This is a genomic window from Micromonospora sp. CA-259024, assembly GCF_050936255.1.
Taxonomy (GTDB): domain Bacteria; phylum Actinomycetota; class Actinomycetes; order Mycobacteriales; family Micromonosporaceae; genus Micromonospora.
In genome coordinates, this window is record NZ_JBNJND010000001.1 from 1,660,889 (window position 1) to 1,774,420 (window position 113,532).

Annotated in this window: 101 protein-coding genes, 2 pseudogenes and 1 riboswitch (2 of these 104 only partly in view); of the genes and pseudogenes, 64 read left to right on the forward strand and 39 right to left on the reverse strand. The window is 72.7% G+C overall.

Features of this window, described 5'->3' with window-relative positions; translation table 11 throughout:
* From ACQEUX_RS06890 to ACQEUX_RS06915, 6 genes are all read right to left on the reverse strand, one after another.
* Positions 1-37, reverse strand: partial view of an FtsX-like permease family protein gene (locus tag ACQEUX_RS06890; RefSeq protein WP_433042887.1) — the 5' end (the start) only. The gene continues 2,120 nt to the left of window position 1, outside the view; 37 of the gene's 2,157 nt are visible here — the first part of the coding sequence; its start codon is at positions 35-37; the stop codon falls past the left edge of the window.
* Complete coding sequence (locus ACQEUX_RS06895; RefSeq protein WP_433042890.1) at positions 34-714, reverse strand: ABC transporter ATP-binding protein; 681 nt, start codon at positions 712-714, stop codon at positions 34-36. Before ACQEUX_RS06895 ends, ACQEUX_RS06890 begins: the two co-directional genes overlap by 4 nt.
* Positions 711-1,235: a PadR family transcriptional regulator gene (locus ACQEUX_RS06900; protein ID WP_433042893.1), complete on the reverse strand. Its 525-nt coding sequence runs from the start codon at positions 1,233-1,235 to the stop codon at positions 711-713. Before ACQEUX_RS06900 ends, ACQEUX_RS06895 begins: the two co-directional genes overlap by 4 nt.
* Positions 1,236-1,342: 107 nt before the next feature.
* Entirely contained in the window at positions 1,343-1,705 is a 363-nt protein-coding gene (gene crcB / locus ACQEUX_RS06905; RefSeq protein WP_433042896.1) for a fluoride efflux transporter CrcB, read from the reverse strand.
* A complete protein-coding gene (locus ACQEUX_RS06910; RefSeq protein WP_433042899.1) occupies positions 1,702-2,178 on the reverse strand; it encodes a fluoride efflux transporter FluC in 477 nt (158 codons plus the stop codon). Before ACQEUX_RS06910 ends, crcB begins: the two co-directional genes overlap by 4 nt.
* Before the next feature lie 156 nt (positions 2,179-2,334).
* On the reverse strand, positions 2,335-3,555 hold the full coding sequence (locus ACQEUX_RS06915; protein ID WP_433042902.1) for an MFS transporter: 1,221 nt from the start codon (positions 3,553-3,555) through the stop codon (positions 2,335-2,337).
* 136 nt (positions 3,556-3,691) lie between these two features.
* Here ACQEUX_RS06915 and ACQEUX_RS06920 point away from each other — a divergent pair, with 136 nt between their 5' ends.
* The 4 genes from ACQEUX_RS06920 to ACQEUX_RS06935 all read left to right on the forward strand — a co-directional run bounded on the left by ACQEUX_RS06920 (position 3,692) and on the right by ACQEUX_RS06935 (position 7,428).
* Positions 3,692-4,141: a MarR family winged helix-turn-helix transcriptional regulator gene (locus ACQEUX_RS06920; RefSeq protein WP_433042905.1), complete on the forward strand. Its 450-nt coding sequence runs from the start codon at positions 3,692-3,694 to the stop codon at positions 4,139-4,141.
* Between the two features lie 85 nt (positions 4,142-4,226).
* Entirely contained in the window at positions 4,227-5,537 is a 1,311-nt protein-coding gene (gene paaK / locus ACQEUX_RS06925) for a phenylacetate--CoA ligase PaaK (RefSeq protein ID WP_433042908.1), read from the forward strand.
* A 162-nt stretch (positions 5,538-5,699) separates the two neighbouring features.
* Positions 5,700-6,806 carry a nucleotide disphospho-sugar-binding domain-containing protein gene (locus ACQEUX_RS06930; RefSeq protein WP_433042911.1) on the forward strand — a complete coding sequence of 369 codons (1,107 nt, stop codon included), beginning with the start codon at positions 5,700-5,702 and terminating at the stop codon, positions 6,804-6,806.
* A 55-nt stretch (positions 6,807-6,861) separates the two neighbouring features.
* The gene (locus ACQEUX_RS06935; RefSeq protein WP_433042913.1) at positions 6,862-7,428 is read left to right on the forward strand and encodes a dienelactone hydrolase family protein; all 567 of its coding nucleotides are present in this window, start codon (positions 6,862-6,864) and stop codon (positions 7,426-7,428) included.
* A gap of 155 nt (positions 7,429-7,583) precedes the next feature.
* Here the strand turns inward: ACQEUX_RS06935 and ACQEUX_RS06940 are convergent, their stop codons facing one another.
* Positions 7,584-8,252, reverse strand: a complete 669-nt coding sequence (locus ACQEUX_RS06940; protein WP_433042916.1) for a hemerythrin domain-containing protein — start codon at positions 8,250-8,252, stop codon at positions 7,584-7,586.
* A 114-nt stretch (positions 8,253-8,366) separates the two neighbouring features.
* Positions 8,367-11,657: an ATP-binding protein gene (locus ACQEUX_RS06945; RefSeq protein ID WP_433042919.1), complete on the reverse strand. Its 3,291-nt coding sequence runs from the start codon at positions 11,655-11,657 to the stop codon at positions 8,367-8,369.
* 180 nt (positions 11,658-11,837) lie between these two features.
* Here ACQEUX_RS06945 and ACQEUX_RS06950 point away from each other — a divergent pair, with 180 nt between their 5' ends.
* Positions 11,838-12,383, forward strand: a complete 546-nt coding sequence (locus tag ACQEUX_RS06950; RefSeq protein ID WP_433042922.1) for a YciI family protein — start codon at positions 11,838-11,840, stop codon at positions 12,381-12,383.
* A 47-nt stretch (positions 12,384-12,430) separates the two neighbouring features.
* Here ACQEUX_RS06950 and ACQEUX_RS06955 read toward each other — a convergent pair whose 3' ends face one another.
* Positions 12,431-14,656, reverse strand: a complete 2,226-nt coding sequence (locus ACQEUX_RS06955) for an AAA family ATPase (protein WP_433042925.1) — start codon at positions 14,654-14,656, stop codon at positions 12,431-12,433.
* Between the two features lie 194 nt (positions 14,657-14,850).
* On the opposite strand from ACQEUX_RS06955, the gene ACQEUX_RS06960 reads away from it, so the two are divergent.
* From ACQEUX_RS06960 to ACQEUX_RS06980, 5 genes are all read left to right on the forward strand, one after another.
* Positions 14,851-17,748, forward strand: coding sequence for a helix-turn-helix transcriptional regulator (locus tag ACQEUX_RS06960; protein WP_433042928.1), 2,898 nt, complete (start codon positions 14,851-14,853; stop codon positions 17,746-17,748).
* Positions 17,749-17,881: 133 nt separating this feature from the next.
* On the forward strand, positions 17,882-18,652 hold the full coding sequence (locus ACQEUX_RS06965) for a DUF5995 family protein (protein ID WP_433042931.1): 771 nt from the start codon (positions 17,882-17,884) through the stop codon (positions 18,650-18,652).
* Between the two features lie 381 nt (positions 18,653-19,033).
* Positions 19,034-19,435 carry a hypothetical protein gene (locus ACQEUX_RS06970; RefSeq protein ID WP_433042934.1) on the forward strand — a complete coding sequence of 134 codons (402 nt, stop codon included), beginning with the start codon at positions 19,034-19,036 and terminating at the stop codon, positions 19,433-19,435.
* An 87-nt stretch (positions 19,436-19,522) separates the two neighbouring features.
* Positions 19,523-21,619 carry an amino acid transporter gene (locus tag ACQEUX_RS06975; RefSeq protein ID WP_433042937.1) on the forward strand — a complete coding sequence of 699 codons (2,097 nt, stop codon included), beginning with the start codon at positions 19,523-19,525 and terminating at the stop codon, positions 21,617-21,619.
* Between the two features lie 261 nt (positions 21,620-21,880).
* The gene (locus tag ACQEUX_RS06980; RefSeq protein WP_433042940.1) at positions 21,881-23,242 is read left to right on the forward strand and encodes a hypothetical protein; all 1,362 of its coding nucleotides are present in this window, start codon (positions 21,881-21,883) and stop codon (positions 23,240-23,242) included.
* A gap of 377 nt (positions 23,243-23,619) precedes the next feature.
* Here ACQEUX_RS06980 and ACQEUX_RS06985 read toward each other — a convergent pair whose 3' ends face one another.
* Entirely contained in the window at positions 23,620-23,826 is a 207-nt protein-coding gene (locus ACQEUX_RS06985; RefSeq protein WP_007460667.1) for a hypothetical protein, read from the reverse strand.
* 252 nt (positions 23,827-24,078) lie between these two features.
* Between ACQEUX_RS06985 and ACQEUX_RS06990 the strand changes: the two genes are divergently transcribed.
* Together ACQEUX_RS06990 and ACQEUX_RS06995 are read left to right on the forward strand one after the other, a co-directional pair.
* A complete protein-coding gene (locus tag ACQEUX_RS06990; RefSeq protein WP_433042944.1) occupies positions 24,079-24,906 on the forward strand; it encodes a hypothetical protein in 828 nt (275 codons plus the stop codon).
* Entirely contained in the window at positions 24,903-25,661 is a 759-nt protein-coding gene (locus ACQEUX_RS06995; RefSeq protein WP_433042947.1) for a maleate cis-trans isomerase family protein, read from the forward strand. The genes ACQEUX_RS06990 and ACQEUX_RS06995 overlap by 4 nt, the downstream gene beginning before the upstream one ends.
* A gap of 25 nt (positions 25,662-25,686) precedes the next feature.
* Here the strand turns inward: ACQEUX_RS06995 and ACQEUX_RS07000 are convergent, their stop codons facing one another.
* Positions 25,687-26,895 carry a low temperature requirement protein A gene (locus tag ACQEUX_RS07000; RefSeq protein WP_433042950.1) on the reverse strand — a complete coding sequence of 403 codons (1,209 nt, stop codon included), beginning with the start codon at positions 26,893-26,895 and terminating at the stop codon, positions 25,687-25,689.
* A gap of 291 nt (positions 26,896-27,186) precedes the next feature.
* Positions 27,187-28,248: a helix-hairpin-helix domain-containing protein gene (locus ACQEUX_RS07005; RefSeq protein WP_433042953.1), complete on the reverse strand. Its 1,062-nt coding sequence runs from the start codon at positions 28,246-28,248 to the stop codon at positions 27,187-27,189.
* A gap of 273 nt (positions 28,249-28,521) precedes the next feature.
* Between ACQEUX_RS07005 and ACQEUX_RS07010 the strand changes: the two genes are divergently transcribed.
* On the forward strand, positions 28,522-29,622 hold the full coding sequence (locus ACQEUX_RS07010; RefSeq protein ID WP_433042956.1) for a threonine aldolase family protein: 1,101 nt from the start codon (positions 28,522-28,524) through the stop codon (positions 29,620-29,622).
* A 6-nt stretch (positions 29,623-29,628) separates the two neighbouring features.
* On the opposite strand, the gene ACQEUX_RS07015 is transcribed toward ACQEUX_RS07010, so the two are convergent.
* From ACQEUX_RS07015 to ACQEUX_RS07025, 3 genes and pseudogenes are all read right to left on the reverse strand, one after another.
* Complete coding sequence (locus ACQEUX_RS07015; RefSeq protein ID WP_433042959.1) at positions 29,629-30,978, reverse strand: FAD-dependent oxidoreductase; 1,350 nt, start codon at positions 30,976-30,978, stop codon at positions 29,629-29,631.
* Between the two features lie 145 nt (positions 30,979-31,123).
* Positions 31,124-31,447 (reverse strand): annotated as a pseudogene (locus ACQEUX_RS07020) (TcmI family type II polyketide cyclase); the annotation flags it as partial.
* A gap of 91 nt (positions 31,448-31,538) precedes the next feature.
* Positions 31,539-32,336 (reverse strand): AfsR/SARP family transcriptional regulator, encoded by a 798-nt coding sequence (locus ACQEUX_RS07025; protein WP_433042962.1) that lies wholly within the window; start codon positions 32,334-32,336, stop codon positions 31,539-31,541.
* Positions 32,337-32,780: 444 nt separating this feature from the next.
* On the opposite strand from ACQEUX_RS07025, the gene ACQEUX_RS07030 reads away from it, so the two are divergent.
* Genes ACQEUX_RS07030 through ACQEUX_RS07070 form a run of 9 tightly spaced genes read left to right on the forward strand, consistent with a single transcriptional unit; the run spans position 32,781 to position 40,867 of the window.
* Positions 32,781-33,119: a TcmI family type II polyketide cyclase gene (locus ACQEUX_RS07030; protein WP_433042965.1), complete on the forward strand. Its 339-nt coding sequence runs from the start codon at positions 32,781-32,783 to the stop codon at positions 33,117-33,119.
* The gene (locus ACQEUX_RS07035) at positions 33,116-34,897 is read left to right on the forward strand and encodes an acetyl-CoA carboxylase carboxyltransferase subunit alpha (protein ID WP_433042968.1); all 1,782 of its coding nucleotides are present in this window, start codon (positions 33,116-33,118) and stop codon (positions 34,895-34,897) included. Before ACQEUX_RS07030 ends, ACQEUX_RS07035 begins: the two co-directional genes overlap by 4 nt.
* Positions 34,898-34,947: 50 nt before the next feature.
* Entirely contained in the window at positions 34,948-35,424 is a 477-nt protein-coding gene (locus ACQEUX_RS07040) for an acetyl-CoA carboxylase biotin carboxyl carrier protein (protein WP_433049638.1), read from the forward strand.
* A gap of 19 nt (positions 35,425-35,443) precedes the next feature.
* Positions 35,444-36,874, forward strand: a complete 1,431-nt coding sequence (locus ACQEUX_RS07045; protein WP_433042971.1) for an acetyl-CoA carboxylase biotin carboxylase subunit — start codon at positions 35,444-35,446, stop codon at positions 36,872-36,874.
* Positions 36,871-37,626, forward strand: a complete 756-nt coding sequence (locus ACQEUX_RS07050; protein WP_433042974.1) for an SRPBCC family protein — start codon at positions 36,871-36,873, stop codon at positions 37,624-37,626. Before ACQEUX_RS07045 ends, ACQEUX_RS07050 begins: the two co-directional genes overlap by 4 nt.
* Complete coding sequence (locus ACQEUX_RS07055) at positions 37,619-38,023, forward strand: cupin domain-containing protein (RefSeq protein WP_433042977.1); 405 nt, start codon at positions 37,619-37,621, stop codon at positions 38,021-38,023. The genes ACQEUX_RS07050 and ACQEUX_RS07055 overlap by 8 nt, the downstream gene beginning before the upstream one ends.
* Positions 38,020-39,294: a beta-ketoacyl-[acyl-carrier-protein] synthase family protein gene (locus tag ACQEUX_RS07060; RefSeq protein WP_433042980.1), complete on the forward strand. Its 1,275-nt coding sequence runs from the start codon at positions 38,020-38,022 to the stop codon at positions 39,292-39,294. Before ACQEUX_RS07055 ends, ACQEUX_RS07060 begins: the two co-directional genes overlap by 4 nt.
* A complete protein-coding gene (locus ACQEUX_RS07065; protein ID WP_433042983.1) occupies positions 39,291-40,547 on the forward strand; it encodes a beta-ketoacyl synthase N-terminal-like domain-containing protein in 1,257 nt (418 codons plus the stop codon). Before ACQEUX_RS07060 ends, ACQEUX_RS07065 begins: the two co-directional genes overlap by 4 nt.
* Positions 40,544-40,867 (forward strand): antibiotic biosynthesis monooxygenase family protein, encoded by a 324-nt coding sequence (locus ACQEUX_RS07070; protein ID WP_433042986.1) that lies wholly within the window; start codon positions 40,544-40,546, stop codon positions 40,865-40,867. Before ACQEUX_RS07065 ends, ACQEUX_RS07070 begins: the two co-directional genes overlap by 4 nt.
* 67 nt (positions 40,868-40,934) lie before the next feature.
* Here ACQEUX_RS07070 and ACQEUX_RS07075 read toward each other — a convergent pair whose 3' ends face one another.
* Positions 40,935-41,885: a sialidase family protein gene (locus ACQEUX_RS07075; protein WP_433042989.1), complete on the reverse strand. Its 951-nt coding sequence runs from the start codon at positions 41,883-41,885 to the stop codon at positions 40,935-40,937.
* A gap of 198 nt (positions 41,886-42,083) precedes the next feature.
* On the opposite strand from ACQEUX_RS07075, the gene ACQEUX_RS07080 reads away from it, so the two are divergent.
* A complete protein-coding gene (locus ACQEUX_RS07080) occupies positions 42,084-42,668 on the forward strand; it encodes a hypothetical protein (protein WP_433042992.1) in 585 nt (194 codons plus the stop codon).
* Between the two features lie 8 nt (positions 42,669-42,676).
* Here the strand turns inward: ACQEUX_RS07080 and ACQEUX_RS07085 are convergent, their stop codons facing one another.
* Entirely contained in the window at positions 42,677-43,081 is a 405-nt protein-coding gene (locus tag ACQEUX_RS07085) for an MmcQ/YjbR family DNA-binding protein (protein WP_433042995.1), read from the reverse strand.
* A gap of 232 nt (positions 43,082-43,313) precedes the next feature.
* On the opposite strand from ACQEUX_RS07085, the pseudogene ACQEUX_RS07090 reads away from it, so the two are divergent.
* The 3 genes and pseudogenes from ACQEUX_RS07090 to ACQEUX_RS07100 all read left to right on the forward strand — a co-directional run.
* Positions 43,314-43,553, forward strand: a pseudogene (locus tag ACQEUX_RS07090) (alpha/beta hydrolase); the annotation flags it as partial.
* Between the two features lie 79 nt (positions 43,554-43,632).
* On the forward strand, positions 43,633-44,748 hold the full coding sequence (locus ACQEUX_RS07095; RefSeq protein WP_433042998.1) for an alpha-hydroxy acid oxidase: 1,116 nt from the start codon (positions 43,633-43,635) through the stop codon (positions 44,746-44,748).
* Between the two features lie 155 nt (positions 44,749-44,903).
* The gene (locus ACQEUX_RS07100) at positions 44,904-45,155 is read left to right on the forward strand and encodes a hypothetical protein (RefSeq protein WP_433043001.1); all 252 of its coding nucleotides are present in this window, start codon (positions 44,904-44,906) and stop codon (positions 45,153-45,155) included.
* A 122-nt stretch (positions 45,156-45,277) separates the two neighbouring features.
* Here the strand turns inward: ACQEUX_RS07100 and ACQEUX_RS07105 are convergent, their stop codons facing one another.
* From ACQEUX_RS07105 to ACQEUX_RS07125, 5 genes are all read right to left on the reverse strand, one after another.
* Positions 45,278-46,714: a glycine hydroxymethyltransferase gene (locus ACQEUX_RS07105; RefSeq protein ID WP_433043004.1), complete on the reverse strand. Its 1,437-nt coding sequence runs from the start codon at positions 46,712-46,714 to the stop codon at positions 45,278-45,280.
* An 18-nt stretch (positions 46,715-46,732) separates the two neighbouring features.
* Positions 46,733-46,822, reverse strand: a riboswitch (ZMP/ZTP riboswitch).
* Positions 46,823-46,955: 133 nt separating this feature from the next.
* Positions 46,956-47,456, reverse strand: coding sequence for a hemerythrin domain-containing protein (locus ACQEUX_RS07110; RefSeq protein WP_433043007.1), 501 nt, complete (start codon positions 47,454-47,456; stop codon positions 46,956-46,958).
* A 73-nt stretch (positions 47,457-47,529) separates the two neighbouring features.
* The gene (locus tag ACQEUX_RS07115; RefSeq protein WP_433043010.1) at positions 47,530-48,405 is read right to left on the reverse strand and encodes an NAD(P)H-hydrate dehydratase; all 876 of its coding nucleotides are present in this window, start codon (positions 48,403-48,405) and stop codon (positions 47,530-47,532) included.
* Positions 48,389-49,120 carry a histidine phosphatase family protein gene (locus ACQEUX_RS07120; RefSeq protein ID WP_433043013.1) on the reverse strand — a complete coding sequence of 244 codons (732 nt, stop codon included), beginning with the start codon at positions 49,118-49,120 and terminating at the stop codon, positions 48,389-48,391. The genes ACQEUX_RS07115 and ACQEUX_RS07120 overlap by 17 nt, the downstream gene beginning before the upstream one ends.
* 44 nt (positions 49,121-49,164) lie before the next feature.
* Positions 49,165-50,724, reverse strand: coding sequence for a glycosyltransferase family 39 protein (locus tag ACQEUX_RS07125; RefSeq protein WP_433043016.1), 1,560 nt, complete (start codon positions 50,722-50,724; stop codon positions 49,165-49,167).
* A 176-nt stretch (positions 50,725-50,900) separates the two neighbouring features.
* Between ACQEUX_RS07125 and ACQEUX_RS07130 the strand changes: the two genes are divergently transcribed.
* The 4 genes from ACQEUX_RS07130 to ACQEUX_RS07145 are packed head-to-tail and all read left to right on the forward strand — an operon-like array spanning position 50,901 to position 55,124.
* Entirely contained in the window at positions 50,901-51,791 is an 891-nt protein-coding gene (locus tag ACQEUX_RS07130; RefSeq protein ID WP_433043019.1) for a glycosyltransferase family 2 protein, read from the forward strand.
* A 23-nt stretch (positions 51,792-51,814) separates the two neighbouring features.
* Positions 51,815-52,789 carry an NAD-dependent epimerase/dehydratase family protein gene (locus ACQEUX_RS07135; protein WP_433043022.1) on the forward strand — a complete coding sequence of 325 codons (975 nt, stop codon included), beginning with the start codon at positions 51,815-51,817 and terminating at the stop codon, positions 52,787-52,789.
* Between the two features lie 22 nt (positions 52,790-52,811).
* A complete protein-coding gene (locus ACQEUX_RS07140) occupies positions 52,812-54,116 on the forward strand; it encodes an acyltransferase family protein (protein ID WP_433043025.1) in 1,305 nt (434 codons plus the stop codon).
* 36 nt (positions 54,117-54,152) lie between these two features.
* On the forward strand, positions 54,153-55,124 hold the full coding sequence (locus ACQEUX_RS07145) for a DNA polymerase domain-containing protein (RefSeq protein ID WP_433043028.1): 972 nt from the start codon (positions 54,153-54,155) through the stop codon (positions 55,122-55,124).
* Positions 55,125-55,129: 5 nt separating this feature from the next.
* Here ACQEUX_RS07145 and ACQEUX_RS07150 read toward each other — a convergent pair whose 3' ends face one another.
* On the reverse strand, positions 55,130-55,600 hold the full coding sequence (locus ACQEUX_RS07150) for an Lrp/AsnC family transcriptional regulator (protein ID WP_433049641.1): 471 nt from the start codon (positions 55,598-55,600) through the stop codon (positions 55,130-55,132).
* Positions 55,601-55,742: 142 nt separating this feature from the next.
* Between ACQEUX_RS07150 and pdhA the strand changes: the two genes are divergently transcribed.
* The 4 genes from pdhA (at position 55,743) to ACQEUX_RS07170 (ending at position 61,166) form a co-directional block, all read left to right on the forward strand.
* Entirely contained in the window at positions 55,743-56,909 is a 1,167-nt protein-coding gene (pdhA, locus tag ACQEUX_RS07155) for a pyruvate dehydrogenase (acetyl-transferring) E1 component subunit alpha (RefSeq protein ID WP_433043031.1), read from the forward strand.
* Positions 56,906-57,922, forward strand: coding sequence for an alpha-ketoacid dehydrogenase subunit beta (locus ACQEUX_RS07160; protein WP_433049644.1), 1,017 nt, complete (start codon positions 56,906-56,908; stop codon positions 57,920-57,922). Before pdhA ends, ACQEUX_RS07160 begins: the two co-directional genes overlap by 4 nt.
* Positions 57,919-59,304, forward strand: a complete 1,386-nt coding sequence (locus ACQEUX_RS07165; protein ID WP_433043034.1) for a dihydrolipoamide acetyltransferase family protein — start codon at positions 57,919-57,921, stop codon at positions 59,302-59,304. Before ACQEUX_RS07160 ends, ACQEUX_RS07165 begins: the two co-directional genes overlap by 4 nt.
* Before the next feature lie 182 nt (positions 59,305-59,486).
* Entirely contained in the window at positions 59,487-61,166 is a 1,680-nt protein-coding gene (locus ACQEUX_RS07170; RefSeq protein ID WP_433043037.1) for a right-handed parallel beta-helix repeat-containing protein, read from the forward strand.
* Positions 61,167-61,268: 102 nt separating this feature from the next.
* Here ACQEUX_RS07170 and ACQEUX_RS07175 read toward each other — a convergent pair whose 3' ends face one another.
* A complete protein-coding gene (locus tag ACQEUX_RS07175; protein WP_433043040.1) occupies positions 61,269-63,374 on the reverse strand; it encodes a PQQ-dependent sugar dehydrogenase in 2,106 nt (701 codons plus the stop codon).
* Between the two features lie 23 nt (positions 63,375-63,397).
* A complete protein-coding gene (locus ACQEUX_RS07180; RefSeq protein ID WP_433043043.1) occupies positions 63,398-64,354 on the reverse strand; it encodes a sugar phosphate isomerase/epimerase family protein in 957 nt (318 codons plus the stop codon).
* 832 nt (positions 64,355-65,186) lie between these two features.
* Between ACQEUX_RS07180 and ACQEUX_RS07185 the strand changes: the two genes are divergently transcribed.
* Positions 65,187-66,455, forward strand: a complete 1,269-nt coding sequence (locus tag ACQEUX_RS07185) for an Ig-like domain-containing protein (protein ID WP_433043046.1) — start codon at positions 65,187-65,189, stop codon at positions 66,453-66,455.
* Positions 66,456-66,602: 147 nt separating this feature from the next.
* On the opposite strand, the gene ACQEUX_RS07190 is transcribed toward ACQEUX_RS07185, so the two are convergent.
* Positions 66,603-67,619 (reverse strand): SMP-30/gluconolactonase/LRE family protein, encoded by a 1,017-nt coding sequence (locus tag ACQEUX_RS07190; protein ID WP_433043049.1) that lies wholly within the window; start codon positions 67,617-67,619, stop codon positions 66,603-66,605.
* Between the two features lie 239 nt (positions 67,620-67,858).
* On the opposite strand from ACQEUX_RS07190, the gene ACQEUX_RS07195 reads away from it, so the two are divergent.
* Positions 67,859-68,245, forward strand: coding sequence for an STAS domain-containing protein (locus tag ACQEUX_RS07195; protein WP_433043052.1), 387 nt, complete (start codon positions 67,859-67,861; stop codon positions 68,243-68,245).
* A 59-nt stretch (positions 68,246-68,304) separates the two neighbouring features.
* Here ACQEUX_RS07195 and ACQEUX_RS07200 read toward each other — a convergent pair whose 3' ends face one another.
* Both ACQEUX_RS07200 and ACQEUX_RS07205 read right to left on the reverse strand, forming a co-directional pair.
* Positions 68,305-68,697, reverse strand: coding sequence for an FKBP-type peptidyl-prolyl cis-trans isomerase (locus tag ACQEUX_RS07200; RefSeq protein WP_433043055.1), 393 nt, complete (start codon positions 68,695-68,697; stop codon positions 68,305-68,307).
* Between the two features lie 183 nt (positions 68,698-68,880).
* Positions 68,881-69,438: a hypothetical protein gene (locus ACQEUX_RS07205; RefSeq protein ID WP_433043058.1), complete on the reverse strand. Its 558-nt coding sequence runs from the start codon at positions 69,436-69,438 to the stop codon at positions 68,881-68,883.
* 188 nt (positions 69,439-69,626) lie between these two features.
* On the opposite strand from ACQEUX_RS07205, the gene ACQEUX_RS07210 reads away from it, so the two are divergent.
* Both ACQEUX_RS07210 and ACQEUX_RS07215 read left to right on the forward strand, forming a co-directional pair.
* Positions 69,627-70,316, forward strand: a complete 690-nt coding sequence (locus tag ACQEUX_RS07210; protein WP_433043061.1) for a CBS domain-containing protein — start codon at positions 69,627-69,629, stop codon at positions 70,314-70,316.
* Between the two features lie 149 nt (positions 70,317-70,465).
* The gene (locus ACQEUX_RS07215) at positions 70,466-71,422 is read left to right on the forward strand and encodes a TerC family protein (protein WP_433043064.1); all 957 of its coding nucleotides are present in this window, start codon (positions 70,466-70,468) and stop codon (positions 71,420-71,422) included.
* Between the two features lie 9 nt (positions 71,423-71,431).
* On the opposite strand, the gene ACQEUX_RS07220 is transcribed toward ACQEUX_RS07215, so the two are convergent.
* From ACQEUX_RS07220 to ACQEUX_RS07230, 3 genes are all read right to left on the reverse strand, one after another.
* Positions 71,432-72,157: a helical backbone metal receptor gene (locus tag ACQEUX_RS07220; protein WP_433043067.1), complete on the reverse strand. Its 726-nt coding sequence runs from the start codon at positions 72,155-72,157 to the stop codon at positions 71,432-71,434.
* A 69-nt stretch (positions 72,158-72,226) separates the two neighbouring features.
* Positions 72,227-72,787 (reverse strand): hypothetical protein, encoded by a 561-nt coding sequence (locus ACQEUX_RS07225; protein WP_433043070.1) that lies wholly within the window; start codon positions 72,785-72,787, stop codon positions 72,227-72,229.
* Positions 72,784-73,896 carry an Asp23/Gls24 family envelope stress response protein gene (locus tag ACQEUX_RS07230; RefSeq protein WP_433043073.1) on the reverse strand — a complete coding sequence of 371 codons (1,113 nt, stop codon included), beginning with the start codon at positions 73,894-73,896 and terminating at the stop codon, positions 72,784-72,786. The genes ACQEUX_RS07225 and ACQEUX_RS07230 overlap by 4 nt, the downstream gene beginning before the upstream one ends.
* Positions 73,897-74,144: 248 nt before the next feature.
* Between ACQEUX_RS07230 and ACQEUX_RS07235 the strand changes: the two genes are divergently transcribed.
* Both ACQEUX_RS07235 and ACQEUX_RS07240 read left to right on the forward strand, forming a co-directional pair.
* Positions 74,145-75,032, forward strand: coding sequence for a DUF2726 domain-containing protein (locus ACQEUX_RS07235; protein WP_433043076.1), 888 nt, complete (start codon positions 74,145-74,147; stop codon positions 75,030-75,032).
* Positions 75,033-75,324: 292 nt separating this feature from the next.
* Entirely contained in the window at positions 75,325-76,587 is a 1,263-nt protein-coding gene (locus tag ACQEUX_RS07240) for a hypothetical protein (protein ID WP_433043079.1), read from the forward strand.
* A 133-nt stretch (positions 76,588-76,720) separates the two neighbouring features.
* On the opposite strand, the gene ACQEUX_RS07245 is transcribed toward ACQEUX_RS07240, so the two are convergent.
* Positions 76,721-77,068: a histone-like nucleoid-structuring protein Lsr2 gene (locus ACQEUX_RS07245; RefSeq protein ID WP_433043082.1), complete on the reverse strand. Its 348-nt coding sequence runs from the start codon at positions 77,066-77,068 to the stop codon at positions 76,721-76,723.
* Between the two features lie 144 nt (positions 77,069-77,212).
* Positions 77,213-77,836: a response regulator gene (locus ACQEUX_RS07250; RefSeq protein WP_433043085.1), complete on the reverse strand. Its 624-nt coding sequence runs from the start codon at positions 77,834-77,836 to the stop codon at positions 77,213-77,215.
* Positions 77,837-77,967: 131 nt separating this feature from the next.
* On the opposite strand from ACQEUX_RS07250, the gene ACQEUX_RS07255 reads away from it, so the two are divergent.
* The 5 genes from ACQEUX_RS07255 to ACQEUX_RS07275 all read left to right on the forward strand — a co-directional run bounded on the left by ACQEUX_RS07255 (position 77,968) and on the right by ACQEUX_RS07275 (position 83,946).
* A complete protein-coding gene (locus tag ACQEUX_RS07255) occupies positions 77,968-78,651 on the forward strand; it encodes a sensor histidine kinase (RefSeq protein ID WP_433043088.1) in 684 nt (227 codons plus the stop codon).
* An 83-nt stretch (positions 78,652-78,734) separates the two neighbouring features.
* Positions 78,735-79,604 carry a manganese catalase family protein gene (locus ACQEUX_RS07260; protein WP_433043091.1) on the forward strand — a complete coding sequence of 290 codons (870 nt, stop codon included), beginning with the start codon at positions 78,735-78,737 and terminating at the stop codon, positions 79,602-79,604.
* A 141-nt stretch (positions 79,605-79,745) separates the two neighbouring features.
* Entirely contained in the window at positions 79,746-82,076 is a 2,331-nt protein-coding gene (gene lon, locus ACQEUX_RS07265) for an endopeptidase La (RefSeq protein ID WP_433043094.1), read from the forward strand.
* A gap of 131 nt (positions 82,077-82,207) precedes the next feature.
* On the forward strand, positions 82,208-82,612 hold the full coding sequence (locus ACQEUX_RS07270; RefSeq protein WP_433043097.1) for a DoxX family protein: 405 nt from the start codon (positions 82,208-82,210) through the stop codon (positions 82,610-82,612).
* 173 nt (positions 82,613-82,785) lie between these two features.
* Complete coding sequence (locus ACQEUX_RS07275; RefSeq protein ID WP_433043100.1) at positions 82,786-83,946, forward strand: right-handed parallel beta-helix repeat-containing protein; 1,161 nt, start codon at positions 82,786-82,788, stop codon at positions 83,944-83,946.
* Positions 83,947-84,013: 67 nt separating this feature from the next.
* Here the strand turns inward: ACQEUX_RS07275 and ACQEUX_RS07280 are convergent, their stop codons facing one another.
* Positions 84,014-85,747, reverse strand: coding sequence for a DEAD/DEAH box helicase (locus ACQEUX_RS07280; protein ID WP_433043103.1), 1,734 nt, complete (start codon positions 85,745-85,747; stop codon positions 84,014-84,016).
* 105 nt (positions 85,748-85,852) lie between these two features.
* Positions 85,853-86,788: a hypothetical protein gene (locus ACQEUX_RS07285; protein WP_433043106.1), complete on the reverse strand. Its 936-nt coding sequence runs from the start codon at positions 86,786-86,788 to the stop codon at positions 85,853-85,855.
* Between the two features lie 131 nt (positions 86,789-86,919).
* Here ACQEUX_RS07285 and ACQEUX_RS07290 point away from each other — a divergent pair, with 131 nt between their 5' ends.
* The 9 genes from ACQEUX_RS07290 to ACQEUX_RS07330 all read left to right on the forward strand — a co-directional run bounded on the left by ACQEUX_RS07290 (position 86,920) and on the right by ACQEUX_RS07330 (position 96,268).
* The gene (locus ACQEUX_RS07290; protein WP_433043109.1) at positions 86,920-88,074 is read left to right on the forward strand and encodes a sensor histidine kinase; all 1,155 of its coding nucleotides are present in this window, start codon (positions 86,920-86,922) and stop codon (positions 88,072-88,074) included.
* Positions 88,071-88,676: a response regulator transcription factor gene (locus ACQEUX_RS07295; protein ID WP_433043112.1), complete on the forward strand. Its 606-nt coding sequence runs from the start codon at positions 88,071-88,073 to the stop codon at positions 88,674-88,676. The genes ACQEUX_RS07290 and ACQEUX_RS07295 overlap by 4 nt, the downstream gene beginning before the upstream one ends.
* 203 nt (positions 88,677-88,879) lie before the next feature.
* A complete protein-coding gene (locus ACQEUX_RS07300) occupies positions 88,880-89,389 on the forward strand; it encodes a 2'-5' RNA ligase family protein (protein ID WP_433043115.1) in 510 nt (169 codons plus the stop codon).
* Positions 89,390-89,571: 182 nt separating this feature from the next.
* Entirely contained in the window at positions 89,572-90,363 is a 792-nt protein-coding gene (locus ACQEUX_RS07305) for an ABC transporter ATP-binding protein (protein ID WP_433043118.1), read from the forward strand.
* The gene (locus ACQEUX_RS07310) at positions 90,360-91,139 is read left to right on the forward strand and encodes an ABC transporter ATP-binding protein (RefSeq protein WP_433043121.1); all 780 of its coding nucleotides are present in this window, start codon (positions 90,360-90,362) and stop codon (positions 91,137-91,139) included. Before ACQEUX_RS07305 ends, ACQEUX_RS07310 begins: the two co-directional genes overlap by 4 nt.
* Positions 91,136-92,977: an AMP-dependent synthetase/ligase gene (locus tag ACQEUX_RS07315; RefSeq protein WP_433043124.1), complete on the forward strand. Its 1,842-nt coding sequence runs from the start codon at positions 91,136-91,138 to the stop codon at positions 92,975-92,977. The genes ACQEUX_RS07310 and ACQEUX_RS07315 overlap by 4 nt, the downstream gene beginning before the upstream one ends.
* Positions 92,974-93,858: a branched-chain amino acid ABC transporter permease gene (locus ACQEUX_RS07320; protein WP_433043127.1), complete on the forward strand. Its 885-nt coding sequence runs from the start codon at positions 92,974-92,976 to the stop codon at positions 93,856-93,858. Before ACQEUX_RS07315 ends, ACQEUX_RS07320 begins: the two co-directional genes overlap by 4 nt.
* Positions 93,859-93,869: 11 nt before the next feature.
* Positions 93,870-94,955, forward strand: a complete 1,086-nt coding sequence (locus tag ACQEUX_RS07325) for a branched-chain amino acid ABC transporter permease (RefSeq protein ID WP_433043130.1) — start codon at positions 93,870-93,872, stop codon at positions 94,953-94,955.
* A 17-nt stretch (positions 94,956-94,972) separates the two neighbouring features.
* Complete coding sequence (locus ACQEUX_RS07330) at positions 94,973-96,268, forward strand: ABC transporter substrate-binding protein (protein WP_433043133.1); 1,296 nt, start codon at positions 94,973-94,975, stop codon at positions 96,266-96,268.
* 76 nt (positions 96,269-96,344) lie between these two features.
* Here ACQEUX_RS07330 and ACQEUX_RS07335 read toward each other — a convergent pair whose 3' ends face one another.
* The gene (locus tag ACQEUX_RS07335; protein WP_433043136.1) at positions 96,345-98,570 is read right to left on the reverse strand and encodes a family 43 glycosylhydrolase; all 2,226 of its coding nucleotides are present in this window, start codon (positions 98,568-98,570) and stop codon (positions 96,345-96,347) included.
* Positions 98,571-98,719: 149 nt separating this feature from the next.
* Between ACQEUX_RS07335 and ACQEUX_RS07340 the strand changes: the two genes are divergently transcribed.
* The 6 genes from ACQEUX_RS07340 to ACQEUX_RS07365 all read left to right on the forward strand — a co-directional run bounded on the left by ACQEUX_RS07340 (position 98,720) and on the right by ACQEUX_RS07365 (position 104,694).
* Positions 98,720-99,463 (forward strand): ArsR/SmtB family transcription factor, encoded by a 744-nt coding sequence (locus tag ACQEUX_RS07340; protein WP_433043139.1) that lies wholly within the window; start codon positions 98,720-98,722, stop codon positions 99,461-99,463.
* A 107-nt stretch (positions 99,464-99,570) separates the two neighbouring features.
* Positions 99,571-100,605, forward strand: coding sequence for a cytochrome P450 (locus tag ACQEUX_RS07345; RefSeq protein ID WP_433043142.1), 1,035 nt, complete (start codon positions 99,571-99,573; stop codon positions 100,603-100,605).
* Entirely contained in the window at positions 100,602-101,396 is a 795-nt protein-coding gene (locus ACQEUX_RS07350; RefSeq protein ID WP_433043145.1) for an isocitrate lyase/PEP mutase family protein, read from the forward strand. Before ACQEUX_RS07345 ends, ACQEUX_RS07350 begins: the two co-directional genes overlap by 4 nt.
* 174 nt (positions 101,397-101,570) lie before the next feature.
* A complete protein-coding gene (locus tag ACQEUX_RS07355) occupies positions 101,571-102,539 on the forward strand; it encodes a DUF5715 family protein (RefSeq protein WP_433043148.1) in 969 nt (322 codons plus the stop codon).
* Positions 102,540-102,543: 4 nt separating this feature from the next.
* Positions 102,544-104,145 carry an asparagine synthetase B family protein gene (locus ACQEUX_RS07360; protein WP_433043151.1) on the forward strand — a complete coding sequence of 534 codons (1,602 nt, stop codon included), beginning with the start codon at positions 102,544-102,546 and terminating at the stop codon, positions 104,143-104,145.
* 132 nt (positions 104,146-104,277) lie between these two features.
* Positions 104,278-104,694 carry a DUF1203 domain-containing protein gene (locus ACQEUX_RS07365; protein WP_433043153.1) on the forward strand — a complete coding sequence of 139 codons (417 nt, stop codon included), beginning with the start codon at positions 104,278-104,280 and terminating at the stop codon, positions 104,692-104,694.
* Between the two features lie 77 nt (positions 104,695-104,771).
* On the opposite strand, the gene ACQEUX_RS07370 is transcribed toward ACQEUX_RS07365, so the two are convergent.
* Complete coding sequence (locus tag ACQEUX_RS07370; RefSeq protein WP_433043156.1) at positions 104,772-106,217, reverse strand: LVIVD repeat-containing protein; 1,446 nt, start codon at positions 106,215-106,217, stop codon at positions 104,772-104,774.
* Between the two features lie 138 nt (positions 106,218-106,355).
* Between ACQEUX_RS07370 and ACQEUX_RS07375 the strand changes: the two genes are divergently transcribed.
* From ACQEUX_RS07375 to ACQEUX_RS07390, 4 genes are all read left to right on the forward strand, one after another.
* Positions 106,356-107,069, forward strand: coding sequence for a DUF305 domain-containing protein (locus ACQEUX_RS07375; RefSeq protein ID WP_433043159.1), 714 nt, complete (start codon positions 106,356-106,358; stop codon positions 107,067-107,069).
* Positions 107,070-107,095: 26 nt separating this feature from the next.
* The gene (locus ACQEUX_RS07380) at positions 107,096-108,316 is read left to right on the forward strand and encodes a sensor histidine kinase (protein WP_433043162.1); all 1,221 of its coding nucleotides are present in this window, start codon (positions 107,096-107,098) and stop codon (positions 108,314-108,316) included.
* A complete protein-coding gene (locus ACQEUX_RS07385; RefSeq protein ID WP_433043165.1) occupies positions 108,313-108,978 on the forward strand; it encodes a response regulator in 666 nt (221 codons plus the stop codon). The genes ACQEUX_RS07380 and ACQEUX_RS07385 overlap by 4 nt, the downstream gene beginning before the upstream one ends.
* Positions 108,979-109,125: 147 nt before the next feature.
* The gene (locus ACQEUX_RS07390) at positions 109,126-111,600 is read left to right on the forward strand and encodes an ABC transporter permease (protein WP_433043168.1); all 2,475 of its coding nucleotides are present in this window, start codon (positions 109,126-109,128) and stop codon (positions 111,598-111,600) included.
* Between the two features lie 93 nt (positions 111,601-111,693).
* Here the strand turns inward: ACQEUX_RS07390 and ACQEUX_RS07395 are convergent, their stop codons facing one another.
* A complete protein-coding gene (locus tag ACQEUX_RS07395; protein ID WP_433043171.1) occupies positions 111,694-112,956 on the reverse strand; it encodes a nucleotide sugar dehydrogenase in 1,263 nt (420 codons plus the stop codon).
* A 113-nt stretch (positions 112,957-113,069) separates the two neighbouring features.
* On the reverse strand, positions 113,070-113,532 hold the end of the coding sequence (locus tag ACQEUX_RS07400; RefSeq protein ID WP_433043174.1) for a serine/threonine-protein kinase. The gene runs 908 nt beyond the window's last position; only the last 463 of its 1,371 coding nucleotides appear in the window; its start codon lies off the right edge, out of view; the stop codon is at positions 113,070-113,072.

Consider the following 113,532-nt stretch of genomic DNA (forward strand, 5'->3'; position numbering starts at 1 on the left):
CACCGGCAACGGCGAGACGGAGCCCGAAGCCGATCATGAGGCGATCCGGTCCGGTGCGTTCACGCGCCCGTCGCGGACCATGACCTCACGGTCGGCGTACGCGGCGATCCGGGGTTCGTGGGTCACCAGGATGACCGTGGTGCCCTGCTCGCGGGCCGCGCCGACCAGCAGGTCCATGACCTGCTCGCCGGTGAGCGAGTCGAGCGCGCCGGTCGGCTCGTCGGCGAAGAGCACCTGCGGCTCGGCGACCAGGCCGCGGGCGAGGGCGACGCGCTGCGCCTGCCCACCGGACAGCTCACCGGACCGCCGCTGCTCCAGGCCGTCCAGGCCGAGGCGCTCGAACCAGGCGTACGCCCGGCGCAGCGCCTCCTTGCGGCGGACGCCGCTGAGCAGCAACGGCAATGCGACATTCTCCACCGCGGTCAGTTCGGGGACGAGCTGGCCGAACTGGAACACGAAGCCGAAGCGGTCGCGGCGCAGGCTGCTGCGGCCGGTCTCGGCCAGGGTGTCGACCCGGGTGCCGTCGAAGAGGATCTCTCCGGTGTCGGGCACGAGGATGCCGGCCAGACAGTGCAGCAGGGTGGACTTGCCCGAGCCGCTGGGGCCCATGACGGCGAGGATCTCGCCCGCGTCCACGGCGACGCTGGCGCCGCGCAGCGCGGGGGTCTGCCCGAAGGAGAACTCCACGTGCCGTGCTTCGATCACGACGCTCATGGCCGCACCGCCTTCTTCAGGGCGTCCAACCGGGCGCCGGTCATCTCGATCCACCGGAGGTCCGCCTCCAGGTGGTACAGGCCGTGGTCGGCGAGCAGCGCGTCGACCAGGCTGCCGGCGCGCTTGACCTCGGTGAGCTCGCGCATCCGCCGCAGGTGGGCGCTGCGCTGGGTGTCGAGGTATTCGTCGGCGGGCCGGTCCAGCATCAGCGCGAGCACGACCTTGGCGAAGAGCACCGTCTGCAGGTGGGGCTCCGGTTCGACCGGCTGGACCAGCCACTGGTCGACCTCGGTCGCACCCAGGTCGGTGATGATGTAGCGCTTGCGGTCGGGGCCGGAGCCGGGGGCGACGTCGCTGATCACCACCTTGCCGTCCCGGGCCAGACGGCTGAGGGTGGAGTAGACCTGGCCGAACGGCAGCGGCTTGCCCCTGCCGAAGAAGGCGTCGTAGTCGCGTTTCAGGTCGTACCCGTGGCTGGGCTCCCGTTCGAGGAGGCCGAGAAGGGTCAGTGGCACGCTCATGCCCAGGAGACTACCCCGAGGGTATACCCCGCGTATATACCCTCAGTACCTTGTTCGCGGGCAGCCGGACAGGCGTGAGCACTCGGCTTGGTGGAAGGACGCCGCGGTCAGCCCGTCAGGGCGCGGGCCAGGGCGTAGCCGGCGGTGGCCGCGGTGAGCCCGGCGGCGACGCTGCCCAGCACGTTGGCCAGCGCGAGGAGTCGGTGGCCGCCCTGCGTGAGTCGCAGAGTCTCGTAACTGAAGGTGGAGTAGGTGGTCAGCGCGCCGCAGAACCCGGTGCCGAGCACCGCGGTGACCGCCGGGCCGGCCGGCAACCCGACGAGGACGCCGAGCAGCAGCGACCCGATCACGTTGACGGTCAGCGTGCCCCAGGGGAACGCCGAGTCGTGCCGGGACTGTACGGCCCGGTCGGTGAGGTAGCGCAGGGGCGCGCCCACGGCAGCGCCCAGGGCGATGAGCAGCACGGTCATCGGGCCGCCCTTCGTCGCAGTAGTCCGGCGGTGACGGCATCGCCCAACCCCACCGCGACGAGTGCCCCGAGCACCGTCGCGGCCAGGTACGCCAGCGCGGTGCCCGGGGCGCCCGCGACGAGCGCCTGCTGGACGTCCACCGCGTAGGTGGAGAACGTGGTGAACCCGCCGAGCACCCCGACCCCGAGGAACGGGCGAGCCAGGGGATGTCCACCGCCGAGGTGCCCGAGCACCGCCATCAGCACGCCGATCAGCAGGCAGCCGGACGTGTTGATGGTGAACGTGGCCCACGGGAAACCGGTCGGCGGATGCGGGACGGCGTGTTGCAGGCCGGCCCGGGCCAGCGCACCGAGCACTCCGCCGGCCGCGATGGCGGCGAGAATGATCGCGGGGTGTGCGGTCAGCTCGCCCCGGTCGGCGGGGACGTGCAGGTCGACGTCGGGGTCGGTACGCGGTTCGAACGGCTCCGACACGGGTCCTCCCTACCAGCACGGGCATCACTGGCAGGGACCGTTGGCGAGCGGCGTCGCGGTTCTCCCGGCGGGTACGCGGGACGGCGGGCCCCACCGCCGGGAGCCGTCCGGCTCCGGCGCCAGCATATCGCCGCCGAGCCGCACTCTTTCAGCGCGTCAGACCGCCGTGTCGACCAGATCCGTCGCGGCCTTCGCCGGCTCACTGCGGCGGGCCAGTCGCAGTGAGCCGAGGAGGACACCCAGGCCGGCCAGGGTGAGCGCGGCGCCGGCCCAGATCGGCGACGTGTAGCCGAGACCGGCGGCGATGGTCACTCCACCGATCCAGGCGCCCAGCGCGTTGCCGAGGTTGAACGCCGCGATGTTCGCCCCGGAGGCGAGGGTCGGTGCCTGGTGGGCGTAACGCATGATCCGCATTTGCAGCGGTGGCACGGTGGCGAACCCGAACCCGCCCATCAGCACCAGCGAGGCGATGGTCAGGACCGGGCTCGTGGCGGTCAGCGCAAACCCGACGAGCACCGCGGTGAGCACCGCCAGCACGGTGACCAGGGTGCGCGACAGCGACCTGTCCGCCGCCCGGCCGCCGAGCAGGTTGCCGGCGAAGAGGCCCACCCCGAAGAGGACGAGCAGCCATGGCACGGTGCCGGTGGAGAAGCCGCTGACCTCGGTGAGCGTGTAGGCGATGTAGGTGAACGCCCCGAACATGCCGCCGAAGCCCAGGACCGTGATCACCAGGGAGAGCCAGACCTGCGCGTGGGTGAAGGCGCGCAACTCGCCGCGCAGCCCACCGGCCGGGCGGTCGGCGTCGGTGGTGTCGCGACCCGGGATGAGCAGGGCCAACCCGATGAGCGCGACCACGCCGATCGCGGTGATCGCCCAGAACGTCGACCGCCAGCCGAAGTGCTGACCGAGGAAGGTGCCGAAGGGGACGCCGAGCACGTTCGCGATGGTCAGGCCGGCGAACATCATGGCGATGGCGCCCGCCCGACGGGCCGGTGCGACCAGGCCGGCGGCCACCACGGCGCCGATGCCGAAGAACGCGCCGTGGCAGAGCGCGGCGACGATCCGGCCGGCCATCATCACGGTGTAGTCACCGGCGACCGCGGAGAGCAGGTTGCCGATGATGAAGAGCACCATCAGGCCGAGCAGCACCGGCTTGCGCGGCAGTCGGGTGACCGCCGCGGTGAGGGCGACACCGCCGACGGCCACGCTGAGCGCGTAGCCGGAGATCAGCCAGCCGGCCACCGGCTCGGTGACCGCGAAGTCGGCCGCCACCTCGGGCAGCAGCCCCATGATCACGAATTCGGTGAGCCCGATGCCGAAGGCGCCGATGGCCAGCGCGATCAGGCCGGGCGGCAGGGACGTGGGGCGTACGGACATGGTCTTCCCATCGGGGAGGGGACAGATATGCGGCGCGTGCAACTACGCGCGTCAACAACGAAATACTTGCACGCGCGTTATATCGGCGCAAGCGTGGTAGCCTGGGGCCGTCCAGATCACACCCGAGGGGGCCGGCATGGGCATCGGCGACGACGCGGTCGAGATCCGCGCACAGGGATGGCGCACCCTCGCTGCCCTGCACGGGCTGATCGAGACGTCTCTGGAGCGGGCGTTGCAGGCTGGTCACGACCTGTCCGTCGTCGAATACACGGTGCTCGACGCGCTCTCCCGCCAGGACGGCTGGCACATGCGGATGAGCCAGCTCGCCCGCGCCGCCGCGCTCTCCAGCAGCGCCACCACCCGGCTGGTCACCCGGCTCGAGCAGCGCGGCCTGCTCACCCGCATCCTCTGCGCCGACGACCGGCGCGGCATCTACACCGAGCTGACCCCGGCCGGCTCCGGGCTGCTCGCCCGGGCCCGACCCACCCACGACCGGGTCCTCACCGACGCGCTCGCCGAGGCGGAGGCCACCCCCGAGCTGGCCCCGCTGGTCGACGCCCTGCACCGGTTGCCGACCGCCCGCTGACCCGCCCGGCCCTTTCCCGGGGCGGCGCGCCGCGGCGTACCGTACCGGCAGCCGCGCCGGGACCGTCGCGAGAAGGAGGCAGGCGATGCAGGACCGCACCCCTCGTCCGGAGGAGCTGCAGCCGATCGAGCGCGCCGGCATCGACGAGCTGCGCGCCCTGCAACGCGAACGACTGCGCTGGTCGTTGCGGCACGCGTACGACAACGTGCCGCACTACCGCCGGGCTTTCGACGCGGTCGGGGTGCACCCCGACGACTGCCGGGATCTCGATGACCTTGCCCGCTTCCCGTTCACCGGAAAGGCGGAGCTGCGGGAGAACTACCCGTTCGGCATGTTCGCCGTACCCCGGGAGCGGGTCGCCCGCCTGCACGCCTCATCCGGCACCACCGGTCGGCCGACCGTGGTCGGCTACACCCGCGACGACCTGCGCACCTGGGCGCGACTGATGGCCCGGTCCATCCGCGCCTCCGGCGGCCGTCCCGGCGATCGGGTGCACGTCGCGTACGGCTACGGGCTCTTCACCGGCGGCCTGGGCGCGCACTACGGGGCCGAGGAGCTGGGCTGCACCGTCATCCCGGTCTCCGGTGGCATGACCGAACGGCAGGTGATGTTGATCCGCGACTTCGAACCCGAGGTCATCATGGTCACGCCCAGCTACATGCTCGCCATCGTCGACGAGATGCAGCGCCAGGGTGTCGACCCGCGGGCCACCTCGCTGCGGGTGGGCATCTTCGGGGCGGAGCCGTGGACCGAGGACATGCGCCGCGAGATGGAGGACCGGCTGGACATCCACGCGGTCGACATCTACGGGCTCTCCGAGGTGATGGGCCCGGGCGTGGCCACCGAGTGCGTCGAGACCAAGGACGGGCTGCACCTCTGGGAGGACCACTTCTATCCGGAGATCATCGACCCGGTCACCGGCGAGGTGCTGCCCGACGGCGAACAGGGCGAACTGGTGCTCACCTCGCTGACCAAGGAGGCGATGCCGGTCGTGCGCTACCGCACCCGCGACCTGACCCGGCTGTTGCCCGGCACCGCCCGTCCGATGCGCCGGATCGAGAAGATCACCGGTCGGACCGACGACATGATGATCGTGCGTGGGGTGAACGTCTTCCCCACCCAGATCGAGGAGCTGATCCTGCGGACCCCGCCGCTGTCGCCGCACTTCCAGTGCGTACTCGACCGGCAGGGCCGGCTGGACACCCTGACGGTGCGGGTGGAGCGGCGGGCCGGGGTTGGCGTGGACGCCGCCGAGCGGGCCGGGGCGACACTCGTCGAACTGGTCAAGAACACCATCGGGGTGAGCGTGGCGGTGGAGGTGCTCGCCCCGGACGCGGTGGAGCGGTCGGTGGGCAAGATGCGCCGCATCGTCGACCAGCGACCGGCGGTCGCCTGACGCGCGGCCGGCACCGGTCTCGTTGTGGACGGGGCGCGCCCGCCCCACCGTGTCAGTGCGGTCTCCTGTCGAGCTGCCCCGGAGATGGGGCAGCACGACCGCTCACGTGGTGGGTGTTCGGTGGGCCTGCCCCGGGTGCGCCGTCGACATAGGATCCTGGCCATGCGCGTGCTGGTGGTCTCCGCCCCGCTGGTCGGGCACGTCTTCCCGCTGGTGCCGCTCGCCGTCGCGCTGCGCGACGCCGGGCACGACGTGCTGCTGGCCACCGGCGGTGGTGGTCTGGCCGCCGCCGATGTCGGTCTGCCCGTGCACGACATCGCGCCAGGCTTCGACTTCGGTCGGATCGCGCTGCGGGTCCTTCCCCGCCATCCGCTGATCGCGCGTGCCGAGCTGGCCGGCACCGCCGGCACCCGGGGCGCCGGCCTGCTCTTCGGCGCGCTCAACGACCAGCTCACCGACCCGGTGGTCGCGCTGGCCACCCGGTGGCGGCCGGATCTGGTGCTGCACGAGCCGTTCGCGGTGGCCGGCGCGGTGGCCGCCGCGCGGCTCGGCGTGCCGGCCGTACGCCAGGAGAATGCCCTCTTCGACGGCCGGGACCTGGTCCGCGCCACCACCGCACGGCTCGGCGCCGCGCTGCGCCGGCACGGTCTGACGGAGCTGCCGCCGCCCGCCGCCGCTCTCGCCGTGGCCCCGCCCAGCGTGGCCAGCCAGGGCGGTTGGCCGATGCGGTACGACTCCTACGTGGGCGGCGGCGAGCTGCCTGCCTGGCTGCGCGAGCCGGGTGAGCGGCCCCGGATCCTGGTCACCCGCAGCACCCTGACCGGCCCCGGCGACCGTGGGCCGATGCCCGCCGTGGTGGCCGCCGCCGCCCAGGTGGACGCCGAGATCGTGCTGGTCCGACCCGATGAGCGGTCGGCTCGCTCGCTGCCCGGCAACGTGCGGGTGGTCGACTGGATCCCGCTCGACGAGGCGCTGCCGGCGAGCGCGGCGCTGGTCCACCACGGCGGGGCGGGCAGCGCCCTCGGTGCCCTCGCCGCCGGCCTGCCGCAGCTGGCCACCGTGGGCCCGGGGGACCGGCGGCACAACGCCGAGCTGGTGGCCCGCCGGGGCGCCGGGCTGGCGCTGCGCCCGCGCGACATCACCGCGAAGGCGCTGACCCGGCTGCTCACCGACGAGGGCCTGCGCGCCGCCGCCGGGCAGGTCAGCCGGGAGATCGCCGCCATGCCGCCGCCGGCCGACCTCGTCGTGCGGCTGGCGGCATTGGTCTGACGTTCACCCCGCGTGGCCACACCGGAGGGGCGCTCGTCTGCGGCAGGATGACGTGATGCGACACGTCGTGCTGTTCCACTCCGTGTACGGGTTGCGGCCCGCCGTGCACGCCGCCGCCGACCGGATGCGCGCCGCCGGGCACCGGGTCACCACCCCCGACCTGTACGGGCTCCCGGCCACCGACACCGTCGAGGAGGGCTTCGCGCTACTCGACAAGATCGGCCAGGAGGTGGTGCTCGACCGGGCCCGGGCGGCGCTGCGCGACCTGCCACCGGAGACGGTGCTCGCCGGCTTCTCGATGGGGGCCGGTGTGGCCGGGGCGCTGCTGGCCGAGCGGCCCGAGGCCGCCGGTCTGCTCCTGCTGCACGGCACCGGCGGCGCACCGGACGCGGTCCGACCCGAGCTGCCGGTCCAGCTGCACCTCGCCGACCCCGACCCGTACGACGCACCGGACGAGGTCGACGAGTGGCAGCGGACGCTGACCGACGCCGGTGCCGACCTGACGGTCTTCCGCTACCCCCGGGTGGGGCACCTGTTCACCGACCCGGACCTGGCCGAGTATTCCCCGGACGCCAGCGCGGCGGCCTGGCCGCGAGTATTGGCCTTCCTGGCCGCTCGCTGACCCCTTCCGCACGAGGCGCCCCTAGCCGTTGCCTCCGGGGTGCGCGACCGCGCCGCCCTCTCGACGGCGCGGTCGACCCTCGGCAAGCCCGATGCCGCTCCGGACGGCCGAACCCGGAGTGCAACCCAGCCTGGTCGGTCGGTTGCCGGCCTCGCTCAGCGGGCGACCGCGCCGATGCGCGGGGGCGTGGCGGTGCCGTGCACCCGCTTGGCGTGGGCGGCGAAGAGTCGGGGCGCGATGATCGGCATGAGCAGCCGAGCCGGGAGCGGGGCGTGCGCGAGCACCGCCTTGATCACCTCCGGGTCGCCCTCGTACATGGCCAGGCCGAAGCCCAGCGGCAGCTGCTTCTTCGAGGCCTTACTCATTCCGTGCTCGCCGAGTTCCATCCACTCCGCGGCCGTGACGTGCCGTTGCGCCAGGGGCAGGATCTCGCTCTCCTCCATGGCCATGTGCTCGATCAGCGCGGTCCGGAGCTGCTCGAACTCGTCCGCGAGCTGGTCGCCGCCGTGCCCGGTACGGCGCCAGCGGGGGAGAAGGGCGACCACCGCCGCGTGGGCCTTCTCGATGGCGTGGTGCTGCGTCTCCATGATCGGGACGATGGCCGCGGCCTCCTCGCCGCCGCGCTCGATGAGTCGCGGCCACAGCAGCAGGTCCTCGCCCTCGTGGTGCAGGTGAAGCATGAGGCAGAGCAGTTCGGCGTGGGCGCCGACGACCTCCGCTCGCTTGGCGTCACCCGGTGTGACGTCGCGGACGAGCTGCGGCAGCAGGCTGAACTCGCGACGGAACGTCGTGTGGGCCATGTACATGTCGCGCACGTCGGCCATGGCTTCGCGGTGGTTCTGGTTCACGGTGACCTTTCCGAGGGATCAACTGGCACAGACCTGTTGATCATGTTCGGCGCCACTTGGAAGCGGCTTGGAAGCCGGCGACGCGAAGGGTCAGTCGACCAGTGCCGCCGTCGCCTCGGTCAGCCAGTGCGGTGACTCCCAGCGGCGGGCCACTGTGGCCGCCAGGGTGAAGTGCCGCGCCGCCTCCTCGCGGTGGCCCAGTAACCGGAACAGCTCCCCGAGTGTCAGCGCGACCGGCCGCACCACGGCCGCGGTGGTGGAGAAACCGGCCAGTTGGTCACGTACCGGGAGCAGTGCGTCGATCACGGGCTGGGCCAGGTCCCGTCGACCCAGTGCCACGATGACCATCCCGCGCACGCTGAGCAGCGCCGACTCGAAGTAGTCCGGGCGGTAGGTGTGGCGCCCGATCGGCATGGCCCGCGCCTCGTCCACCCGTCCGCTCTTGATCAGCGCCAGGGCCAGCAGGTCGTCCACGATCGGACCCAACGACCCACGCACCCGCCGGGTCGCCTCCAGGTGCTCGCCGAAGCGCCCCTGGCTCAACAGCAGGGTCGCCACCGAGAAATAGTGGAAGGCCTCGGCGTGCAGCGAACCCTGTCGCCGCATCTGCACAGCGACCTCGTCGTAGTGCCGTCGCGCGGCGACGAAGTCGCCGGCGATGTGCGCCAGGGCGCCCAGCGCACACAGGTGGATCACCTGCCCCTCGTTGAGCTGGTACGTCTCGGCCAGCCACCCCTGCCGGGCGACGCTGACGCGGAGCTCGTCCGGTTCGTTGAGCGCGGCCGCGCAGTGGCCGAGCACCTGCTCGGCGACCCAGCGGTAGGTCACCAGCCCGTGCTCGTCGGCGAGGTCGCGCAGTTCCAGGGCCAACTCCCGGCGGTGCGGCGCCTCCCGCTCGTAGCTCATGGTGCGAACCCGGGCGGCCAGCCCGAGGGCGCACAGCTCGGGGTCGCCCAGCCGCCGCGCGAGGGCCAGCGCCTCCCGTCCGGCCGCCACACCTCGGGGATCGGATTCGCCGTCCAGTTCCGTGGCCAGGGCGTCGAGCAGCCGGCAGCGGGCGACCGGGTCCAGGTCGTCGGCGCGCAACAGCCGGGTGAGCAGCTCGACCACGCGATGGTCCACGACGCCGTACTCGTGGGTGAGCCACGGTGTGGGGACGGTCCACGCGGTGAACGCCGCGACCAGCAGGTCATCCCGGCCGGACGCGGCGGCGACGTCGATCGCCCGGGCGCGGGTCTGCCGGGCGGCGGCCACCGCGCCGGCCCGGGCCTGAGCGCGCAACAGCCGGCCGAGCAGGTCGACCCGCAGCGCGTCGCGGTCCCCGGCGACCGTCTCGGCGGCGGCGACGGCGTTGCCGAGCACCTCGATCGCGGCGTCGTACGCGTACCGCCGCTCGGCCAGCTCGGCGGCGCGGATGGCGTAGTCGACGGCGAGTGGCGCGGTGTCGGCCGACGCCGCGCGGGCGTAGTGGTGGGCCAGGGCCGGGTACTCGTCGGGCGTCAACCGGCGGATGACGGCGGCGATCCGAGCGTGCAGGCGGGCGCGGCGCAGCTGCGGCAGATCGGTGTAGATGGTGTCGCGGACCAGGCCGTGCACGAACCGCACCCGCCCCGGCGCCGGTTCGGTGAGCAGGCCGGCGGTCAGCCCAGCTTCCAGCGCTTCGAGGACGGAGCCCTCGTCGGTGCCGGCGGCGTCGACAAGCGTCCGCACGTCCGCCTCCCGACCGACGGTGGCGGTGAGACGCAGCACCGAGACCGCCGCCGCCGGCAACCGGGAGAGTCGCCGGCGCAGCACGTCGCGTACCCCCTCCGGCACCTCGGAGGTGGCGACGAGCGTGCCCTCGGCGGCGAGCAGTCGAGCCGACTCCCGAACGTAGAAGGGGTTGCCGCCGGTCCGCTCGGTCAGCGCGGCGACCGTGTCCGCGTCGAGGGTGGTCCGGGCCAGCGCGCCGAGCAGCCGCTCGACCTCGGCCGTCGTCAGACCGCCCAGCTGGATCCGGTCAGGCGACCGACGGGCCAGCACGGCCATGGTGTCGGCGATCCGCTCGCGGTTCTCGGCGGGCCGCAACGCCGCGACGAGCAGCACGGCACCCGTGGTCAGTTCGGTGACGCTGGCGAGCAGGAGCAGCGTCTCGGCGTCGGCGGCGTGCAGGTCGTCGAGGACGACCGCTACCGGTCTGCGGACCGCGGCCACGTCCAACCAGGCGCCGACGGCGCGATGCAACCGGAACCGGCCCGCCGCGACGTCGCCGTCGGGCTCGCCGCCGCCTTCTCCGAGGAGCGGGGCGAGTGCCGGCGCGAGATCCCCGGGCGGTGCCTCCTCGGCGAGCTGCCGCAGCGCCTCCACCCACGCCCAGGCCGGCGGTGCGCCCTCGACCTCGGGGCAACGGCCGACGACGACCAGCCAGCCGTGGGCGGTGAGCGCCTCCCGGAACCGGGCCAGCAGGCTCGTCTTGCCCGCTCCGGCCTCGCCGCTGAGCAGCGCGATCCGTGGTCCGCTCGTCGCCGCCTCGGCGGCCGCCCGCCCGAGAGCCGCCAGCTCGGCCTCCCGCCCGACGAACACATCCTTCGACGCCGGTCGTTCGGCGTCGACGCGTGCCGCCGTCGTGCCCACCGATGGGAGCAGGTCGAGACGCTGGCTCAGGATCGCGGACTCCACCTCGATCAACGCAGGGCCCGGGTCCAGGCCCAGCTGCTCCGCCAGAGTCGCCCGCGCCCGGCGCAGCGCGGCGAGCGCGTCGCCCTGCCGGCCGGTACGCCACAACGCCAGCGCCAGCAGCCGCCAGCTCTCCTCCCGCAGCGGCGCCTGCCTGGTCAGCACCTCCGCCTCCGGCACCGCCGCGGCCGCGTCGCCGCAGCGCACGGTCACGTCGAGCAGCAGCTCCCGGGCGGCGAGACGCAGCTCCTCCAGCCGCGTCACCTCCGGCTGCGCCCACGGTTCCCCGGCGAACTCGGCGTACGCGGGACCGCGCCACAGGTCGAGCCCGGTGGTCAGCAGCAGGCGGGCCTGGCCGGGGTCGGCGGCGCTGACCGCGCGCGCCTCGGCGACCAGCCTCTCGAACCGACCGGCGTCGACGGCATCGGCGGGCACCCTGATCGCGTAGCCGGGTGGCGCCGTGACCAGCACCCGTGCCGGTGCCCGGCGTTCGCGGGCCGGCTCCAACAGGCGACGCAGGTGCGAGACGTACGCCTGGAGGGAGGCGATCGCCCGGGGCGGCGGATCACCACGCCACAGATCCTCGATCATCCGACCGACGGAGACGACGTCACCCCGGGCCGCCAGCAACAGTGCGAGCACGGCGCGTTGGCGGGGGCCGCCGAGGTCGACCGGTCCGCCTGTGTCGACCTCGACCTCGAGCGGCCCGAGCACCCGTAGCAGCATGACTGGGTCAATCCTAGTCACGCAGGTGAGCGGCTTCCCCGCCACGGCGGACAATGGTTGACCAGCTCACCGCAGGTGCCGGCCACGGTCCACCCACTGCTGACCCCGGCGTCCGTGCGGTAGATCGGCTCGGGATCCCCGCTCACGAGGCGACGCGGCACCGGGTCGAGAATGTGCGGCATGGAGTTCCTGTGCTACCACCGCGACCGGCCCGGCTCGGCCGGGTTGCGCGACGAGTTGCTGACGGAGCACTGGTCCTACATGGACCGGTACGCGACGCAGATGATCGCCCGCGGTCCGACGCTCGCCGGCGGCACGCCGACCGGCAGCGTGCACATCGTCGACATGCCTGATCCCGCCGCTGCGCGGATGTTCGCGTTCGACGAGCCGAACTACCAGGCCGGCGTCTACCGGGATGTGATGCTGCGCCGGTGGCGCAACACGTTGGGCCGCACGATGTGGGACTTCCCCGGAGGTCGGGCGGGCGGCAACCGGTACCTGGTGCTCGGCCTCGGCACGGGTCAGGCCGTCGATCTGGACGTGCCGCCAGACTCGGACGAGCTGATCGCGTACGGGCCTCTGCTGTCCGACGACGGTGCCGCCTGGCTCGGTACCGCCGGGCTGGTCCGGGCGCCGAATCCGGACGCGGCGCGCGCCATCCTGACCACGGACCGATACGTCGACATCGAGGTGCACAACTGGCAGTTCGGCGGGCGACCGTCCTGACCGTGCCGCTGGCACGAACCCGACCACCCGCGACCGCTGGCGGACCCTCAGGCGGAGGCGGCCAGACCGTCCGGCCGGCGGATCAACGGCGGGCGGGGTACGGCGCGCAGCTCTCCAGGCGAAGTGCCGACGCCGGTAGGCGCGCCGCGTCCGGCTGACCCCGGCACGGCAGGCACCGCACGGATCGCCGCCGGGGATCGGTTGACGTCCGGGAGCCAGTGACCGCCCGCATTGGTGGGCGTCGCGGACACCTGGGTCGGCGGCACGTCACCGGCCGACGCGACGGCGCGGAGCCTGCGCGAGCCCGGCGGACGGTTGGTTCCGCGAGTCGGCGCGCCCGGTGGGGCGGCCATCGTCGGGGTGGGGACGCGGCCACCCGGCAGGACGGTGGAATCGGAGGGCGGTGCCGCGAGGACGGCGTCGAGGCGGCCGTCCCGGGAGCGAACGGCGTCGAGACGCACGACCTTGGCGCCCCTCGCGGCGGAGCCGCTGACGGCCGCGCGAGCGGCGGCAGGGAAGCCAGTGGGTGGGACGGCGTCGAGGCGCGGGGCATCGGCGGCCCGACGGGTGAAGACGGCCCGCAGCGCCCGGGGCAACCGCTCGGCGGCGACCTGACGCAGCGCGGGCGTGGCGAACACGTGGCCGCCGGCACGGTGGGGGAACAGCAGCCCGGCGGCGGCCAGCCCGCGCAGTGCCGGTGCGGACCGGCCGGCCGCCCATCCGAGTGCCCTGTCGACGGTCGCGCCGGAGACCACGCCGCCGAGGATCCCGGCGGCCATCAGCACCGCCCGCCGCTCACCGTTGAGCTGGTCCAGTTCCGCGCCGACGGCCCGGCGTACCGCCTCGGGCAGTGGGAGCGCCACCGGGTCGGCACCGTCCACGACCGACGCGACGTACGCCACCGCGTGCCCGGGCCGGCCGCCCACCAGCGGCAGCAGGCGGTCGACCAGTGCCACCGGCTGCCCGGCCCGGGTCAGCAGGTGACGAAGTAGCCGCCCGGACTGCACCGTGGCCAGCGGTCCGATCGTCAGCCGCCGGGCCGGGCCGGGCCGGGAGTCGGCCCACTGCGGTTGGTGCAGGGTGACCACGGCCAGCGGCAGCCCGCGCGCGGTCGCCGCGCTGAACAGCGCGTGCAGGAACCCGCTCACCGCTGGCGCGGACCGGTCCACGTCGTCGACGGCGACGATCAGCGGACGGTGGGCGGCCAGGCGCAGCAGGACGTCCCGGAAGATGGCCGCGCCCGCGAGCGCCGCGGCCGAGTCGTCCGGGGTAATCAGCAGGCGCTGCAGCGCGGTGACGGCCGCCGCGACCCGGGCCGGCGGGAACACCGGCGTCAGGGCGGCGACCAGCCGGTCGTGGACCGCCGCCGGGCCGTCGCCGTGACGGACCCCGGCGAGGCCGCGGAGCAACTCCGCGACCGGCGCCAACACCTGATCGGGGTACGGCTGGCAGGTCGCCACGCACCAGCGCACCGGCGACCCGTCCACCGTGGTCAGCCCACGGGTCAACTCGTGCAGCAGCCGACTGCGGCCACTGCCGGTGGGGCCGACCAGGGAGATCCAACGCGGGTTCTGCTCCCGGATGGCCCAGCTCAGCTGGTCGCGGACGGTGGCCAGCTCGCGGCGGCGACCGATCAGCGGGCCCTCGTGTCGATCGGCGCCGGGGCGGACCGGGCCGACGGCGTGCCAGACCGGCACCGGTGGCACCCGGCCGGCGACCGACACCGGCGTCAGCTGACGCTGGGTGATCAGGCCGGCGGTCGCCCGGGCGGTGGACGCGCAGAGCGCGACGGCGCCGGGTGGCGCGTACTCCTGCAGGCGTGCCGCGGTGGTGATCACCGCGCCGCTGGCCACGCCGTGGCCGCCGTCGACGGCGCTGCCCAGGTCGACCATCACCTCGCCGGTGGCGACGCCGACCCGCACCCGCAGCCTGGTGCCCCCGACCGTGGGGCGGCGGTCCAGCGCGGCCTGGATCTCCAGGCCGGCGCGGACCGCACGGTACGCGTCGAAGCCGTCGGAGTGCCGCGCGCCGAAGAGCGCCATCACCGCGTCGCCGACGTATTTCTCGACCACCCCCTGCCAGCGGTGCAGCACACCGGCGACGGTGTCGAAGTAGGCCCGCTGCAACGCTCGGACGTCCTCCGGGTCGAGCCGGTCCACCAGCGCCGTGGAGCCGACGATGTCGGCGAAGAGCACGGTGACGGTCCGTCGCTCCTCCGGCACCGGCCAGTGCGGGTGTCCGATCCGCTGTGCGTCGACGACGATGGTGGTCATGGTTATCCCACCGGCCTTTCTCCCTGCTGATGCCTGATGACATCCGGAGATTGGCATCCCTGGGCTGACGGGGGATCTGCCGAACGACGTATGTCGGCCACTCGCAACCTTTAGTCGCAAAGTCGACGCGAGGAGTACCACACCCGACAGATGGCCGTAGAACGGTACGGGGACCTGTGATTAGGCTGCGTGCCATGGCCAGCGATGTGGACACCGCACCGCTCGTGGGTCGGGCCGAGCTGATGCGGACGGTTCGGTCCGCACTGCTCGGTGACGGCGCCCACGGGCAGACCGCCGCCGTCTTCCTGACCGGCGAGAGCGGTGTGGGCAAGACCCGGCTGTTGGGCGAGCTCGGCGACCAGCTGCGCGATCAGGGTGCCGTGGTGCTCACCGGCAGCTGCCTGGACATCGGCGACGCCTCTCCGCTGCACCCGCTGTTGCAGGCACTGCGCCGCTTCGACGCCGATGTGTCCACGTCGCACGCACGTGCCACCTCGGCGGTGCGTGGGCTGTTGCAGATGTTCGCCGACGAGACCGCCGGCCCGGACGGCGCGGGCGCGTTGCTGGAGCGGGTCTCCCGCGGGCTGCACCTGATCGCCGAGGGCAGACCGTTGGTGTTGATCCTCGACGACCTGCAGTGGGTCGACCGGAGCACCCGTCAGCTGCTGCTCTACCTGCTGGCCGGGCTCGGCGACCTGCAGCTCTCGGTGCTGGCCGCGGTGCGCGCCGAGTCGTTGCAGGGTGCACACCCGCTGCGCCGGGTGCTCACGGAACTGCGCCGCCTGCGGACGGTGCGGGTGCTCGACCTGGCACCGTTGGACCGGGCCGACACCGAGGAGCTCGCCACCGCGGTGGTCGGCCGGACCCTGTCCGCCGACGCGGCCGAGCAGGTGTGGCAGCGCAGCGGCGGCAACCCGTTCGTCATCGAGGAGCTGGCCCGCGACCTGCGCGACGGCCGTGACGGTCTGTCCGAGACACTGCGGGAGATCTTCCTCGACCGGGTCGACGCGTTACCTCAGCACGCGCACGCGGTGGTGCACGCGGTGGCCGCCGGCGTCGAGCCGGTGCAGCACTGGCTGCTGGCCCAGGTGCTGCGGTTGCCCGAGGACGAGCTGATCGACGCGGCTCGCGCCGCGGTGGCGCACCGGCTGCTGGTCGGCGCCGACGACGGCTACCGGCTGCGGCACCGGCTGGTGGCCGAGGTGCTGGCGCACGAGCTGCTGCCGGCCGAGCGCTCCGGGCTGCACCGCCGCTACGCCGAGGCGCTGACCGCGGCGCCGGGTGAGCTGCACCAGGCCCGGCTGGCGCACCACTGGCGGCTGGCCGGTGAGCCGGCGCGCGCCTTGCCGGCTGCGGTGGCCGCCGCGCAGGAGGCCGAGCGGCTGCACGGTTACGCCGAGGCGCACCGGCACTGGTCGGCGGCGTTGCAGCTGGCCGCCGAGCCGGGGCCGCCGGCGGTGGACCGGGTCGAGCTGCTCGGGAACGCCGCCGAGGCGGCCCACCACTGTGGGGAACACGCCCGCGCGCTGGCTCTGTTGGAGGAGCTGGTCGCGCTGCGCGGTGGCGAGCCGAGCTGCGCGTTGCACATCCGCCGGGCCCGTTACCTGGCCGCCGCCGGTCGCTCGGCGCTGGCCGAGGAGGAATACCAGCGGGCGCTGGAGGCGGCGGACTGCTCCCCGCGTGAACGGGCCGCCGCCGCGGCCCGCCTGGCCGAGCTGCTGCTGCACCTGGGCCGGTACGCCGACGCCGGCCAGCGGGCCCGGGAGGCGCTGGCCCTGGCCGAGAACGTGGAGGGCTCCGCCACCGAGGTGGTGCTGGCCAGCTCGGCGCTGGGCTTCAGCGACGCCTTCCTGGAAGATCCGGACGCCGGTCTGGCGGTCATGCGCGACGCCCTCGACACCGCCGAACGCGCCGGCCAGCCGGAGGACGTGGCCTGCGCGTACCTGCACCTGGCGGAGCTGCTGACCGGGCCGCTGAACGTCCTCGAAGAGGGCGTGGTGGTGGCCCGGCGGGGTGCCGAGCGGGTGGCCGAGCTGGGGTTGGGCCGCACCTGGGGCACCCGGCTGCTGGCCATCGCCATCAACGGGCTGTTCCGGGTCGGCCAGTGGGCCGAGGCGGAGAAGGTGGTCGCCGCGGCTCTGCGGCACCGACCGTCCGGTGCGGACGCCGTCGAGTTGCTGCTCGCCCGGTGCCGGCTCTCGGTGGGCTACGGCGACATCGACGCCGCCGGTCGGGACCTCGACGCCGTGGCGACCCTGCTCGCCGGCGGCGGGGCGCGACACGTCATTCCGCTGCTCACCCTGCGCTCCGGGCTGGCCATGTGGGAGGGCCGGCACGACGTGGCGCGGCTGGCGGTGCAGCGCGGCCTCACCGAGAGCCGTTCCGACGACGTGATGATCCTGTCCGCTCTGGTCTGGCACGGCCTGCGCGCCGAGGCCGAGGCGCACGCCAGCCGCACCATGGCAGTTGACCCGACGGCCGTACGCCGGCTGCGGGACGTGGCCGACCGGATGGCCCGTAAGAGCGCCGGTGCCGCCCGACCGGTGCGGTCGGTGGTGGAGGGCTTCCTGGCGCTTTGCGCCGCCGAGGTGAGCCGCCTCGACAGCAGCGACCCGGAGCTGTGGGCCGCGTCGGTCTCCGAGTGGGACCGACGTCATCACCCCTACCCGGCGGCGTACTCGCGGCTGCGGCAGGCCGAGGCGCTGCTGGCTCGCCGCAGCCGGTTGGCCACCGCCGGCAAGCTGCTGCGTGAGGCGTACCGGGTGGCGCAGGGCCTGGGTGCGGTGCCGTTGACCTCCGAGATCCGCGAGCTGGCCGGGCGGGCCCGGGTGTCGCTGGAGGAGCACGAGACCACCGGCGGTACGCGGAGCGCCCCGGCCGAGTCGGCCGACGACGAGTTGGCGGCGCTCACCGCACGGGAGCGGGAAGTGCTCGCGCTGGTCGCCGAGGGGCTGACCAACAAGGAGATCGGGCAGCGGCTGTTCATCAGCGAACGGACCATCGGGGTGCACGTGTCGCACATCTTCGACAAGCTCCAGGTCCGTACCCGCGTACAGGCCAGCGCCATTCAGTTGCGCAACCAGCGCGGCTGATCGGTCACTCCGTATCCCGGCGCGTGTGCGCGCCGGGATACGTCGTTCTACTGATCCGACGAGCGGTTGTCGGCTGAGAGGCTGGGCCGCGTTGACGGCGGCACGGGGCGCCGCGAACCACCATGGAGGAGAGATGACCGAACCGGTCTGGGGGCCCGTTCACCGGGACATCGTCGACCTGCTCGCCGACCATCCCGCAGACGTGCCGGCCGTGGTCGATCACCTCACCAAGCTCCAGGACCTGCTGGTGCGGCTGCCTCCGTTGGAGGAGAGTTGCCCGCTGGCCGACTTCAACAAGCTCTACCTGACCATCACCAGCAGTGTGCTGGACGGGCTGTACGACGACCGCTTCGTCGACCCGGTCTTCCTGTCCCGCCTCGACGTCGAGTTCGCCGCCAGGTATTTCGACGCGATGCGCCTCTGGACCGACTCCAGCCCGGGCACGCCGAAGGCGTGGTCGTGCCTCTTCGAGCGGATGCAGGGGCCGGACGCCCGACCGCTGCCCTCGGCGGCGGCCGGGGTCAACGCGCACATCAACTTCGACCTGCCGTTCGCGTTGGTGACCACGTTCGACCACCTGGAGTCGGAACCGGTCGACGGCAGCGACCAGCACCACGACTACCTCGAGATCAACAACATCTTCGCGGACAAGATCCCCGGCCTGCGCCGCGGCTACCTCGAGCGGTGGCAGCTGCTCATCGACATGCTCAACGGTGACATCGACGACTGGTACCAGGGGGAGCTGGTCGAGTACACCCGCGATGTCGCCTGGCGTAACGCGCAGAAGATCTGGCGGTGCCGGCACGATCCGGACGCCCGCGAGTGTGAGCGCACGCGGTTGGACGACAACGCCGCGGCGCTCGGCCGGCTGCTGCTCTCGCCCCTGGGGGCGTTCCTGCAGTAGCCGGGACGGGGGGTCCCCGCGCTCCGCCCCGTGGGGGGCGGCGGAGCGCGGGGGCGCGTCCCACCAGTTCTGCCCGCCCCGCCTGGCCGTCCGAGGTTCGGTCGGCCAGCGCAAGGGGTACAGCCGGTCGGCCCGGGGGGGTGTCGACCGTCTGTCACCGTCGGCCGGCCCGGGGGGTGTCGGCCGGCGGTGGGGGAGGGGCTTCGGGGTCGCGCCGACGACGGGGAGATCCGGGGGTGTCGGCGGGCTCGTACCGGGTACGCCCGCAACCATGACCGTCCTGGCCCGGCGCCGGCCCGCCGCCCGCCCCCGGCCCGCGCGGCCCGGCCCCCTGCGGCCGGGTGGCCCGGTGCCGCGACCCACTGTCCGGCCCGGTGCGCGGTGAGCGGCCCCGCGACGCGGTTCCCGTTCCGCTTCGACCCGGTGTTCCGCCCGGTGTTGGCGTTGCTGGGGGTCCGCCCGGCGACCGCCTGGGTCGCCGTCACCGACCGGGATCTGCTGATCCGGTACGGGCCGTGGCGTCTTCGGACCGACCGGAACAACGTGACCGCCGTCGAGCTGAGCGGCCCGTACCGCTGGTGGCGGGTGATCGGGCCGCACGTGTCGCTGGCCGATGGTGGCGCGAGCTTCGGCACCAGCACAGCAGGCGGGATCTGCCTGCGCTTCGGCGTGCCGGTGCCGGCCCTGGTGCCGGGTGGGCGGCCACGGCACCCGGCGGCCACGGTGACCGTCGCCGATCCGCCGGCCCTGGCCCGGTTGCTCGCCGTCCCGGACCTGTCCTGAGCAGGCCGTTCACGTGCCCGGTTCGGCCGACCGGGTCCGGGGCCAGCGCCTACCGTCGGATCAGGACCTGTGAGGGTGGGACTGGCGATGGGTGACGAGCACCGGGCGAAACCACGACGCTGGAGCGGACGCCGCCACGCGCCGACCGGGCCGGACCCGGCGCTGCGGGCCGCCCGTGACCCGGCTCGCCCGCACCGGGGCGGCCGGCAGGGTGTCGTGGTGCCCGAACGCGTGGCCAGCCCGGCCCGGTCGGCGCCGCCGGCCAGCCCACTGCGTCGTTGGCTCTTCCAACACCGGGTGCAGCCGCCCGGCCCGGAGGCGACCGAGGGGCAGAACCGCAGGCACGCCTGGTGGCAGGTGATGTGCCTGACCGGCGTGGACTACTTCTCCACGCTGTCGTACCTGCCGGGCATCGCGGTGGTCGCGGCCGGGGCGCTGTCCCCGCTGGCGACCCTGTTGATCGTCGCGCTCACCCTGCTCGGCATGCTGCCGATGTACCGGCGGGTGGCGCAGGAGAGCCCGCACGGGCAGGGGTCGGTGGCGATGCTGGAGCGGCTGCTGCCGTTCTGGCGGGGCAAGATCTTCGTTCTCGTCCTGCTCGGGTTCGTGGCGACCTCCTGGATCATCACGATCACCCTCTCCTCGGCCGACGCCACCGTTCACCTGCTGGAGAACCCGTACCTGCCCGACGCCCTGCACCGCCCCTTCGTCCCGGTCGTGGTCACCGTCGTGCTGCTGCTCGTCCTCGGCGGGGTGTTCCTGCTCGGCTTCCGCGAGGCGGTGGTCGTGGCCATTCCGCTGGTCGCGGTCTTTCTGGTCCTCAACGCGGTGATCGTCGTCGTCGCGGTGGCCCGGATCGCCGGCGACCCGAGCATCGTGTCGGACTGGACGGCCGCGTTGACCACGACCGCCGGCGGGCCGGGTCACGTGCTGCTCACCGCCGTGCTGGCGTTTCCGCTGCTGGTGCTGGGGCTGTCCGGTTTCGAGACCGGGGTCAGCATGATGCCCCTGGTCGCTGCCGACGGCCCGGACAAGCAGGCCCGGCTCGCCGCCCGGATCCGCAACACGCGTCGGCTGCTCGCCACCGCCGCGCTGATCATGTCGGTGTACCTGGTCTCGACGACCTTCGTCACGACGGCACTCATTCCGGAGGAGGAGTTCCGGCCGGGCGGCGCCGCGAACGGCCGGGCGCTGGCGTTCCTGGCGCACACCTACCTGGGTGAGGTGTTCGGCAGCGTCTACGACGTGAGCAGCGTGCTCATCCTCTGGTTCGCCGGCGCCTCGGCGATGGCCGGTCTGATCAACATCGTGCCGCGCTACCTGCCCTCGTACGGCATGGCCCCGGAGTGGGCACGGGCGGTGCGTCCGGTGGTGATCGTCTACACCGTGGTCAGCGTCGCCATCACGATCGCCTTCCGGGCCGACGTCAACGCCCAGGCCGGGGCGTACGCGACCGGCATCCTCGCGATGATGGTCTCCGGTGCGGTGGCGGTGACGATCGCTGCGGCCCGCCGCCACCGGCGCGCCGCCGCGACCGGCTTCACCGTGCTGACCCTGGTGCTGCTGTACGCCCTGCTGGAGAACATCATCGAGCACCCGGACGGGATCACCATCTCCGCGCTGTTCATTCTCGGCATCATCGTGGTCTCGTTGGTCTCCCGGGTCACCCGGACCACCGAGTTGCGCGCCGAGCGGATCGAGTTCGACGAGTCGGCCCGTCGGTTCATCACCGAGTCGCTGGCCCACGACGGGCAGCTGCACCTGATCGCGAACAAGCGGCAGAAGGGCTCGGTGAAGGAGTACACGCTCAAGGAGCGGGCGCAGCGTGGCATGAATCCCGTGCCCGGGGCCGCGGACGTGCTGTTCCTGGAGATCGACGTGATCGATCCGTCGGAGTTCAGCCAGGTGTTGCGGGTGCACGGGATCGAGGTTGGTGGGTTCCGGGTGCTGCGGGCCAACAGTCCGGCCGCGCCCAACGCGATCGCCGCGATCCTGCTGGCACTGCGGGACGCCACCGGGGTCCGGCCGCACGCGCACTTCGAGTGGTCGGAGGGGAGCCCGGTCGCGCACCTGGCGCGCTATCTGATCCTCGGTCGCGGTGACACGCCGCCGGTGGTACGGGAGATCATTCGCCGGACCGAGCCGGACCCGCTGCGTCGTCCCGGCATCCACGTCGGCGGCTGAGCCCGGCATCCGACCTGGCCGCCGTGGGGCCGGCCTCTGGCCTTAGAGAGCGACGAGCTGGTGCTTCGCGGGCATTCGGCCCTGCTGTACCCGGTTGGCAGCGGACGGGGCGCGGAAGCGGAATCGCAAGGTTATTCACGTTCGCCTGCCTTGTCACATTTGGCCGTCGTATCGTCATTTTCGGTGGCGCTAGGGACGTTAGCCACCCCGCGCCTGTTTCGGTGCGGCCGTGTTCAGATGCACGAGGGGCAGGGAAGTTCTATGTTCACGTACCGAGCGAGTCGGCGCCCAGCGCGGCCCAGGCGGCGGTCCCGGTGGTTCTTAACCGGTGGCCTGGTGGCCGGCGGCATGGTGGTGGCGACGACGGGTCTGACCGGCGTGGCGGCCGCGGCAGCCGACCGGGTGACGGTGCCCTGCGACTCTGACCGACTCATCGCGGCGCTCGTCCGTGCCAACGCCGAGGGCGGCGGCGAGCTTCGACTCGCGCGCAAGTGCACCTACACCCTCACCGAGGCCTTCCAGCAGCCCGACGATTACGACGGCGGCATCCGGGACGCCCGCGAGGCTGCCGACACCGCCGAGAACCCCGGGGACGCCGAGGAGCCCCCGCGCGACCCGAAGGACGACAAGGCCGGCCTGCCCGTCATCTACCACCCCATCACCATCCGCGGGGAGGGTGCCACCATCAGGCGTGACCCGGACGCCGACGAGTTCCGGTTCTTCACCGTCCGCGACGGTGGTGAGCTGGACCTGAGTGACGTCGTCCTGAAGAACGGCCGGTCGGCAGCCGAGGGGGGCAGCATCCATGTGGTCCACGGCGCCGCCGCCGCCGTGCGGCGCACGACGATCATCGGAAGCACCTCCCGCTCCGCCGAGGGTGGTGGTGGCGGAATCTTCAACGACGGCAACATGGTGGTCAGCGACAGCACTTTTGTCGGCAACCGGGCCACCGGCAAGGAGGGCAAGGGCGGGGGCCTGCTCAACGGTGGCGTGCTCACCCTGGACAAGTCGAAGTTCTTCGAGAACACCGCTGCCAGCTACGGCGGTGGGCTCGGCAACTACCGGGGAGCGGCCGAGGTCCACCGGAGCACCTTCGCCGACAACAAGGCGGCGCAGGGCGGGGGCTTCGCCAGTTTCTCGGCGCGCAGCAAGGTCTCGGACGTCCGGGTGATCGGCAACACCGCCGAGGTCGGCGGGGGCATCGCCAACTCGGACGCGGTGCTCTACCTGCGGGGCATGACGATCCGCGACAACACCGCCACGGTCAAGGGCGGCGGCATCTCGACCTTCCAGGGTCTGCTTCCGCTCGACGAGAGCACCATCACGCACAACACGTCCGAAGGCGACGGTGGTGGGATCTACGCCGAGAAGTCCAACCTGCTGGTGCGTCGTAGCGACGTCAGCCACAACGACGCCGACAAGAAGGCAGGCGGCATCTTCGTCACCATGGGCCAGATTTCGCTGTTCAAGAGCCGGGTGGCCGACAATGTCTCCGACGTGCGGCCGGGTGGCCTCTTCGTGGACAAGGCCCAGGCCAAGGTCGATGACGAGACCGAGATCAGCGACAACGAGCCCAGCAACTGCCTGGACAGCACGGCGCCGGTTCCCAACTGTTTCCGCTGACCCGTCAGCGGGATGGCCCGCCGGGGTGGCGGGTACCGGTCCGGAACGCACCCGACCCGCAGGAGCGATCGACCGATCGCCGGTGGGCCGGGTGCGTCGGCTGTGCCGTGGGTGCGGATGACGGCCATGCAGGTGATGACGCGGCGGCGGACCTTCCACACCAGCCTCCTAGGACGCTCTACGCGATGTGTGGTGCGTCCTGACCCCTCAGGGATCGGCGAGTCGGAGGGATCGCGCGGCCGGGGCGAGTGGACTCGATGGGAGAGGCAGCCGGCGGGTGCGCGACGGCGCTCCGGCCCGCCGCCGCGACCGTGCGCCGGGCAGCGAACGGCCCGCGCCCCGGTGGGGCGCGGGCCGGTGCGGTCGGTGGGGCGGTCCTACTTGGACGGCTCCGGCAGCTTGCAGTCGACCTTGGGGTTGGCGCCGATGTAGTTCAACGGCCCGGCCACGATGGTGACCAGGATGGTGCCGGCCTCGGCGCAGTTGGTGTCGTCACCGCTGTAGTAGCCGCGTTGGCCGCCAGCGATCGCGCCGATCACCAACCAGATCACGACGATGACTCCGAGGATCGAGGTGCCGCGCATCGCTGCCTCCTGAGGAATGTGGTGGAGTTGAGGTGCAGGCGTTGTACCCAATCGGGTCGCGCGGCTAACGGCTGCGCGCTTCGACCCCTCCGGGTCCTCCGTCCGGCCCATGCGGCCCGCCGTCGGTACCGCCCGGGCATCGGCCGCCCGCACCGGGTAGCGCCGGTCGGCTATCGGATCGACGACGGACCCCACCGTCGTACGGGTCGGCGGACGTAGAACTGCCTCACGGCCCCCGCCGAGGAGGACTCCATGGACGCCCCGACACCGCCCCTGTACATCGACCGCCCCGAGGACGTCGCGGTCGCGGCCCGCGCCCTGGCCGGCGGCGCGGTCGTCGCGGCGGCGTTCGCCAACTTCTACGTCATCGTCACGCGTCCCGACGCGGCCACCGTACGCCGGGTCAACCTGGCCAAGGGCCGGCCGGTCCACCAGGTCGGCAGCATCACCACCGCCATCGGCCGGATCCCGGGGATGTTCGACTGGACACGGGTCTCGCCGCGGTTGCCGGTCGGTCGGGTGCGGGCGCTGATGGACGCCCTCTACGGTGCCGGGCCGTTCGGCTTCCGCGGGCCGGCGGCGGAGCGGCTCCCCGCGCACCTCACCCAGATCGACCAGGGGTTGCGGACCACACAGGTGATCGCGCCGGGCCTGACCTGCCCGTCCAACGCCTTCTTCGAGCGGGCGCTCGCCGAGACCGGCTCGGACCACCTCTACATCACCTCGGCGAACCGGTCCCGGCACCTCACCGGGGCGGCCGAGGAACCGGCGCACTGGAAGGCCGGGGCACTCGCCGCCGACTTCGCCCACCTCGACGACCTGGTGGTCCTGCTCCACCGGGACGAGGCGGCGGCCCGCGCCGCGTACCCGGGCTACCTCACCACCTCGGTCACCCTGCTCTCCTTCCACGCGCCAGAGGGCGAGCTCGAGGAGCCGCCGGTGCTCACCGTGGACCGGCACGGGTCACTGCACCTGGACGAGGTCCGCCGGGCCGCCGCGCCGCTCGGCCTGCAGGTGCGCCTGGGCGGCACCGCCGGGCAGCGGCTCCGGGTCCGGGGGTACGCCGGGGCGCTGGTGTGAGCGGCTACCGCATCGGACTGGTGGTGCCCAGTTCGAACACCACCATGGAGACCGAGATCCCGGCGATGCTGCGCCGGCGCGAGACCGTCGACCCGACGGTCCGCTTCACCACACACGCCAGCCGGGTACGGCTGCGCCAGGTGACCCCCGACGAACTGGCCCGGATGAACCGCTCCGCCCTCCGCTGTGCCGCCGAGCTGGCCGACGCCCGCTGCGACGTGCTCGCGTACGCCTGCCTGGTCGCGGTGATGTGCGAGGGCGCCGGCGCGCACGAGCGGGCCGAGCTGCGGTTGGGCCGCGCGGCCGGTCGTGCCGGGCACGACATGCCGGTGGTGACCAGTGCGGGCGCCCTGGTCGCCGGACTGCGGGCGCTGGGTGCCCGCCGGGTGGGCCTGATCGCGCCCTACCTGCCCCCGTTGACCGCGACCGTCGCCGCGTACCTCGCCTCGCACGGCGTGCAGGTGGCCCAGGCGGTGAGCCTGAGCGAGCCGGACAACGTGACGGTGGGGCGCATCCCCACGTCCCGCCTGGTCGAGCTGGCCGACGGGTTGGATGTGACCGACGTGGACACGGTGGTCCTCTCCGCCTGCGTGCAACTGCCGTCGTTGGCGGCGGTGCCGCAGGTGGAGGCCCGCCTCGGCCGCCCGGTGCTCACCGCGGCCACTGCTACCGTGCACCAACTGCTCACCGGCCTGGGTGTCGAGCCGTACGTGCCGAACGCCGGTCGGTTGCTGGCCGGGTCGACGCCAAATTGAGCGGGCCGGCGCCGGCCGGAGGGGGTCAGTGCGGTGGGGCGGGGCTCTCCGGCGGCTTGCCGCGGCTCCGACGGAAGTCCGCGTAGGCCACGCCGGCCAGCACCAGCAGGGCGCCGAGCGAGGCGAACAACGGCGGCAGATACAGCACGGCGGGTGCGATGGTCAGCAGCGCCAGGACGCCGCCGGGTCGGGACCACGACACCCTGCTGAACACCTCGTACTCGAAGGAGGCCCGGCCGGCCAGGAACAGTGCCGGGCCGCCGAGGATCACCGCCAGCCAGGCCGGCGGCGTCCGCCCGGTCGGTTCGTGCAGCACCAGGTGGAAGCCGGATGCCGTGGTCACCACGCCGGAGATCATCAGCAGATGGGTGTACGGCGCGGTGAACAGGAACTTGCTCGGTGATCGGGCCGCCTGGATGGCGGTCGGCAGGAGTTCGCCGGACTTGTGCACGTAGATCCGCCAGAGCAGCAGGGTGGTCAGGAATGCCACCGCGAACGCTGCGATGTTCTCGGCCTCGTTGTGCTCCACGCTGAACATGGTGCCGATCGTCAGGATGGCGTCACCGAGGGCGATGATGAAGAACTGCTGGTATCGCTCGGAGAGGTGCTCCGCCGTGACGTTGCGCTGCTGCTCCGGCACCACTCCGAGCCCGGGTACGGGGTACGCGAGTCGGAAACCGGTGTAGTCGATGGCGAGGGCAAGGGCCCAGCACGCCATCCGGGCGTCGTCGCTGACGAACGCGCCGATGATCCAGGGGATCGCCGACACGGCGAACCAGACGAAGATGCGGGCCGCCCGGCGCTGGGTCTGCGGCTGGCGGCGGACGGTCGGCATCAGGAACAGCCCACGCCCCAGGTGGATCGCCACGTAGGTGGCGGCGAAGACGAACCCTCGGTCGTTGAACGCCTCCGGGATCGCCGTGGTCATCAGCAGCGCGCCGAACATCACCGCGCTGATCAGCAGCTTGATCTCGGTTCGTTCCGGGTTGTACATGTCGGTGACCAGGGTGGTGATCGCCCAGGTCCACCAGACGGCGGCCAGCATGATCAGTGCCTGCCCGGCCCGGTGCCAGTCGAGCTGGTCGATCATCCCCCGGGAGATGAGCGCGAGCGCGACCACGTACACCAGGTCGAAGAAGAGTTCGAGAAGGGTCACCCGGCGCGGGGCCTCCGGGTCGCGCACCGGAGGGCGGCGGGCCCGCGGGGACCCGGGCTCCGGCGCGGCGAGGTGCACGGGCTACTCCTGCGGAACCGGTCGACTCGACGGACCCGTCCGGTCCACCTCAGCGGACGGTATCGATTCGCCGACCGTCCGGCCCAGGATTCGCCGGGTCTTCCCCCGACCGGGGTGGGTGATCGACTCGGGTTGCTGCAAGGAGCGGTGTCCAAGCGCCGTGGACCGGCCGGCTTCCTGAAAACCGAGTCGATCACGCGTGCCTCGGCGCCCCGTGACGTCCCGCCGCCAACGGCCGAGCCCCCGGCCGACCGTCGCGTGCGACGGCCGCCGGGGGCTCGATGTCAGGCGTCAGGCCTGGTTGCCGCCCGGCAGTACCGAGGCCAGCTCGTCACCGGCACCGGCGAGCACGCGGGCCTGCTGCGGCCAGCTGGCCAGCCCGGGTGCGGCGCGCAGGCCGGCGGCCCGGATCAGGTCGCGCAGGGCCGGCTCATCCAGCTCACCGAGTTGGCCGTACGTGCGTACGCCGGCGTCCTGCAACGCGGCGGCCATCTTCGGCCCGATCCCCTGGATGCGGCGGAAGTCGTCGGCCGGGCCCGTCGGGTCGGCGTCCCCGCCGCTGATCGTGGTGTCGGCGGCCGATCGGACCGGCGGGGTCGCGGTGGCGGTCGGCCGGACCGGAGGAGTGGCCACCGACGGCCGCGCCGGCTCGGCGTCGGTGTGCACCGGCTCGGCGTCCACCAGCTCCGCGTCGGCCTGCGCGGGGTCGGCCTGCACCGGCTCGGCGGTCGCGCTGTCCACCTCCACCGGGTCAGCGGTCAGCGGCGACTCCGCCGGCACCGAGTCGACCGCCGCCGTCTTGGTTTCCGCGTCGTCGGCCGGGGTGGTGTCGAGCGGCGCGTCGGCCGTGGTGGTCTCGGCCTGCGGGGCGTCGGCGGGCGGAAGGTCGTCCGCAGGCTGGCGGGGGGCGATCACGGCCGCCGGGGCGGGCTGCTCCTCGACCGCGACCGGCTCGGGGGCCGTTTCCACGGCGGGCACGGCCACGTCGACCTGCTCGGCGGCCGGTACGGGCGGCGGGGCCTCGGTCAGCGCCATGTCGGCCGGGTCGGTAGTGCTCGGGGCGTCCGTCACGGTGGCCGCCGGGGTGGGACCGTCCGGTTCGGTCATCGCGGCTGGCGCGCTGACCGTGTCCACCGGCACCGGCTCGTCGGCGACCGCGGCCGGGGCCGGGTCGACGGCGGCCGCGGGCCGGGCCTCGTCGGTGGTGGCAGCGGGCGTCGGTGTGGCGATCACGGCCAGGCTGGCGACGGGATCACCCTCCACGATCGACTGACTCTGTCCGCTGCCCTGTGCGCCCCGCCGGCCGCGTAGCAGCCACCCGGCGGCCAGGCCCAGCAACAGTGCCAGTACCACTATCAGCGAGTGTCCGATAGACCACGCCACGGCGAACCTCCCTCTCACGTCGTCGGAAAAGTCACGAGAAAAACTCGCCGCAGCTTCGCACACGCGCATTTCCGATGACAGAGAGGATCGGTCGATGGCGTTCCGGATGGGATATCGCACGTCAACGGGTATCCGCCGAGTAACGCAACGTTGCGACCGGTGGCGCAGGGAAGCGCGCCGATCGCGGCGTAGAGCGGAGAAAACCGATCGGCCCCTATTGCCATGACATGCGAGGATCCGCCAATGTCCCACAACACGAGGCAGCGTCGGCTTGCCGCGCAGCGCGCCTGCGACCACATCCTCTCCGGCATCCGGCCCACGACCATGAGGGAGCGGTTCGCGGACCTGGACGCAGGCGGTGATCTGGATGGCCAGCCAGACTTCTATGGCGACGGTCCGGTGGCCACGCTGGAAGAACGCGTGGCAGAGCTGCTGGGAACCGAGGCCGCCGTCTTCTTCCCCACCGGCACCATGGCCCAGCAGGTCGCGCTGCGCTACGGCGCCGACCGCACCGGTCACCCGACGGTCGCTCTCCACCCCCTCGGTCACCTGGAGGCGGACGAACGGCACGCTTACGCCCACCTGAGCGGCCTGCGCAGCACCTGGCCGACGACCGCGCCCCGCAACCCCACCGCCGAGGAGATCACCGCGCTCGCCGAACCGGTGAGCACCGTCGTCATGGAGCTCCCGCTGCGCGACGCCGGCTTCGTCCTCCCCACCTGGGACGAGCTCGCCGCCGCAGCGGCCGCGGCGCGCGCCATCGGTGCCCGCGTACATTTCGACGGCGCCCGCGTGTGGGAATCCACGCCGTACCTGGCACACACCCTCAGTGAGGTCGCCGGCCTCGCCGACAGCACCTACGTCTCGTTCTACAAGACGATCGGGGGTATCAGCGGGGCGGCGCTGGCGGGCACCACCGAGCTCGCCTCCTACGCCCGCATCTGGCGGCACCGCTACGGCGGCGAGGTGTTCCAGCAGTGGCCAGTCGCTCTGAGCGCACTCGCCGGTCTCGACAGGGAGCTGCCGCGCATCCCCGAGTATGTGCGGCACGCGCGGACCGTCGCTGCCGCACTCAGCGCGCTTCCCGGCGCGCGGGTGTATCCAGAACCTCCGCACACCCATCGATTCCGCCTCTGGCTGCCCCACCCGGCGCAGGGGCTCAACGACGCCGCGCTGGCACTCGCCGAAGAGGAGAAGGTGTGGTTTGTCGCCGGCTGGCAGGAAGCAGCCGTGCCGGGTACAGCGATGGCCGAGGTCACCGTCGCCGCACCCGCCCTCGACTGGACCCCCGACGACGTCGCAGAGGCAGGTGAGCGTTTTCTGGGCCGCGTCGTCGATCAATAGTCGCGCTCAGTCCTGGTCGCCCTCGTAGGTGTGGAAGTCGTCGACGAACCGGCGACGGAGCCGTGGCACCCGGCTGGTCACTCCGAAGTAGCCGCGCGCGCCGAGCAGCGCGAGTCGACCCACCACCGGCCGGTACATTCGGTCGTCGCCGCTGGTGCCGCTGCGGTTCAACGATTCGGCGACCCGCGCGAAGCCGTACGGCGCCATCGCGGCCTCGTAGTCCGCCACCGCCTGGAGCAGCGTCTTGTCGCCGGTGGCCGCGCGGCTGAGCTGCTCGCAGAGCAGGCGGGCGTCGCGCAGCGCGGTGTTCGCGCCCACACCGCGACCCGGTGTCATGGTGTGGATGGCGTCACCGAGCATGGTGACGGTGCTGCTCTTCCAGGGCGGCACCGGTTCGGACGTGGACACGTTGATCGGCATGGCGCTGGCCGGATCCGCGCGGGTCAGCAGCTCCCGCAGGTTCGGGTGCCAGTTCGGGGTGAGGTCCAGGGCGACCTGCACCAGGTCCTCGCCACGGCGCTCCATGACGTCGGCCGGGAACCGGCGTGCCGTGCTCCAGATGATCAGGTTGATGTTGTCGGTGGTGGTGTCGTGGGACAGACCCGGCCAGTCCCGCAGCAGAGCGGCGTCGGCGTCGCTGACGCCGGGTTTGATCGCCCGCTCGGCGTTCCACTTGAACTCCATGACGTGCAGCACGCCCATCATCCCGCCGACACCGAAGATCAACGAGATGCCCTGACGGACGCGCTCCGGGACGAGGTCGCGGGTGTGCGCGGTCAGCGGGATCCGGGTGGCGATGTTGATGGTGCCGGCGTCGCGGATGACGGCGTGCGGCAGGTACTGGCGGCGCACCGCCGAGTGTGTGCCGTCCGCCGCCACCAGCAGGTCACCGGTGGCGCTGGTGCCGTCCGCGAAGTACGCGGTGACGGTGCCGTCGTCGCGCTGCTCGTACCGGGTGAAGGTCTTGTCGAAGTGCACCACGTCGTCGAGGCCGGTCAGCAGCACCTGACGCAGCACCATCCGGGCCACCGAGTGTTCGGTGTGCGCAGGGTCGGCGTTCGGCCGCAGCGGGAACGACGCGGTCTGGCGCAGCCCCTGGGTGACCACGTTGAAGTAGTGCGGCGGCCGGGCGCAGGTGGCCAGAAAGGTGGCGAACAGTTCCGGGGGCAGGCACTCGCGTAGTGCGCGGCTGCCGGTCGGGCCGATGCCGACCCGGTAGCCGAGCAGCCCTTCGGCGCGGTTGCGGTGCCGTTCGTAGACGGCGACGCTGATCCCGGCGCGGCGCAGCCCGTGCGCCAGGCACAGCCCGCCCGTGCCGGCGCCGATGATCAGGACGTGCGGTGGCGCGGTGGACATGTCAGCCGGCCGGGTGCGCCGCGGGCGCATCGACGCCGGCCGGGCGCGCTGCGGGCGCGGTGGTGCTGGCCGGGCGCGCCGCGGGCGCGTCGGTGCTGGCCGGGCGCGCCGCGGGCGCGTCCGTGTTGGCCGAGCGCGCTGTGGGCGCGTCGATGGCGTCCCACCGGTAGAAGCAGCCGGCGATCGCGTCCCGGGGGGAGCGCCAGGTCGGCAGGTACGGCGACGTGTGCGCGGAGAGGCGTTCGTTGACCTGCTGGAACAGCGGGTGGTTGCGGGCCGCCGCGAGCGCGTCCGGGTCGACGTCGGAGGTTTCCAGCAGGTGCACGCACAGGTCGTGCAGGCAGTACAGGGACCGGTGCGTGACGCCGGTCAGGCCGGGTAGTTCGGTGGCGTCGGATTCCGCGAAGATCTGCGCGACCCGCCCCTCCGCGCCCGGGATGATCCGGCTGACGATCAGTAGACGACTCATGGGACCCCTTTCGCCGGTGGCTCCCCCGACCCTCGGATCGGCGCCACGTGCTCTGTGCGCCCACCGTGCCGTAGCGCCTGTCACATCACCGTCACGTACGCCGTCCGGCCGGTGACGGGCGATCGGTCACGGCTTCCCGGCTGGCCTGACGGATCGGGGCGAGTGTGTCGTCGAGCAGGGCGCTCATCGCGGGGCTGGGTTCCAGACGCAGCTCCCGGCGCAGCAGGTCCCGGTAGACGTAGAAGGCGTGCACGGCTTCGAAGGCGTTGCCCTCGGCCAGGTGGATGCGGACCACCAGTCGGTGTGGCGTCTCCCGTAACGGCTCGGCGGCCATCGCCTCCAGTGCGGCCTCCAGGGCCTCGCCGTGTCGCCCAGCGGCCAGGTGCTGGCCGGCCACCTGTTCCAGCATGTGCAGGCGCAGTTGGCGCAGTCTCTCCCGGTCCAGCAGCACCCAGTCGTCGTACCAACCGGGTAGGAGGTCGTGCCGGCCTGCGGCGAGTGCCCCGGCCGCGGTGCGGGGGTCGTCGCCGTCGCGGACCCGGGCCGCGGTGCCGACCAGGTCGTCCACGTCGAGCCGGACCGCCGGGCCGAGCCGTACGGTGTCGCTGGCCACGGTCATCGGGCAGCACGGGTCCTGTCGTAGACGCCAGAGCGCGGTGCGCAGTGAGGACAGCGCCCGTTCCTCCGACGCGTCCGGCCAGAGCAGCCCGGCGAGCTGGCTGCGGGTGGCGCCGGGGCGTAGCCCGATCAGCGCGATCACCCGTTGCAGCCCGCGCGGCACCACGACCGGTACGGCCTCGCGCAGCAGTCGGAAGCCGCCGAGCAGGTGGAGTGAGACGCCCTCCTCGGGCGGGTCTCCGGCGGTCGGAACGGTCGGATCAGCGGCCACGGCGGCACCCCCTGCGGAACGCTCGTCCCGACTGTCTGCTGTGTCCCGGATCGGTTGCCCGTGACGCCACTGTCGGCCCCGCCGGTGAAGGCGCGACCACGGCTGCGGGGCGCGGCCCCACCCGCCGAGGCCGCCGGGCTGACCACCGTGAAGATTATCAATAGCGGTCACGGTGAGTCAACGTCGGCGTGGACCTTCTATTGGCGACAGTCAACCTGAGATCGGTTCTGAACTGGCCAAACAATCATTCTACCTATCGCCCCGGGCATGGCAAACGCATAGCTGATACACAGGTTGCGTCAACGCAGCGTCACCATCCAGCGTCGCTGACCGGTCCCGTGTGGTGACGCCGCCGTGACGAGGACTGCCGCATCGTGTCGGCAGTCGTCCAGCGCGTCCGGGGGCCACCCGTCGCCGGCCGGACGCCGTGGGGGGAGGCCCAGTATGGACCGATCGCTGATCGTCGCGAAGGTGGATCCGACCGCAGCGGAGCGGGTCGCCGAGATCTTCGCCGAGTCGGACGCGACGGAACTGCCGCGCCTGGTCGGCGTCCGGCACCGCTCGCTGTACCGGCTGCACGACCTCTATGTGCACCTGCTCGAAACCGAGCAGCCGGCGGAGGGAGCGGTCGAGGCCGCCCGTGGTCACCCCGAGTTCATCCGGGTCAGCGATCGCCTGCGCCCGTACGTCTCGCCGTACCTGTCGACCTGGCGCTCGCCGCGCGACGCGATGGCGCAGTGCTTCTACCGGTTCGACGCCCCGGACACCGGGCGGCGGTCGTGACGGCCACCGCACCTCGCGAGGAGCAGCTCTGGTCCCGCTGCGCCGGCTGCGCCAGCCTGCTCTACCGCAAACGGTTGCGCCGCAATCTGGACGTCTGCCCGGAGTGCGGGGAACACGCCCGACTCGGCGCCCCGGAACGCCTACGCCAACTCGTCGACCCGGGGTCGCTGCGCCCACTGCCCGACGGGCTGCCCGAGGCGGATCCGATCGGCTTCGTCGACGTGCTGCCGTACCCGCATCGGCTCACCGCCGCGCGGGCCAGCACCGGTCTGGCCGAGGCGGTCGTCTGCGCCACCGCCACCATCGGGGGACACCCGGCCACGTTGGCGGTGATGGACTTCCGCTTTCTCGGCGGCAGCCTGGGCTGCGCGGTCGGCGAGCTGATCACCCGGGCCGCCGAACGGGCACTGGACGACCGCACTCCGCTCATCCTGGTCACCGCCTCCGGCGGGGCGCGGATGCAGGAGGGCGCGCTGTCGTTGATGCAGATGGCCACCGTCAGCCAGGCCATCGCCGCGCTGCGCGAGGCGGGCCTGCTCACCGTGAGCGTCCTCACCGACCCGACCTACGGCGGGGTGGCCGCGTCGTTCGCCACCAACACCGACCTGGTGCTCGCCGAGAGCGGCGCCCGGATGGGTTTCGCCGGCCCCCGGGTGATCCGCCAGGTCACCGGCCGGGCCCTGCCGGAGGGCTTCCAGACCGCCGACTTCCTGCTCCGACACGGCCAGGTGGACATGGTGGTGCAGCGCCGGTCCCTGCGTGGTCGGCTGGTGGCACTGCTCGCCGCGACTCGCGCCGCCCGCCCGACCCGCGCCGACGGTTCCGGTCGCCCGCCCGTACCGCGGCAGGAGCCGGCGCCGCACCGCGAGCGTCTCGCCGAGGACGGTCCGGCTCCGGTGCGGTCGGCGGCGGGCGGGGACGCCGCCGCCGAGGCGGCGCCGACCACCCCGGGAGCGAGTGCCGCCCCGGCGGTACGCGACGCGTGGGACACCGTCCGCACGGCCCGCCACCCTGGTCGGCCGACCGCACTGGACTTTCTTGACTCCGTCTTCGACGGGTTCGTGGAGCTGCACGGCGACCGGCTCGGCGGGGACTGCCCCGCGATCGTGGGCGGCGTGGCCCGGCTGGCCGGCCGGCACGTGATGGTCATCGGTCACCAGAAGGGGCACACCACGGCCGAGCTGGTGGCCCGCAACTTCGGCATGGCCAGCCCGGCCGGGCATCGCAAGGCACTGCGGTTGATGCGCCTCGCCGCCCGGCTCGGCCTGCCCGTGGTCACCCTCGTGGACACCCCCGGCGCCGACCCTGGGGTGGGCGCCGAGGAGCAGGGCCAGGCGGCGGCCATCGCGGAGAACATCCTCACCCTCACCGTGCTGCCCACCCCCGTGCTTGCGGTGATCACCGGAGAGGGCGGCAGCGGCGGCGCGCTGGCGTTGGCGGTCGCCGACCGGGTGCTGATGCTGGAGAACGCCGTCTACTCGGTGATCAGCCCCGAGGGCTGTGCCGCGATCCTCTGGCCGGACCGGTCCGCGGCGCCACAGGCCGCCCGTGCGCTGCGCCTGACCGCGCCCGACCTGTGCCGGCTCGGGGTGGTCGACGAGATCGTGCCGGAGCCGTCAGGCGCCGCGCACGACGACCCGGCGGAGACCGCCCGCCGGCTCCGCGCCGCCCTGCTGACCAATCTGTTGCCGCTGCTGGAGGTGCCGCCCGCCATGCTGGTCCGCCTGCGCCGGCAGCGTTTCCGGCGGTTCGGCGCGGCCCGCGCGGGTGCCCGGTGACCGCCGGAGACGGGGCGGTGTCGACCGTCGACGCGCCCGACCACGCCGGGATGAGCGGCGAGGAGGCGCTGGCCGGGTTGCGCCGGCAGGCGCAGCACCTGATCGCCGAGCTGGCCGGGCCGGTGCGCCGGATCCGGCTGCGCAGTGGGCCGGCGGTGCTCGAGGTCGAGTGGCACCCCGACGACGTCACACGCCCGGACGCACCCCCTCCACCGGCCGAGGTGGCGCCGCCGGTCGCGTCGGCACCCGGCCCACCGGCGGCGCTGATCCGACCCATGGTGCCCGGGCGGGTCGCGGTGCGGGCACCGATCGTCGGCACCTTCTACCGGGCGCCGGAGCCCGGCGCGGCGCCGTTCGTCGCGGTGGGTGACCTGGTCCGCCCGGGCCAGCCGGTCGCCATCGTCGAGGCGATGAAGCTGATGAACGAGGTGGCCGCCGACCGGGCCGGCCGGGTGGTCGCGATCCTCGCCGAGGACGGCCAGCCGGTGGAGTACGACCAGCCGCTGATCGAGCTGGACCCGGCGTGACGGCGCGGGGTGGGTGACCATGTTCGAGACCGTGTTGATCGCCAACCGGGGCGAGATCGCGCTGCGGGTGCTGCGCGCCTGCAAGGAGCTCGGCGTACGGACGGCGGTGGTCTACTCCGCCGCGGACGCCGACTCGGCGGTGGTCCGCCTCGCCGACCAGGCCGTCCGGATCGGGCCGGCGTCGAGCCGGCGCAGCTACCTCAACGCCGCCGCCATCGTGGAGGCGGCCCGACAGGTCGGCGCGCAGGCCGTGCACCCGGGCTACGGCTTCCTCTCCGAGGACGCCGACTTCGCCGAGATCTGCGCGGACAACGGGCTGATCTTCATCGGCCCGCCGCCGGCGGTGATGGCCGCGCTGGCCGACAAGTCCTCGGCTCGGGCCCTGATGAGCCGCGCCGGCCTGCCGCTGTCGCCGGGCAGCGTCGCGCCGGTGCCGACCGCCGCCACGGCGGCCGAGGTGGCCGCGTCCGTCGGCTACCCGGTGATCGTGAAGGCCGCCGCCGGGGGCGGCGGCCGGGGGATGACCGTGGTGCACACCCCGGGCGAGCTGCGCCGGGCGTACGCCCGCACCCGGGCCGCGGCGCAGGCCGCCTTCGGCGACGACCGGGTGTACGTCGAGCGCTACCTCACCGAGGCCCGGCACGTCGAGGTGCAGGTGCTCTGCGACGCCCACGGGAACGGGGTGCACCTGGGCACCCGGGACTGCTCGGTGCAGCGCCGGCACCAGAAGCTGGTCGAGGAGGCGCCCGCTCCGGCGCTGCCCACCGCCACGCTCGACGCGATCGCGGAGACCGCGTTGCGGGGCGCGCTGGAGGTCGGCTTCGTCGGCGCCGGCACGCTGGAGTTCCTGGTCGACGCGGAGGAACAGTTCCACTTTCTGGAGATCAACTGCCGGATCCAGGTGGAACACCCGGTCACCGAGATGGTCACCGGGATCGACCTGGTGCACGAGCAACTGCACATCGCCGCCGGGGTGCCGCTGCGCTGGCGGCAGGAGGAGATCCGGCTGCACGGCGTCGCGGTGGAATGCCGGGTCAACACCGAGGACCCCGAGCGCGGCTTCGCCCCCACCCCCGGCCGGTTGGAGCGTTTCACCCCACCGGGCGGCCCGTTCACCCGGGTGGACACCCACGCCAGCGCCGGCTACCTGGTCGGCCCCTGGTACGACTCACTGCTGGCCAAGGTGGTCGTCTGGGCGCCCGACCGGGAGGCGGCCCTCAACCGGCTGGAGCGCGCCCTGGACGAGTTCGACATCGCCGGGCCGGGCGTGTGCACCACCATCCCGTTCGTCCGGCGGGTGCTCGACGACGCCGCATTCCGCAAGGGCCGCTACACCACCGGCCTGGTCGACCGTCTGCTCGCCGCGCCCGCGCAGCCGCCGACGGCCACCCCCGCACCGCGCACCGCGCCCGCCGCGGAGCCCGACGTAACCCACAGGAGGACCCGATGACCGTCACCCATGGTCGCCCGATGACCGCCGAGATCACCGACATCCTGGTGGCGCACTGCGGGCTGGACGCCGACGCCGCGGCCCGGGCGCCCGCCGCGTCGCTGGAGGAACTGGGCATGGATTCGCTCGCCCTGCTGGAGCTCTCCGCCGTCGTCGCCGACCGGTGGCAGGTGAGCATCCCCGAGCAGGCCGGGCAGCTGAGCATCCCGGCGGTGGCCGACCTGGTCGCCCGCCGCACCGACCCGCCCGGGCACACCGAGAACGGCGTGTTCATCGACGCGCCGCTGGCGGTGGTCTGGGAGGTCACCAACGACGTGGCGAACTGGACCGAGCTGTTCACCGAGTACGCCGTGGTGGAGATCCTGCACCGTGACGGGCACACCGTGCGGTTCCGGCTCACCATGCACCCCGACGAGAACGGGGTGGCCTGGAGTTGGGTCAGCGAGCGCACCGCCGACCCGGTGAGCCGGCAGGTCCGTGCGCACCGGGTGGAGACCGGGCCGTTCGAGTACATGCGGATCCACTGGCGCTACACCGAGGAGGCCGGCGGCACCCGGATGACCTGGACGCAGGACTTCGCGATGAAGCCCACCGCCCCGGTCGACAACGCCGCGATGACCGAGCGGATCAACACCAACAGCGCGATCCAACTCGCGGTGATCAAGGACCGGGTCGAGCGGATCGCCCGGCAGCGCGCCGAGCAGGACAGCCCGACCGCCAACGACGAGTCGACGGAGACCGACGATGAGTGACCTGAGCACCCGGCCGATCGCCGCCCGGGACGTACCGGCCGACCGGCGGCGCGGCGGTGAGCTGCGGGTGCTGTTGGGCCCCCGCACGGTCGGCAGCACCTCGGGCTTCCTCGGGGTGGCCACGCTCGCACCGGGGGAGCGGATCGCCGAGCACTACCACCCGTACAGCGAGGAGTTCCTGTACGTGGCGCGCGGCGCGATCACCGTCGACCTGGACGACCAGCCGACGCTGCTAGCCGCCGGCGAGGCGCTGTTCGTGCCGATCAACGTGCGGCACCGACTGCGCAACACCGGCGTCGAACCGGCCGAGGTGGTCTTCCACCTGGGCCCGCTGGCCCCCCGCCCCGAACTGGGGCACGTCGACACGGAGTTGGTCGAGCAGCGGGGCGGATCATGACTGGGCGCCGCACGGTGGTGACCGGTGTCGGGGTGGTCGCCCCCGGCGGCGCCAGCCGGGACCGCTTCTGGAAGACCATCACCGAGGGGCGGACCGCCACCCGGCGGATCAGCTTCTTCGACCCGTCGGCGTTCCGCTCCCAGATCGCCGCCGAGTGCGACTTCGATCCGATCGCGGCGGGTCTCACCGAGGCCGAACGACGCCGGGCCGACCGGTACGTGCAGTTCGCGCTGGCCTGCTCCGCGGAGGCGGTCGCCGACGCTCAGTTGGTGCTCACCGACGCCGAGCGGGACCGGGCCGGGGTGGTGCTCGGCACCGCCGTGGGTGGCACGATGGCCCTGGAGCAGGAGTACGTCACCGTCAGCGAGCACGGCCGGCGCTGGCTGGTCGACGCGGCGCGCGGCGGCCCGTACCTCTACCAGGCGCTGGTGCCCAGCAGCCTGGCCGCCGACGTGGCCTGCCGGTACGGGCTGCACGGCCCGGCGCAGGTGGTCTCCACCGGTTGCACCTCCGGCATCGACGCGATCGGCTACGCCCATCAGATGATCGTGGACGGTGAGGCGGACGTGATGCTGGCCGGCGCGGCGGATTCGCCCATCTCGCCGGTCACCGTCGCGTCGTTCGACGCGATCAAGGCGACCAGCCCGGACAACGACGACCCGGCGCACGCCTCCCGCCCGTTCGACGCCGACCGGCACGGGTTCGTGCTGGCCGAGGGCGGGGCGGTGCTGGTGCTGGAGGAGGCCGGCCACGCCCGCCGCCGGGGGGCACACATCTACTGCGAGGTCGCCGGTTACGCCAGCCGCAGCAACGGCTACCACATGACGGGGCTGCGCCCGGACGGGCTGGAGATGAGCCTCGCCGTCACCGACGCGCTCAAGCAGGGACGGATCCTCCCCGAGCAGGTCTCCTACATCAGCGCACACGGCTCGGGCACCCGACAGAACGACCGGCACGAGACGGCCGCGTTCAAGCGGGCGCTGGGCCAGGCCGCGTACCGGGTGCCGATCAGCTCGATCAAGTCGATGGTCGGGCACTCGCTCGGCGCGATCGGGTCGATCGAGATGGCCGCGTGCGCCCTCGCGATCGAGTTCGGCGTGGTGCCGCCGACGGCCAACTGGAGCACCCGGGACCCGGAATGCGACCTGGACTACGTACCGAACGAGGCGCGTGAGGTTCCGGTGGACGTCGCCCTGTCGGTGGGCAGTGGTTTCGGTGGCTTCCAGTCGGCGATGGTGTTCCGGCGGCTGCCCGGGGCGGTGGCGGCGTGAGCAGCCCTCCGGCCCGGGCGGTGGTGACCGGCATCGGTGTGGTCGCGCCCAGCGGCATCGGCGCGGACGCGCACTGGCGCACGGTGCTGACCGGCACCCGCCGGACCGGGCCGATCACGTTGTTCGACCCGTCCGGCTACCCGACCCGCTACGGCGGGGAGGTACCCGGCTTCACCGCCGACTCCTACGCCGACAGTCGGCAACTGGTGCAGACCGACCGGTGGACGCACCTCGGCTTCGCCGCCACCCGGCTGGCGCTGGCCGACGCCGGCCTGCCCGAGCGGGCCCCCGACCCGTACGGCTACGCGGTGACCCTGGCCAGCTCGTCCGGGGGCAACCTGTTCGGCCAGCGGGAGCTGCAACGGCTCTGGGGCGGGTCGTCGCGCACGGTCGGGGCGTACCAGTCGATCGCCTGGTTCTACGCGGCGAGCGTTGGGCAGCTCTCCATCCACCACCAGTTCAAGGGCCCGAGCGGGGTGCTGGTCGCGGAGGCGGCCGGCGGGTTGGACAGTCTGGCGCACGCCGCCCGCGCCGTGCGGCGGGGCACCCCGGTCGTGATCGCCGGGGCCACCGAGTGCCCGCTGAGCCCGTACGCGCTGGCCTGCCAGTTGCGTTCCGGGCTGCTCAGCGACGTGGCCGACCCGGAGCGGGCGTACCGGCCGTTCGACGCCTCGGCCAGCGGCTACCTGCCGGCCGAGGGGGGAGCGGTGTTCGTGGTGGAGGAGTTGGGACACGCCCTGTCCCGGGGCGCCCGGGTCTACGGCGAGGTGAGCGGTTGGGGTTCCACCCACGACGCCGCGCACACCACGGCGGACAGCGCCGGTGACCCGGCCCAGTACGCGCGGGCGATGCGGCTGGCCCTGGACCGGGCGGGCGTCGCGGCGGCCGGGATCGACGTGGTGCTGCCCGACGCGCTTGGCGTGCCCCGCTACGACCGCAGCGAGGCCGAGGCGTTGCGGGCCGTGTTCGCCGACCGGCCGCCCCCGGTGACCACGCAGAAGCCGCTGACCGGGCGGGCGTACCAGGGCGGCTCGGCGCTGGACGCGGCCACCGCGCTGCTCGCCTTCGCGCACGACACGCTGCCCGCATCCGCCGGCCCGGACGAGGTCGCCGACGGGTGCGAGCTGGACTTCCTGCGGGAGCACCGTCGGCCGCGCAGCCGGCTCGCGCTGGTCTGCGCGCGGGGCTTCGACGGGTTCAACAGCGCGCTGGTCCTGCGTGGGGCCGCACCGATGAGAGGAGAGAGGTCATGAGCGAGCAGCGGGCCCGGGTGGTCTTCCTGGTGCGGGTGCCGGTGCCGCGCACCGAGCAGTTCCTCGCCGCTTACGAGGAGGTGCGGCATCTGGTCGCCGGCGGGGTCCCGGGGCACCTGGTCGACCAGGTGTGCCGCTCGTCGACCGACCCGGAACAGTGGTTGATCACCAGCGAGTGGGCGAGCCTGGCCGACTTCGAGACCTGGGAGCGCAGCCCGGAACACCGGGACCTGGTGCGCCCGATGCGGGAGTGTTTCACTGACGCCCGCTCGCTGCGCTTCCACATCCACGCGCAGACGCCGGCGCTCGCGCCGGGCTGATCGCGCGCGGCGGGCCGTCGTCGGGGCGGGGCGTGGCCCGCTGCGGCATCCGATGTGGACCGGTCGGTCAGGCGTTCAGCCCGACCTCGGCCAGATAGACGCAGGTCCGTCCCTCGTGCGAGGAGTAGTAGCTGACCCACAGCAGGTCGTCGTGCCAGACCAGGCCGGGATAGCTGGTGTCGCCGCCGGAGGGCAGCGCGACCAGTTCGGTCAGCTCGCCCCGCTCCGGGTCGACGGCACAGACCGCGGTACGCACCTCGCCGTCGAGCAGGCGTACCCCCGCCAGCAACCGCCCGTCCGGCAGCCGGAGCAGCGTCGGCCCGCCCACCTGCACACCCAGGTCGGTCCAGTTCCACTCCCGGTACGGCGGTCGGGCCCATCCGAGCTGCGCGGTGGCGCTGCCCTGGTCGCTGCCCTCGTCCCGGCGCAGCAGGCAGCGCGCGGTGCCGTCCGGGTCGAAGACCAGCCCCGACTCGTTGGGGTAGCCGCCCTCGAACAGCGTCGGCACCCACGGCTGGAGGTCGATGCCGTCGGCGCTGCGGTAGAGCCGGGCGAATCGCGGATCCCGCGTGGCGTAGCCGACGCCGTACATCGCGCCGTCGTGCCAGGCCGCCCGCCACACCCAGACGCCCGGTTCACCGACGGGCACCGGATCGCCCCAGGCGTGCCCGTCGGTGGAGAGCCAGGTCACCGTCTGGAAGGTCTTGGTGGTCTCCCCGGTGGCGGCCGCCGCCAGCAGTTGCAGCCGCCCGTCGGGCCGCCGGACGAAGCGCGGGTCACGCAGGTCGGTGCCGGCCTGGCGGACGACCGTCGCCGACGTCCACGTTCGCCCGTCGGTCGAGGTCAGCACCCGGATCACACCGTCGTCGGAGAGGTGGGTCCGCGCCTCGCGGAAGGCGCAGAACCAGCTCCCGGCATACCGGACGAGGTCGGTGAACGCGCTGTGCGGCGCGCTGTCGCCGATCCGGTGGACGGCGGTGACCTCGGCGGTGCCGGGGCGGGTGGGTGACGACGTCATGCGCGGCGACGCTAGCCGCCCCGGCCGACGCGCGCACGGCCATCAGGCGAACGCGCGACGAACAGCCCGCCGAACGCGCTCGGCGCTGTCGGATTGACGTCGCCCGCGCGGTGGGGCCGGCGCGCTGGGGTGGGGCGTTGGCGCCGGCCGGTCAGGATGGCTGCGGGGCCCGGGTGCGTCGGTGGGGAGGTGAGTTCTGTGCTCAGCTCGTTTCTCCAGTCCCTGGCGGCCAAGCTGGTCGAGGAGATCCTCAAGCGGCTGGTCGAGTGGCTGGCGCCGAAGGCGTTGCGGTCGGTGCCGCACCGCGCCTCGCCGAACTGCCCGCGCTGCGGCGGGTACGGCGTCCGCCGGTGGGCCCCCGGCGGCATGTGGGTGGTGTTCGTGCTGTCCCTGCTGGCCTGCGGGTGGGGCTTCGGGGGCATCCTGCTCGGCGTGCCGGTGGCCGTGTTGACAGTGGTCGGTGCGGTGCTGTCGGACGGCGCCGGCGCGGTGCTGCCCGCCCTGCTCGCGCTGCTGGTTCTGCCGGTCTCCGCCACCGTGATGATCGTGGGCGCGTTGGGGCTGGCCTGGTATCACAGTTACCCGCCGAAGTGGTGCGCCCGCTGCCAGGGCCGCTGGCCGCGCCGCGACCGTGACGAGTACCTACGGGCGGCCCGGGCGGTGTTCACCTGCGGCTGTGGCCAACGGCTTCGCGTCCCGCGTGCCGCCACCGGAGCACGGCTGCGGTGCCCGCGCTGCCGCACCGAACACGTCACCCCGGCGCCGGCCCGCCAACGCACGTGAAACATGCCCTAGGCGTCGCTTGGCTCCTGCAGGGCGCGGTGGGCGGCGGCGAGCCGCTTGGGCGCGCGGGCGTACCACCCCTCGGTGATCACCTCGGTCAGCTCGGACACGCCGATCCGCTCGAGCCGGACCAGCACCGCCGGGTAGCCCTCGAAGTGCGGGGTGGTGAAGTAGACCGACGGGTCGTCGGCGAGCAGGGCCTGCTTGACGCCGAGGTCGAGCACCTGGACGCCGAGGATCGGCCCGTCGGGCGCGGCGGCACCGAGGGCGGCGAGGTCGGCCTGGCGCAGCGGACGTTCCCAGACGAATGCCTTGTCCCGCACCCGCCAGGCGGGTAGTCCGTCGTAAGAGGCCCGCTCGGTGGTCTCGGGCAGTGCGAGCGCGATCCGGCGGACGTCCTCCCAACTGGCCATGTGCACACCGTACGGGGGTCCGGCGGGCCACGGTGTGCTCGGCAGAGCAAAGGAGACGCGACAGCCCAGTGGTGGTCGGGCCACCCGGGTCGGGTCGGGCCGGCTCCGGCGGTCGGTCCGGAGTCGTCGAGCGCGACCCAGACCGGGATGTAGACGGCCACGCTAGCGTTGGCCACCATGTTCAGCGCCGAGATGAACACCGGCATGCCCAGCATCGGCGGATAGGAGCGACATGGCCCCGCACCCGGAGGTGGCGGCGTACCGGGCGGCCCACGCCGAGGCCGGCACCCCACCGTTGTACGCGCCGACCCTGGCCGAGGCGCGTGCCGCGCACCTGGCCGCGATCCGCGCCGGCACCGCCGCGATCGAGCCGGCGGCCGAGGTACGCGACAAGCGGCACCCCAGCCCCGCCGGTGAGCTGCCGCTGCGGGTGTACCGGCCGGCCGGCCCGGACCCGTCCGGGCTGCTGATGGCGCTGGTGGTGGCCGCCGAGTTGCACCCGCTCTGCGCCGAGGGGCCTGACGAACCGGCTGTCACCCGGGCGGTACGCGGTGGTTGAGCCGACGCTGACCGACCGGCCGACCGCGTCGCCGGTGGTGTCGCTCGCCGACTACGCCGAGCGGGCCCGGGCCGTGCTGCCGCCGGAGGTCTGGGACTACGTCGCCGGTGGCAGCGCGGAGGAGGTGACCCTCGCGGCCAACCGATCCGCACTGGACCGGGTGGCGGTGCTGCCCCGGATGCTGCGCGGCGTGGACCGCGTCGACCTCGGCACCCGGCTGCTCGGCCGCCCGTACGCCATGCCGGTCGGGGTGGCGCCGATGGCCTACCAACGGCTGGTGCACCCGGGCGGGGAGCTGGCGCTGGCGGCGGCCGCCGGGGCGGCCGGGGTGCCCTTCCTGGCGAGCACGCTGGGCAGCACACCGATCGAGCAGGTCACCGGCGTGGGCGCCGAAGTCTGGTTCCAGCTCTACTGGCTGCGCGAGCGCGCCCTCGTCCGCGATCTGCTGGCGCGGGTCGTCGCGGCGGGCTGCCGGGCGTTGGTCGTCACAGTGGACGTCCCGGTGCTCGGCCGACGCCCCCGGGACCTGCGCAACGCGTTCCGGCTGCCCGCCGACGTGGTCGCCGCGAACCTGCCCGGCGGCCGGGACTCCCTGGCGCACAGCGGTGCCCCCGGCGTGTCCGCGATCGGCGCACACACCGATACGTCGTTCGCGCCGGCGCTGCGCTGGACGGACCTGGCCTGGCTCCGCGAGCACGTCGACCTTCCGCTGGTGGTCAAGGGGGTGCTGGACCCCCGCGACGCGGTCGAGGCGGTACGGATCGGCGCGGACGCGGTGGTCGTGTCCAACCACGGCGGGCGCCAGCTCGACGGGGCTCCGGCCAGCGTCACCATGCTCCCGGAGGTCGTCGACGCGGTCGGTGACCGGTGCCAGGTGCTGATGGACAGCGGCATCCGTGGTGGCACCGACGTGCTGCGGGCGCTCGCGCTGGGTGCCGTCGGGGTGCTGGTCGGCCGACCGCTGCTCTGGGCGCTGGCCCTCGGCGGTGAACGTGGCGCGCGGGACGCGTTGGACCTGCTCGCGGCCGAACTGCGCGACGCTCTCACCCTGGCCGGCTGTCCCGACCCACGGGCGGCCGGCGAGCTGCGTACTCGCACGGCGGGCTGAGCGGTGACCGGCACCCAACCGGCTCGCGGCGCTGATCACCGACGAGTTGGCCCGCCGGGCACCCGGCTCGGTGGGTTGACACACCGCGTTCATCGAATGGCAATGAGCGACGACCCGCGTGCCGCCGTCCTGGTTGGACGGTCATAATAATCCGCATGGTTGCCTGGGAGTACGCCCTGCTCGTCCGCCGCTATCAGGGACAGGGCCGCAATTTCCATGTCTCGTTCGTCTGGTACGCGCCGGACGGGTCACGCAAGGACATCACGGCCTTCGGCGACACCGCCATCGCGCACCTCAACCGCGCCGGCCGGGAGGGGTGGGAGCTCGTCTCCGCCGTGGAGGACGTGAACAACGTCCAAGGCAGCACCGAGGTCCACCGCTACCACCTCAAGCGCCCCATGCCCTAACGCCGCCTCGCCCACGCCGCCCCCACCCCGCCCGCGTCGATCATGAAGTTGTGGTGGTGGACGAAAGTCGCCTACCCGCCCGTGTCGGGCACCACAACTCCATGATCGACGCGAATGGTCGGTCAGCTCAGGTCGATGGCCGGGTAGAGGGGGTGCGGGGCCAGCAGGTCCGTCGCCTGGCGGGCGATCTTGTCGGCCAGGTCCGGGTCGAGGGTGTACTTCGCCTTCGACGGGGTGCCGTCGGCGTTGGCGCCGGCGGTGGTCTGGGCCAGCACGGTGTGGATCAGCTCCGCGGTCTGGTCCATCTCGGCGATGCCGAGGCCCCGGGTGGTCAGCGCCGGAGTACCGATCCGGATGCCGGACGTGTACCAGGCCCCGTTCGGGTCCTGCGGAACCGAGTTGCGGTTGGTGACGATGCCGGAATCCAGCAGTGCCTGCTCGGCCTGCCGGCCGGTGAGCCCGTAGCCGGACACGTCGATCAGCACCAGGTGGTTGTCGGTGCCGCCGGTGACCAGCTTCGCGCCCCGGCGCAGCAACCCTTCGGCGAGGGCCTGCGCGTTGTCCACGATCCGCTGGGCGTAGTCGGCGAAGTCGGGGCGACGGGCCTCCGCGAGGGCGACGGCCTTGGCGGCCATCACGTGCGGCAGCGGACCACCGAGGACCATCGGGCAGCCCCGGTCCACCTGGTCGGCCAGCTCCGGCTGGCAGAGCACCATGCCGCCGCGCGGGCCACGCAGCGACTTGTGGGTGGTGGTGGTGACGATGTGCGCGTGCGGCACCGGGTCGAAGTCGCCGGTGAACACCTTGCCCGCCACCAGGCCGGCGAAGTGCGCCATGTCGACCATGAAGGTGGCGCCGACCGAGTCGGCGATCTCCCGCAGGATCCGGAAGTTCACCTTCCGGGGGTACGCCGAGTAGCCGCCGACCAGGATCAGCGGCTTGAACTCGCGGGCCGCCTCGGCCACCCGGTCGTAGTCGATCAGACCGGTCGCCGGGTCGGTGCCGTAGCTGCGCTGGTCGAACATCTTGCCGGAGATGTTCGGCCGGAAGCCGTGGGTGAGGTGGCCGCCGGCGTCCAGCGACATGCCGAGCATCCGCTGGTTGCCCAGCTCGCGGCGCAGCGCGAACCAGTCGGCTTCGGTGAGGTCGTTGACCTGGCGGACCTGCGCCTTCTTCAGCGCGGGGGACTCCACCCGGTCGGCCAGCACCGCCCAGAACGCGACCAGGTTGGCGTCGATGCCCGAGTGCGGCTGCACGTACGCGTGCGCGGCGCCGAACAACTCCCGGGCGTGCTCGGCGGCGAGCGCCTCGACGGTGTCGACGTTCTGGCACCCGGCGTAGAAGCGGCGCCCGACGGTGCCCTCGGCGTACTTGTCACTGAACCAGTTGCCCATGGCCAGGAGCGTCGCCGGGGAGGCGTAGTTCTCGCTGGCGATGAGCTTGAGCGACTCCCGCTGGTCGGTCAGCTCGGCGCCGATGGCGTCGGCCACCCGCGGCTCGACAGCCCGGATCACCTCAAGGGCACTCCGGAATGCGGTGGACTCGGCGTTGCGCGACATGCGACCTCCTACGGACGTGCGGAAGGCCCAGGCGCTCGGCAAACGTCCTCGTGACGGGGCCGCTCCCCGATGGTTCTCCATCCCCACGCGCCAGTAACGGCCCGGGCTGATCCTACCGGGCCGGCCGGGGTCGTCCCGGGCGACCTCCGCTCGCCACACGCCAAAGGGTTGGGCGATCGACGGCGGGGCACGCGCCGAGGGGCCCGGCATCGCGCCGAGCCCCTCGGTGTACGCGGCTGAGTCAGGCGGTCGTCGCGTCCATCGCCTTCTTGATCGCCTTCGGCGCGGTGGGGGTACGCGGGGCATCCGCCCGCAGCGCGATCATCTTCTCGCCGATCTCCTGGAGTTGCTTACGACCCAGCGCGTCGCGGACCTTGGGGAACCACTCCTGCTCCTCCTCCTCGACGTGGTGGGTGACGTTCTCGATCAGCACCGTGGTCTTGGCGTTGAAGCGTTCGTCGTCGGCGTCCATGCTCGCCAGCTCGGCGCAGAGCACGTCGGCGACGTGGTGCTCCTCGTACGACTCGAGGATGTCGTCCTCGAGGTCGGGCAGCAGCCGGCGGACCTCCGGGTACATCACCTCGTTCTCGAGGTAGGTGTGCACGGTGAGGGCCTCGAGGATCTGGTCCACCAGCTTCTGCCGCTGGCCCGCCGGGCCCTCCTCGGCATCCTGGAAGGCCTTGAACAGGCGGCGCATCTCCTTGTGGTCCTCTTTGAGCAGGACGATGGCATCGGTGGACACTGGCATGACCTCCCTGGATCTCGTCTGGTGCCGTCCTCGGTACCCAGGTGGTCAAATGCGGAAACAGTGGGCATCAGCTGGTCACCATGGACAGCGTTCCGGGGATCTCGTCGAGCAACTCCCGGGCGAGGAAGCCGATCCGGCCGTACCGGGGGATCAGCCGCTGGCCGCTCACCGCGTGCGCGAACGAGCCCCAGCAGGCGGCCTGCGCCGGGTCGGCGCCCCGGGACAGCAGCCCCGCCAGCAGCCCGGCGAGCACGTCCCCGCTGCCGGAGGTGCCCAGCCCGGCGTCGCCGCTCTCCTCCCGCCAACCCCGCCCGTCCGGGGCGGCCACGTGCCCGTAGAGCGAGACGACCGCCCCGTACCGGGCGGCCAACTCGACCGCCTCGGCGTCCAGGTCGTCGCCCGGGTCCCGGCCGAGCAGGTGCCCGGCCTCGGTGACGTTGGGGGTGAGCACCACGGGCCGGCCCGAGCCGACCAGCAGGCCCGGCGCGTGGCTCAGCGCGCCGAGGGCGTAGGCGTCGAGCACCAGTGCGGTGTCGGGGCGGGCCGCGTCCAGGACCAGTTCGAGCAGGCGGTTGGTCTCGTCGATCGCTTTCAGTCCCGGGCCGAGGGCAACCACGTCGGCCTGAGCGACCAGTTCGCCGAGCTGGCCGTCCCGGTCGGCGGCGACCGCGCCGTCGGAGGTCTCCGGCAGCCCGACCACCAGCGCCTCGGGTACCTCGATGCTCAGCGTGGCGGCGGTGGACTCGGCGGCGGCGAGTTGGAGCACACCGGCGCCGGCGCGCAGCGCGGCCACCCCGGCGAGCAGCACCGCACCGGGGGTGAAGCGGGAGCCGCCGACCACCAGCACGGTGCCGCGACTCTCCTTGCCGCCGGCGGGCACCGGCAGCGCCCAGTCCCGCAGCAGACCCGGTGTGATCACCTTCACCTCAGACCGGCTCGGCATGGATCTCGTCCTCCCTGGTCGGCTGGGCGCCCTGCCGGTGCAGGTGGCCGACCTCGTTGAACCCGCCCGGGGTCAGCCGTTCCTGTGCGTCGGCGGACCAGTGGGTGATGGAGCAGTTGGCGATCACGTGCTCGCGGGTCAGCGCCATCAGGTCCGCCTCGGTCAGCCCCTCCACCAGGTAGCGCAGCAGGAAGACCAGCGCGTCGTGGCCGAAGAGCAGTACACGTTGGCCCTCGTGGTCCCGGCGCAGGTCGGCGAGGAGCGTCCGCAGCCGCAACGCCACGTCGGTCCAGGACTCCCCGCCCGGCGGCCGGTAGTAGAACTTGCCCAGCCGTGTCCGGCGCTCGGCCTCGTCCGGGTACCGCCGGCGCACCCCGTGCCCGGTCAGGCCGTCGAGGATGCCCAGTTCCCGGTCGCGCAGCCGCTCGTCCCGGCTCACCGGCACCCCGGTGCCGTGCAGCGCCAACTCGGCGGTGGAGACCGCCCGCAGGTACGGCGAGACCACCGCCACGTCCGGCCGGCGGTCCGGGGGCAGCCCGGCCAACCATCGGCCGGTGGCCCGGGCCTGGTCCTCGCCCGTGGGGGAGAGCGGCACGTCGGCGTCACGGTGACTGAGCCCGATCAGCTCCGCGCCGGACGCCTCAGCGTGGGTCGCCGCCACGTTCGCGGTGCTCTCACCGTGTCGGATGATCCAGAGCGTCGCCAGTTCCGCCATGCCGACCCCCTACCCGGGCGCCGACGGCGGTAACCGCGCCCGGTTCAGCCGCGCCGTTGCAGCAGGGCCACGGTGAGCCCGGTCGGGTGGGTCACCCGAACCACGTCGTAGCGCTCGGCGAGCACGGCGGACTGCTTCTTCGGCAGCCCGGTCAGCGGTGTGTCGGTGACCGTCGGCAGCAGCAGCCAGATGCGCGGCTCGTCCCGCAGGCAGCTCGCCGGGTCGGCGCACGCCGAGGCGAACAGCTCGTTGCGCTGGGCCGCCGACCGCTGCTGGAAGACGCTGCGTGGCGAGACGTCCGCCGGGAGGTAGTAGCGCACCCCGGGCTCGTGCATCCACCACCAGGGGCCGCCCGCGACGAGCCCGTCGCCGGGCTGGTAATCCGCCTCGATGATCCGCGCCGCCTGGGAGTAGGACAGCGGCGCGAACGCCCGCGCCTGCGGATAGGTGTACCAGCCGTGCGAGTACTCCCCGCGCAGCGCGAGCTGACCGGGCACGGACAGGGCGGCGACCACCACGAGCGCCGCTGCCACCAGCGGGGCGCGGCGCAGCGCGGCGATCCCCGCGCCGGCGAGCACCGCCCAGGCCGGCAGCAGGAACAGCAGGTACTTGGAGAAGAAGTAGTTGATGTCGCCGGTGGCGGCGAGCAGGATCACCGGCACCGGCAGCACGGCGACCAGCGTCGCGCTCGCCGTCCGGGCCGCGGCGTCGCGGCGCAGGTGGGTCAGCAGACCCACCGCGGCCAGTGCGGTCACCGCGGCGGCGATCAGCGGGGAGCCGTACACCTGCTCCCAGACCGTCCAGGGGGCGCTGTCCGGGATCCAGCTGATCTGCCGCCCCGCCTGCTTCATACCGCGCAGGATCACCGGCGCGGCGATCGCCGCCCCACCGGCGGTGGCCAGCGCGAACCAGGCCACCGACCACCAGCGGCGCTCCCGCCAGCAGTGGATCAGAACGGCCACCCCGTGCCCGAGCAGCAGGGTCAGCGCCACCACGTTCACCAGGCCGATGCCGGCCACGGCGAGCGCGTACGCCACCCAGCGCAGCAACCCCGGCCGCTCCAACGCGCGGAGCAGGAACAGGGTGGCCGCGGCCGCGCCGAGAACGACGAACGCGTACGAACGGGTCTCCTGTCCGAACCGGGTGACCGTGGGCACCAGGGCGAAGACGAAGCCGGCGGCGACACCCGTCGTACCGTCGAAGAGCCGTCGGCCGGCGAGCGCCACGCACGCGGTGGCCAGGGCCATGGCCAGCACCGACGGCAGCCGCACCGCGGCGGGCCCGGTGCCGACCAGCGTCGTCCAGGCGTGCATGAACAGGTAGTACGCCCCGTGTACGGCGTCGACGTTCGCCAGCATGCCCAGGATCTGCCGGGTCGAGCGGGTCGCCACGTCGATGGTGACCAACTCGTCGTGCCACATCTCCGGGCTGCCGAGCCGCCAGCCGACCGCGAGGGCGGCGAACGCCGTCGGCCAGAACCAGACGCTGAGCGCCAGCCGGCGGACGAGGGGTGGCCGCCGACGGTCCGGCCCGGCGGTGGGCGGGGGCGGCCCCGCGTCGGTCTGCGCGGGCTGCGCGTCGGTGGCGACGGCGCGGTCTGACATTGGCGTCCGATCCGGGGGGCGGGCGGTACAGGCGCGACGATGATAGCGCTCGCCGGGGTCGCCGTCGGGGCGGTCGAGGTGGCCACCCGGCCGGTTCGGCGGTACCCGATCACGGGGGTGGGACCTGATAATGTGGCCGCGCCTGTCCGCCACGCACAGTTAGGCCTGCCGACCCGATGATTGTCGACATCATGCTGCCGTACTACGGAAGTGTGCCCCTCATGCAGGCGGCGGTGCGCAGCGTGATGGCACAGAGTGACCCTGGTTGGCGGCTGACGGTGGTCGACGACGGCACCGAGCCGGGGGTGCCGGAGTGGTTCGCCGGCATCGACGACGAGCGGGTGCGCTACCAGCGCAACGAGCGCAACCTCGGGGTCACCGGCAACTACCGCAAGTGCGTCGGCCTCGCCGAACACGAGTACCTGGTGATGATGGGCACGGACGACATCATGCACCCCAACTACATCGCCACCGTGCGATCGGTGATCGAGCAGTACCCGGGTGTCTGCATGGTCCAGCCGGGCGTCGAGGTCATCGACGCCGACGGCACGGTCGTCAACACCATGGTCGACGAGGCCAAGCGCCGCCTCTACGCCCCCCGGGTCGACTCCCGCGAGCTGATGGGCGGTGAGGATCTGGCGGCCAGCCTGCTGCGCGGCTGCTGGTTCTACTTCCCGTCGATCTGCTGGCGGACCGACGCGCTGAAGGCCGTCGACTTCCGCGACGAGTTCCAGGTCATCCAGGATCTTGCCCTGGTGATCGACCTGATCGAGCGGGGCGAGCAGATGGCGGTCGACAACACCCTCTGCTTCCAGTACCGGCGGCACGCGGTCAGCAAGTCCGCCGCCGACGCGGTCAACGGCTCCCGGTTCACCGAGGCGCGGGCGTTCTTCGTCGATGTCGCCCGGCGGATGGACGAGCAGGGGTGGCCCCGGGCGGCCCGGGCGGCCCGCCGCTACACCTCGTCCCGGCTGCACGCCATCACCCTGCTGCCGTCGGCGGTCCTCTCGGGCAAGATGGCCGGTGTGCGCAGCCTGTCCCGGCACGCCTTCGGGCCGGGCCGATGAGCGACGACAGCCAGGGGAACGCGATGACCGTGAATCCACGACGCCCCGCCGAGGACGCCGGGCGGCACCTGCGGGTGGCGGTGCTCGGCGGCACGGGCTTCCTCGGCCGCCCGATCTGCCGCGCGCTGGCCGACCAGGGTCACGCCGTGGTCGCCGTCGCGCGCAACCCGCGCGACATCGGCCCGGGTGTCGTGGTCCGCGCACTGGACCTGGCCGCCGCCGACGTCGACGAGATCACCGCGGTGCTGCGCGATCTCGACCCGGACGTGGTGATCAACGCGGCGGGCGGGATGTGGGGGCTGACCGACGCGCAGATGCTCGCGGTCAACGTCACCCTGGTCGAGCGGCTGATCGAGGCCGCGGGCCGGCTGCCCCGGCGGGTCCGGGTGATCCAGTTGGGCAGCGTGCACGAGTACGGGTTGGTCCCCGTCGACACCTCCATGCCTGAGCGGCTCACCCCCGCGCCGGTGATGGCGTACGGCGAGTTCAAGCTGCGCTGCACCACGGCGGTGGCCGAGGCGGACCGGCAGGGCCTCATCGAGGGCGTCACGCTGCGCGTCGGCAACGTCATCGGCGCCGGTCAGCCCGGGCACAGCCTGCTCGGGGTGGTCGCGGGTCGGCTGCGCGACGCCCAGCGGGCCGGTGAGCGGGCCCGGCTGGAACTGGCTCCGCTGGGTTCCCGGCGCGACTTCGTCGGGCTCAGCGACGTGGTCGCCGCCGTGCTGTTGGCCGCGACCCGCCCCGACGCGGCCGGCCGAGTGATCAACATTGGTCGGGGGGTGGCTGCCAGTGCGCGTGATATGGTCCAGCTCCTCATCGACGTGAGTGAGGTGCCGACCGATCTGGTCGAGGCCGAGCACACCGGCCCGGCCGAGACCAGCTGGCAGCGGCTCGACGTCGGGCTGGCCGCCGAGGTGCTCGGCTGGTCGCCGAGCGATGATCTGCACACCGAGATGAAGCAGTTGTGGGAGCGCGCCGGCGCCGAGGTGCCCGCCTGATGGTCGAGAGGTTCCTGACCGCATGACTACCCCCGCCCTCGTCCGGTCCCGTGGCACGCTGGCCGACCTGCTCTCCGGCCGTAGCAACGGCATCGGGCTGATCCGGCTCTGCCTCGCTGTGGGCGTCGTGCTGTCGCACTCCAAGCCGCTCGGCTTCGGTGCCAACGACCTCGGCTACCACCTGACCGGTCGGCAGACCAACGTCGGGACCATGGCCGTGTACGGCTTCTTCGTGCTCTCCGGCCTGCTGATCACCCGCAGCGCCCGGCGTACCGGCCTGATCCGCTACGCCTGGCACCGCGCCCTGCGCATCTTCCCGGGTCTCTGGGTCTGCCTGCTGATCACCGCGCTGGTGGTCGCCCCGCTGGTCGCGCTGCGCGAGCACGGCACCACCGCCGGCTACTTCGACAACGCCTGGGACCGCGGCGGGCCGCTGGCCTACCTGCAGGCCAACTGGTGGACCGGCGTCCGCCAGTACGGCATCCAGGACCTGTTCACGGAGACCACCCCGTGGGGTGAGAAGGTCAACTACAGCGTCTTAAACGGCGCCCTGTGGTCGCTGAAGTACGAGATGTTCTGCTACGTCGTGGTGGGCGTGCTGGCGGTGACCGCGGTGCTGCGCAACGCCCGCCGGTTCGTGCTGTTCCTGACCGTCGCGCTCTACCTCAGCATCGTGCACGACTGGGTGAGTTCCGGGCAGTTCAGCGGCCCGGCGTCGACGGCGAGCTGGAGCTTCGACTCGCCCCTGGTCGGCGTGATGAGCTTCCACTACATCGTCTACCTGGGCTTCCTCTTCGCCTTCGGCGCGACGCTCGATCTCTACCGCGAGCGGGTGCCGATCAACGACGCGCTGGGCATCGGCTCGGCGGTGGCGCTCGGGCTGTCGCTGCTCTTCGGCGGGTTCTTCGTCATCGGCCTGCCCGCGTTCGCGTACCTGCTGGTCTGGCTGTCGGTGCGGATGCCGCGCCAGCTGCACTGGGTGGGCCGCAAGAACGACTACTCCTACGGCATCTACATCTACGGGTTCGTCTTCCAGCAGGTGATGACGAGCCTGGGCTGGAGTCGCTGGGGGTACGTGCCGTTCGCGGCGATGTCGGTCGCGGTCGCGTTCGCCGCCGCGTTCCTGTCCTGGAAGCTGGTCGAGCGTCCGGCCCTGCGGTTGAAGGACTGGACGCCGGGCTTCGTGGCCCGCCGGTCGTCGCAGGGGGTGCCGGTCGAGCAGCAGACCGCGGTGGCCGAGGAGCCGCCCGGGACGCCGCCCGCGCAGGTCGGCGGCCCGACGGAGGAGCTGCCGCAGCAGCCCGCCACGCTGGTCTCCGGCCGGTAGCCGGCACGCCCGTCCCGGCGTCGTACCCTCGGGGGCGTGGCGACGCCGGCGCAGGAGATCCAGGTGGGGAAGCGGCTGGTCCGCGTCTCCAGCCCCGACAAGCCCTACTTCCCGGAGCGTGGGCTGACCAAGCTGGACGTGGTCCGCTACTTCCTGGCGGTGGGTGACGGCATCCTGCGCGCCTTGCGGGACCGGCCGACGATGTTGGAACGCTGGCCACGCGGCGTCTTCGAGGGCGCGACGATCGCCACCCGGCAGACCAACCGGGGTGACGCGTTCTACCAGAAGCGACTGCCGGCGGGCGCGCCCGAGTGGGTGCGCACCGCGCACATCACCTTCCCGAGCGGCCGCACCGCCGACGAGGTCGCGCCGAGCGAGTTGGCCGTGGTGATCTGGGCGGCAAACCTGGGCACCCTGCGCTTCCACCCGTGGCCGGTCACCGCCGCCGACGTGGAGCGTCCCGACCAACTGCGCATCGACCTCGACCCGCTACCCGGCGTCGAGTTCGCGCAGGTGGTGCCGGTTGCCCACGAGGTGCGGGCGTTCCTCGCCGAGTTGGGCATGACCGGCTACCCGAAGACCACCGGCGGACGGGGCCTGCACGTCTACCTGTCGATCGAGCCGCGGTGGAGCTTCGGCGAGTGCCGGCGGGCGGTGCTGGCGCTGGGCCGGGAGATGCAGCGCCGGCTGCCGGAGCTGGTCACCACCACCTGGTGGCGGGAGCAACGGGACCGGCCGGTCTTCGTCGACTACAACCAGATGGCCCGGGACCACACGGTGACGTCGGCGTACTCGATCCGGCCGACGCCTCGGGCCCTGGTGTCGGCGCCGCTGGAGTGGGCCGAGCTGGACGACGCCCGGCCGGAGGACTTCGACGTGCTGTCCATGCCGGCGCGGTTCGCCGAGCGCGGCGACCCGCATGCCGGCCTGGACGGCGACCGGCACTCGCTGGAACCGTTGCTGGAGCTGGCCGACCGGGAGGGGCTGGAGGCCCCTCCGGAGCGCTGAGCCGGTCACGCCCAGGGGCTGCCGGCCCCGTCGAACTCCTCGAAGACCAGCCAGGTGCGGGTGGACAGCACCCCGGGGATGCTCTGCACCCGGCCCAGCACCACGTCCCGCAGTGCGGCGTTGTCCGGCGCGCGGACCAGCGCGAGCACGTCGTGGTCGCCGCCGAGCAGCGCGGCGTGCTCGATGTAGCGCACCCGGGCCAGCTCCGCGGAGACCTCCCGCCAGGTGTTCTGCTCGATGGTCAACGCGATGTACGCCGAGGTGCCGAGCCCGGCCGCGGCGGGTGCCACCTGGGCCCGGAACCCGGTGATGACCCCGTCGCGCAGCAGCCGCTCCACTCGCGCGTACGCGTTGGTGCGGGAGATGTGGATCCGCTCGGCGAGGGTGCGCACCGACGTCCGACCGTCACGGACCAGCTCGTCGAGGATTCGCCGGTCCACCTCGTCCAGGGCTCGGGCCGATCGTCCCGATCCCATCGCCCGGCCGGCTTCGTCGGCGGTCTCCTGGCTCACTGATATGCCTTCCGCATGCCAATCGTCCCGCCTTCCGCGTGGATCTTGAGTCAATCATCCGACAGGCGGAAGCATAGGCCCACCACACGTCCCAGGAGGTTCCGCCGTGACGACCACTCCCCAGGCGGTCCGCAGGGCATCCCCGCGCACCCGTCGGGCGGCCACCCCGCCCGACCCGGCGCGCCCGCTGCTGCCGGACGCCGAGCCGGTCCGCCTGCTCGACCCGACCGGCACGCCGCTGCCCGCCCGCACCGACTACCCGGAGCCCCCCGTCGAGGTGCTGCGCGAGCTGTACCGCCGGATGGTGCTCGGCCGCCGGTTCGACACCCAGGCGACCGCCCTGACCAAGCAGGGCCGCCTGGCCGTATACCCGTCCTCGCGGGGCCAGGAGGCGTGCCAGGTCGGCGCGGTGCTCGCGGTCCGCGACACCGACTGGGTCTTCCCCACCTACCGCGAGTCAATGGCGCTGGTTGCCCGGGGCATCGACCCGGTCGAGGTGCTCACCCTGCTGCGCGGCGACTGGCACTGCGGCTACGACCCGACCGAGGTGCGGACCGCACCGCAGTGCACCCCGCTCGCCACCCAGTGCGTGCACGCCGCCGGGCTGGCGCACGGCGAGGCGTACCAGGGTCGCGACACCGTGGCGCTGGCCTTCATCGGTGACGGCGCCACCAGCGAGGGCGACTTCCACGAGGGGATCAACTTCGCCGCCGTGTTCAAGGCGCCGGTGGTCTACTTCGTGCAGAACAACCGGTACGCGATCAGCGTCCCGCTGTCGCGGCAGACCGCCGCGCCGTCGCTGGCCTACAAGGGCGTCGGTTACGGCGTGCCCAGCGAGCAGGTCGACGGCAACGACCCGGTGGCGGTGCTCGCCGTGCTCACCCGCGCGGTCGCGCACGCCCGCGCCGGCAAGGGGCCGTACCTGGTCGAGGCGCACACCTACCGGATGGAGCCGCACACCAACGCCGACGACGCCAGTCGCTACCGCGACGGCGCCGAGGTCGACGCCTGGCGGGACCGGGACCCGGTCGCCCGCCTGGAGACCTACCTGCGCGCCCGCGGGGTGCTCGACGACGCGGCGGTCGCCGAGGTCGCCGAGCAGGCCGAGGCGTACGCGGCGGACCTGCGGTCCCGGATGAACGAGCAGCCCACCGTCGACCCGCTGAGCCTCTTCGACCACGTCTACGCCCAGCCCACCCCGCAGCTGATCGAACAGCGCGAGCAGGTCCGCGCCGAACTGGCCGCCGCCCGCGACGAGGAGGGTGACGCCTGATGGCCACCACCATGGCGAAGGCGCTCAACACCGCGCTGGCCGACGCACTCGCCGCCGACGACCGGGTCGTCATCTTCGGCGAGGACGTCGGCGCGCTCGGCGGCGTCTTCCGGATCACCGACGGCCTCCAGGCCCGCTTCGGCGAGAACCGCTGTTTCGACACCCCCCTCGCCGAGGCCGGCATCGTCGGTTTCGCCGTCGGCCTGGCCATGTCCGGCCTGCGACCGGTGGTCGAGATGCAGTTCGACGCGTTCGCGTACCCGGCGTTCGAGCAGATCGCCTCGCACGTGGCGAAGCTGCGCAACCGGACCCGGGGCAAGCTCAGCGTGCCGATCGTCATCCGGGTGCCGTACGCCGGTGGGATCGGCGGGGTCGAGCACCACTGCGACTCGTCCGAGGCGTACTACGCGCACACCCCCGGGCTGAAGGTGGTCACCCCGGCGACCGTCGAGGACGCGTACTCGCTGCTGCGCGAGGCGATCGACGACCCCGACCCGGTGGTCTTCATGGAGCCGAAGAAGCTCTACTTCGGCAGCGCCGAGGCGGCTCTGCCGGCGCGTACCGAGCCGTTCGGCCGGGCCGTCGTGCGCCGTCCGGGACGCGACGCCACCCTGGTGGCGTACGGTCCGGCGGTGCCGGTCGCGCTGGAGGCCGCCGAGGCCGCCCGCGAGGAGGGCTGGGACCTGGAGGTGGTGGACGTGCGCACCATCGTGCCGTTCGACGACGCCACCATCACCGCCTCGGTCCGGCGCACCGGCCGGTGTGTGGTGATCCAGGAGGCGCCCGGCTTCGCGGGCGTCGGCGCGGAGATCGCCGCCCGGGTGCAGGAGCGCTGCTTCCACGCGCTGCACGCCCCGGTGCTGCGGGTGGCCGGGCTGGACATCCCGTACCCGGCGCCGATGCTGGAGCACACGCACCTCCCCGGGGTGGACCGGGTGCTCGACGCGGTGGCCCGCCTGCAGTGGGACGACCAGCCGGACCCGCGCTGGGCGGCGCAGGGCAGCGCGGCATGACCACCGTCGAACGGACGCAGGTCTTCCTCCTGCCCGACCTGGGCGAGGGGCTGAGCGAGGCTGAGATCGTCGAGTGGCGGGTCGCCGTGGGTGACGTGGTCACGGTCGACCAGACCGTGGTCGAGGTGGAGACCGCCAAGGCGGTCGTCGACGTGCCCTGCCCGTACGCCGGCCGGGTGGTCACCCTGCACGGCGCGGCCGGTGAGGTACGCCCGGTCGGCCAGCCGTTGATCACCATCGCGCCGCTGGACGGCGGCGACGAGCCCGCCGGGCACGCCACCTACCGTGAGGAGGAGCGGGCCGGCTCCGGCAACGTGTTGATCGGGTACGGCACCGGGCACGGCGGTGCCACCCGGCGTCGACGTCGACCACGGCTGGCACTGGCCCCCGAACCGGCCGACGCTGGTCCGGCCGATGCTGGTCCGACGGGCGGCACCGGCCCCACTGCCGTCGGTGCTCCCGGCGGGGGCATCGCGCCCGGCGATCCGGCGCGGTCGCCGTCCGCCCTGGTCATCTCGCCGATCGTGCGGCGGCTGGCCCGCGAGCGCGGCATCGACCTGGGCACGGTGCGCGGCACCGGGCCCGGCGGGGTGATCCGCCGCGCCGACGTGGAGGCGGCGCTGACCGTGCCCGCCGCCCGGCTCGCCGCCGTGCCGTCCCCGCACGTCGCGCTCTCCCCGTCCGGGGACGGCGACGTGATCGTTCCGCTCACCGGCGTCCGCAAGGTGATCGCCGACAAGCTCTCGCGCAGCCGGCGCGAGATCCCCGAGGTGACCATCTGGGTCGACGTGGACGCCACCGGGCTGCTGGAGACCCGGGCCGCGATCAACGCGGCGACACCCGACGCACCGGTGAGCATCCTGGCCCTGCTGGCCCGGATCTGCCTCAGCGGGCTGCGCCGGTACCCGCAGCTCAACTCCCGGGTCGACACCGAGGCGCAGCGGATCGTCCAGTCCGCCGGGGTGCACCTCGGCATCGCCGCGCAGACCGACCGGGGCCTGCTCGTGCCGGTGCTGCGCGACGCCCAGCGGCTCACCACCGCCGAGCTGGCCGCCGAACTGGCGGCGACCACCGCCGCCGCGCGGGCGGGCAGCCTGCCACCGGCCCGGCTGACCGGCGGCACGTTCACGCTGAACAACTACGGGGTGTTCGGCGTCGACGGCTCCACGCCGATCATCAACCATCCGGAGGCGGCCCTGCTCGGGGTTGGGCGGATCGTGGACAAGCCGTGGGTGGTCGACGGTCAACTCGCCGTCCGCAAGGTGACCCAGCTCAGCCTCACCTTCGACCACCGGGTCTGCGACGGCGGGGTGGCCGGTGGTTTCCTGCGGCACGTCGCCGACTGCGTGGAGCGCCCGGCGCTGCTGATCGCCGCCGTCTGACGGCGTACGCCCGGCCCTGGCGCTGCCTCTGCGGCGCCAGGGCCGGCGCACGTCCAGGGTTTCCCGGCGGTGTCATCGGGCCGGGGTTTCCCGGCGGTGTCATCAGGCCGGGGTTTCCCGGCGGTGTCATCGGGAAGTCGGCCCCGCCGGAGCGCACCAATCGCGTCGGAGGGAGCCGGACCGTGGCGTACCAGGTGCTACCGAACGCGGTCCGGGTACGACGGCCCGCCTCGGCCGGCGCGCCGCTGTACTGCGACGCGCGGGAGTACGGGCTGACCGGTGACGGTTCGACCAACGACCAGCCGGCCCTGGCCGCCCTGGTGGACCGCCTCGGCGCCGGGTACGCCTCGGACGGGCGGGCCCGGATCATCTACTGCCCGCCCGGCATCTACTCGATCCGGGACGCCGGCACGGTGTGGCGTAGCGGGGTGTCGCTGATCGGGGCCGGGCCGGCGGCGACCCGGTTCATGCTCAGCAACGAGGGCAACCGCTCCGACCCGACCCCGTTGGCCTTCTGGACCACGGTGCAGCACGGCGCGAACCGGGATCGGCACATCGCCGACTGCACCTTCGCCGACTTCCAGATCGACGGCTCGGGCGTGGCCATGGCCGAGTACAGCTACCTGGCCAAGGGTCTCGGCCTGCAGTACGTGGTGCGCGGCGTGTTCCGCAACCTCTACATCCACCACACCGCGGCCACCGGGCTGGGCTGCGACTTCCTCCAGGATTCCCTGATCGACGGCGTGGTGGTGGTCGGCTGTGGCCGACTGGACAACGGCGAGCAGATGGGCGGAGCCGGCATCGGCGTCGGCATCGGCGGGTGGGGCACGGTGGAGCGGCTCACCATCGCCAACTGCACTGCCCTGGCCAACGGCACCAACGGGATCTTCCTGGAGTTGCAGAAGGACTACTGGGAACCGCCCCGCGGCTACCGCATCATCGGCTGCCACAGTCAGGGCAACCGGTTCGGCATCTCCGACTGGGGCGCCGACGGTCTGATCGTCTCCGCCTGCACGATGACCGGCAACCTGGAGACCGGATTCGACGTGTCGGCGCAGGGCACCTCGTCCGTGGCCGGCCGGGGTGGGCTGCTGACCGACTGCGTGATCGACGGCAACATGCGCGACGGGGTCAGCATCGGCAACAGCCCCGGCCCGTACACCGTCCGGGGTAACCGGATCAGCGGAAACGGCCGGCACGGCTATCACGCGCACAACCTCGGGCGCGGTTACCAGGGCCCGATCCGGGACGTGGTGATCGAGAGCAACGAGTTGTGGGGCAACGGGCTCGACGCGGTCCGGATCGACCACCAGATGACCGACGGGGTGCTGCTCAACAACCGGATCCGCAACAACGGGCGGCAGTGCGCCGAGGGTGCCGGCGGTACGGGCGACGCCGTCCGCTACAGCGAACGGTGCCTGGTGGATCGGTCAGCCAACTGGCCGCACGACGGGCACCGGGGCAAGGTCCTGCGGGTGGGGCGATCCGTCGCCATGGTCGCTTCCAACACCGGCGACGAACTCACCCTCGCCCCGGTCCGCCCGGACGCGTTCACCGCGTGGAGCGGGGACGTGCCGCCGCCGGGATGCGGCTATGAACTGTCCGCCGCACCGCGACGGCGAGCCGGCATCACCATCGACGCGCCGTTCGACTCGGCCACCATCCGGGGCAACCGGATCTGGGACAACCACGACGAGCAGACCCAGACGCACGGGCTGTGGATAACCGAGCGCGGCAGTTGCGTGGACTGCCGGGTCGAGGACAACGACCTCGCCGGCAACGCCGACGACGGGATGCGGCTGGACACCCCGCCGGTGGGCGGACGCTGGCGGGACAACCACGTCGACAGCGACTGGAGCTGAGCGACCACCCGCGGCGGCGCGTACCCCGGCGGGACTCGGAACTGAACGACGTGCGGCGGCGGCCGGAGTGTTCCGGCCGCCGCCGCTGTCATGGTGCAGCTGTCAGCCGGCCAGGCCGGCAACCGGGGTCGGGTCCAGCACGACCGTGGCCGTGGCGGACTGCGGCGGCACACCCGGCTCGGTCGGCGCGTCGGTGTACTCCGCGACGAAGACCGCGGTCAGGTTGTCCGCGCCGCTGTGTCCACCGTCCACGAAGGTGGGGATCGTCCCGGAGCACCCGGTCGCCGTGGACAGCGGGTGCCCGTGCTCGTCGTGCCCGAGCACGTAGGTGACCTTCACCCGGGAGCAGTCCACCGGCAGGTCGTCGGTGACCTTCACCTCGTACGCGACCGTCTGCCCGAACTGGAAGGGCTGCCCGGCCACCGGGGCGACGAACTCGACGATCGGCGCGGTCGGCCCGACCACCAGCGGCAGGGTCGCCGAGGCGGACCGTCCGGTGCGGTCGGTCACCTTCAGCGTCGGGGTGTACGAGCCGTTCTCCTGGAACGTCCAGGTGGGGTTGGGATCGGTGCTGTCCACCGAACCATCGGCGTTGAAGTCCCACGCGTAGCGCAGCGCGTCACCGTCCGGGTCGGTGGTGCCGGCGCTGGAGAACGCGACGGTCAGCGGGGCCTGCCCGACGGTCGGGGTGCCACTGACCTTCGGGATCGGCGTCCGGTTGCCCCGGACGAAGTCGATCCGGGACAGCTGTGCGTCCGGGTTCTCGGCGAAGTAGCCGTCGCCGTACTCCAGGACGTAGAGCGCGCCGTCCGGGCCGAACTCCAGGTCCATCGGGTTGTCCACCACCAGTGACGGCACCACCGGACGGATGTCCTTCACGTCGCCGTCCTCGTCGAGGCGGAACTCCTTGATGTAGTCCCGGGTCCACTCGTAGAACAGCGGGACCCCGTCGTAGTAGGCCGGCCACCGGGTCCGCGACGTGCTGGTCCCGTCGTAGTCGTACGCCGGGCCGCCCATCGGGCCGATGCCGCCGGTGCCCAACTGCGGGAACTCAGCGGAGGTTGCGGACGGGTACCAGACCTCCGGCTGCTCGACCGGCGGCAACTGCCGCTTGCCGGTGTTGTGGGGCGAGTCGTTGACCGGGCGGTTGCAGTTGAACTTCGGACCGGACTCGCCGGTGGCGAAGTCGTAGTCGCGGTAGGCCAGCGTCGGCGTCACGCAGTACGGCCAGCCGTAGTTCGCCGGCTTGTCGACCAGCATCCACCGGCCGTGCCCGGCCGGCCCGCGCTCCGGGTTGGCATTGGAGGCGTCGGGCGAGTAGTCGCCCAGGTACACGTTGTCGGTACGCCGGTCGACGGCGAACCGGAACGCGTTGCGCAGCCCCATCGCGTAGATCTCCGGGCGGGTCTGCGGTGTCCCCGGCTTGAACAGGTTGCCGGCCGGCACCGTGTAGCCACCACCGGGCTTCACCCGGATGCGGAGCAGCTTGCCGCGCAGGTCGTTGGTGTTGGCCGAGGTGCGCTGCGCGTCGTACGCCGGGTTCCGGTCGGCCCGCTCGTCGATCGGGATGTAGCCGTCGGAGGCGAACGGGTTGGTGTCGTCACCGGTCGACAGGTACAGGTTGCCCTTGCTGTCGAAGTCGATCTGCCCGCCGACGTGGCAGCAGATCCCCCGGTCGGTGGCCACGTCGATGATCTGCTGCTCGCTGGCGAGGTTCAGCTTCATCCCGTCCAGCTTGAACCGGGACAGCCGCAACGCGCCCTTGAACCGCTGCCAGTCCGCCGCCGTGCCGACCTCCGGCGCGTCCCCCTCGTTGACGTCCGGGGTGGCGGGGTCGTCCACCGGCGTGTCCATCGGCGGCGAGTAGTAGAGGTAGACCCACTTGTTCTGGGCGAAGTTCGGGTCGATGGCGACCCCCTGCAGCCCCTCCTCGTCGTGCTCGTACACCGGGATGTCGGCGGCGAGGGTGTTCAGCCCGGTGCGCGGGTCGTGGATGCGAACCTCACCGGTGCGGGAGGTGTGCAGCACACGCAGGTCGGGCAGGACGGCGAGGCTCATCGGCTCGCCCGGGAAGTCGTTCAGTGTCACCTTCTGGAAGCTGCTGTCCGGTGGTGCGGCCGGCGCGGGTGCGGCGGCGGCGGCCGACGGTGGTACGGCCAGGCCGGCCGTTACCAGCAGCAGGGCGGACACGAATGCGGTCCTGTTCATCAGGTCGTCCCCCGAGGTGGTTTTCAGTACCGGATTGAAGCGAGATAGTCGAAGCCGACGCGAGCGGTGTCCAGCGCGTCGGCGGGGGAGCGTGGCGGCGTGCCGGCGTCGTCGCGCTCCACGATGTACTCCTCGATCCCCGCCTCCCGCTCGTAGGCGAAGATCCGGCCGAAGTCGATGAGGCCGTCCCCGAGGTCAGCGAAGCTGCCCTCGACGTCGAGGTCCTTGACGTGCACCTGACGGATCCGGCCGCGGTTGGCCCGGATCACGTCGACCGGGTCGTGCGCGCCCCGCCAGGTCCAGTAGAGGTCGAGCTCGAAGTGGACCAGCCGGGGATCGGTCTGCCCGGTGAGGATGTCGAACCCGGTCGAGCCGTCGGTCAGCGGCACGAACTCGAGTTGGTGGTTGTGGTAGCCGAAGTCGAGCCCCGCGCGTTCGGCGAGCCGACCGGCGCGGTTCAGATCCCGGGCGAGGGCCCGGTAGACGGCGGGGTCCCGGATCGGCTGGCCGTTGGCGTCCCGACCGAAGTACGGGTGGACGATCTTCTTGCAGCCCACGACGTTCGCGTCGGCGAGGGCACGTTCCCAGGTGGCGTCGTCGAAGGGCTGCGGGATGCCGGTGTGCCCGGAGGTGGAGCGCAGCCCGGCCTCGTCGAGCGCGGCCCGGAACTGCGCGGCGGTGCGTCCGACGAAGCCGGCGTGCTCCACCCGCCGGTAGCCGATCCGGCGCAGCGCGTCCAGGGTGCCGGGCAGGTCGGCGGCGAGCTGATCACGCAGCGTGTAGAGCTGGATGCTGATCCGGTCCACCGGCACCCGGCGGCGGCCCTGGGACTGCTTGGCCGACGCGGCGGTGGTCGAGCTGGCGAGCAGGCCGGCGGCGCCGACAGCGGCGGCGGAGACGGTCGCGGCGCGGAGCACTCCGCGCCGACTGACCGGCCCGGACACCGCTGTCGGCGCCGGTCGGTCGATCTGTTGATCCATGGTGGTGGTCCCTTCCTGACGGCTGGTACGCCGTCGACGGCGGTCGACCTGGCTGCCGTCGCCCGGGCGCGCCGAACCGGCCGGAGGCGTGCTCCGGCTGGACGGTGAGGGACGGTGCACGGGTGCGGCCCGGACCCATCGGGAGCGGAACGCGGCGACCCGGCAGGGGTGGCGGCAAGCTGATCGACGAATGGGCAACCCTCTATCTAGATCGTGACCCTACCCTTGCCTCCGGACGAAGGCAAAGGTTCGTCGCGTTCGGCAGAAGTTTGCCCTCCAGTCGACAAAAGTCCGTCCTCGGCGTACGCGACCCGGCCTGACCTCCTCCTGCCCGCGCTCGCTGGGTCGCGCGATCTCCGGCGGTCCAGCCCGGCCATGGCTCCGCCCCGCGGACGCACCGGATCGCGCCTCCAGGGCCCGTCGGAGTGGACACCCCCCACGCCCACGACCCGGAACCACCCAGACCGGGCATGATCCACTCGGCTTGCGGGACGTCGCGGTATCCGGGAGGTCCCGATACCCCGAGGTCACCGGAACCGAGTCGATCACGAACAGGGGTTGCCGCCCCTGGATGGCAACCGGCCGTACGCCTCCTTCGCCCCGCTTCACCTCAGGCGCGACCAGATGCCCTTTATTCGGACAGTCGGTGGTGCGTCCGCTGAAGCAGAGCAAAGGACCTGAGAGAGGTCGCTTGAACTCTTGTTCCGCCAAGCGGAACACTGCCGGAAAATGCGTCCGTAAATGCGCCGACGATTATTTGCGAATGCGGTGGACGCCCCTGTCGAGGAGGCGAGAATGTGGCAGAGGGAAGTCGAAAACGGGGGGACTGAACATGACGTCTAGGCGGCGATTGACGCTGTTGGCGGTAACCATCGCAGCCGCACCACTCGTCCTGGGTGGGTGCACCGCCGACCGGGAGTCGGCGGCCGGTTCGGCAAAGAAGCACGCCGCCCCGCCGGAGCTCGCCGTGACGCCGGGGGACAAGGCCCGGGACGTCCCGGTCAGCGCTGAGGTGGGCACCGTGGTCAAGGGGGGACGGGTCACCGGCGTACGCCTCACCGACGACAAGGGCAAGCAGGTCAACGCCGAGCCGCGCGAGGACGGCTCGGGCTGGGTGCCGACCGCGCCACTGCAACCGCGACGGACCTACACCGCCGAGGTGACCGCGACCGGTGACTCGGGTGCCACCACCACCCGCACCACCACTTTCACCACGATGGCCAAGTCGACCAAACCGCAGATCACCAGCACTCTCTATTTCGTCGGCAATCGGACGTACGGCACAGCGATGCCGGTAACCGTCGCGTTCGACCCGCCAATTCCGAAAGAGGCCAGAGCGGATGTCCAGCGGCGGTTGTTCGTGAAAACCAATCCGCCGCAGCCAGGCACCTGGTCGTGGATCGAGGACGGTACCCAGGTCTATTACCGGGCGCCCGACTTCTGGAAGCCCGGGACCACGATCAGCGTCCGGGCCGGATTGGAGGGCCTGCCGATCGGCAAGGATCGGATCGGCGACGCCGAGCGGACCGCGACCTCCAAGATCGGACGACAGGTCTCGCTGGAGATCGACAACGCCACCAAGCAGATGACGGTGCTGCGCGACGGCAAGCAGATCCGCCGGATCCCGGTGAGCCTGGGCAAGCCGAGCACGCCCAGTTCCAGCGGCAAGATGGTGATCATGGAGAAGCACGACCGGACCACCTTCGACACCCGGGGTGAGCCGAACGGCGGCTACGTGGTCGACGTGGACGACGCGCAGCGCTACACCTGGGGCGGCGAGTTCATTCACTCCGCCCCGTGGTCGGAGGGGGACCAGGGCAACACGAACGTGTCGCACGGCTGCGCGAACGTCTCCGCGACCGCGGCCGACTGGTTGATGGGTGTGACGCAGGTCGGTGACCTGGTCACCGTCAAGGGCACCGAGGTGGAGCTGCAACCCGGCAACGGCTGGACCGCCTGGAACGTGAGCTGGGACGAGTTCGTCCGCGGCAGCGCCCTGCCGGTGCCGCCCGGGCTCAAGCCCGCGCCGGTCGCCCCGGCGCACCCGGGTGCGGTGGCCGGCGGTTCGCCCGCCCCGGCGCCCTCGGTCAGCGGCCGCTGAGACACCAACAGCCGGCACTCGGGGCCGGCCCGCCAGCACGGCGGGCCGGCCCCTCGTGCGGCGTCCTGAGGTCACGCACCGCCGACCGGAGTCGATCACCGGTCGAGGCGGTGACAGGTTCGGGTGAGCAAGCGGGCGTCCGAACGGTCAATCCAGGGGTACGCGTGCCACCCCGGGCCCAACCAGGCTGCCCAGCCAGAGCTGATCGCGGTGCTGGCGTACCCCGGTGATCATGCGGTAGTGCCCGTCCGGGCCGTGCAGCGTCCGGCGGACCGCGCCCGTGCCGTCGACCAGCGCGACCAGCCCGTAGCGGCGGGGCTGCGGCTGCATCGCGTCGGGCAGCAACGCGGCGATCTGGCGCAGTCGCGGGTGCGGCAGCAACCACTCGGCGATCGGCACCCTCGGACTGGGCAGCGCGATCCAGTACGTCCCGTCGCCCACGGCGGCGAGGTTGTCCGGGTACGCGGGCAGGTCCGCGAGAACCCGGACGCCGCCGCTCAGCTCGACGCGGAGCAGGCGGTGGGTGCTGGTCTCCACGAGCATCAGCGCTGACTCGTCCGGTGTCAGTGCGATCCCGTTGGGGAAGTACAGCCCGTCGGTCACCACCTCGGTGCGGCCGCTGCCCGGGTGGTGGGCCAGCACCCGGCCGTTGGGGCGGTGTTCCAGCAGGTCCCGCTTCCAGTGCGAGACCGGGAACCGGTCGGAGCTGTCGGTGAAGTAGATGGTGCCGTCGCGGCCCACCGTCGCGTTGTTGGCCAGGTGCACCGGTGGCGCGGTCCCGGTCAGTTCGCGCACCGCGCCGTCGGGTGTGACCCGCAGCAACCCTCGGTACGCGTCGCAGACCACCAGCGACGCATCGGACGGGTCCACCTCGATGCCGAGCGGGCGGCCGCCGGTCTCGGCCAGCAGCCGGGGTCGGGTGCCGGCCGGCGCGTCGACCGGCCACCACCAGAGCCGACCGTCCTCGTCGCCACTGATCACCCGGCCGGTGCCGTCGACCAGCACGTCCTCCGGGCCGACGGCACCGTCGGGGAGGGGCAGCAACTCGGCTCGGTCGAGCCGGCGGTCGGTGGCGGCCCACGCCCCGACCAGCGCCGGAGGGACCGTTGCCGGCTCGCGGACGGGACGGATCAGCCGGGGCGGCCGGGGCCGAGGGATCAGCATCGGCCTATTCTCCACCGGCGACGCCAGTCGTTTCCGAATCTTCGCTCACGCGGCGCGCCGACCGGGATGATCACGACCTGGGGTGGAGCACCGGCCGGGCCGCTGGGCTGCGCCGAGGCCGGAGCCCGGGCCTCCACCCCGAGAGGGATGAGGGGCACCTCGGGGTATGCCCCTGGGCGTACCCGGAATCACTCCGCCCAGGGGCGAAAGTGTCGGGGGTGGCGGCTAGATTTCAGGGCATGGGAGAGCAGACCGACCGGCTCGATGTGCAGGTCAGCGTGGGTGACCAGATGGTCCTCGTGCGGGTGGCCGGCGAGGTCGACATCGCCACGGTGGCCGCGTTCCGGTCCGCGCTGTGGTCCGCGCCGGCCCGCCCGGTGCTCCAGCTGGAGCTGTCCGGGTTGCGGCTGCTCTCCGCCGCGGGTGTCCGCGCGCTGCTCGCCGCGCATCTGCGCGTCCGGGCCCGAGGTGGGGAGCTGGTCCTGGTCGACCCGACTCCGGTGGTGGCGCGGGTGCTGCGCGCTACCGGCCTGCACCGCGTGATGCCGATCCTGGAGCCGGCCCGGGTGGTCGAGGCCGCGCGTCGCCCGGTGGTCACGACCGCGCAGCTGCAGCTGGCCGCCTGACCTGACCGCAGTGGCCCCGGAGGGCCGTCGGCGCGGGCCGACGACCCCCCGAGAACCGGTCAGCGCACGCCGAGCAGGTCCACGACGAAGACCAGCGTCTCGCCCGGCTTGATGGCGCCGGCCGCGCCGCGGTCGCCGTACCCCAGGTGTGGCGGGATGGTGAGGCGGCGCCGGCCGCCGACGCGCATGCCGACGACGCCCTGGTCCCACCCGGCGATGACCTGACCGCCGCCGAGCGGGAACTCGAACGCCTCGCCCCGGTTCCAGGACGAGTCGAACTCGCCGCCGGTGGAGTGGGACACGCCGACGTAGTGCACGCTGGCCAGCTGGCCCGGCTCAGCCTGCGGTCCCTCACCCACGGTGACGTCCTCGATCACGAGGTCGGCCGGCGGCGCACCCTCGATCGGACCCACCTCGGGCTTGCCCGATCGGGCGCCTGCTGCCTGGTTCATGCGGGGATCTCCTGCCGTGTTGGGTGATGTGTCCGGTCACCGTCGATCCTGCCGGATCGCAGCCCACCTATGTGCGGCGGACCCGCTACCTGCTCCGCCGCACCCAACCGGGACGGGGGGACGCACGGCTCGGCGGGCGTCACCGGTGAGGGTGACGCCCGCCGAGAGGTGGCGCGCTGTGGTTCATCGCAGCCAGGGTGCCCGCCGGACGATCGGCAGCTTCGCCCACACCTGGCCGAGGCCCCAGGTGTCGCCGGCGTTCACCAGCGCCAGGACCGCCAGCACCGCGGCGTAGATCAGGTGGTCGTCCATGAAGGGGTTGTTCTCCGGAGGCAGGACGGCGGTCCACATCAGGACCAGCAGCAGCCCGCCGGCCACGGCCGCGACCCGTATGCCGATGCCGAGCAGCAGGGCGACACCGATCCCGGCCAGGCCCGCCATGAAGAGCCAGTCCGCCCAGGCGGCGCCGGCGATCCCGGTGTAGACGTCCTTGAACGGACCCGCCACCCCGAAGGTCAGGAAGCCCTTGGTGGGGCTGCCGCCGTTGATCCAGGCGTTCTTCGACTCGGTGGCCATCCCGAGGCCGAACATCTTGTCGATGAACGCCCAGAGGAAGATCCAGCCGAGGGCCAGCCGGGTGGCGGCCAGGATGTACCGGACGGCCCGCACTCGAGTGGTACCGGCCGTCGCGGTGGTGTTCTCGGCGGTGACCCGCTCGATCGTCGCGGTCATGGTCTCCACGTCCCTTCTCAGCTTCGCACCGCTTCCCGGTGGCATCTCCAGTGGACGCCCCACGACGGTCTCGACGGCAGGGCCGACAGACCGCAACGACCCGTGACGTTGGACCCCCTCAGGTCCGGTCCGGTGACCCTGACGGCGGCCGTCGGCCGGTCCTAACGTCCGTGGTGGACGACGAGAGGGAGGCCGTGATGAGGACCTGGCAGGTGGGTGACGTGATGACCCGGGAGGTCGAGACCGTGGTGGCCGAGACTCCGTACCGGGAGATCGTCGACGTGTTGTTGCGCCGCGGGGTCACTGCGGTACCGGTGATCGACGGCTTCCGCCGGGTGCTGGGCGTGGTGTCCGAGGCCGACCTGCTGCACCGGGTCGAGTGTGCCGGTGAGCCGGCGCTGCGACGGGTCTTCGAGAGCCGTCGTCGGCGCGGTGCCCGGGGCAAGAGTGCGGCACTGCTGGCTGGCGACCTGATGACCGCGCCAGCCGTCACCACGTACCCGGAGACGGCGTTGTCGGCCGCCGCCCGGCTGATGGACCGCGAGCAGGTCAAGCGGCTGCCCGTGCTGGACGACCTCGGCCGGCTGGTCGGCATCGTCAGTCGTGGTGACCTGCTGCGGGTGCACCAGCGCTCGGACGCCGAGATCCGTACGGACGTGGTGCAGGAGGTGCTGCGGCGGGTGCTCGCCGTGCGGGACGGGCTGGTCACGGTCGAGGTCCGCCACGGTGACGTGACGCTGGCGGGCCGGCTGGACCGACGCTCCGCCGTCGACCTCGCCGGCCGGCTCGCGGGCCAGGTCAGCGGCGTCGTACGGGTGACCAACGCGATCGCCTACGACGCCGACGACACGGGCTGCGACCCGGGCCAGGTGATGCCGGTCGCCTGACCGGCCCTGCCGTGGGTGCCGCCCCCGCCCCACCCCGTACCGCCGCTCCGCCGGGGAGCGACTTCGCCGGACCTCCGACGTCGCGTCGGCCGTTCGCCTAGGCTCGGGAACGGCCGGCCGGCGGGGTAGCGGGCGGTGCACCGTGGTCGATGCGGAGGGCGCCGGTGGCTGAGGCGACGGTCGCGGTCCCGCTGTGGGCCTGGGCGGCGATCGGCGCGGTGATCGCCGTGATGCTCGCCGTGGATGTCCTCCTGCACCGGGACAACCACGTCATCGAGCTGCGCGAGGCGCTGCTGTGGAGCGCCGTCTGGATCAGCGCGGGCCTGCTGTTCGGGTTGGTGGTCTGGTGGGGCCTCGGCGGCGACCCTGCCATCGCGTACTTCTCGGGCTACCTGCTGGAGAAGGCGCTCTCGGTGGACAACGTGTTCGTCTTCGCCCTGCTCTTCGGCTACTTCCAGGTGCCGCCGGGCTACCAGCACAAGGTGCTGTTCTGGGGCGTCGTGGGGGCGCTCGTCTTCCGCCTGCTGTTCATCTTCGCCGGCGCCGAGCTGCTGGAGCGGCTCAGCTGGGCCGCGTTCGTGCTGGGCGCGTTCCTGATCTGGACCGGCTGGCGGTTGGCCGTACGCGGGAAGCCCGACGTCGACCCGGAACGCAACGTCGTGGTCCGGCTGTTCCGGCGGCTGGTACCGACCGACGCCCGGTACCACGGCGACCGGTTCACCGCCCGGGTGGACGGCCGGCGCGTGGCGACGTTGCTGCTGGTGGCGCTCGTCGCCATCGAGGCCACCGACGTGGTCTTCGCCATCGACTCGGTAGCGGCGATCCTCGCCATCACGACCAACACCTTCCTGGTCTGGACGGCCACCGCGTTCGCCGTACTGGGGCTGCGCAGCCTCTATTTCTGCCTCGCCGGCCTGCTGCGACACTTCGGCTACCTGCGCTACGGCCTGGCGCTGCTGCTCGCCTTCGCGGGGTTGAAGCTCATCCTCGCCGAGACGCCGGTGGGCAAGCTGCCGGTCTGGTTGACCCTCGCCGTGGTGGTGTTGACCCTGGCGGTCTCCATCGGCGCCAGCATCCTGGCCGTCCGGCACCCCCGGGCCGACTGAAACGCCGGGTCAGCCGACCAGCACCGGCCGGGACAGCTGGCCGGCCAGCAGCGCGGGCGCCTCGGCCAGCGAGGGGCCGTACCAGGTGAGGTGCCGACCGGAGAGCAGGACGCACGGTACGCCGGGGAACGCCTCCGGCCCGTCGTCGGCGGTGAACCGGTACGGCTCGTCGGGCAGCACCACCAGCTCCGGCTCCCGCTCGCGCAACTCGGCAAGGGTCGGTCGGGGATAGCGCTCGGGGTGCTCGTCGTACCCGTTGACCACACCGAGGCGGCGCAGCACGTCGCCGGCGAACGTGTCGCCGCCGAGCACCACCCACGGCCGACGCCAGACCGGCACCACCGCCCGGCGGGGCGGCGCCAGCCGGGGCGGCTCGGCCCAGGCCCGCCGGGCGTCCCGCAGCCAGGCCGGTTCCGCCGGCGCACCCAGCTCGGCCAGGAGGTCGCCCAGCTCGGTCAACGCGCCCGCGACGGTACGCGGATAGGTGACCCGTACCGGCACGCCGGCCGCCCGCAGCGCCTCCGCGTCGGCCCGGCGGTTCTCCTCCACGTTCAGCAGCACCAGGTCCGGCCGCAGCGCGCGGACCCGGTCCAGGTCGGGGTACTTGCTGCCGCCGACCCGGGCGACGTCCAGCCCGGCCGGGTGGCTGCACCAGTCCGTGGCCCCGACCAGCACGCCTGGCAGGGTCAGCGCCACCGCCTCGGTCAGCGACGGCACCAGCGACACCACCCGCACCCGCGTACCTCCGTCCGCCCTCGTCCCGGCACCGATCATGCCCGTCCGGTCGCCGTGGCGCGGCCCGGGTCAGGGTCGGCCGGGATCGATGCGGGCGGTCACGTCGAGGTGCGCGGGTTCGCAGCCAGCGGTCGTCGCGAACCGGCGGACCGCGGCGTCGACGTGCTCGCGTACGCCGTCGGTCCGGGCGTCGGCCGCCAGGTCCACCCGGATCCACACGTCCGGTCGCGGCGGTGCGCCGGTGAGCACCACCCGGGCGCGGCGCACCCTGGGGTCGCCGGTCAGGTCGCGCTCCAGTGCGTCGACGAGCACCTCGGCGGCCAGGCGGGTGCGGCCCGGATGGCGTCCCGGGTGGCTCAGCATGCCGCACAGTGCCCGACCGGGCCGGCGCAGTTCGCGGTCGAGCAGCCGCTGCCCGGCGAGGGCGGTCAGCACTCCGGCGACCGCCGCGGCGAGGGTGTTCCACGGCGCCGCCAGCCGCCAGGCGTCCAGCAGCCCGGAGCCGAGCAGTGCCGCGTCCGGGTCGCCACCGGGCAGTGCGCCGAAGCTGACCACCAGCGCTGTCGTTCCGCCCGCCACCAGCAGCAGCGCGACGATGGTCCACAGCAGGCGGTGTGCGGCGTCGGTCATGCCGGCCGCCTGCGGGGCAGCAGCCGGATCTCGATCCGGTCGGTACGGGGCGAGGCGAGCTGGTGCAGTTCCTGGTGCACCGCGAACTCGACCTCGGCGCGGGCGGCCGGGTCGCCGGTGGCGCGCACCCGGGGGCGCCACTCGTCGCCGTGCCGGCGCACGCGCACCCGGGCGCGGCGCACGCCTGGCACCGTCCCGGCCGCGTCGGTCAGCCGGCGTTCCACGCACTCCCGGCGCAGGTACCAGCCGTCCCGCTCGTTGATCCGCAGCCGGACCGGTGTCCAGCGGCGTAGCTGGGCGGCCAGGATGACCACACCCAGCAGCACGGCCGCGCCGGCCGCGCTCCGGACGCCGGAGTCCTGCCAACGGGTGGTGGTCAGCGTGTCGTACCAGCCGGTGCGGGCGAGCAGGGGTGCCGGGCGGTCCAGCGTGACCAGCAGCGCCTGCACGGCCAGCAGCGCGCCGCCGCTGAGCAGGGCGACGGACAGCAGCAGCGAGGCCACCCGGTTGACCGTCCGCATGCCGGCCTCTGGCCGAGTGGCCGGTCGTTCTGCCCTACCGCCCGGCCCGGGGACGAGCAGGTCGTCCACCGTGACGGTCACCGCGGCCACGGCGAGCCCGGTGCCGGCGGTCACCCGGTCGGCGACCGCCATCCGGACGGCCTCGGCGACGGCGGGCACGTTGTGCCCGTACGAGGTGACCAGGTGCAGGTCGAGGCCGACGCAGCGGTCTCCCAGGCGGACGACGGCCGGGCGGGCACCGGATACGCCGGGTACCCGGCCGGCGGCCTCAGCCGCGATCCGCGCAACGTCCGCCGCGCCGATGGCACTCCGTTGGCGCCGGCCCGAGTCGATGCTGGCACGGGTCCCGCTGCCCGGGTTCGCGCCGGCGGCGCCGGTCGGTGCCGGGCCGGCGGTCGGGGCGGACGGGCGGGCGGCGACGGGCCGCAGGGGGAGTCGGTGGTGTCGCCCTGCTCGATCGGCGCGGGGACGCCGGAGGATGGTCGGGTCGCCGGCCCGTCGAGGGCGGCGGGCGCGGCCGGGGTCGCCCGCACGCTGGCGAGTGCCCGGACCGCTACCGGCGGGCGTGCCGAACTGCTGTCGCGACATGCTGACCTCCCGGCCGGTCCGCTACCGGCGACCCCGCTGGATACACCCCACCACGACCTCTGGAACGCGACTTCAGTGTGATCCCGGTCACAGTTCCTTCCCGTCGAGGGCCTGGTGATGGGCGCCGCCGAGTAACGGCCGGCCGGTCCGGCCGGCTGGGGCGGCGTCGGCCGCACCGCCGAGGCGTGCAGCATGATCGACCGCCTAGACTCGGCCCGGCGCGACCGACCGGCGGATGGATCAGGCAGATGACGAGCACCGTCAGCGACGACCGCGGCTGGCTGCGGGCGCTGCCAGCCGACGGTGGGCGGGACACACTGCTCACCCGCGCCGGCCACCGGGTGTACGCGGCGCGCCGGCTCAGCGAGCTGGTCCAGGGGCGTCCGCCCGGCGTCACCGGCAGCCAGTGGAGCTCGGCCAGCCGGGCCGGTTTCGACTTCGTGATCTGCGCCGCCGACACCGCTCGTCCGGTCGTCGCCGTGGAGATCGGTCCGGTCGCGTCCGCCGGCTCGGCGGAGCAGCGCGCCGAACGACTCAAGGACGCGGTGAGCGCCGCCGTCGGCCTGCCCGTGCTGCGGATCGGATCGCCCACGTTGCGGCCGGCCGAGCACGGCCGGCGCCTCGTGGAGTACGTGATCGACGCGCGGGCCTACGGCGCGGGCGGCGCCGGGATGACCACCGCCGGGGACGAGGTGGCCCCGGTGGGTTTCCGCGACATCCTCGGTCGGCTGCCGGACGGCCGTACCGGGCCGGTCAACGACCTCGGCGCGCTGACCCGCGCGGCGGCGGTCGAGGCGTACGTGGCCGGGCAACTGGCCGACCCGATCGTGCGCGGGCTGCACGTGCGCTGGGCGGACGGGCCGGCACAGGGGTGGAGCTGGGTGCAGGTACGCCCCGACGCGTGCCTCGTGGAGCGGGTCACGGTGACCGAGCACCGCTTCTCGTGCGGCGTCGACGCGGCACGGCTGGCCGAGGATCTCGCCACGGTCGCCGTCGGGGAGCGGCTGCGTGCCGCCGAAAACGAGGGTACGGATCTGCTGCCGCGTGCCGACCTGACCGCGCAGATCGTCGCGCTGAGTCAGCGCCGGCACGAACTGGCGGGCGGATTCGCCTACGACCACCTCTGCGTCGACTGATCGGCGTCCGTTTCACCTGCTGACCCCTGCTCCGCACCGGCTCCATGTCGGGTCGCGGCAATTTTCTGTGCGCCGGTTGAACCTTCCCGCTCGCGGTCCCGTACTCCTGCGCGAATCACAGATCTCCCCATCCGCGTCGACCGGACGCGGGAGGCGGTGCGGAAAGGGCATCGTCGGCCATCGACACGTTACCCGGTAGGTCACGGTGGTCGCCGCCGTGGCGTGCCATCACACATCCGTCGGTCCGCCGAGGGCAGGAATCCACTACCGGATCGAGAAGGAGAGCAATTCGATGCGCAGGTCCACACGGGCGCGCCGGTCATCCGGCAACGCGCGGAGCAAGCGTCTGCTGGCCGTTGTCGGCACGCTCGTGGTCTTCGGCGGAGTCGTCGCCGTGACCCAGATTTCGTCGGCCCAGGACCGGCGGACGAATAAGCCACGTCCGGCTGCCGGGCAGTGCGTGGAGCCGAGCCCGGGCGCGACCGCGCCGACCGGCGGGTCGACCAGCCGGACCTGGCAGAATGGTCGATGGGTGCGTAATCACTGGGGTGACGGGCAGCAGTCGGTCCCCGAGTGCGAGGACGGTAAGGACGGCACGGTGGGCACCGGCACGGCCATCGCCTGTCCGGACGTGACGGCCAAGCTGCCGCAGGTGCCGGACCGGGCCCGGGCCGAGGTGGACCGCAACCTCGCCCAGCTGCAGTCCCAGATCGCCGAGGCGGACCGCCGACTGGCCGCCGAGGGCAACAAGGGCGAGGCGTTCATCCGCACCGCGATCCTGCAACCGTTGGCCGGCAAGCGGCGCGCGGTGCTGGACCGGATCACGACCGCCATCGACCGTGTCGGGCCCCGCCCGCAGGGTCTCGCGCAGCTCGCCGAGTGCCAGGTGCAGCCGACCGGTAACACGGGTGGCAACAACGGTGGCGGCAGTACCCCTGGCGCCACCCCCAGCGGGAACACCGGCGGCGGCAACAATGGTGGCAACAACGGTGGCAACGCCCCCGGCGCCGGGCTCGGCGTGCTGGCCAACGACTGCGACGAGAGCCGGCTCCAGCCGCACGACGGCTTCCAGAACGGCAACCGCTGCGTGAGTACCGAGTTCGGTGAGGTCGGCGCCGCCGCCAACAACCCGTCGCTGCTGATCACCCAGTTCCCCGAGCAGGTCGGTCGCAACCAGGCCTTCACCCTGCGGGTCAGCACCCGCAACCTGGTTCGGGACCGCTTCCTCGCCGCCGGTCAGGGTGGCTACTACGTGGAGAGCTCACTGCTCAACGACCAGGGCCTGGTCCGGGGTCACTTCCACACCGCCTGCCGGATGCTGGACAGCCTGACCGCCCCGCCGGAGCCGCAGGAGGTACCCGCGTTCTTCGTCGCGACCGAGGACGGCCGCGGTGGCGCCCAGCCGGATGAGGTGACCATCCAGATCCCGGGTCTGCCGGAGTCGGGGACGGCGCAGTGCTCCGTCTGGGCCGGTGACGGTTCGCACCGCCTGCCGATGATGGAGCGGGCCAACCAGACTCCCGCGTTCGACTCGGTGCGCATCGACGTCAACTGACTGGCTCGACCAACGGCGGCCGGTCACCCAGGACGACAACCCTGGGTGACCGGCCGCCACGTCGATTCTGGTGCCGGACAATCCCAACGGGGGTCACGCCGTTTCGGGCGGGACCCCCGTCATGCTCCGCGCGTCAGCGGTTCTTGTACGCCTCGACGACCTCAACCGGGATGCGGCCCCGCTCGGAAATCTTGTAGCCGTTCTTGACAGCCCATTCCCGGATGGCCCGGTTCTGCTCCCGATCCATTCCGGCGCCGGTGGGTCGCCCCGGCCGTCGGACTGAGCGGCTGCTCTCCACCGGGCCGCGCCCGATCCGCCGACCCGCATTGATGTACGGATCGAGTGCCTTCCGCAGGACGCCGGCATTCTCGTCCGAGACGTCGATCGTGTAGGCCACGCCGTCGAGACTGAACTCGACCGTCCGGTCGGCCTTGCCGCCGTCGAGGTCGTCGGTCAGGACCGTGATTACTTTTCTCGCCATTGCCGATTACTCCCTGTGTGCGGCGGGATGTGTCCAAAGTCTGACCTATCACCCCGGTAATCCGCAACAATATGCGTCCCATTCATTCGGCGCGTCGCGATTCCGTTACCGAGCAAAACCGTGAATCGGCGCGATGAAGGGAGTTCATTCGGCGAGGAGACCGGCCTGCCCGGCGACGGCGGCCGCCTCCGCCCGGTTGGACACCCGCAACTTTCGCAGCAGCGCGGCGGTCATCCGTTTGACCGTCCGCTCCGAGACGTGCAGCTCTTCGGCGATGTCGACGGTGTTGCGGCCCGCGGCGATCGACCGCAGCAGCCGACGTTCCTCGCCGTCGAGGTCGATCGGTGTGGCGTGTGCGGGTCGCAGCATGGCGTGCAGCAATGTGGCCGGCAGCACCGCCCAGCCGTCGAGGATGGCCAGCAGTGGGGGCAGCAGCTCCTCCGGTTCGCTGGTCTTGGGTAGGAACCCCTCGGCACCGGCCCGCAGCGCCTCCAGCGCCGGTGTGGCGTCGGCGGAGCCGGACATCGCGACCACGCGTACCCGTGGGGTGGTCCGCCGGATCGCGGCCACCGCCCGGATACCGCCGGGTGGTGGCATGTGCAGGTCGACCAGGGCCAGGTCGGGGTGGCAGCGGCTGATCAGCGCGGCCGCGGCGGCGGCGTCGCCGGTCGAGGCGACCACCTCGGCGCGGCCGTCGGTGGTGATCGGGAGCAGCAACTCCAGGCCGCGGACGAAGAGGGGGTGATCGTCCACGACAACGAGTCGCATGGTGGAGGCTCCCGGCATGTCTGGGCCGTTCCCCAGCGGGTACCGATCATGCGGGTACGCACCGAACGAGGGGAGTCGGGTGGATGCGCGCACGGCACGGTTTGCAGGGTCTGCTGCGAGGATTGCGCCGAATGGAGCCCGAGCCGGGTGATCACCGACCACCGGTGGCCGATTCCGAGTTGCTGCTGCGGGTGTTGTGCCACGAGTTCCGTACCCCGATCAGCGCCCTGACGTCGCTGACCCGCGCCCTGGCCGACGAGCACCGCGAGCTGACCACCGCCGATCGGCGGGCGATCACGGAGCTGGCCCGCGACCAGGCCGTCCATCTGCAGAGCCTGCTGCGCGGCGCGACCGCCGGCACCGGCGCTCTGGCGCTGGCCCCACACCCCGAGCCGGCCGTCCCTCTGGCGGGCATCCTGCGCGAGGCCGCCGCGCTGGTGCCGGCGCGTCGACGGCGCGCTCGGGCCACCCGGAGGGCCGGCTCCTGCCCGGTGCCGTCCGGGAGGACCCGGCAGGTGCTGGTCAACCTGGTGGAGAACGCCCTGCGGCACGGGCCGGCCGAGGGGCAGATCGGGCTCTACGCGACGCTGCGGGGAGCCGGTCTGAGCATCCTGGTCACCGACGAGGGCCGGGTGGACGACGCGCTGCTGGCCGCGCTTCGCCGTCCCGCACCAGCTGTCGGGATGTCGGGCCTGGGGCTGTGGATCGTACGGCAGCTCGTCACGACCGATGGGGGAGTGCTGCGGGCGCACCGACTGCGGCCGCGCGGCGTGGCGTTGGAGGTGCTGCTGCCGGTGTCCCGCCCGGTGCGCTGACCCGGGCGGGACACGGGTTGGCCCGCTCGGGTCACCGGGGCGGGAAGGGCCTTGCCGCCAGTTTCCCGTACCGAGGAGGTCGGATGTTCAGCCATGTCAAGGATCTACAGTTCGAGGCCAAACCGGACGGCCCGGACGCGGCGTTCGCCCGCCGGTTGCAGGAGGTGCTGGGCGGCAAGTGGGGCGAGATGACCGTCGCCAACCAGTACCTGTTCCAGGGCTGGAACTGCCGGCTGCCCGGCAAGTACAAGGACCTGCTGCTCGACGTCGGCACCGAGGAGATGGGCCACGTCGAGATGATCGTCACGATGATCACCCGGCTGCTGGACAGCGCACCGCTGTCGTTGTCGGAGGGCATCGCGGAGGACCCGGGGGGCGCGGCGACCTACGCCGGGTCGAACCCGGCGCACTTCATCCATGGCGGTGGCGGGGCCTTGCCCGTTGACTCCAGCGGAGTGCCCTGGAACGGCGCGTTCATCACCGCGAGCGGCAACCTGCTGGCCGACTTCCAGCTCAACGTCACCGCGGAGGCGCAGGGGCGGCTCCAGGTCGCCCGGTTGTTCCACATGACCGACGACGCAGGCGTCAAGCAGATGCTGCGCTTCCTGCTGGCCCGCGACACGATGCACCAGAACATGTGGCTGGCGGCGATCGAGCAGCTCAAGGAGGACGGCCTGGAGGAGATGCCGGTGCCGGAGGCGTTCCCGGACTCCGGTGAGTTCACCGAGGAGTACGGCCACACCTACCTGGGCTTCTCGTCGGGCACCGATGCCGCCGAGGGGCGTTGGGCGTCCGGGCCCGCGCCGGATGGCAAGGGCGAGTTCCGGTACGACGACAATCCGCGCGCGAACGCCCCGGAGCCGGTGCTGCCCCCGGGGGACCCGCGGTTGTACGGCACCAATCCGGGTGTGCCCGGCGCGGTCGTGAACATGGTGAAGAGCAAGCTCACCTGACGTGTCTCGGCGGGTCGCCCGCCGGTCCCGGGCGGCCCGACGGACAGGCCGGGAGAGTGGTCTGGGTCACAGAGCGGAACAAGGGGAACGCTTTGTTACTTGAGCCAGACACGCTCAACTCAACGCGATAGCAGGTGTTCGATGGCAACTCTTCCGGTACTTCCCCTGACCGACGCCGTGCTCCTGCCCGGCATGGTCATCCCGGTGACCCTCGACCCGACCACCCAGGCCGCGATCGACGCTGCCCGGGCGACCGGCGACCGCAAGCTGCTGGCCGTGCCGCGTATCGACGGCGAGTACGGCCCGGTCGGCGTGGTCGCCACCATCGAGAAGGTCGGCCGGCTGCCCGAGGGTGAGCCCGCCGCCGTCATCCGTGGCCTGTCCCGGGCCCGGATCGGCTCCGGCGTGCCCGGCCCCGGCGCCGCACTCTGGGTCGAGGCGACCGAACTCGACGAACCCGCCTACGCCGGTCGGGCTCGGGAACTCGCTCGCGAGTACCGCGCCCTGGTGACCTCCGTGCTCCAGCAGCGGGGCGCCTGGCAGGTCATCGACGCGGTGGAGCGGATGACCGACCTCTCCGAACTGGCCGACTCGGCCGGCTACGCGCCCTGGCTGACGCTGGACCAGAAGACCGAGCTGCTCGCCGCGCCGGACGTCACCGCCCGGCTGGAGCTGCTGGTCGGCTGGGTGAAGGACTACCTGGCCGAGCAGGAGGTCACCGAGCAGATCAACAGTGACGTCCGCGAGGGGCTGGAGAAGTCCCAGCGGGAGTTCCTGCTGCGCCAGCAGCTCGCCGCGATCCGCAAGGAACTGGGCGAGGACGAGCCGGACGGCTCCGCCGACTACCGGTCCCGCGTCGAGTCCGCCGAGCTGCCGGAGAAGGTTCGCGAGGCCGCCCTTCGCGAGGTCGGCAAGCTGGAGCGGGCCAGTGACGCCTCCCCGGAGGCGGGCTGGATCCGCACCTGGCTGGACACCGTCCTGGAGATGCCGTGGGGTACGCGTACCCAGGACAACACCGACCTGGCCGCGGCCCGGGCGGTGCTCGACGCCGACCACGCCGGCCTGGCCGACGTGAAGGACCGCATCCTGGAGTACCTGGCCGTGCGCAACCGCCGTGCCGAGCGCAACCTCGGTGTGGTCGGCGGACGCGGCTCCGGCGCGGTGCTCGCCCTCGCCGGTCCTCCCGGAGTGGGCAAGACCAGCCTCGGCGAGTCGGTGGCCCGGGCGCTCGGGCGCAATTTCGTCCGGGTCTCGCTCGGCGGTGTCCGCGACGAGGCGGAGATCCGCGGGCACCGGCGCACCTACGTGGGCGCGCTGCCCGGTCGGATCGTCCGCGCGCTGCGCGAGGCCGGCTCGATGAACCCGGTCGTCCTGCTCGACGAGGTGGACAAGCTGGCCGCCGGCTACGCCGGTGACCCGGCCGCCGCCCTGCTGGAGGTGCTCGACCCGGCGCAGAACCACACCTTCCGGGACCACTACCTGGAGGTCGACCTCGATCTGTCCGACGTGCTCTTCCTGGCCACCGCCAACGTGGTGGAGTCCATCCCCGGCCCGCTACTGGACCGGATGGAGCTGGTCACCCTGGACGGGTACACCGAGGACGAGAAGGTCGCCATCGCCCGGGACCACCTGCTGCCCCGGCAGCTGGAGCGGGCCGGGCTGACCGCCGACGAGGTCAGCGTCGCCGACGAGGCTCTCGCGCTGATCGCGGGGGAGTACACCCGGGAGGCAGGCGTCCGGCAGCTCGAGCGTGCCCTGGCCAAGATCCTGCGCAAGGTGGCGGTGACGCTGGCGACCGACCCGACGCCCGCACGTGTCGGCACCGACAACCTCTCCGGTTACCTGGGTCGGCCGAAGTTCACCCCGGAGTCGGCCGAACGCACCGCCGTACCCGGCGTGGCCACCGGCCTGGCCGTCACCGGCGCCGGAGGCGACGTGCTCTTCATCGAGGCGACAAGCATGGAGGGCGAGCCGGGGCTGACCCTCACCGGCCAGCTCGGTGACGTGATGAAGGAGTCGGCGCAGATCGCGCTCTCCTACCTGCGCTCCAACGGGCGTCGGTTCGGCATCGACCCGAACGCCCTCGCGGGCCGTCGGATCCACGTCCACTTCCCGGCGGGCGCGGTGCCCAAGGACGGCCCGAGCGCCGGCATCACCATGGTGACGGCCCTGGCGTCGCTGGTCACCGGCCGCCCGGTCCGCCCCGAGTTCGGGATGACCGGCGAGGTGACGCTCTCCGGTCGGGTGCTGCCGATCGGTGGGGTGAAGCAGAAGCTGCTCGCCGCGCACCGGGCCGGCCTCACCGAGGTGATCATCCCGGCGCGTAACGAGCCCGACCTGGACGACCTGCCGACCGAGGTGCGCGAGGCGCTGACCGTGCACACCCTGGCCGACGTGGCCGACGTGCTCGCCCTGGCGCTGCGCCCGGCCGACGTCGAGGCGCTGGACGGGTCGGCGCTCGCCGCCGCCTGACGCTCCGACCACAGGGACCCCCGCCGTTGCCGAACGGCGGGGGTCCTTTGGGTACGCGCGGAGGGGTCTACTGTCTCGCTTGAATCCTCAACTACCTCTCCGCCGCGAGGCGACCCCCTGGAGGAAAGCTTGTGAACGTGGTGCTCTGGATCATCCAGATCCTGCTCGCTGCTGTCTTCGCCGGCGCCGGCGTGACCAAGCTGACCCAGCCCAAGGAGAGACTGCGCGACCGGATGACCTGGGTGGACCCGGTCCCGCCGACCCAGGTCAAGGCGCTCGGCGCCGTCGAGCTGCTGGCGGCCGTCGGGCTGGTGCTGCCCCCGCTCACCGACATCGCCACCGTGCTCACCCCCCTCGCCGCGGTCGGGCTGGTCATCGTCATGGTCGGCGGAATCAGGGTGCACCTGCGCCGCGTCAAGACGGAGACCGCGCCGGAGCGGCGCCGCCTCGAGACGCAGGGGGCCGTAGCCTGCGTGGTGCTGCTCGTCCTCGCCGCGGTGGTGGCGTGGGGCCGGTTCGGCCCGTACCCCCTCTGATCCGCACGGCCCGCGACCGTCCTACCCGGTGACGTGTTCATACGTGGTGCCCGTCACACCGGCCCCTCGCGTCGATGATCGACTATAGAGTCTCCCCGCTGCTCGACGTCGTCACACAGCGGGGAGAGAATATGGAATCGATCGGGGATGTATCCGGTACCGTTGCGCCGGTTGTGCCGAAACGGCCAGGATCAGCGGGACGGGGGTTCGGACGGCGGGCGCTCTTCGCCGGCGGCGCGGGCGCCGCGGTCGCGACGACGCTGGCCACCCCGGTGAGGGCGGAACCGACCGGGACGGTCACGGTACGCGAGGGCGCGCTCAGTCTGCGCGACCCCAGGGTCGACTGCCTGCTCGACGGCAGTGACGAGTCGGCGAAGGTCGCCGCCGCGCTGAGTCTGCTGCCATCCGAGGGCGGGGAGATCTTCCAGCCGGTGGGCAGACTCGGCCTCGGATCGGAGATCGTGTTCCCGACGAGCCTGACCTGGACCGGGGAGAACATCGGCGCGGCGATCATTCAGCCGGCTCCGGGTTACACCGGTCGCCTGATCTCGACAGGCACGTACAACCAGATCTCCAACGTGCACTTCTACGGCAAGCGGACCTCGGGCGTGCTACTGACCGTCCGTCGCCCCCGGTCGACCTTCCACCACCTGCACTTCAGCAACTCCGGCAGTCACGCCATCGAGTTCGTCGGTACGGGTGAGAGCACGAGCGCCCACGGGAACAAGATCACCGACATCAGTATCGAGGACGGCGTCGGCATCGGCATCTTCGTGAACGCCTGGGCCTACGACAACGAGTTCCTGAACGTCTGGATCGGTGAATGCCAGACCGGGTTACGACTGCACGACGGCGCGTGCATGTTCGACAACCTCCACGTGTGGGGATGCGTCGGCAGCGGCGTCGAACTGCGTAACAGCGCTCACCGGAACATCTTCCAGAACGTCTACCTCGAGTCGAACGGCACGGGCGGCACCGGGAACGGAGTCGACCTCTGGGAGGTCTGGGGCAACCAGTTCATTGGCGGCCGGCTGTGGCGTAACGCCTCCAACGGCATCGGCATCTATTCGTCCGTACGCACTCGGGTCATGGGTCTCGAGATCCACGAGAATGGCGAGAACGGCATCCGCGGCGGCGATTCCGGGATGTGCCAGGTGATCGGCAACCAGATCTACTCCGATACGACTCCCCGCCAGCAGGACCGGCCGCTCGTGACCGTCGGCACCAGCAACAACTGGATCGTCAGCAACAACGTGATGCGTGCCTTCGACCATGCTTCCGGCGGCATGTCGCTTGTCGGCGCGAACAACGTGGTCAGCGGGAACATCGAGTAGAACCGGCGGGCGGAGTGCGCACCCGCTGCCGGCGACCGTCGTACCACGGCGGTCGCCGGCGGCGTGCTCAGCGCTCGTCGCCCCCGCGATCGCGCCGCACGGTTGCCTTGCGGCCCTTGATCGTGCTGGAGCGCAAACCGGAGATCACCTCGTCGGCCACCCCCTGTGGCACCTCCACCAGCGAGAAGCGGTCGGCGATCTCGATCGAGCCGATGTCCCGGCCGCGGATCCCGGTCTCCCCGGTGATCGCGCCGACCAGATCCTGCGGGCGCACCCCGGCGCGCCGGCCCAGGCCGACGAACACCTGCACGGTGTTGCCGCCACCCGAGCGTGGCCGCCCCCCGCCCCGCCGGTCGCCGCCCCGGCCGCCGGCCTCCGGTCGACCCTCGCGGGGCCCGCGTACCGGAATCTGCGGGATCTCCTCCTCGTCGTCGGAGCCCGGCGACGCCACCTCGTGGGCCAGCTTCACGGCGGCGAGGGCGACCTCCATCAGGTCGAACTCGTCGGTCAGCGTCTCCACGATCACCCGGAACGGGTCGAGGTCGTCCTCCAGCAGGCTCTCCCGCAGCGCCGCCTGGGTCAGCTCCAACCGGCGGGTACGCATGTCCGCCACCGTGGGGATCTTGTCGATGGTGATCCGCTGGCCGGTCACCCGCTCGATGGTCTTGAGCATCCGGTGCTCACGCGGCTCGGCGAGGGTGATCGCCACGCCCTCGCGGCCCGCGCGGCCCACCCGGCCGATCCGGTGCACGTACGACTCCGGAGCCGACGGCACGTCGTAGTTGACCACGTGGGTCAGCTGCTCGACGTCCAACCCGCGGGCCGCCACGTCGGTGGCCACCAGCAGGTCGGCGGTGCCCGCCCGCAACCGGCTCATCACCCGGTCGCGTTGCTCCTGGCTCATGCCACCGTGCAGCGCCTCGGAGCGGTAGCCCCGGCCGTTCATCGTCTCGGTCAGCCGGTCGACCTCCTCCCGGCTGCGGCAGAAAACGATCGCCGCGGTCGGGGACTCCACGTCCAACACCCGGCCCAACGCGGCCGGCTTGTGCGCCCGCGTCACGATGTACGCGCTCTGCCGGACCCGGGGCGCCTCACCCGCGACCTGCTGCTCCCGGCCGATCTCGATCCGGACCGGCTCACGCAGGTGTTGGCGGGCCATCCCGTCGATGCGCGACGGCATGGTGGCCGAGAAGAGCACCGTCTGACGCTGCGCCGGGGCGTGCTCCAGGATCGCCTCGATGTCCTCGGCGAAGCCCATGTCGAGCATCTCGTCGGCCTCGTCGAGCACCACCGTGGCCAGCCCACCCAGACGCAGGGTGCCCCGGGCGATGTGGTCGAGGGCACGGCCCGGGGTGGCCACCACCACGTCGACGCCGCTGTCCAGTGCCCGCAGCTGCCGCCCGATCGGCTGCCCACCGTAGATCGGCAGCACCCGCGCGCCCAGGTCCTTACCGTAGCGGTGGAACGCCTCGGACACCTGCACCGCCAGCTCGCGGGTCGGCACCAGCACCAGCGCCATCGGGTCGCCGCCCTGGCGGTGTGCCTCCATGAGGTTCAGCAGCGGCAGCGCGAACGCCGCCGTCTTGCCGGTGCCGGTGGCCGCCTGACCCAGCAGGTCCCGACCCTCCAGCAGCGGCGGGATCGCCTCCCGCTGGATGGGGGTCGGCTCCTCGTAACCGAGGGCGGCCAGCGCGCCCAGCAGTTCGGCGCGCAGCCCGAGGTCCGTGAAGGCGCTCGCCTCGTCGGTGCCGTCGGGGGTGGTGTCGGTCGGTGCGTCGTGCTGTGCAGGTGCGGAACTCATGTGCCAAGCCTTTCATCACGCCGTCCGGGCCGTTGCGCCGACCGCCACAAGTACCGTCCCAGAGGCCGTGCTGCCGTCGCTCACGATCTGCCGGCGACCTCTCGGTCAGCCGCCGGTGGTCAGGATGGCCAGCACCATCACCGCGGCGAGGGCCACGTCGAGCACCACGCACCACTCGGCGTAGCCGCGCGGCACCACCCGGCCGGTGCGGTGGTGCACCAGGTCCCAGCCGGCGTGCGCCAGCCACCCGAACGCCACCAGCCACGCGGCCGTCCGCCCGCCGACCGCGACGGCGACCAGCGTCAGGGCGACCCAGGCGGCCAGACCGGCGAGTTGGGTCGCGAGCACACCCGGCCCGCGCAGGGTCCGGCGGGCCACGCCGATCAGCAGGTAGCCGCCGGGCAGCACCAGCATCGTCCACGGGCTGAGCACCCCCGGGTCGACCCACATGTCCACGGTCATCAGCAGCGCCAGCCCGGTCGGCCAGCGGCGGGCGAGCGCCACCACGGCCGGATGCCGGTGTATCACCGCCGGCGTCTCGTGCCGATGGCGCACCGCCACCAGCACCATGGCCGGCACCATCAGCAGATGACCGCCGAGCATCAGGGCGTCGGCATCCAGCAGGCCCGCCCGCAACGGCACGAGCAGCAGCAGGAACGGCACGTACATCGCCGCGGCCATCTCGGCGACCCCACGCCAGTGGTGCGCCCGATAGCGCATCCACACCGTCATCCCGACGGTCATGTTCGTGGCCATCACCAGCGCGGCAACGTCCGGCCGGCCCAACGTCCCGGCGAGCCCCAGTGGGGGGCCGGCCGCGTCCCACACCGGTCCGAGCAGCAGCATCCCGGCGATCATCGCCAGCGCCATCTCGCCGAGATGCCACAGCAGCCGCCGCGTGCCACCGGCCGGCGCCGCGCCGATCGGTGCCGCGGGCACCGTGGCCAGGGACGCTGGGCCCGGGGGCGCAGGCTGGTCGGTCGGCAGCGGCCCGGCTGACGGTACGGCGGCGCTGTCCGCGTACATCTGTGTCTTTTCCATGCCTCGACCCTGCCGGCTTCCCCGGCGCGGCGGGCAGACCCGCTCGTCACCGGAAATCGTGCGGGCCGCACGGTTGAACCGTGACGGTTCGCAGGGGTGGACCATGCGCGGGGCGGTCCTAGGATCGGTGCGTGGCGAGCGAGGCGGTGACTCCCCGGGCGGACCGCCGGCTGCACCGCGCCCGGCAGGCGACGCTGTTGTCCCTGGCCACCGGTGTCTGGGCGAGCGTCCTGTTACCGGCGGTCGGCCTGTCCCACGAGCCCGACCGGGGCCGGGTGACGCTCGGCGCGGTCGGCATCCTCGCCTTCGTGATCGCGCAGACCGCAGTGCTGTACGCGGCCGTGACGCCGTGGCTCCACCCGCGCTGGCGGCGCCGCGCCGAGCTGGGCCTGGCCGCGGTGGCGGTGCTGACCGTGCCACTGGTCGGTCCGGTGGCGGCCGGCAGGTGGCCCACCTGGGCCTGGCTCGGTGCGGCACTGATCGGCATGACGCCGCTGCTGGTGCGGTTGCGGACCGCGCTGGCGTTGGCGGCCGGCGTCCTGTTGGTGGCGGTCGGGGTCGCCCTGTGGACCGGCGGTTCCGTTCCGCGCCACCTCGCCGTGACCGGCGGGGTCGGGGTGGGCGTCGCCGCCGTCAACGGATTCCAGGTCTGGTTCTGGGGCCTGCTCGTGGAGGCGCGGCAGGGTCAGGCCGCCCAGGTCCGGCTGGCCGCCGCCGAGGAGCGGCTGCGCTTCGCCCGTGACGTGCACGACGTGCTGGGGCACAGCCTCACGGTGATCGCGTTGAAGGCGGAACTCGCCGCCCGGCTCGCCCCGGTCGACCCGGAACGGGCCGGGCGGGAAGCCGCCGAGGTGCAGCGGTTGGCCGCGTCCGCGCTGACCGAGGTACGGGAGACCGTGCACGGTTACCGGGCCGTCGACCTCGGCGAACAGTTGGCGGCGTTGGTGGGTGTGCTGCGCTCCAGCGGGGTGCGGTGCACGGTCCTACCGCCACCAGCGGACCTGCCGCAGCCCGTCGCCGCCGAGCTGGCGGCGGTGCTGCGCGAGGCGGGCACCAACGTGCTGCGGCACAGCCGGGCCGACTGGTGCCGGATCCGCATCGACCGGGAGGACGACGTGGCCAGGATGACGGTGACCAACGACGGTGCCGACGACCGTGGCCCGGACGCGCACAGCCACGGCCTGCGCGGGCTGGCCGACCGGCTCGCCGCTGCCGGGGGCGAGTTGCGCACACGCCGGAAGGACGCGGTGTTCACCCTTGAGGCCATCGTGCCGGTGGCGTCGTGATCCGCGTTCTGCTCGCCGACGACGAGGACCTGATCCGGGTCGCGGTCGCCGCGCTGCTCGGCCTGGAACCGGACATCGAGGTGGTGGCGCACGCCGCCGACGGGCCGACGGCGGTCACCGCGGCACTGGCGCACCGCCCGGACGTGGCGGTGGTGGACCTGGAGATGCCCGGCCTGGACGGCATCGCGGTAGCCGCCGAGCTGACCCGCGTCCGACCGGAGTGCGCGGTGGTCGTGCTGACCGGCCACGGCCGTCCGGGGCACCTCCGCCAGGCGCTGACCGCCGGCGCCCGAGGGTTCCTGCCCAAGGGTTCGCCGGGTGGCGCGCTCGCCGACGTGATCCGCCGGGTCCACGCCGGAGGCCGGTACGTCGACCCGTCGCTGGCCGCCGACGCGCTGACGCTGCCACCGTGCCCGCTGACCCCTCGGGAACTGGAGACACTGCGGCTGGCCGAGGTCGGTGCCCCGGTCGCGGTGATCGCCCGTCGGGTGCACCTGTCCACCGGCACCGTCCGCAACCACCTCTCCGCCGCCGTACAGAAGCTCGGCGCGGTCGACCGGGCCGAGGCGGTCCGCACCGCCCGGGACAACGGCTGGCTCTGACCCTCGTCGGGCAGCGGCGACGCCTCACCTGGTGGACGTCCCCGCCTTCCGGGCACTCGCAACCCGACGGCGATCGGGCACGGCCGCCGGGAGCCAACGCAGACCGTCAGTCAGCCCCTCGTCTCCCAATCTGCTGCAAAGATGGGCAGCGACTCGGCTTTGATCTTTCGTGGTGGCGCGGGCCGTCCGGCTAGCGTGGGCCCGTGCGTACCGTGGAACTGGTCTGCTCGCCCGGCTTGGAGGTCGCGGTCCGGGCGGTCTGGGATCGTCTGGCGGCCGCCGGGTTGCCCAGCCTGGCCCGCAACATCCATCCGACCAACCGGCCGCACCTGACCCTCGCCGCGGTGGACGAGTTTCCGCTCGGGGTCGAGCGCCGTCTGGCCGAGCTGTTCGACGCCGCGCTGCCGGTGCCGGTGACGCTCGACCGGGTCGTCGTCCTCGACGGCAGTGCCCCGCTGGTCTGGCTGGTGCGATCCACGCCGGCGTTGACCGCGCTGCACACCGCCGTCTGGGACGTCCTCGCCTCCGCTGACGGGCACCGCGCGTGGCACGCGCCGGGTGCGTGGGTGCCGCACCTGAGCCTGGCGCTGCGGTTTCGTAACGCGGATCTGCGGCTGGCCCGGGCCGTCGCTGGTGGGCAGCGGCCGACGGGCGCGTTCGTCGCGGCTCGCAGCTACGACGGCACGGATCGAACAGTGACCACCCTCGGATAGCGCCTGCGCGCCGCTCCGGCCGGGCAGGCTTCGCGCAACTACCGCGGTGCGGGGTTGACCGCGACGATCGGATAACGCTCCGAGAGATCCACCCGTTCTGATCTATTGCCGGGACGTTCCACGTAGTTAAATGGCCGGTAACTTGTGGCGCACGCCACAGTGAGCCCCCGGGAGCGCCGGCCATGCTGCAGGTGCGCAACCTCGAGGTCGTCTACGACGACGTGATGCTGGTCCTGCGCGGCCTGAGCATCACCGTCCCGCCGGGTGGGATCGTCGCGCTGCTCGGCGCGAACGGTGCCGGCAAGACCACCCTGCTGCGGGCGATCACCGGCCTGCTCGACATCCACCACGGCGCGGTGGTCCTGGGTGAGGTCACCCTGGACGGTGAGCCGCTGCACCGGCTGCGCCCCGCCGCGATCGTCCGCCGAGGCGTCGGCCAGGTGATGGAGGGCCGGCGGATCTTCGGCGAGCTGACCGTCGAGGAGAACCTGCGCCTCGGCGGACACACCGACCCGCGCCGCATCCCGGCCCGGCTGGACGAGGTGTTCACGCTCTTTCCCGTGCTGGCCGAGCGTCGGCGCCGGGCCGCCGGCTACCTCTCCGGCGGCGAGCAGCAGATGCTGGCCATGGGCCGGGCGCTGATGGCCGGGCCGCGCTACCTGCTGCTCGACGAGCCCAGCCTCGGGCTGGCCCCGCGGATGGTCGAGCAGGTCCGCGAGCTGATCGTCCGGATCAACGAGGCCGGCACGGCCGTGCTGCTGGTCGAGCAGAACGCCGCCATGGCGCTCTCCGTCGCCGCGCACGGCTACGTGCTGGAGACCGGGCGGGTGGTGCTGGACAAGCCGGCCGCCCAACTGCTCGCCGACGACGACGTGCGGGAGTTCTACCTCGGTCTGCACGCTGGCGCAGATGCCGGGCGGCGATCGTTTCGCGACGTGAAGCACTACCGGCGACGGAAGCGGTGGTTGTCGTGACGGATGACGTGATCCTGCGTTTCACCGACGTCCAGCTCAGCTTCGCCGGCGTCAGGGCGGTGGACGGGGTGAGCTTCACCGTCGGCCGTGGGGAGCTGTTCGCCGTGATCGGGCCCAACGGCGCCGGCAAGACGTCCGTGTTCAACGTCCTCTCCGGGGTCTACCGGCCGCAGGCCGGCCGCGTCGTCTTCGACGGCGTCGACCTGATCGGCCGGCGACCACACGAGATCGCCGCCCTCGGGCTGGCCCGCACGTTCCAGAACGTCGAGCTGTTCGCCAACCTCACCGTCCTGGAGAACCTGCTGCTCGGCCGACACCACCACCTGCGCTATGGCACCCTCGCCGCGATCGCCTGGTGGGGCCGGGCCCGGCGGGCCGAGCTGGCCGCCCGCGCCGCCGTGGAGGAGATCGTCGAGTTCCTGGAGCTGGAGCAGTGGCGCCGGATGCCGGTCGGGTTGCTGCCGTACGGGGTGCAGAAGCGCGTCGAGATGGGCCGCGCCCTGGCCATGGAACCGAAACTGCTGCTGCTCGACGAGCCGGTCGGTGGGATGAACCTCGAGGAGACCGAGGACATGGCCCGCTACATCCTCGACGTCCGCGAGGAGTTGGGCATCCCGATCGTGCTGGTCGAGCACGACATGGGCCTCGTGATGGACCTCGCCGACCGGGTGCTGGTGGTCGATTTCGGTCAACCGGTGGCCACCGGCACACCGGCCGAGATCCAGACCCACCCCGACGTCCTGCGGGCGTACCTGGGGGAGGTGAGCCGGGCGTGACGGCCACCACGATCGCCACCCGGGTACGCGACCACGCCCGCGACACCCCGCGCCGGGTCGCGCTGCGGGAGAAGATCCGCGGCGTCTGGCAGGAGGTGACCTGGGAGTCCTCCTGGGACACCGTGCGGACCGTGGCGCACGGGCTGCTGGCGTTGGGTGTCGCACCGGGGGAACGGGTCGCCGTCCTGGCCGACAACCGACGGGAGTGGCTCTGGACCGACGTGGCGACCGTGGCGGTGCGCGCGGTCACCGTGGGCCTCTACCCGACCAGCCCGGCCGGCGACGTGGGTTACCTGCTGGCCCACAGCGGCGCCCGCGTGCTGATCGCCGAGGACCAGGAGCAGGTCGACAAGGCGCTCGCCGTGCTCGCCGACTGCCCCGCCCTGATCACCGTCGTCTACCTCGAACCACGCGGCGTGCGGGGCCGCTACCGGCACCCGGCACTGCTGGACTGGGACACCTTCCTCGCCCGGGGTGCCGCCCACCGCGCCGCGCACCCGGACGCGCTGCCCACGCTGATGGCCGCCGCCACCGGCGACGACCTGGCCACGCTGGTCTACACGTCCGGCACCACCGGTCGGCCCAAGGGCGCCATGCTGACGGTGGCCAACGTGGACTTCGCCCTGCGTACCGCCACCGCCGGAGTCGGCCTGGCCGATCCGCCGCCGGGCCCGGACGACCTGGTGCTGTCGTACCTGCCGCTGTGTCATGTCGCCGAGCGGGTCTTCACCACCTGGTGCACGGCCGGCGGTGGGGTGCAGGTCAACTTCGCCGAGTCGATCGCCACCGTGCCGGCGAACCTGCGCGAGGTGCAGCCGACGCTGCTGTTCGGGGTGCCGCGGATCTGGGAGAAGATCCTCGCCACCGTCACCATCCGGGTGGCCGCCGCGTCCCCGGTGAAGCGGGCCGTCACCCGGTTCTGGCTGCGCGTCTCCGACCGCATCGGCGCCCGCCTGGTCGCGACCGGCGGCCGGCACACCCTCTCGACACGACTGGCGTACGCCGTCGGCTGGGTGTTCTGCTACCGGGCGCTGCGCGAGCGGATCGGCGTCCGCCGGGTCCGCTACGCGGCGTCCGGGGCGGCGCCGATCGCCCCGGAGGTGCTGCGGTTCTTCATGGGCATCGGGGTGCCGATGCACGAGGTGTACGGCATGACGGAGAACTCGGCGATCGCCACCGGCAATCGTCCCGGCCGGGTGAAGCTCGGCACCGTGGGTGAGCCGCAGGACGGCGTCGAGCTGCGCATCGACGAGGCGACCGGGGAGATCCTCACCCGACATCCCGGGGTCTTCGCCGGCTACCTGGACGACCCGGCCGCCACCGCCGAGGTGCTCACCGCCGACGGGTGGCTGCGCAGCGGCGACATCGGCGAGTGGGTGGACGGCACGCACGTGCGGATCACCGGCCGGGCGAAGGACATCATGATCACGGCCGGTGGCAAGAACATCGGCCCGGCGGCGATCGAGAACGAGCTCAAGACGTCTCCGTACGTCAAGGAGGCCATCCTGATCGGCGACCGCCGCCCCCACCTGGCCGCGCTGATCGGCATCGAGGTGGACACGGTGGGGCAGTGGGCGCTGCGGCGGCGGTTGGCCTACACCACCTACCGCGACCTCAGCGCGAAGCCGGAGGTGGTGGCCCTGATCCGGTCGGTGGTGGACGAGGTCAACGGCCGGCACCCGCCGGTGGAGCAGGTCCGGCGCTTCCGGCTGCTGCCCCGCGAGTTGGACGAGGACGACGGGGAGCTGACCGCCACCCAGAAGGTCCGCCGGGAGGCTGTCACCACCCGCTTCGCCGACCTGGTCGACGAGCTGTACGTACCCGGCGGTGACCGGTGAGCGAGCTGATCGAGAGCCTGCTGCGCGGGCTCGGCACCGGCAGCGTCTACGCCCTGCTGGCGCTCGGCTTCGTCATCATCTACAAGGCCACCCGGGTGATCAGTTTCGCCCAGCCGGCGTTCATGCTGGCCGGCGTCGTCGGGGTCACCTACCTCAGCCCGGCGATCGGTTTCTGGGCCGCGGTGCCGGCCGCCGCCCTGCTCACCGGGCTGCTCGCGCTCGGCGTGGAACGCGCGGCGGTGCGCCCGATGGTCGGCCGGCCGGCGTTCGTCGTCGCCATCATCACCCTCGGCGTGGACGTCGCCGTCCGGGTGGTGGTCAACGCGTTCATCGGGTTGGACGTACGCCACGTCGGCGACCCGTGGGGGCTGCGGACACTCGCGCTCGGCCCGGTCGAGGTGCAGCAACGCCACCTCGCCGCGCTGCTCGCCACCGCGTTGCTGGTGGCCGGGCTGTTCGCGTTCTTCCGGTTCAGCCGCACCGGGCTGGCCATGCGGGCCGCCGCGCTCGACCAGGAGGCGGCGTTGGCCAACGGGGTCTCCGTCGGTGGGGTCTTCGCGGTCAGCTGGGCGCTCGCGGGCGGGCTCGCCGCGGTCGCCGGCACCTTCGCCGCCGCCGGTGGCAGCGTCGACGGCGCACTGTGGCTGATCGCGCTCACCGCTCTGCCGGTGATCATCCTGGGCGGGTTGGACTCGCTGCCCGGCGCGGTCGTCGGCGGGCTCGCCGTGGGTGTCCTGCAGGAACTCACCGCCACGTACGCCAACGACATCGGCTGGCTGGGCGGCAACGTGTCGGTGATCACCCCGTACCTGCTGATGCTGGTCGTGCTGCTGGTCCGCCCGTACGGGCTGTTCGGCACCCGGGAGGTGGAACGGGTTTGAGGAACCGGCCGTTGTTGCGCACCTCGTACGCGCAGGACCTGGCGCTGCTGGACACCCCGGCCAAACGGGCGTGGACGTCGGTGCTGCTGGTGCTGGCCGTCGCGCTGCCCTTCCTGCTCGCCGACGACCTGCTGCAACTGCTCGCGGTCGGTTGTGTGGCGGCGATCGGCGCGATCGGGTTGGGCCTGGTCACCGGGTACGCCGGGCAGGTCTCGCTGGGGCACGCGTTCTTCCTGGGCGTCGGCGCGTACACCGCGGCGGTACTCAGCGGCGACCCGGACGGGCGGGTACTCGGCTTCGGTGTCACCGACATCGCCCTGTGGCTGCCGGCCGCCGGCGCGGTCGCCGCGCTCGCCGGCGTGCTGGTCGCGCCGCTGGCCACCCGGCTGCGGGGGCTCTACCTGGCCATCGTCACCCTCGGCCTGGTCTTCATCGGCCAGCACATCTTCAACGAGTGGTCGGCGGTGACCGGCGGCGCCGGTGTCGGCCGACCGGCGGCCACCCTGGAGTTCCTCGGCCACCCCCTCGCCGTCACCGACGCGGTCGCCACCCGCGACCAGAAGCTGTACTGGCTGATGCTGGGTCTGCTGCTGGTGTTCGCCCTGGCCGCCCGCAACCTGGCCCGGTCCCGGGTCGGGCGGGCCTTCACCGCGATCCGCGACCGGGACATCGCCGCCGGGGTGATCGGGGTGAACCTGGTCCGCTACAAGACGATCGCGTTCGCGGTCTCGTCGGCGTACGCCGGCTGCGCCGGAGCGTTGCTGTACACCATCACCGGATTCTTCGACCCGGGCACGTTCAGCCTGCTGCTGTCGGTGCAGTACATCGCCATGGTGCTGATCGGCGGCGCGGGCACCATCTCCGGCGCCATCGCCGGGGCGTTCTTCATCACCCTGCTGCCCCGGCTCACCCGGGAGGTGCAGGCGTGGGTGCCGTTCATCAGCACCCAGCCGAACGAGGTGCCGAACGTCTTCCAGGTGGAGACGGTCCTCTACGGCGTACTCATCATCGTCTTCCTCATCTTCGAGCCGCGCGGGCTGTTCGGCATCTGGGTCCGCGTCCGCGGCTACTGGAAGGCGTGGCCGTTCTCCTACTGACCCGATGCGAGGAAGCCATGAGAAGACACCGGACCTCCGCCGCCGTGCTGGCCGCCGTCCTGCTGGCCGGCGCGCTGACCGGGTGTCGCGGTGGCGACGCCACCACCGACGCCTCCGGGCTGAAGACCGACGTGGGGGTCACCGCCGAGCCGTGCCCCGAGGCGGTCGACAAGAACAAGGGCTGCATCTACCTGGGGATCATCTCCGACCTCACCGAGGGCCCGTTCCGGGCCCTGGCCGTGCCGATCACCGACGCGCAGAAGGCGTTCTGGAAGCGGGTGAACGCGGCCGGCGGCATCGGCGACCACGAAATTGACGTGACCCGGTACGTGCGGGACAACAAGTACAACCCGCAGACCCACAACCAGGTGTACCAGGAGATCAAACCGAACGTGCTGGCGCTGGCGCAGAGCCTGGGCTCGCCGACGACCGGCGCGATCCTGGCCGACATGAAGGCCAACAACGTGATCGCCGCCCCAGCCGCCTGGACCTCCGGCTACGCCTTCGAGGACGTCATCGTCGAGTCCGGCGCCAACTACTGCATCGAGTCGATGAACGCGCTGGACTACGCCAAGGAGGCGTACGCCCCGAAGTCGGTCATGGCCGTGCACCTGGCCGGTGACTACGGCGACGACGCGGCGGCGGGCGCGAAGCTCGGCGCGCAGGCCCTCGGGCTCAGCTTCAACGCGGTGAAGACCGACTCGGGCGCGGACAAACAGGCCGGCGCGATCCAGGCCATCCTGGCCGGCAAGCCGGACGTGGTGGTGCTGACCATGGGCCCCGCCGACGCGGCCACCATCGTCGGGCAGGCCGCGGCGCGCGGTTTCGCCGGCCGGTTCATCGGCACCAGCCCCACCTGGAACCCGGCGCTGTTGCAGAGCCCGGCCGCCCCGGCGCTGCTCGCCCGCTACGAGCAGACCGCCCCGTGGAACACCTGGAGCAGCGACACCCCGGGGCACCGGGCGCTACGCGACGCGCTGCTGGGGGTGACCCCGAACGACGGCTACACCTCCGGCTGGGTCTGGTCGTACCCGATGAAGGCCGCGCTGACCAAGGCCGTCGCCGACGGTGACCTGACCCGTGCGGGGCTGCTCAAGGCCGTCACGTCGCTGAGCTCGGTGGACTACGAGGGCATGTTGCCGGCCAGCGCGGGCAACTACGCGGCCGGCCCGAACGACGGGGCGCTGCGGGTCACCTCGGTGTACAAGCCGGACCAGGCGTCCCCGACCGGCGTCAGCCAGGTCCGCGACCTGTTCACCGGCCCGACCGCGCAGGCCTACACCCTGGATCGCCCTTGCTACGAGAAGCTCTGACCGTCGGGCGGGCCGCTCGCCCCGATCGGGACGGCCCGGATGCCACGCATCCGGGCCGTCCAGGTTCACACCCGCGTCAGCGGTAGAAGCGCAGGTAGTCGAACTCGGCGGTGACCGGCGGTTCGGCGCCGCCGTGCGCGACCAGCCCGATCCGGGGAGTGGTGTCGGCCGGGAAGGTCCACACCGCACCCCACGTCCAGCTCCGCCCGTCCCGGCTGGAGCCGGCCCGGAGCTCGTGCTCCCCGGTGGCCGGGTCGACGTGGTGCGCCAGCCGCAGCCAGGTGGTGGTGGCCGGGGTGCCGACGATGCTGCCGCCGTACACCGGCTGGCCGGCGAAGGGCAGCTCGTAGCCGTACTCGACCTGCCGGGTGTTCCAGATCGCCACCTGGGCCAGCCGGGCGAACCGGTCGTCGTCCACGTAGGCGACAAGCCCGGCCTGCTGGTAGTTGCGGACCGTCTCCTCGCCCACGTCGAGTGTCACCTTCGTCTCGATGACGTAGTCGCCGCGCGGGGCGTCGCGCAGCAGCACACCCGCCGTGTTGCCGGTGCCGGTCAGGTCGGCGCCCTGCACCGGCCAGCGCAGCGCGCCGCCGGCGACGGTGGCCGCCGGGTCCTCGCGTACCCACCGCCAGTCGTCGTCCAGCCCGTCGCCGAACTCGTCGGAGTACGCCGGCAGTGGCGCGCCGACCCGTGGCTCGGGCACCGCCCGCTTCGCCGGCTGGTACAGCCGGGCGACGCTGACGTTGTCGAACTCGGCCCGCCCGCCGGTGGCGGTCAGCCCGGGTCGACCCGCGACCGGGCGATCCAGCCGCAGCGACACCACGGCGAGCTGGTCACCGAGGCGGGCGGGGCTCAACTCGGCGATGAGCTGCTGCCCGCGTACCTCGATGGCCAGGTTGTGTGGGTCGGTCAGGTCGAGCCCGGCGGGCAGCGGCGTGCTGGCCTGGCGGCGGCCGTCGCTGGCGACGAGGCGGCCGCCGACCGCGTCCACCCGGACCTCGACCCGGCCGGAGAGGGTGAGCCCGGCGCCGGCCGCGCCGGTCAGCCGCAGGTCGGCCTCCGCGCGCACGTCGCCGCCGACGGTGGTACGGCTGGTCAGCACGCCGCTGCCGGCGAGCCGACCGTCGGTGACCCGCCACTCGCCGGCCTCGCGTCGCCAGTCGGCCAGCCCGGCGGTGTCGAACCTCTCGTTCACCCGACCGGTCGTGACCGGTGCCGGTCGGGCGCTCTCGGACGGGCCGGCGCCCGCGTTCACCGTCGGCCAGCCGTCGATCCAGTCCAGCCGGTCCAGCAGCATCGGGCGTTCGTTGATGCCGAACGGCTCGTCGAGGTACGGGTCGGCGCGGTCGATCGCGTGGTAGACGATCCAGTCCTGGCCGGACAGGTCGGTGAGGAAGCCGTTGTGCCCGGTGCCGATCCACCGGTTGCCGTTCTGGGTGAGCACCGGCGTGCCACCGGCCCGGGACGCGGTCAGTGCGACGCCGTCGCGGTCGGTGAACGGGCCGCGTGGGCTGCGCGCGCGTCCGACCTGGACGGAGTAGCCGGTGGCCGGGCCGGCGCAGCAGTTCGCGGTGGAGGCGAACAGGTAGTACCAGCCGTCGTGGCGCAGCACGTAGCTGCCCTCGAACCTGTTGTCGATCGCCACCTGCGTCGGTGTGCCCACGGCGTTCAGCCCGTCCGAGCTGAGTTCGGTGACCGAGATGCCGCCGTAGTAGCTGCCGTAGTAGAGGTAGCCGCGGCCGTCGACGTCGGTGAACTGGCTGGGGTCGATGGTCCACAGGTAGCCGCCGCCACCGCCGGGGCGGGGGGCGACGACCGGATCGGCGGCGAAGGTCCACGGCCCGGTCGGGGTGGGGGCGGTGGCCGCGCCGATGGCGTAGTCGCTGCCCTCGGTGGAGACGGTGGTGTCGGTGACCGTCACGTACATCACCCACCGGTCGCCGACGCGGCGCACGTCAGGTGCCCAGAACGCCGCACCGGAGGCCGCGTACGGCGGGCGCTGGTCGGGGCCGAACGCGTCCCCGACGTACGTCCAGTCGACCAGGTCGGCCGAGCGGGCGGTGGGCACGCGGTGGAACTGGTGCTCGCCCGCACGCAGCGGGTCGGTGGTGCCGTAGGCGTACCAAAAGCCGTCCTCGCCGCGGACGATGACCGGGTCGGCGAACGTGTCGCCCACGTTCACCGAGATCGGGTTGCGGTAGCGGGACGGGCCGTCGGAGCCGGCGGCGGGTAGGGGCGCGGTCGTGGCCAGGATCAGACCGAGCGCGGCGGCGAGCGCGCCGCCGCGGCGAAGGTGTCGCATGTGGACCTGCCTCGGGGGAGTGGGCGGTGTGCCCTCCGTTCCTACAACGTTAGATACAACGTTGTAAAGGGCTCGCACCTGCCGTATGGGACGGCACCGGCGGCGGACCCGACGGTCGGAGCGCCGACGGTCGGGGCGATGATGGGGCCATGAGTGCTGGCACCGAGGGGCGGGGAATGGCCGAGCTGGCCGCTCTGCTGGCCGACGGCACCCGGGCCGGCATCTGCGTCGCGCTGCTCGACGGGCGGGCGTGGACCGCCGGTGAGCTGGCCCGCCGTGCCGGTGTCGCCCAGTCGACGGCCAGCGACCACCTCACCCGCCTGGTCCGGGGTGGGCTGCTGGTCGAGGAACGGCAGGGCCGGCACCGCTACCTGCGGCTGGCCGGGCCGTCGGTGGCCCAGCTGATCGAGCACCTGGCCGGACATGCCCCGACCCCATCCGCGCCGACCGGCTCGCTGCGCGCGGCGACCACCACCGCCGCCCTGGCGTACGCCCGGACCTGCTACGACCACCTGGCGGGGCGGCTCGGCGTGCTGATGTACGACGCGCTGCTGGCCGACGGACGGTTGGACCGGTCCAGCGGGTTGGCGTTGACCGCGGACGGGTGGGCGTGGGCGACCGAACTGGGCGTACCGGTGTACCTGCTGCGCACCGGTCGACGCCCGGTGGTCCGGGACTGCCTGGACTGGACCGAGCGCCGCCCGCACCTGGCCGGAGCACTCGGCGCGGCGCTCTGCCGCCGGTTCACCGATCTGGGCTGGATCAGCCAGGGCGCCGGCCGCGCCATCCGTCTCACCCCCACCGGCCGCGTCGCCCTCGCCGAAACCCTGGATGTCCCCGACAACACCCTCGCCCCCGCCCCTTCCCCGGCACCCACCAGCGGCCGAGCCTGACGCGGCAGCAGCAGTCGGCGGCACCGCATCCTGGATCGAGCACGATCTCGGTGACGTGGCGGCATTGTTCGGTGGGCGGCGAAGGGTTCGGGTTCTACGGTCGGGCGGTGACTGACACGTGGCCTGGCATCGCTCCCGCTCCGGGAACACCGCAATGCGCGCCGCCCTCGTTCGAACCGGGGCGCGGTTGGTGGATCACGAGGCACGCCGACGTGCGGGCGGCGCTGACCAACCCGGCCTTCCAGGTGCCGGCCGTCGACGGCGGTCCACCCGGCACGCTTGCCTGGCTGCGCGCCTCGGTCAGCCGGTTCAGTCCGCCGCAGCGCCACGCCGAGCGCCGGGCGATGGTGGTGACCGCGCTGGCCGCGCTCGACCCGGACGACCTGCGGCGCGAGGCTGCCCGGCTGACCGTCGACGTTCTCGACCGCGCCGAGGACCGTGTCGACGTGATGCGTGAACTGGCCCGGCCGGTGCCACTGCGGGCGCTGGCCGATCGCCTCGGTCTCGCTGACCCGGCAGCCGCCGCGTCGGCGGTCGCCGTCGTCGCCGCGGCGTACCACCCGGGGGTGGACCCGGCGCTGACCGCGCGGGCCGACCGGGCGGTGGCGGCGCTGCTGGCGCTCGCACCGGAGGGCCCACCGGAGGTACCGGCCAACCTCATCGGTCTGCTGGTCCAGACGTGCGACGCGACCGCCGGCCTGATCGGCGCCGCAGCACAGCACCTGCTGCCCCCGACCGCCCCGCGCGCGCCGGTCGCTGTGGGGACCGCCGCCCTGCTGGCCGAGGTGCTGCGCCTCGACCCGCCGGTGCGAGCCACCCGACGGGTCACCGTCGACGCGGTACGACTGGGCGGGCGGAACCTGCCGGCAGGCAGCCCGGTGCTGCTGCGCTTCGACGCGGCCAACCGTGACCCACGGGCGTTCGCCGAACCGGGGACGTTCCGGCCCGGCCGGTCCGGTGCCGGTCTGCTCACCTTCGGGGCGGGGGAGCGCGGCTGCCCCGGCGACCGGCACGCCCTGGCGCTGGCCACCGGGGTGCTCGATGTGCTGCTCGACCGCTGCCGGCGCACCTCGACCCCGCTGCGCCACGAGCCGCACCCGACCCTGCGCGTTCCGACCAACCTGGAGGTGAGCGTCCGATGACCGACCGTCGTGCGGAGTTCCGCGCCCTGCACCACAGCGGCCGACCCCTGCTGCTGCCGAACGCCTGGGATCACGCCTCGGCGGCGGTGCTCGCCGCGCGTGGCCATCCGGCGATCGGGACCACCAGCCTCGGGGTCGCCGCGAGCGCCGGCCTTCCCGACGGCGCGGCGGCCACCGCCGCGGAGACCCTGGCCCTGGCTCGTCGGCTCGCCCAGCTGCCGGTGCTGGTCAGCGTCGACATCGAAGCCGGGTTCAGCGATGATCCGGCGGTGGTCGCCGGGTACGTGGCGGAGCTGGCCGGGCTCGGTGTGGTCGGGATCAACCTGGAGGACGGGTGCCCGGACGGCACCCTCGCCGAGCCGGAATGCACCGCCGACAAGGTCGCGGCGGTGAAGGCGGCGGTACCGGACCTGTTCGTCAACGCGCGTACCGACGCGTGGTGGCTCGGGGTGGCCGACCCGCTGCCGGAGGCTCTCGCCCGTGCCCGTGCCTACCGGGCGGCCGGCGCCGACGGGATCTTCGTACCGGGCACCGTCGACCTGGCCGCGCTACGGATGCTCACCGAACGTCTCGACGCGCCGGTGAACGCGCTGTACCAGCCGGGCGGGCCGGGGCTGACCGAGTTGGGTCGGGTCGGGGTCGCCCGGGTCAGCACCGGCTCCCTGCTGTTCCGGGCCGCGCTGGGCGCCGCGGTCGCCGCCGCCGACGCCGTCCGCGCCGGCAGGCCCACCGTGCCGGCGGGGCTGCCGTCGTACGCCGAGGTGCAGCACCTGGTGCCGGTCGGCGACTGACGGTGCCGTCCGGCGCTCGACCGTGGGTGATGCGCTGGCCGGCCACGCCGGTGGGTGGTCGTCGCGCTCCCTTCGGGGGGAGATAGGAGGAATGTTCGGTCCGTTCCGGTCCCGATGATTACGGTGTGTTTCAGGGCGAACACCCAGTGTCGTGACCGGAGAAAGGGACCCGTCATGCGAGTGCCCAGCCGTGGCCCGGGACAGCAGCCCCGTCCGCCCGTGTCGCCCACCGCCCCGGCTCGACGTCGGCCCTCCGGCACCACGCCTCGCCGCCTGCCCACCCCCGCGCCGGATCTCGCCGCCTACCGCAACGCGGTCGCCGAGCTGCTGGTCGAGGTCGGTGCCCTGGCTGACGCGGCCAGCACCCGGGCCCGGCAGGTCCTCATCGACGAGCGGTTGCGCGAGCCAGCGCTCGCCGCGGTGCTCGACGCCACCCCGCAGGGGCTGATCGGCGCGCGCGAGACACTGCTGCTGGAGATGGCCCGCTACCAGCCGAACGAGCGAACGTCGGCGCGGGACCTCACCGCGCTGGTCCGGATCTACCTGCTCTCCCGCATCGACGTGCTCTGGTGGCAGGACGCCCCGACCTTCGTCACCGACGACCAGGTCAACGGCAGCGCCGACCTGGTCGACCTGGAATGGCTGCGCCGCCGCGACCTGCTGCGCTTCCGCTACCAGGAGCAGCCCGCCACCATGCTGGGCCGGGCCGCGCGGGGTCTGCGTCGCCGGCTGCGGCCGGACGCCACTCCGCGCACCGCCGGGCTGCTGTTCCGCCGCGCCCGACGCGAGGTGGTGGCACTGCTCAACGACATCGGGCGCGAGTTCACCGCTGCCGCGCCGTCGGCCACCCCGCCGCTGTGGGTGACCAGCCTGGTCCGCAGCACCGAGCACCAGTACCGGCTGCGCCGACTGGGCTACGCCGCGATGCTGCCCAGCGGGCACTGCCTCGGCTACTCGGTCGACGTCGAGCTGGCCTGGTTCGAGCGCTTCGGCGCGCGGGACACCCTGGCGGAGCTGCTGCTGGCCCGGCAGGAGGCCGGGGAGCTGAACGTGATCGACGAGGGGCAGGCCTGGCACCTGTGTCTCGCGCCCACCGCCCGGCGTCGCCTGCGCCGGGCGTACGAGGTCGAGATGGGGGTCTGAACCGGTGTGTGGCATCGCGTTGAGCATCGGCCCCGAGGCCGACCCGGCGACCTTCCGGCGGATGCTCGCCGTCCTGGCCCCCCGTGGCGAGGTGACCGAGACCCGGTCCGAGAGCGGACTGCTCGCCGGCACCCGCCGGCTGCGGGTCGTCGACCGGGACCGGGCGGTGCAGCCGTGGACCTCGACCGACGAACGCTGGCTGCTCTGCTTCAACGGCGAGATCTTCAACTACCGGGAGTTACGGGCGCAGCTGACCCGCCTGGGGCAGGCGTTCCGGACCGAGAGTGACACCGAGGTGCTGCTCGCCGCGTTCCAGCAGTGGGGCGAGGCGGCGGTGACCCGGCTACGCGGCGAGTACGCCTTCGCCGTCGTCGAGCGGGCCACCGGCCGGGCGTACCTGGCCCGCGACCCGCTCGGGGTCAAGCCGCTGTACTGGTCCCGCCGGCCCGGCTGCCTGCACCTCGCCTCCGAGGTCAAGGCGCTCGTCGGCCACGGCGCCCCGATCGCCGAGGTGCCGCCCGGGCACCACGGCTGGGCCGAGGCGGACGGACACGTGCGACTGAGCCCGTACGTCGACCTCCTCACCATCGGCGAGAGCCTGCCGGTCATCGACGACCCGGACGAGGCGGCGCTGCTCGTCCGAGCCGCGCTGAGCGACGCGATCCGGATGCGGGTGGAGACCGACCTGACCGTCGGGGTGGTGCTCTCCGGCGGGTTGGACAGCTCGTTGACCCTGCGGCAGGTGCGGGACATCCACCCCGACTGCGTCGCGGTGACGGTCGGCGTGGCGGACAGCCCCGACGTGACGTACGCCCGGCGGCTCGCCGCCGACCTCGACGTGCCGCACGTGGTGGTCGAGCTGCGCCCGCGCGACATCCGGCTCGCCGACGTACGCGAGGCGATCCGGATCTCCGAGCTGACCGAGTACGGCGACATCATCAACGCGGTCGTCTCGGTGCCGATCTTCCGGCGGCTGCGGGACCTGGGCATCAAGGTGGTGCTCACCGGCGACGGCTCCGACGAGCTGTTCGGCGGGTACCCGATGTATCACCAGGTCGGCCCGGCCGCCGCCCGTCGACTGTTCCTGCACCGGATCCGCAACCTGTGCCGTACGGAGTTGCAGCGGGTCGACCGGACCGCGATGGGGCACGGGGTGGAGGCGCGGTTGCCGTTTCTCGACCTCAGCGTGGTGGAGCTGGCAATGCGGCTGCCACTGGATCTGAAGCTGCGCCACGGGCAGGAGAAGTGGATCGTCCGGCGGGCGTTCGTCGACGTGCTGCCCGACTACATCCTGCGCCGCGCGAAGAACCCGATGTCGTACTCGTCGGGGCTGCACGAGCGGGTCCGGCTGTACAAGCCGCTCTTCGCCCGGCTGCACCGCTCGTTCGGCTACGACCTGCAGGAGCCGGTGCGCCGGGACTTCGACACCGTGCTGAGCCGCTGCGGCAACGACCTGGACCGGGCCATCGCCGACGGGCTGACCCGGCCCGACTACACGGTTCTGGAGCATGCCCGCGACCTGGTCGGTGCGGCGAAGTGGAACGCGGCGCCGATGGTCCGCAGGCTGGTCGGCCCCCGTCCGCCCCGCCGGTCGACGGTCGGCTGACCCGGTTGCCGGCGCGCCGGTGGCGCTGGCGGTCCGGACGCGGGACCCCGCACCGGGACGGTCCGGTCGTGCGCCCAGCGCCACGTCCGATCGCCGCCAGCATCCACGTCGTCGCCGGGCCAGGCTGGACGCATGACGATCAGCACCGCCTTCCGCGTCCGGGCCCTGCCCGCCACGACGCTCGACACCGTCCGCCGCACCGGCCGGGACTCCGCCGGTCGACCCGTCGAGGCGCTTCCGGCGGGGGGCGGGGAACCGCTGCGCTGCTGCCTGCGCGACGCCGAGGCGGGGGAGTCGCTGCTGCTCTTCGGCTATGCCGCCGCCGGTCGCCGCCGGCCCGTACCGGGAGGTCGGCCCGGTCTTCGCGCACGCCGTCGCCTGCCCCGGCCCGACGTCGGCAATGTTCGCCGTCGAGCGGGCCGCCCGGCCCGGTGGGCAACCGTCGAGCGGTCCCATAGCGTCCATCGGGTATGCGCAGGATCCTGCCGGCCGTCACGACGGCCCTGCTGCTCGTGGCGTGAGCGCCGTTACCAGCTGTCGATGAGCTGACGGCGAACTCTGGTCCGACCACGGCCGGGCCCGGCCCCCGGAGATCGGGGACCGGGCCCGGCTTCGTGCTCGGGTGCCTACCAGCCCAGGTAGCTGGGTTGGGTCTGCACGTTGAGTTCCTTGTATTGGGTCAGCTTGGCCGTCCAGGTACGCGGGTCGTTCAGCTCCAGGACGTCCAGGCCCTTCACCATGTCGTTGGAGTAGATGTGGCCGTTGTAGTAATACGCGGACCAGGTGCCACCGCCGACGAACGTGTCGGCCGAGAGCGGACCGCGCTCCCAGAAGGCGATCTCCTTCGGGTGGGCCGAGTCGGTGAAGTCCCAGACCGAGATGCCGCCCTGGTACCACGCCTGCACCATGATGTCCCGACCGAGCACCGGAATCAGCGAGCCGTTGTGCGCCACGCAGTTCTCCGTGTCGGCGTTGACCCGGGGGATCTTGTAGTAGCTACGGAAGTTCATCGTCCGAGCGTCACCACGGCCGGTGATGTCGTAGATGGCGTCCGCGCCCCGGTTCGGTCCGATGGCCTCGTTGCAGGTCGCGGCCCCGCCGCCACCCAGCTCATCGGTGAAGATCACCTTGGTGCCGGAGTTGTTGAAGGTGGCCGAGTGCCAGAACGCGAAGTTGACCGTGTCCCGGACCCGGCTGATGACCCGGGGCGCTTCCCGGTTCTTGATGTCGAGCAGGATGCCGTCACCCATGCACGCGCCAGCGGCCAGGTCCTTGGCCGGGTAGACGGTGATGTCGTGGCAGCCGGTGGTCGCCGATCCGGTCCCACTGCCCGGGAAACCGCCGTCCGGGAAGAGGTTCGGGGCTGCGATCACCGCGGCGTCGGTCGGCTTCTTCACCGGCACCTTGATGATGGAGATGGAGTCGTGCGGCGGCTGGCAGTCCGGGAATTCGGCCCGCGGGCTGTACGACGAGACGTACAGGTAGACGGCCTTGCGGTCCTTACCCGGCACCAGGGTGTGGGTGTGCGAGCCACAGGCCGTCTCGACGGACTTGATGTACCGCGGGTTGGCCTTGTCCTTGATGTCGAAGACCTTGATGCCCTCCCAGGACCCCTTCACGTCCGCCCCCTGCGCGGTGCTGTTGCAGGAGTCGTCGCTGCGCGACGAGTCGGTGGAGAGGAAGAGCAGGTCACCGTGGACGGAGATGTCGTTCTGCGACCCCGGGCAGAGCACCCGGGCCTTGACCGTCGGCGCGCTCGGTCGCGAGATGTCGTAGATGACGAAACCGTTGTAGTTGCCGGCGAAGGCGTACTTGCCCTGGAAGGCGATGTCGCTGTTGGTCGCGTCCAGTGGGGCGACCTTGGGCACGTTGGCGATCTGGCGCAGGTTGGGACTGCTCACGATCTCGTCGACACCGGGGATGGTGTTGGTGGCGGCGGCGGCCGGGGCCGACTGTGGTGTCACCTGGGCGTTGCTCGCCGGGGCGACGAGAGCGCTGGCGACGAGGAGGCCGGTCGTGGCGACCGCCACGATACGGATTTGTCGTAACCGTGGCATGTGGAGTCTGATCATCGGCGAGGCCCTTCGCAAGGGGGAGACGATGGTCGACACGTTACAGTCCGACGAAGAAGGTCGATGTGACCTGGCTCACATCGAAGTGCCTTCTTCAATGGATAACATCGCGATGACCTCGACCCCAGGGAGTGGCCCATGACCGACCGGCGTGCACGAACCCTGGCGATCGTCACACTGGCGCTCGTGCTGCCGTTGGTGGCCTTCATCGTGCTCCGCTCCGGGGACGACACCGGAACGGGCGCCGCGCTGCCGGCCTCGGCGCCCGCCACCTCGGCGCCCGCCGCGACGCCGACGGCCAGTCCCGTGCCCACCGACCTGACCGTCATCGCGCCCGGCCGGCCGGGTGAGTCGGCGGCCACCCGCGCGGCCCACGAGGTCCGCGATGCCGGCCCGGCGCCGCACAACTCGCTGGACGTCGAGTTCGTGCGGATGATGATCCCGCACCACGCGCAGGCCCTGGCGATGGCGGAGCTCGCCCCCGACCGGGCCGCCGACCCCGACATCCGCGCCCTCGCCGAGCGCATCCGAGCCAGCCAGGGGCCGGAGATGGGCATGATGCGTGGCTGGCTCCAGACCCGTGGTCTTCCGGCGGAGGTCCAGGGGCACGACCACGGCACCATGCGCGGCATGCAGTCACCCGAGGCGATGCGGCAGCTCGCCGCGACCCGTGGCGCGGACTTCGACCGGCTCTTCGTCCGGATGATGACCGAGCACCACGAAGGCGCCATCGCGTTGGCCACCAACCTGCTCACGGTCGGTTCCGACCTGACGCTCAACGAGTTCGCCAACTCGGTCGCCACCGAGCAGACCGTCGAGATCGGCCGCATGCGCGAGGTCCTCGACCACTGAGCCAGGCCTCCGGGCACGTACGCTGGGTGACCGTGAGACGCACGATGTTCGGTCGCCCGCTGCGCGGCGTCGCCTTCGACGTGGCCGTCTCCGTTCTGGTGGCGCTCGTCGGCCTGGCCGGGTCGGTGAACCAGCCGGGCGGGTGGGCGGCGACGCTGGTCGGCGCGGGGATGGCCGTGGCGCTGCTGTTCCGACGCACCCACCCGAGCGCGGTGACCGTGGCCGTCGCGGCGCTCGCCCTGGTCCAGGTGATCGCCGGGTGGGGCCCCCTCCTCTACGACATCGCCGTCCTGATCGCGCTCTACAGCGTGGTGAAGTACGGCGAACGGCTGCGCGACGGTGTGCTCGCCGGCGGGGTCGCCGCCGTCGGCGTGCTGCTGGCCGCCGTACAGACCCCCACCGTCATCCGGTGGTGGGTGACCGCGCTGTGGTACGCGCTGGTCACCGGCGCGGTGTGGTTGGTCGCGCTGAACGTGCGGACCCGCCGGCTCTACGTGCTCAGCCTGGAGGAGCGGGCCGCGACCCTGGAACGTGAGCGGGAGGCCGAGTCGCGGGCGGCGGTCGCCGAGGAGCGCACCCGGATCGCCCGCGAGCTGCACGACGTGGTGGCCCACAGCATGGCCGTGATGATCGTCCAGGCGGACGGCGCCCGGTTCATGCTCGACCGTGATCCCGAGCAGGCCCGCACCGCCGTGCGGGTGGTCGCGGACACCGGCCGGCAGGCACTGGAGGAGATGCGCCGGTTGGTCGGCGTCCTGCGCGACGCCGGCCCGTCCGTCGCGGACGGGGCCGATGGGATCGTGGTGGCCGCCGACCCGGAGCACCGGCGGTTGGCCCTGGCCGAGTTGCCCGACCTGCTGGCCCGGTTCGACGACGCCGGGCTGCGCATCCACAGCACCGTCACCGGTGAACCGCCGGCCCTGCCCCCGGGGTTGGAGTTGACCGTCTACCGGGTGGTGCAGGAGGCCCTGACCAACGCGCTCAAGCACGCCGGCGTCGGTGCCCGCGTCGAGGTCGTCCTGGCGTACACCGCCGAGGCCATCGTGGTTCGGGTCGCCGACGACGGTCGGGGCCGCCCGCTGGTCAGTCCGGCGCCGTCCGGCGGTCACGGTCTGCTCGGCATGCGCGAGCGGGTGACGGTGTACGACGGCAGCCTCACCGCCGGCACCCGACCGGGTGGGGGCTGGCAGGTCGAGGTCCGGTTGCCGCTACCGTCGGAGCCGGCAACGGAGGTGATCGCGGCATGACGGTCCGAGTGGTGATCGTGGACGACCAGGCGCTGGTTCGCGCCGGTTTCCGGATGGTGCTGGACTCCCAGCCCGACCTGGAGGTGGTCGGGGAGGCGATCGACGGCGCGGACGCCCTGCGCGTGCTCGCCCGCACCGAGGCCGACGTCGTCGTCATGGACATCCGGATGCCGACCATGGACGGGGTGGAGGCGACTCGGCGGCTCTGCGCCGACCGCCCCGCGGGCCCGCCCCGGGTGCTGGTGCTGACCACCTTCGACACCGAGGCGGACGCGTTCGCCGCCCTGCAGGCCGGGGCGAGCGGGTTCCTGCTCAAGAACGTCCCACCGGAGGAACTGCTGGCCGCGATCCGGGTGGTGGCCCAGGGCGACTCGGTGGTGGCCCCGTCGATCACCCGGCGGCTGCTGGACCGGTTCGCGGGCCAGTTCGGTGCCGCCCCGAGCGCCGACCCGCGGCTCGCGCAGCTCACCGAACGGGAACGGGAGGTGCTGTTGCTGGTCGCGCAGGGGCTGTCCAACGCGGAGATCGCCGCCCGGGTGCACGTGGCCGAGGCGACGGTGAAGACCCACGTCGGGCGGATCCTGGCGAAACTCCAGCTGCGCGACCGGGTGCAGGCCGTTGTGCTGGCGTACGAGAGCGGGTTGGTCAGGCCCGGCGGATGACGCCGCGTACGACCTGGGTCGTACGGGCTGGCGGGGGCACCGCGACCCGGGACGCACGCAGGTCGAGCGCACAGGTGGAGATCGACAGACCGGCGCGGGCCATAGCGTCGGAGGGGTCCGATCCGCCACCCGCACCGGGAGCCCCGCATGATCCGCCTGACCCTGCGCTCGCTGCGTGCCGAGGCGCTGCGCATGCTCCTCTCCGCGCTGGCCGTCGTGCTCGGCGTCGCGTTCGTCGCCGGCACCATGATCTTCGTCGACGGGATGCGCGCCGGGGCGTACGAGCGGGCCGGCACCTTCGACCGACACACCGACCTGGGGGTCTACTCGGTCGGCCGCGAGTCGTTGCCCCCGACCCTGGTCGACCAGGTGCGTGCGGTCGACGGGGTGGCGGCCGCGGCCGGTGAGCTGACCAACACCGCCGGGATCGTCGGTGCCGACGGTCGGCCGGTGCTCGGCTACACCGTGCTCGTCGCCATCCCCACCGAGGACGCCCTGCGCTCGTACGACGTGGTCGCCGGCCGGTTGCCCGACCGTGCCGGGGAGGTGGTGCTCGACGCGCCCACGGCGGCCGAGGAGGGCTTCGCCCTCGGCGCCGCGGTCCGCATCGGCGGCACCGGCGAAGCGGCCCGCCCGTACACCCTGGTCGGCACCGTCGACGTGGCTGGCACCGCTCGTGACGTCGGCGGCCCGTTCGTCGGCCTGGTCGGTCCGGACGCGTTGGCGCTCACCGGCGAGCGAGGCTATGGCCGGATCATGGTGGCGGCCCGGCCCGGAACCTCCGTCCCGGCGCTGGCCGAACGGGTGCGCGCCGCGGCTGGTGCCGAAGGCACGGTCAAGAGTCGCCAGCAGATCCTCGACGAGGCCGTCGAGGACGCGGTGCGCAACGTGGACCAGTTCCGGATGCTGTTGTTGATCTTCGTGGGGGTCGCCGTGGTGGTGGCCGGCTTCGTGATCGCCAACACCTTCGCGATCGTGCTGGCGCAGCGCACCCGACGGACCGCGCTGCTCCGCCTGATCGGCGCTACCCGGGGGCAGGTCTTCCGGGCCGCGCTGCTGGAGTCGGCGGTTCTGGGGCTGGTCGCCTCCGCGCTCGGGGTGTTGCTCGGGGTGGCCCTCGCCGGCGGGTTGCGGCTGCTGATGTCGCGGCTGGACGTGCTGGTCACCGGTGGGCTGACGGTGAGCGGTTCGACAGTGCTGACCGGCCTGCTGCTGGGCACCGCGCTCACCGTGTGCGCCGCGCTGCTGCCGGCCTGGCGGGGGACGCGGGTCGCCCCGGTGGCCGCGCTCACCGACGCCGCGGTGCAGCCCGGCCGGGGTGCTGGTCGGGTTCGGCTGACCTTCGGAGCGGTGGTGCTGGCCGTCGGTGTCGCCGCGCTGGCCGGCGCCGCCAGCGTCGGTCAGCTGCTGCTGGTGGCGGTCGGCGGCGTGCTGGCCTTCTTCGGCATCGTGCTGTTCGGGCCGGTGCTCGTCCCGGCGCTGGCCCGGGTGTTCGGCTGGCCGGCACGTCGCATCCTCGGGGCGACCGGTGACCTGGCCGTGGCCAACACGGTCCGCAATCCGCGGCGGGTCGCCGCGACAGCCACCGCCTTGGTGATCGGGATCGGGCTGGTGTCGGCGTTCATGGTTGGCGCGCGCAGCACCAAGGACGGCATCGAACGCAGCGTGGACGCCCAGATCGGGACGGACTTCGTGGTGAGCGGAATCGGTCAGGAGCTGCCCGCCGCGCTCGCCGGTGAGCTTACCGCCCGCCCCGAGCTCGGTGTGGTGCACGAGCAGCGCAGCACCGTCGTCGCCGACGTCGAGATCCGTGCGGCCCACCCGGCGCTGGTCGGCCGGACGCTGAGCGGGGTGCTGGCCGGTGACCCCGGTCGGGTCGGGCCGGGGCAGGTGCTGGTGCACCGGGAACTGGCGCAGGCACGCGGCTGGCAGGTCGGCTCCCCGGTGACCGTCCGGGGGCGGTCGTTCCGGGTGGCCGCCGTGGTCACCGACGACACGTCCGGCAACGGTACGCCCGCAGGTCACGTCATCGACATGGCCGACGCGGACTTCGCCGCGCTCTTCCCCGGTCAGCGCGGCCTCCTGGCCGAGATCGACCCCGCCGCCGGGGTGAGCGCCGAGCAGGCCCGGGACGCGATCGAGACGGTGCTGGACCGTTACCCGACGGTGAACCTGATGGACCAGGGTGCGTACAAGAGGTCGCTCACCGGCACGGTGGACATGCTGCTCGCGTTCGTCACCGCGCTGCTCGGCCTGGCCGTGGTGATCGCCCTGGTCGGCGTGGCGAACACGCTGAGCCTGTCGGTGGTCGAGCGGACGAGGGAGAACGCCGTGCTGCGGGCGGTCGGGCTCACCCGAGGGCGGATGCGGGTGGTGCTCGCCGTCGAGGCGGTGCTGATGGCGCTCGTCGGCGCGGTGCTCGGGGTCGGGCTGGGCACCGGCGTCAGCGCCTCCGCGATGGCGCTGCTGACCCGCCTCGGCGGTGACTTCCACGTGGTGCTGCCGCTCGGCCAGCTCGGGCTGGTCCTCGGCGTCGCGGTGCTGGCCGCCCTGCTCGCCTCGGTGGTACCGGCCCGCCGGGCACTGTCCCGTCCGGTCGTCGAGGCGCTCGCCGACCAGTGACGGACGTTGTCGACCGCCCCGGCGACGAGACGGACATCCGCCGGCCGGCCCCACCATCTTCCCCGGCGGTGGGACCGGCCAGCGGTGCCGGGTCTACAGGCGCTCGACCATCGGGCCGACGCACCGGTTGCGGGTGTCGAAGACGTAGCGGGCGTGCCGGACCACGAGGTCGTAGTCGAAGCTGTCGTGGTCGGTGACCACCACCACCGCGTCGGCCGCGCGCACCTCCCGCTCGGTGAGCCCGACCACCGTGACCCCGGCCGGGATCTGGTGCGCCTCGGCGTACGGCTCGACCGCGTGGACCTCGGCACCGAGAGCCTGCAGCCGGCGGGCCACGTCGACCGCGGGGGAGTCCCGCATGTCGCCGGTGTTCTTCTTGTACGCCAGACCGAGCAGCAGCAGTCGGGCGCCGCTGACCGCCCGGCCGTCCCGGTTCAGCCCTGCCATGATCCGCTGCGCGACGTGCTCGGGCATCTCGTGGTTGATGTCGTTGGCCAGCTCGATGAACCGGAACTGCCGGCCGAGGCGGCGCTTGACCTGCCACGACAGGTAGCACGGGTCGATCGGCAGGCAGTGCCCGCCGACGCCGGGGCCGGGCCGGAACGGCAGGAAGCCGAACGGCTTGGTCTCCGCGGCGTCGATCGCCTGCCAGACATCGATGTCCAGGTGGTGCGAGAGCATCGTCAGCTCGTTGATCAGCGCGATGTTGACCTGGCGGAAGGTGTTCTCGATCAGCTTGGTCAGCTCGGCGACGCGGGTGGAGTCCACCGGCACGGTGCGTTCCACGAGGCGCTGGTAGAACCCGTCCACCCGGGCCAGCGACACCGGGTCCACACCGGAGACCACCTTCGGGGTGTTCTCCAGCCGCCATGTCGGGTTGCCCGGGTCGATCCGCTCCGGGCTGTAGCCGAGGTGGAAGTCGCCGGGACTGGTCAGCCCGCTGGCCGACTCCAGTAACGGGCGCAGCAACTCCTCGGTGGTGCCGGGGTACGTGGTCGATTCCAGGATCACCGTGCAGCCCGGGCGTACGTACGGGCCGATGCTGACGCCGGCCTGTTCGACGAAACTCAGGTCGGGGGTGCCGTCGCGCAGCGGGGTCGGCACGGTGATGACGCAGATGTCAAAGCCCTCGGCATCGGTGTACTCCGTGCTGGGGAGGTAACGCCCGCTACCCAACGCCCGGCCCAGCCGGTCGGTCGGGATGTCCTCGACGAACGACTCGCCGATGGCGAGACGCTTCACCCGGTCGGCGTCGACGTCGAGACCGACCACGTCCAGCCCCGCTTCGACGGCACGCATGGCCAGCGGCAGTCCGACGTACCCCTGACCGATCACGACCAGCTTCTCAGCGCTCACCCAGGCTCCCGCAGCAGATGGTGGAAATGGCCTGCTGCGAGACTAGAGGCGTCTTCGGCGCCGTAAGTCCGTTTTGGGGATATCGGTGCTGGTGGGATTGTCCGCCGGCCGACTCAACCGCCCGCTGCCCCGCCCGGAACCGTCGGCGGGCTCTCCGTCGGAGGCGGCGTGGACGGAGGTGGCGGGGTCGTCGGATCACCCGTCGGGGCGCCGGGCGGCGAGGTGGTGACCGTCGGGTCCGGGGTCGCCGTCGGCGTCGGCGGGGTGGTGGTCTGGCTGGGCTGCACGCTCGGCGTGGCGGTGGCCGAGGCCGACGTGGAGTTCTCGGGGGCGCGCGGCCGGTCGGGCCGGCCTGGGGCGACGGTGGCGATCTGCTCGTTCGCCGCCGGCAGGTCCAGCTGGCGGGTCGGCGCCACCGTCGGCGAGGTGGTCGGCAGATTGACCGCCGGATCCTCGCTGGCATTGCGCGCCGCGCCCAGCGCCGCGCCGAGCCCGACCAACGCGACCAGCACAGCCGCCGCCGCGCCGACCAGCGGGCCCCGACGTCGCAGCCGCCGAGGCTGTGCCACCGCCGCG

Bases quoted from the DNA above. Each gene is read 5' to 3' on its own strand.
- ACQEUX_RS07340 (WP_433043139.1), top strand. From the start codon at position 98,720: ATGAGTGCTGGCACCGAGGGGCGGGGAATGGCCGAGCTGGCCGCTCTG.
- ACQEUX_RS07045 (WP_433042971.1), top strand. From the start codon at position 35,444: ATGTTCGAGACCGTGTTGATCGCCAACCGGGGCGAGATCGCGCTGCGG.
- ACQEUX_RS07060 (WP_433042980.1), top strand. From the start codon at position 38,020: ATGACTGGGCGCCGCACGGTGGTGACCGGTGTCGGGGTGGTCGCCCCC.
- ACQEUX_RS06990 (WP_433042944.1), top strand. From the start codon at position 24,079: ATGGACGCCCCGACACCGCCCCTGTACATCGACCGCCCCGAGGACGTC.
- ACQEUX_RS07245 (WP_433043082.1), bottom strand. From the start codon at position 77,068: ATGGCGAGAAAAGTAATCACGGTCCTGACCGACGACCTCGACGGCGGC.
- ACQEUX_RS07135 (WP_433043022.1), top strand. From the start codon at position 51,815: ATGACCGTGAATCCACGACGCCCCGCCGAGGACGCCGGGCGGCACCTG.
- ACQEUX_RS07215 (WP_433043064.1), top strand. From the start codon at position 70,466: ATGCGGAGGGCGCCGGTGGCTGAGGCGACGGTCGCGGTCCCGCTGTGG.
- ACQEUX_RS07075 (WP_433042989.1), bottom strand. From the start codon at position 41,885: ATGACGTCGTCACCCACCCGCCCCGGCACCGCCGAGGTCACCGCCGTC.
- ACQEUX_RS07175 (WP_433043040.1), bottom strand. From the start codon at position 63,374: ATGAACAGGACCGCATTCGTGTCCGCCCTGCTGCTGGTAACGGCCGGC.
- ACQEUX_RS07190 (WP_433043049.1), bottom strand. From the start codon at position 67,619: ATGCTGATCCCTCGGCCCCGGCCGCCCCGGCTGATCCGTCCCGTCCGC.
- ACQEUX_RS06900 (WP_433042893.1), bottom strand. From the start codon at position 1,235: ATGAGCGTGCCACTGACCCTTCTCGGCCTCCTCGAACGGGAGCCCAGC.
- ACQEUX_RS07180 (WP_433043043.1), bottom strand. From the start codon at position 64,354: ATGGATCAACAGATCGACCGACCGGCGCCGACAGCGGTGTCCGGGCCG.
- ACQEUX_RS07225 (WP_433043070.1), bottom strand. From the start codon at position 72,787: ATGACCGACGCCGCACACCGCCTGCTGTGGACCATCGTCGCGCTGCTG.
- ACQEUX_RS07305 (WP_433043118.1), top strand. From the start codon at position 89,572: ATGCTGCAGGTGCGCAACCTCGAGGTCGTCTACGACGACGTGATGCTG.
- ACQEUX_RS07055 (WP_433042977.1), top strand. From the start codon at position 37,619: ATGAGTGACCTGAGCACCCGGCCGATCGCCGCCCGGGACGTACCGGCC.
- ACQEUX_RS07350 (WP_433043145.1), top strand. From the start codon at position 100,602: ATGACCGACCGTCGTGCGGAGTTCCGCGCCCTGCACCACAGCGGCCGA.
- ACQEUX_RS07330 (WP_433043133.1), top strand. From the start codon at position 94,973: ATGAGAAGACACCGGACCTCCGCCGCCGTGCTGGCCGCCGTCCTGCTG.
- ACQEUX_RS06920 (WP_433042905.1), top strand. From the start codon at position 3,692: ATGGGCATCGGCGACGACGCGGTCGAGATCCGCGCACAGGGATGGCGC.
- ACQEUX_RS07375 (WP_433043159.1), top strand. From the start codon at position 106,356: ATGACCGACCGGCGTGCACGAACCCTGGCGATCGTCACACTGGCGCTC.
- lon (WP_433043094.1), top strand. From the start codon at position 79,746: ATGGCAACTCTTCCGGTACTTCCCCTGACCGACGCCGTGCTCCTGCCC.
- ACQEUX_RS07365 (WP_433043153.1), top strand. From the start codon at position 104,278: ATGACGATCAGCACCGCCTTCCGCGTCCGGGCCCTGCCCGCCACGACG.
- ACQEUX_RS06895 (WP_433042890.1), bottom strand. From the start codon at position 714: ATGAGCGTCGTGATCGAAGCACGGCACGTGGAGTTCTCCTTCGGGCAG.
- ACQEUX_RS07285 (WP_433043106.1), bottom strand. From the start codon at position 86,788: ATGGAAAAGACACAGATGTACGCGGACAGCGCCGCCGTACCGTCAGCC.
- ACQEUX_RS07255 (WP_433043088.1), top strand. From the start codon at position 77,968: ATGGAGCCCGAGCCGGGTGATCACCGACCACCGGTGGCCGATTCCGAG.
- ACQEUX_RS07335 (WP_433043136.1), bottom strand. From the start codon at position 98,570: ATGCGACACCTTCGCCGCGGCGGCGCGCTCGCCGCCGCGCTCGGTCTG.
- ACQEUX_RS07115 (WP_433043010.1), bottom strand. From the start codon at position 48,405: ATGCCGAGCCGGTCTGAGGTGAAGGTGATCACACCGGGTCTGCTGCGG.
- ACQEUX_RS06975 (WP_433042937.1), top strand. From the start codon at position 19,523: ATGGGTGACGAGCACCGGGCGAAACCACGACGCTGGAGCGGACGCCGC.
- ACQEUX_RS07070 (WP_433042986.1), top strand. From the start codon at position 40,544: ATGAGCGAGCAGCGGGCCCGGGTGGTCTTCCTGGTGCGGGTGCCGGTG.
- ACQEUX_RS07230 (WP_433043073.1), bottom strand. From the start codon at position 73,896: ATGTCGCGACAGCAGTTCGGCACGCCCGCCGGTAGCGGTCCGGGCACT.
- ACQEUX_RS07100 (WP_433043001.1), top strand. From the start codon at position 44,904: ATGGTTGCCTGGGAGTACGCCCTGCTCGTCCGCCGCTATCAGGGACAG.
- ACQEUX_RS07130 (WP_433043019.1), top strand. From the start codon at position 50,901: ATGATTGTCGACATCATGCTGCCGTACTACGGAAGTGTGCCCCTCATG.
- ACQEUX_RS07015 (WP_433042959.1), bottom strand. From the start codon at position 30,978: ATGTCCACCGCGCCACCGCACGTCCTGATCATCGGCGCCGGCACGGGC.
- ACQEUX_RS07210 (WP_433043061.1), top strand. From the start codon at position 69,627: ATGAGGACCTGGCAGGTGGGTGACGTGATGACCCGGGAGGTCGAGACC.
- ACQEUX_RS06930 (WP_433042911.1), top strand. From the start codon at position 5,700: ATGCGCGTGCTGGTGGTCTCCGCCCCGCTGGTCGGGCACGTCTTCCCG.
- ACQEUX_RS07120 (WP_433043013.1), bottom strand. From the start codon at position 49,120: ATGGCGGAACTGGCGACGCTCTGGATCATCCGACACGGTGAGAGCACC.
- ACQEUX_RS07250 (WP_433043085.1), bottom strand. From the start codon at position 77,836: ATGCGACTCGTTGTCGTGGACGATCACCCCCTCTTCGTCCGCGGCCTG.
- crcB (WP_433042896.1), bottom strand. From the start codon at position 1,705: ATGACCGTGCTGCTCATCGCCCTGGGCGCTGCCGTGGGCGCGCCCCTG.
- ACQEUX_RS07125 (WP_433043016.1), bottom strand. From the start codon at position 50,724: ATGTCAGACCGCGCCGTCGCCACCGACGCGCAGCCCGCGCAGACCGAC.
- ACQEUX_RS07050 (WP_433042974.1), top strand. From the start codon at position 36,871: ATGACCGTCACCCATGGTCGCCCGATGACCGCCGAGATCACCGACATC.
- ACQEUX_RS07105 (WP_433043004.1), bottom strand. From the start codon at position 46,714: ATGTCGCGCAACGCCGAGTCCACCGCATTCCGGAGTGCCCTTGAGGTG.
- ACQEUX_RS06980 (WP_433042940.1), top strand. From the start codon at position 21,881: ATGTTCACGTACCGAGCGAGTCGGCGCCCAGCGCGGCCCAGGCGGCGG.
- ACQEUX_RS07040 (WP_433049638.1), top strand. From the start codon at position 34,948: ATGAGCGGCGAGGAGGCGCTGGCCGGGTTGCGCCGGCAGGCGCAGCAC.
- ACQEUX_RS06985 (WP_007460667.1), bottom strand. From the start codon at position 23,826: ATGCGCGGCACCTCGATCCTCGGAGTCATCGTCGTGATCTGGTTGGTG.
- ACQEUX_RS07140 (WP_433043025.1), top strand. From the start codon at position 52,812: ATGACTACCCCCGCCCTCGTCCGGTCCCGTGGCACGCTGGCCGACCTG.
- ACQEUX_RS06915 (WP_433042902.1), bottom strand. From the start codon at position 3,555: ATGTCCGTACGCCCCACGTCCCTGCCGCCCGGCCTGATCGCGCTGGCC.
- ACQEUX_RS07200 (WP_433043055.1), bottom strand. From the start codon at position 68,697: ATGAACCAGGCAGCAGGCGCCCGATCGGGCAAGCCCGAGGTGGGTCCG.
- ACQEUX_RS06965 (WP_433042931.1), top strand. From the start codon at position 17,882: ATGACCGAACCGGTCTGGGGGCCCGTTCACCGGGACATCGTCGACCTG.
- ACQEUX_RS06950 (WP_433042922.1), top strand. From the start codon at position 11,838: ATGGAGTTCCTGTGCTACCACCGCGACCGGCCCGGCTCGGCCGGGTTG.
- ACQEUX_RS07385 (WP_433043165.1), top strand. From the start codon at position 108,313: ATGACGGTCCGAGTGGTGATCGTGGACGACCAGGCGCTGGTTCGCGCC.
- ACQEUX_RS07010 (WP_433042956.1), top strand. From the start codon at position 28,522: ATGTCCCACAACACGAGGCAGCGTCGGCTTGCCGCGCAGCGCGCCTGC.
- ACQEUX_RS07280 (WP_433043103.1), bottom strand. From the start codon at position 85,747: ATGAGTTCCGCACCTGCACAGCACGACGCACCGACCGACACCACCCCC.
- ACQEUX_RS07165 (WP_433043034.1), top strand. From the start codon at position 57,919: ATGACCACCGTCGAACGGACGCAGGTCTTCCTCCTGCCCGACCTGGGC.
- ACQEUX_RS07390 (WP_433043168.1), top strand. From the start codon at position 109,126: ATGATCCGCCTGACCCTGCGCTCGCTGCGTGCCGAGGCGCTGCGCATG.
- ACQEUX_RS07260 (WP_433043091.1), top strand. From the start codon at position 78,735: ATGTTCAGCCATGTCAAGGATCTACAGTTCGAGGCCAAACCGGACGGC.
- paaK (WP_433042908.1), top strand. From the start codon at position 4,227: ATGCAGGACCGCACCCCTCGTCCGGAGGAGCTGCAGCCGATCGAGCGC.
- ACQEUX_RS06945 (WP_433042919.1), bottom strand. From the start codon at position 11,657: ATGCTGCTACGGGTGCTCGGGCCGCTCGAGGTCGAGGTCGACACAGGC.
- ACQEUX_RS06955 (WP_433042925.1), bottom strand. From the start codon at position 14,656: ATGACCACCATCGTCGTCGACGCACAGCGGATCGGACACCCGCACTGG.
- ACQEUX_RS07370 (WP_433043156.1), bottom strand. From the start codon at position 106,217: ATGATCAGACTCCACATGCCACGGTTACGACAAATCCGTATCGTGGCG.
- ACQEUX_RS07195 (WP_433043052.1), top strand. From the start codon at position 67,859: ATGGGAGAGCAGACCGACCGGCTCGATGTGCAGGTCAGCGTGGGTGAC.
- ACQEUX_RS07240 (WP_433043079.1), top strand. From the start codon at position 75,325: ATGCGCAGGTCCACACGGGCGCGCCGGTCATCCGGCAACGCGCGGAGC.
- ACQEUX_RS07085 (WP_433042995.1), bottom strand. From the start codon at position 43,081: ATGGCCAGTTGGGAGGACGTCCGCCGGATCGCGCTCGCACTGCCCGAG.
- ACQEUX_RS07030 (WP_433042965.1), top strand. From the start codon at position 32,781: ATGGACCGATCGCTGATCGTCGCGAAGGTGGATCCGACCGCAGCGGAG.
- ACQEUX_RS06940 (WP_433042916.1), bottom strand. From the start codon at position 8,252: ATGGCCGACGTGCGCGACATGTACATGGCCCACACGACGTTCCGTCGC.
- ACQEUX_RS07150 (WP_433049641.1), bottom strand. From the start codon at position 55,600: ATGGGATCGGGACGATCGGCCCGAGCCCTGGACGAGGTGGACCGGCGA.
- ACQEUX_RS07185 (WP_433043046.1), top strand. From the start codon at position 65,187: ATGACGTCTAGGCGGCGATTGACGCTGTTGGCGGTAACCATCGCAGCC.
- ACQEUX_RS06960 (WP_433042928.1), top strand. From the start codon at position 14,851: ATGGCCAGCGATGTGGACACCGCACCGCTCGTGGGTCGGGCCGAGCTG.
- ACQEUX_RS07235 (WP_433043076.1), top strand. From the start codon at position 74,145: ATGACGAGCACCGTCAGCGACGACCGCGGCTGGCTGCGGGCGCTGCCA.
- ACQEUX_RS07355 (WP_433043148.1), top strand. From the start codon at position 101,571: ATGCGAGTGCCCAGCCGTGGCCCGGGACAGCAGCCCCGTCCGCCCGTG.
- ACQEUX_RS06935 (WP_433042913.1), top strand. From the start codon at position 6,862: ATGCGACACGTCGTGCTGTTCCACTCCGTGTACGGGTTGCGGCCCGCC.